This window comes from Mesorhizobium prunaredense (assembly GCF_900156895.1).
Classification (GTDB): Bacteria; Pseudomonadota; Alphaproteobacteria; order Rhizobiales; family Rhizobiaceae; genus Mesorhizobium; species Mesorhizobium prunaredense.
The window spans coordinates 190,556-302,926 of the sequence record NZ_FTPD01000005.1 but is presented as its reverse complement, the minus strand read 5'-3'; the positions used below and the strand labels follow the sequence as shown (position 1 = coordinate 302,926).

At 62.6% G+C, this 112,371-nt stretch carries 109 protein-coding genes, 4 pseudogenes and 1 riboswitch (2 of these 114 only partly in view); of the genes and pseudogenes, 51 read left to right on the top strand and 62 right to left on the bottom strand.

Annotated features, from left to right (window positions below):
* From BQ8794_RS05595 to BQ8794_RS05580, 3 genes are all read right to left on the bottom strand, one after another.
* Positions 1-232 carry the start of a ThuA domain-containing protein gene (locus BQ8794_RS05595; protein ID WP_077374339.1) on the bottom strand. It extends 554 nt beyond the left edge of the window, so only the first 232 of its 786 coding nucleotides appear in the window; its start codon is at positions 230-232; the stop codon falls past the left edge of the window.
* 378 nt (positions 233-610) lie between these two features.
* A complete protein-coding gene (locus BQ8794_RS05585) occupies positions 611-2,137 on the bottom strand; it encodes a DUF2778 domain-containing protein (RefSeq protein ID WP_077374185.1) in 1,527 nt (508 codons plus the stop codon).
* A 436-nt stretch (positions 2,138-2,573) separates the two neighbouring features.
* Positions 2,574-4,013, bottom strand: coding sequence for an FAD-binding oxidoreductase (locus BQ8794_RS05580; protein WP_077374182.1), 1,440 nt, complete (start codon positions 4,011-4,013; stop codon positions 2,574-2,576).
* Positions 4,014-4,299: 286 nt separating this feature from the next.
* Between BQ8794_RS05580 and BQ8794_RS05575 the strand changes: the two genes are divergently transcribed.
* Positions 4,300-4,563, top strand: a complete 264-nt coding sequence (locus BQ8794_RS05575) for a hypothetical protein (protein WP_077374179.1) — start codon at positions 4,300-4,302, stop codon at positions 4,561-4,563.
* 10 nt (positions 4,564-4,573) lie between these two features.
* Here the strand turns inward: BQ8794_RS05575 and BQ8794_RS05570 are convergent, their stop codons facing one another.
* Positions 4,574-4,852, bottom strand: a complete 279-nt coding sequence (locus tag BQ8794_RS05570) for a hypothetical protein (protein ID WP_143744469.1) — start codon at positions 4,850-4,852, stop codon at positions 4,574-4,576.
* A gap of 57 nt (positions 4,853-4,909) precedes the next feature.
* Between BQ8794_RS05570 and BQ8794_RS05565 the strand changes: the two genes are divergently transcribed.
* A complete protein-coding gene (locus BQ8794_RS05565) occupies positions 4,910-5,215 on the top strand; it encodes a hypothetical protein (RefSeq protein WP_077374174.1) in 306 nt (101 codons plus the stop codon).
* 58 nt (positions 5,216-5,273) lie between these two features.
* Here the strand turns inward: BQ8794_RS05565 and BQ8794_RS05560 are convergent, their stop codons facing one another.
* The 4 genes from BQ8794_RS05560 to BQ8794_RS05545 form a co-directional block, all read right to left on the bottom strand.
* Positions 5,274-6,527 carry an NAD(P)/FAD-dependent oxidoreductase gene (locus BQ8794_RS05560; RefSeq protein ID WP_077374171.1) on the bottom strand — a complete coding sequence of 418 codons (1,254 nt, stop codon included), beginning with the start codon at positions 6,525-6,527 and terminating at the stop codon, positions 5,274-5,276.
* On the bottom strand, positions 6,524-7,237 hold the full coding sequence (locus BQ8794_RS05555) for a methyltransferase domain-containing protein (protein ID WP_077374168.1): 714 nt from the start codon (positions 7,235-7,237) through the stop codon (positions 6,524-6,526). Before BQ8794_RS05555 ends, BQ8794_RS05560 begins: the two co-directional genes overlap by 4 nt.
* On the bottom strand, positions 7,234-8,301 hold the full coding sequence (locus tag BQ8794_RS05550; protein WP_077374164.1) for a type III polyketide synthase: 1,068 nt from the start codon (positions 8,299-8,301) through the stop codon (positions 7,234-7,236). Before BQ8794_RS05550 ends, BQ8794_RS05555 begins: the two co-directional genes overlap by 4 nt.
* Positions 8,302-8,697: 396 nt before the next feature.
* Positions 8,698-9,315, bottom strand: coding sequence for a GNAT family N-acetyltransferase (locus BQ8794_RS05545; protein WP_143744468.1), 618 nt, complete (start codon positions 9,313-9,315; stop codon positions 8,698-8,700).
* Positions 9,316-9,809: 494 nt separating this feature from the next.
* Here BQ8794_RS05545 and BQ8794_RS05540 point away from each other — a divergent pair, with 494 nt between their 5' ends.
* Complete coding sequence (locus BQ8794_RS05540) at positions 9,810-10,478, top strand: phytochelatin synthase family protein (protein ID WP_077374158.1); 669 nt, start codon at positions 9,810-9,812, stop codon at positions 10,476-10,478.
* Between the two features lie 32 nt (positions 10,479-10,510).
* Here BQ8794_RS05540 and doeB read toward each other — a convergent pair whose 3' ends face one another.
* From doeB to ehuR, 10 genes are all read right to left on the bottom strand, one after another.
* On the bottom strand, positions 10,511-11,512 hold the full coding sequence (gene doeB, locus BQ8794_RS05535) for a N(2)-acetyl-L-2,4-diaminobutanoate deacetylase DoeB (RefSeq protein WP_077374155.1): 1,002 nt from the start codon (positions 11,510-11,512) through the stop codon (positions 10,511-10,513).
* 5 nt (positions 11,513-11,517) lie between these two features.
* Complete coding sequence (gene doeA / locus BQ8794_RS05530) at positions 11,518-12,708, bottom strand: ectoine hydrolase DoeA (RefSeq protein WP_077374152.1); 1,191 nt, start codon at positions 12,706-12,708, stop codon at positions 11,518-11,520.
* Positions 12,709-12,746: 38 nt separating this feature from the next.
* Positions 12,747-13,739, bottom strand: coding sequence for an ectoine utilization protein EutC (gene eutC, locus BQ8794_RS05525; RefSeq protein WP_077374149.1), 993 nt, complete (start codon positions 13,737-13,739; stop codon positions 12,747-12,749).
* Positions 13,736-14,728, bottom strand: coding sequence for a hydroxyectoine utilization dehydratase EutB (gene eutB, locus BQ8794_RS05520; RefSeq protein WP_077374147.1), 993 nt, complete (start codon positions 14,726-14,728; stop codon positions 13,736-13,738). Before eutB ends, eutC begins: the two co-directional genes overlap by 4 nt.
* Positions 14,729-14,744: 16 nt before the next feature.
* The gene (gene eutA / locus BQ8794_RS05515; protein WP_077374336.1) at positions 14,745-15,518 is read right to left on the bottom strand and encodes an ectoine utilization protein EutA; all 774 of its coding nucleotides are present in this window, start codon (positions 15,516-15,518) and stop codon (positions 14,745-14,747) included.
* A 37-nt stretch (positions 15,519-15,555) separates the two neighbouring features.
* Entirely contained in the window at positions 15,556-16,215 is a 660-nt protein-coding gene (gene ehuD / locus BQ8794_RS05510) for an ectoine/hydroxyectoine ABC transporter permease subunit EhuD (RefSeq protein ID WP_077374144.1), read from the bottom strand.
* 16 nt (positions 16,216-16,231) lie between these two features.
* A complete protein-coding gene (gene ehuC / locus BQ8794_RS05505; RefSeq protein ID WP_077374141.1) occupies positions 16,232-16,891 on the bottom strand; it encodes an ectoine/hydroxyectoine ABC transporter permease subunit EhuC in 660 nt (219 codons plus the stop codon).
* Between the two features lie 171 nt (positions 16,892-17,062).
* On the bottom strand, positions 17,063-17,914 hold the full coding sequence (gene ehuB / locus BQ8794_RS05500) for an ectoine/hydroxyectoine ABC transporter substrate-binding protein EhuB (RefSeq protein WP_023797848.1): 852 nt from the start codon (positions 17,912-17,914) through the stop codon (positions 17,063-17,065).
* Between the two features lie 94 nt (positions 17,915-18,008).
* Entirely contained in the window at positions 18,009-18,794 is a 786-nt protein-coding gene (ehuA, locus tag BQ8794_RS05495; RefSeq protein ID WP_023797847.1) for an ectoine/hydroxyectoine ABC transporter ATP-binding protein EhuA, read from the bottom strand.
* Positions 18,795-18,916: 122 nt separating this feature from the next.
* Positions 18,917-20,302 (bottom strand): MocR-like ectoine utilization transcription factor EhuR, encoded by a 1,386-nt coding sequence (ehuR, locus tag BQ8794_RS05490; protein WP_077374138.1) that lies wholly within the window; start codon positions 20,300-20,302, stop codon positions 18,917-18,919.
* 84 nt (positions 20,303-20,386) lie between these two features.
* Here ehuR and BQ8794_RS05485 point away from each other — a divergent pair, with 84 nt between their 5' ends.
* From BQ8794_RS05485 to BQ8794_RS05470, 4 genes are all read left to right on the top strand, one after another.
* Positions 20,387-20,878, top strand: coding sequence for an Lrp/AsnC family transcriptional regulator (locus tag BQ8794_RS05485; protein WP_077374135.1), 492 nt, complete (start codon positions 20,387-20,389; stop codon positions 20,876-20,878).
* Positions 20,879-21,159: 281 nt separating this feature from the next.
* Positions 21,160-22,653 carry an NAD-dependent succinate-semialdehyde dehydrogenase gene (locus tag BQ8794_RS05480; protein ID WP_077374132.1) on the top strand — a complete coding sequence of 498 codons (1,494 nt, stop codon included), beginning with the start codon at positions 21,160-21,162 and terminating at the stop codon, positions 22,651-22,653.
* 52 nt (positions 22,654-22,705) lie between these two features.
* Positions 22,706-24,085 carry an aspartate aminotransferase family protein gene (locus BQ8794_RS05475; protein ID WP_077374128.1) on the top strand — a complete coding sequence of 460 codons (1,380 nt, stop codon included), beginning with the start codon at positions 22,706-22,708 and terminating at the stop codon, positions 24,083-24,085.
* Between the two features lie 164 nt (positions 24,086-24,249).
* Complete coding sequence (locus BQ8794_RS05470) at positions 24,250-25,356, top strand: alcohol dehydrogenase family protein (protein WP_077374333.1); 1,107 nt, start codon at positions 24,250-24,252, stop codon at positions 25,354-25,356.
* Positions 25,357-25,365: 9 nt separating this feature from the next.
* Here BQ8794_RS05470 and BQ8794_RS05465 read toward each other — a convergent pair whose 3' ends face one another.
* Positions 25,366-25,974 carry a YkoF family thiamine/hydroxymethylpyrimidine-binding protein gene (locus BQ8794_RS05465; RefSeq protein ID WP_077374125.1) on the bottom strand — a complete coding sequence of 203 codons (609 nt, stop codon included), beginning with the start codon at positions 25,972-25,974 and terminating at the stop codon, positions 25,366-25,368.
* Positions 25,965-26,077, bottom strand: a riboswitch (TPP riboswitch). It overlaps the preceding gene by 10 nt.
* A gap of 181 nt (positions 26,078-26,258) precedes the next feature.
* On the opposite strand from BQ8794_RS05465, the gene BQ8794_RS05460 reads away from it, so the two are divergent.
* On the top strand, positions 26,259-27,371 hold the full coding sequence (locus BQ8794_RS05460; RefSeq protein WP_077374122.1) for a nucleotidyltransferase family protein: 1,113 nt from the start codon (positions 26,259-26,261) through the stop codon (positions 27,369-27,371).
* Here the strand turns inward: BQ8794_RS05460 and BQ8794_RS05455 are convergent.
* A complete protein-coding gene (locus BQ8794_RS05455) occupies positions 27,354-28,763 on the bottom strand; it encodes an aspartate aminotransferase family protein (RefSeq protein WP_077374119.1) in 1,410 nt (469 codons plus the stop codon). The two genes, BQ8794_RS05460 and BQ8794_RS05455, sit on opposite strands and share 18 nt — an antisense overlap.
* A 143-nt stretch (positions 28,764-28,906) precedes the next feature.
* On the opposite strand from BQ8794_RS05455, the gene BQ8794_RS36955 reads away from it, so the two are divergent.
* The 5 genes from BQ8794_RS36955 (at position 28,907) to BQ8794_RS05435 (ending at position 32,393) form a co-directional block, all read left to right on the top strand.
* Positions 28,907-29,032 (top strand): hypothetical protein, encoded by a 126-nt coding sequence (locus BQ8794_RS36955; protein WP_280174556.1) that lies wholly within the window; start codon positions 28,907-28,909, stop codon positions 29,030-29,032.
* A gap of 2 nt (positions 29,033-29,034) precedes the next feature.
* A complete protein-coding gene (locus tag BQ8794_RS05450) occupies positions 29,035-30,156 on the top strand; it encodes an NAD(P)/FAD-dependent oxidoreductase (protein ID WP_077374116.1) in 1,122 nt (373 codons plus the stop codon).
* Positions 30,157-30,271: 115 nt separating this feature from the next.
* Positions 30,272-30,496: a hypothetical protein gene (locus BQ8794_RS05445; protein WP_077374113.1), complete on the top strand. Its 225-nt coding sequence runs from the start codon at positions 30,272-30,274 to the stop codon at positions 30,494-30,496.
* Between the two features lie 160 nt (positions 30,497-30,656).
* Complete coding sequence (locus tag BQ8794_RS05440) at positions 30,657-31,100, top strand: hypothetical protein (protein ID WP_244554866.1); 444 nt, start codon at positions 30,657-30,659, stop codon at positions 31,098-31,100.
* Positions 31,101-31,202: 102 nt separating this feature from the next.
* Positions 31,203-32,393, top strand: coding sequence for an NADH-quinone oxidoreductase subunit D (locus tag BQ8794_RS05435; RefSeq protein ID WP_077374110.1), 1,191 nt, complete (start codon positions 31,203-31,205; stop codon positions 32,391-32,393).
* 15 nt (positions 32,394-32,408) lie between these two features.
* On the opposite strand, the gene BQ8794_RS05430 is transcribed toward BQ8794_RS05435, so the two are convergent.
* Entirely contained in the window at positions 32,409-33,161 is a 753-nt protein-coding gene (locus BQ8794_RS05430) for a metallophosphoesterase family protein (protein ID WP_077374107.1), read from the bottom strand.
* On the bottom strand, positions 33,154-33,966 hold the full coding sequence (locus tag BQ8794_RS05425) for a nucleotidyltransferase family protein (protein ID WP_077374104.1): 813 nt from the start codon (positions 33,964-33,966) through the stop codon (positions 33,154-33,156). The genes BQ8794_RS05430 and BQ8794_RS05425 overlap by 8 nt, the downstream gene beginning before the upstream one ends.
* 205 nt (positions 33,967-34,171) lie before the next feature.
* Here BQ8794_RS05425 and BQ8794_RS05420 point away from each other — a divergent pair, with 205 nt between their 5' ends.
* Both BQ8794_RS05420 and BQ8794_RS05415 read left to right on the top strand, forming a co-directional pair.
* Entirely contained in the window at positions 34,172-34,456 is a 285-nt protein-coding gene (locus tag BQ8794_RS05420; protein WP_077374101.1) for an acylphosphatase, read from the top strand.
* 14 nt (positions 34,457-34,470) lie between these two features.
* The gene (locus BQ8794_RS05415) at positions 34,471-34,680 is read left to right on the top strand and encodes a hypothetical protein (RefSeq protein ID WP_077374098.1); all 210 of its coding nucleotides are present in this window, start codon (positions 34,471-34,473) and stop codon (positions 34,678-34,680) included.
* Positions 34,681-34,865: 185 nt separating this feature from the next.
* Here BQ8794_RS05415 and BQ8794_RS05410 read toward each other — a convergent pair whose 3' ends face one another.
* Positions 34,866-35,300 (bottom strand): hypothetical protein, encoded by a 435-nt coding sequence (locus tag BQ8794_RS05410; protein WP_077374095.1) that lies wholly within the window; start codon positions 35,298-35,300, stop codon positions 34,866-34,868.
* Between the two features lie 296 nt (positions 35,301-35,596).
* Between BQ8794_RS05410 and BQ8794_RS05405 the strand changes: the two genes are divergently transcribed.
* The 5 genes from BQ8794_RS05405 to BQ8794_RS05385 all read left to right on the top strand — a co-directional run bounded on the left by BQ8794_RS05405 (position 35,597) and on the right by BQ8794_RS05385 (position 38,797).
* Entirely contained in the window at positions 35,597-35,776 is a 180-nt protein-coding gene (locus BQ8794_RS05405) for a hypothetical protein (protein ID WP_077374092.1), read from the top strand.
* Between the two features lie 347 nt (positions 35,777-36,123).
* Positions 36,124-36,561, top strand: a complete 438-nt coding sequence (locus BQ8794_RS05400; RefSeq protein ID WP_244554865.1) for a hypothetical protein — start codon at positions 36,124-36,126, stop codon at positions 36,559-36,561.
* Positions 36,562-36,764: 203 nt separating this feature from the next.
* Entirely contained in the window at positions 36,765-37,682 is a 918-nt protein-coding gene (locus BQ8794_RS05395) for an aldo/keto reductase (protein WP_077374085.1), read from the top strand.
* A 160-nt stretch (positions 37,683-37,842) separates the two neighbouring features.
* Entirely contained in the window at positions 37,843-38,505 is a 663-nt protein-coding gene (locus tag BQ8794_RS05390; protein ID WP_077374083.1) for a DUF6064 family protein, read from the top strand.
* Positions 38,506-38,515: 10 nt separating this feature from the next.
* Positions 38,516-38,797 carry a methyltransferase gene (locus BQ8794_RS05385; RefSeq protein WP_342187582.1) on the top strand — a complete coding sequence of 94 codons (282 nt, stop codon included), beginning with the start codon at positions 38,516-38,518 and terminating at the stop codon, positions 38,795-38,797.
* A gap of 367 nt (positions 38,798-39,164) precedes the next feature.
* Here the strand turns inward: BQ8794_RS05385 and BQ8794_RS05375 are convergent, their stop codons facing one another.
* The 3 genes from BQ8794_RS05375 to BQ8794_RS05365 are packed head-to-tail and all read right to left on the bottom strand — an operon-like array spanning position 39,165 to position 41,396.
* On the bottom strand, positions 39,165-39,806 hold the full coding sequence (locus BQ8794_RS05375; RefSeq protein WP_077374080.1) for a LysE family translocator: 642 nt from the start codon (positions 39,804-39,806) through the stop codon (positions 39,165-39,167).
* Positions 39,807-39,829: 23 nt separating this feature from the next.
* Positions 39,830-40,759, bottom strand: coding sequence for a dihydrodipicolinate synthase family protein (locus tag BQ8794_RS05370; protein ID WP_077374077.1), 930 nt, complete (start codon positions 40,757-40,759; stop codon positions 39,830-39,832).
* Between the two features lie 10 nt (positions 40,760-40,769).
* Positions 40,770-41,396: a LysE family translocator gene (locus BQ8794_RS05365; protein ID WP_077374074.1), complete on the bottom strand. Its 627-nt coding sequence runs from the start codon at positions 41,394-41,396 to the stop codon at positions 40,770-40,772.
* A gap of 224 nt (positions 41,397-41,620) precedes the next feature.
* On the opposite strand from BQ8794_RS05365, the gene pdxR reads away from it, so the two are divergent.
* Complete coding sequence (pdxR, locus tag BQ8794_RS05360; protein WP_342187550.1) at positions 41,621-43,072, top strand: MocR-like pyridoxine biosynthesis transcription factor PdxR; 1,452 nt, start codon at positions 41,621-41,623, stop codon at positions 43,070-43,072.
* On the opposite strand, the pseudogene BQ8794_RS05355 reads toward pdxR, so the two are convergent.
* Positions 43,024-43,194, bottom strand: a pseudogene (locus BQ8794_RS05355) (transposase domain-containing protein); the annotation flags it as partial. The gene pdxR and the pseudogene BQ8794_RS05355 sit on opposite strands and share 49 nt — an antisense overlap.
* Here BQ8794_RS05355 and BQ8794_RS05350 point away from each other — a divergent pair.
* Positions 43,195-43,414: pseudogene (locus BQ8794_RS05350) on the top strand (sugar-binding domain-containing protein); the annotation flags it as partial. It lies immediately after the preceding pseudogene.
* A 253-nt stretch (positions 43,415-43,667) separates the two neighbouring features.
* On the opposite strand, the gene BQ8794_RS05345 reads toward BQ8794_RS05350, so the two are convergent.
* From BQ8794_RS05345 to BQ8794_RS05330, 4 genes are all read right to left on the bottom strand, one after another.
* Positions 43,668-45,077 (bottom strand): DUF1254 domain-containing protein, encoded by a 1,410-nt coding sequence (locus BQ8794_RS05345; RefSeq protein ID WP_167378639.1) that lies wholly within the window; start codon positions 45,075-45,077, stop codon positions 43,668-43,670.
* Positions 45,078-45,602: 525 nt separating this feature from the next.
* Positions 45,603-45,938, bottom strand: coding sequence for a hypothetical protein (locus BQ8794_RS05340; RefSeq protein WP_077374066.1), 336 nt, complete (start codon positions 45,936-45,938; stop codon positions 45,603-45,605).
* A 74-nt stretch (positions 45,939-46,012) separates the two neighbouring features.
* A complete protein-coding gene (locus tag BQ8794_RS05335; RefSeq protein ID WP_167378638.1) occupies positions 46,013-47,185 on the bottom strand; it encodes an acetate/propionate family kinase in 1,173 nt (390 codons plus the stop codon).
* Positions 47,185-49,596, bottom strand: a complete 2,412-nt coding sequence (locus BQ8794_RS05330) for a phosphoketolase family protein (RefSeq protein WP_077374063.1) — start codon at positions 49,594-49,596, stop codon at positions 47,185-47,187. Before BQ8794_RS05330 ends, BQ8794_RS05335 begins: the two co-directional genes overlap by 1 nt.
* Before the next feature lie 260 nt (positions 49,597-49,856).
* Between BQ8794_RS05330 and BQ8794_RS05325 the strand changes: the two genes are divergently transcribed.
* The gene (locus BQ8794_RS05325; protein ID WP_077374060.1) at positions 49,857-51,851 is read left to right on the top strand and encodes a protein-L-isoaspartate(D-aspartate) O-methyltransferase; all 1,995 of its coding nucleotides are present in this window, start codon (positions 49,857-49,859) and stop codon (positions 51,849-51,851) included.
* A 22-nt stretch (positions 51,852-51,873) separates the two neighbouring features.
* Here BQ8794_RS05325 and BQ8794_RS05320 read toward each other — a convergent pair whose 3' ends face one another.
* From BQ8794_RS05320 to BQ8794_RS05305, 4 genes are all read right to left on the bottom strand, one after another.
* On the bottom strand, positions 51,874-52,209 hold the full coding sequence (locus BQ8794_RS05320; RefSeq protein WP_077374057.1) for a hypothetical protein: 336 nt from the start codon (positions 52,207-52,209) through the stop codon (positions 51,874-51,876).
* A gap of 109 nt (positions 52,210-52,318) precedes the next feature.
* Positions 52,319-53,905 carry a SpoVR family protein gene (locus BQ8794_RS05315; RefSeq protein ID WP_077374055.1) on the bottom strand — a complete coding sequence of 529 codons (1,587 nt, stop codon included), beginning with the start codon at positions 53,903-53,905 and terminating at the stop codon, positions 52,319-52,321.
* 9 nt (positions 53,906-53,914) lie between these two features.
* On the bottom strand, positions 53,915-55,225 hold the full coding sequence (locus tag BQ8794_RS05310) for a YeaH/YhbH family protein (protein ID WP_077374052.1): 1,311 nt from the start codon (positions 55,223-55,225) through the stop codon (positions 53,915-53,917).
* A 19-nt stretch (positions 55,226-55,244) separates the two neighbouring features.
* Positions 55,245-57,194: a PrkA family serine protein kinase gene (locus BQ8794_RS05305; protein WP_077374050.1), complete on the bottom strand. Its 1,950-nt coding sequence runs from the start codon at positions 57,192-57,194 to the stop codon at positions 55,245-55,247.
* 763 nt (positions 57,195-57,957) lie between these two features.
* Between BQ8794_RS05305 and BQ8794_RS05295 the strand changes: the two genes are divergently transcribed.
* The 8 genes from BQ8794_RS05295 (at position 57,958) to BQ8794_RS05255 (ending at position 66,753) form a co-directional block, all read left to right on the top strand.
* On the top strand, positions 57,958-58,428 hold the full coding sequence (locus BQ8794_RS05295; RefSeq protein WP_077374044.1) for a nucleoside deaminase: 471 nt from the start codon (positions 57,958-57,960) through the stop codon (positions 58,426-58,428).
* Between the two features lie 183 nt (positions 58,429-58,611).
* On the top strand, positions 58,612-58,887 hold the full coding sequence (locus BQ8794_RS05290; RefSeq protein ID WP_077374041.1) for a c-type cytochrome: 276 nt from the start codon (positions 58,612-58,614) through the stop codon (positions 58,885-58,887).
* Between the two features lie 63 nt (positions 58,888-58,950).
* Positions 58,951-60,270: a PQQ-dependent sugar dehydrogenase gene (locus BQ8794_RS05285; protein WP_077374322.1), complete on the top strand. Its 1,320-nt coding sequence runs from the start codon at positions 58,951-58,953 to the stop codon at positions 60,268-60,270.
* 227 nt (positions 60,271-60,497) lie between these two features.
* Complete coding sequence (locus tag BQ8794_RS05280) at positions 60,498-62,099, top strand: GumC family protein (protein WP_077374038.1); 1,602 nt, start codon at positions 60,498-60,500, stop codon at positions 62,097-62,099.
* A gap of 12 nt (positions 62,100-62,111) precedes the next feature.
* Positions 62,112-63,320, top strand: coding sequence for a mannonate dehydratase (uxuA, locus tag BQ8794_RS05275; protein ID WP_077374035.1), 1,209 nt, complete (start codon positions 62,112-62,114; stop codon positions 63,318-63,320).
* A gap of 394 nt (positions 63,321-63,714) precedes the next feature.
* Positions 63,715-64,686, top strand: coding sequence for a tripartite tricarboxylate transporter substrate-binding protein (locus tag BQ8794_RS05265; RefSeq protein WP_077374030.1), 972 nt, complete (start codon positions 63,715-63,717; stop codon positions 64,684-64,686).
* Positions 64,687-64,772: 86 nt separating this feature from the next.
* Positions 64,773-65,234, top strand: coding sequence for a tripartite tricarboxylate transporter TctB family protein (locus tag BQ8794_RS05260; RefSeq protein ID WP_077374028.1), 462 nt, complete (start codon positions 64,773-64,775; stop codon positions 65,232-65,234).
* A gap of 10 nt (positions 65,235-65,244) precedes the next feature.
* Positions 65,245-66,753, top strand: coding sequence for a tripartite tricarboxylate transporter permease (locus BQ8794_RS05255; RefSeq protein ID WP_077374319.1), 1,509 nt, complete (start codon positions 65,245-65,247; stop codon positions 66,751-66,753).
* A 6-nt stretch (positions 66,754-66,759) separates the two neighbouring features.
* Here BQ8794_RS05255 and BQ8794_RS05250 read toward each other — a convergent pair whose 3' ends face one another.
* The 6 genes from BQ8794_RS05250 to BQ8794_RS05225 all read right to left on the bottom strand — a co-directional run bounded on the left by BQ8794_RS05250 (position 66,760) and on the right by BQ8794_RS05225 (position 73,077).
* The gene (locus BQ8794_RS05250; protein WP_077374025.1) at positions 66,760-67,836 is read right to left on the bottom strand and encodes an ABC transporter ATP-binding protein; all 1,077 of its coding nucleotides are present in this window, start codon (positions 67,834-67,836) and stop codon (positions 66,760-66,762) included.
* A gap of 5 nt (positions 67,837-67,841) precedes the next feature.
* A complete protein-coding gene (locus tag BQ8794_RS05245) occupies positions 67,842-68,888 on the bottom strand; it encodes a carbohydrate ABC transporter permease (RefSeq protein WP_077374022.1) in 1,047 nt (348 codons plus the stop codon).
* Positions 68,885-70,021, bottom strand: coding sequence for a carbohydrate ABC transporter permease (locus BQ8794_RS05240; protein ID WP_210189817.1), 1,137 nt, complete (start codon positions 70,019-70,021; stop codon positions 68,885-68,887). The genes BQ8794_RS05245 and BQ8794_RS05240 overlap by 4 nt, the downstream gene beginning before the upstream one ends.
* A 73-nt stretch (positions 70,022-70,094) precedes the next feature.
* A complete protein-coding gene (locus BQ8794_RS05235; protein ID WP_210189816.1) occupies positions 70,095-71,867 on the bottom strand; it encodes an ABC transporter substrate-binding protein in 1,773 nt (590 codons plus the stop codon).
* 5 nt (positions 71,868-71,872) lie between these two features.
* Positions 71,873-72,379: an SIS domain-containing protein gene (locus BQ8794_RS05230; protein ID WP_210189815.1), complete on the bottom strand. Its 507-nt coding sequence runs from the start codon at positions 72,377-72,379 to the stop codon at positions 71,873-71,875.
* The gene (locus BQ8794_RS05225) at positions 72,364-73,077 is read right to left on the bottom strand and encodes an orotidine 5'-phosphate decarboxylase / HUMPS family protein (protein ID WP_167378637.1); all 714 of its coding nucleotides are present in this window, start codon (positions 73,075-73,077) and stop codon (positions 72,364-72,366) included. Before BQ8794_RS05225 ends, BQ8794_RS05230 begins: the two co-directional genes overlap by 16 nt.
* 165 nt (positions 73,078-73,242) lie before the next feature.
* Between BQ8794_RS05225 and BQ8794_RS05220 the strand changes: the two are divergent.
* The 3 genes and pseudogenes from BQ8794_RS05220 to BQ8794_RS05210 all read left to right on the top strand — a co-directional run bounded on the left by BQ8794_RS05220 (position 73,243) and on the right by BQ8794_RS05210 (position 76,489).
* Positions 73,243-73,880, top strand: a pseudogene (locus BQ8794_RS05220) (glucose-6-phosphate isomerase).
* Positions 73,881-73,914: 34 nt separating this feature from the next.
* Positions 73,915-74,883 carry a shikimate dehydrogenase gene (locus BQ8794_RS05215; protein WP_077374316.1) on the top strand — a complete coding sequence of 323 codons (969 nt, stop codon included), beginning with the start codon at positions 73,915-73,917 and terminating at the stop codon, positions 74,881-74,883.
* An 82-nt stretch (positions 74,884-74,965) separates the two neighbouring features.
* Positions 74,966-76,489, top strand: coding sequence for a xylulokinase (locus BQ8794_RS05210; RefSeq protein ID WP_077374005.1), 1,524 nt, complete (start codon positions 74,966-74,968; stop codon positions 76,487-76,489).
* An 87-nt stretch (positions 76,490-76,576) separates the two neighbouring features.
* Here BQ8794_RS05210 and BQ8794_RS05205 read toward each other — a convergent pair whose 3' ends face one another.
* Both BQ8794_RS05205 and BQ8794_RS05200 read right to left on the bottom strand, forming a co-directional pair.
* Positions 76,577-77,170, bottom strand: a complete 594-nt coding sequence (locus tag BQ8794_RS05205; RefSeq protein ID WP_077374313.1) for a DJ-1/PfpI family protein — start codon at positions 77,168-77,170, stop codon at positions 76,577-76,579.
* A 179-nt stretch (positions 77,171-77,349) separates the two neighbouring features.
* Positions 77,350-78,051, bottom strand: a complete 702-nt coding sequence (locus tag BQ8794_RS05200) for a GntR family transcriptional regulator (protein WP_077374002.1) — start codon at positions 78,049-78,051, stop codon at positions 77,350-77,352.
* Positions 78,052-78,192: 141 nt separating this feature from the next.
* Here BQ8794_RS05200 and BQ8794_RS05195 point away from each other — a divergent pair, with 141 nt between their 5' ends.
* The 3 genes from BQ8794_RS05195 to BQ8794_RS05185 are packed head-to-tail and all read left to right on the top strand — an operon-like array spanning position 78,193 to position 81,761.
* A complete protein-coding gene (locus BQ8794_RS05195) occupies positions 78,193-79,419 on the top strand; it encodes an iron-containing alcohol dehydrogenase (RefSeq protein ID WP_077373999.1) in 1,227 nt (408 codons plus the stop codon).
* Between the two features lie 18 nt (positions 79,420-79,437).
* Positions 79,438-80,925 carry an NAD-dependent succinate-semialdehyde dehydrogenase gene (locus BQ8794_RS05190; protein ID WP_077373996.1) on the top strand — a complete coding sequence of 496 codons (1,488 nt, stop codon included), beginning with the start codon at positions 79,438-79,440 and terminating at the stop codon, positions 80,923-80,925.
* 11 nt (positions 80,926-80,936) lie between these two features.
* Positions 80,937-81,761 (top strand): alpha/beta hydrolase, encoded by an 825-nt coding sequence (locus BQ8794_RS05185; protein ID WP_077373993.1) that lies wholly within the window; start codon positions 80,937-80,939, stop codon positions 81,759-81,761.
* A gap of 61 nt (positions 81,762-81,822) precedes the next feature.
* Here BQ8794_RS05185 and BQ8794_RS05180 read toward each other — a convergent pair whose 3' ends face one another.
* From BQ8794_RS05180 to BQ8794_RS05160, 5 genes are all read right to left on the bottom strand, one after another.
* On the bottom strand, positions 81,823-82,632 hold the full coding sequence (locus tag BQ8794_RS05180) for a formylmethanofuran dehydrogenase subunit C (RefSeq protein WP_077373990.1): 810 nt from the start codon (positions 82,630-82,632) through the stop codon (positions 81,823-81,825).
* Positions 82,629-83,537, bottom strand: a complete 909-nt coding sequence (fhcD, locus tag BQ8794_RS05175) for a formylmethanofuran--tetrahydromethanopterin N-formyltransferase (RefSeq protein WP_077373987.1) — start codon at positions 83,535-83,537, stop codon at positions 82,629-82,631. Before fhcD ends, BQ8794_RS05180 begins: the two co-directional genes overlap by 4 nt.
* Positions 83,525-85,156, bottom strand: coding sequence for a formylmethanofuran dehydrogenase subunit A (locus tag BQ8794_RS05170; protein ID WP_077373984.1), 1,632 nt, complete (start codon positions 85,154-85,156; stop codon positions 83,525-83,527). Before BQ8794_RS05170 ends, fhcD begins: the two co-directional genes overlap by 13 nt.
* Entirely contained in the window at positions 85,150-86,241 is a 1,092-nt protein-coding gene (locus BQ8794_RS05165; RefSeq protein ID WP_077373982.1) for a molybdopterin-binding domain-containing protein, read from the bottom strand. Before BQ8794_RS05165 ends, BQ8794_RS05170 begins: the two co-directional genes overlap by 7 nt.
* Before the next feature lie 118 nt (positions 86,242-86,359).
* Entirely contained in the window at positions 86,360-86,740 is a 381-nt protein-coding gene (locus tag BQ8794_RS05160; protein ID WP_077373979.1) for a 4a-hydroxytetrahydrobiopterin dehydratase, read from the bottom strand.
* Positions 86,741-86,901: 161 nt separating this feature from the next.
* Here BQ8794_RS05160 and BQ8794_RS05155 point away from each other — a divergent pair, with 161 nt between their 5' ends.
* From BQ8794_RS05155 to fae, 7 genes are all read left to right on the top strand, one after another.
* Positions 86,902-87,870: a beta-ribofuranosylaminobenzene 5'-phosphate synthase family protein gene (locus BQ8794_RS05155; RefSeq protein WP_077373976.1), complete on the top strand. Its 969-nt coding sequence runs from the start codon at positions 86,902-86,904 to the stop codon at positions 87,868-87,870.
* Between the two features lie 61 nt (positions 87,871-87,931).
* Positions 87,932-88,825, top strand: coding sequence for an NAD(P)-dependent methylenetetrahydromethanopterin dehydrogenase (locus tag BQ8794_RS05150; protein ID WP_077374308.1), 894 nt, complete (start codon positions 87,932-87,934; stop codon positions 88,823-88,825).
* Positions 88,803-89,951: an ATP-grasp domain-containing protein gene (locus BQ8794_RS05145; RefSeq protein ID WP_244554861.1), complete on the top strand. Its 1,149-nt coding sequence runs from the start codon at positions 88,803-88,805 to the stop codon at positions 89,949-89,951. The genes BQ8794_RS05150 and BQ8794_RS05145 overlap by 23 nt, the downstream gene beginning before the upstream one ends.
* On the top strand, positions 89,948-90,904 hold the full coding sequence (gene mch / locus BQ8794_RS05140; RefSeq protein ID WP_077373974.1) for a methenyltetrahydromethanopterin cyclohydrolase: 957 nt from the start codon (positions 89,948-89,950) through the stop codon (positions 90,902-90,904). The genes BQ8794_RS05145 and mch overlap by 4 nt, the downstream gene beginning before the upstream one ends.
* An 86-nt stretch (positions 90,905-90,990) precedes the next feature.
* Positions 90,991-91,959 (top strand): ATP-grasp domain-containing protein, encoded by a 969-nt coding sequence (locus BQ8794_RS05135; RefSeq protein WP_077373971.1) that lies wholly within the window; start codon positions 90,991-90,993, stop codon positions 91,957-91,959.
* Positions 91,956-92,855, top strand: a complete 900-nt coding sequence (locus tag BQ8794_RS05130) for a triphosphoribosyl-dephospho-CoA synthase (protein ID WP_342187537.1) — start codon at positions 91,956-91,958, stop codon at positions 92,853-92,855. Before BQ8794_RS05135 ends, BQ8794_RS05130 begins: the two co-directional genes overlap by 4 nt.
* A 168-nt stretch (positions 92,856-93,023) precedes the next feature.
* A complete protein-coding gene (fae, locus tag BQ8794_RS05125; protein WP_077373969.1) occupies positions 93,024-93,530 on the top strand; it encodes a formaldehyde-activating enzyme in 507 nt (168 codons plus the stop codon).
* Between the two features lie 282 nt (positions 93,531-93,812).
* Here the strand turns inward: fae and BQ8794_RS05120 are convergent, their stop codons facing one another.
* The gene (locus tag BQ8794_RS05120) at positions 93,813-94,511 is read right to left on the bottom strand and encodes a HisA/HisF-related TIM barrel protein (protein ID WP_077373966.1); all 699 of its coding nucleotides are present in this window, start codon (positions 94,509-94,511) and stop codon (positions 93,813-93,815) included.
* Positions 94,512-94,567: 56 nt separating this feature from the next.
* Here BQ8794_RS05120 and BQ8794_RS05115 point away from each other — a divergent pair, with 56 nt between their 5' ends.
* On the top strand, positions 94,568-95,617 hold the full coding sequence (locus tag BQ8794_RS05115) for a hydantoinase/oxoprolinase family protein (RefSeq protein ID WP_077373963.1): 1,050 nt from the start codon (positions 94,568-94,570) through the stop codon (positions 95,615-95,617).
* Positions 95,618-96,195: 578 nt separating this feature from the next.
* On the opposite strand, the gene gabD is transcribed toward BQ8794_RS05115, so the two are convergent.
* From gabD to BQ8794_RS05070, 9 genes are all read right to left on the bottom strand, one after another.
* Positions 96,196-97,650, bottom strand: coding sequence for an NADP-dependent succinate-semialdehyde dehydrogenase (gene gabD, locus BQ8794_RS05110; protein WP_077373961.1), 1,455 nt, complete (start codon positions 97,648-97,650; stop codon positions 96,196-96,198).
* A 46-nt stretch (positions 97,651-97,696) separates the two neighbouring features.
* Entirely contained in the window at positions 97,697-98,296 is a 600-nt protein-coding gene (locus BQ8794_RS05105) for an NADPH-dependent FMN reductase (RefSeq protein ID WP_077373958.1), read from the bottom strand.
* A gap of 81 nt (positions 98,297-98,377) precedes the next feature.
* Positions 98,378-99,502, bottom strand: a complete 1,125-nt coding sequence (locus tag BQ8794_RS05100) for an ABC transporter substrate-binding protein (RefSeq protein WP_077373955.1) — start codon at positions 99,500-99,502, stop codon at positions 98,378-98,380.
* Between the two features lie 25 nt (positions 99,503-99,527).
* Positions 99,528-100,328 (bottom strand): ABC transporter permease, encoded by an 801-nt coding sequence (locus BQ8794_RS05095; RefSeq protein WP_077373953.1) that lies wholly within the window; start codon positions 100,326-100,328, stop codon positions 99,528-99,530.
* Position 100,329: 1 nt separating this feature from the next.
* The gene (locus BQ8794_RS05090) at positions 100,330-101,514 is read right to left on the bottom strand and encodes an ABC transporter permease (protein ID WP_077374305.1); all 1,185 of its coding nucleotides are present in this window, start codon (positions 101,512-101,514) and stop codon (positions 100,330-100,332) included.
* A gap of 56 nt (positions 101,515-101,570) precedes the next feature.
* Entirely contained in the window at positions 101,571-102,620 is a 1,050-nt protein-coding gene (locus tag BQ8794_RS05085; protein WP_077374302.1) for an ABC transporter substrate-binding protein, read from the bottom strand.
* A gap of 47 nt (positions 102,621-102,667) precedes the next feature.
* The gene (locus BQ8794_RS05080; RefSeq protein WP_077373950.1) at positions 102,668-103,783 is read right to left on the bottom strand and encodes an ABC transporter ATP-binding protein; all 1,116 of its coding nucleotides are present in this window, start codon (positions 103,781-103,783) and stop codon (positions 102,668-102,670) included.
* A 111-nt stretch (positions 103,784-103,894) separates the two neighbouring features.
* The gene (locus tag BQ8794_RS05075; RefSeq protein WP_077373948.1) at positions 103,895-104,728 is read right to left on the bottom strand and encodes a MoaF C-terminal domain-containing protein; all 834 of its coding nucleotides are present in this window, start codon (positions 104,726-104,728) and stop codon (positions 103,895-103,897) included.
* A gap of 61 nt (positions 104,729-104,789) precedes the next feature.
* On the bottom strand, positions 104,790-105,350 hold the full coding sequence (locus tag BQ8794_RS05070; RefSeq protein ID WP_077373945.1) for a VOC family protein: 561 nt from the start codon (positions 105,348-105,350) through the stop codon (positions 104,790-104,792).
* A 306-nt stretch (positions 105,351-105,656) separates the two neighbouring features.
* Between BQ8794_RS05070 and BQ8794_RS05065 the strand changes: the two genes are divergently transcribed.
* The 5 genes from BQ8794_RS05065 to BQ8794_RS05045 all read left to right on the top strand — a co-directional run bounded on the left by BQ8794_RS05065 (position 105,657) and on the right by BQ8794_RS05045 (position 110,194).
* Positions 105,657-106,607: a fumarylacetoacetate hydrolase family protein gene (locus BQ8794_RS05065; RefSeq protein WP_244554860.1), complete on the top strand. Its 951-nt coding sequence runs from the start codon at positions 105,657-105,659 to the stop codon at positions 106,605-106,607.
* Positions 106,604-107,017 carry a carboxymuconolactone decarboxylase family protein gene (locus tag BQ8794_RS05060; protein WP_077373942.1) on the top strand — a complete coding sequence of 138 codons (414 nt, stop codon included), beginning with the start codon at positions 106,604-106,606 and terminating at the stop codon, positions 107,015-107,017. Before BQ8794_RS05065 ends, BQ8794_RS05060 begins: the two co-directional genes overlap by 4 nt.
* Complete coding sequence (locus tag BQ8794_RS05055) at positions 107,014-107,793, top strand: MoaF C-terminal domain-containing protein (protein WP_077373938.1); 780 nt, start codon at positions 107,014-107,016, stop codon at positions 107,791-107,793. The genes BQ8794_RS05060 and BQ8794_RS05055 overlap by 4 nt, the downstream gene beginning before the upstream one ends.
* A 25-nt stretch (positions 107,794-107,818) precedes the next feature.
* The gene (locus BQ8794_RS05050; RefSeq protein ID WP_077373935.1) at positions 107,819-109,291 is read left to right on the top strand and encodes an aldehyde dehydrogenase family protein; all 1,473 of its coding nucleotides are present in this window, start codon (positions 107,819-107,821) and stop codon (positions 109,289-109,291) included.
* 201 nt (positions 109,292-109,492) lie between these two features.
* Positions 109,493-110,194, top strand: coding sequence for an IclR family transcriptional regulator (locus BQ8794_RS05045; protein ID WP_244554859.1), 702 nt, complete (start codon positions 109,493-109,495; stop codon positions 110,192-110,194).
* Between the two features lie 188 nt (positions 110,195-110,382).
* Here the strand turns inward: BQ8794_RS05045 and BQ8794_RS34445 are convergent, their stop codons facing one another.
* Entirely contained in the window at positions 110,383-110,757 is a 375-nt protein-coding gene (locus BQ8794_RS34445; protein WP_167378636.1) for a DoxX family membrane protein, read from the bottom strand.
* 121 nt (positions 110,758-110,878) lie between these two features.
* A pseudogene (locus tag BQ8794_RS37285) lies at positions 110,879-111,019 on the bottom strand (hypothetical protein); the annotation flags it as partial.
* Here BQ8794_RS37285 and BQ8794_RS37280 point away from each other — a divergent pair.
* Positions 111,019-111,489 carry a MoaF-related domain-containing protein gene (locus BQ8794_RS37280; protein ID WP_078060879.1) on the top strand — a complete coding sequence of 157 codons (471 nt, stop codon included), beginning with the start codon at positions 111,019-111,021 and terminating at the stop codon, positions 111,487-111,489. The pseudogene BQ8794_RS37285 and the gene BQ8794_RS37280 overlap by 1 nt on opposite strands.
* A gap of 64 nt (positions 111,490-111,553) precedes the next feature.
* Here BQ8794_RS37280 and BQ8794_RS05025 read toward each other — a convergent pair whose 3' ends face one another.
* Both BQ8794_RS05025 and BQ8794_RS05020 read right to left on the bottom strand, forming a co-directional pair.
* On the bottom strand, positions 111,554-112,144 hold the full coding sequence (locus BQ8794_RS05025) for a DUF447 domain-containing protein (protein WP_077373924.1): 591 nt from the start codon (positions 112,142-112,144) through the stop codon (positions 111,554-111,556).
* A gap of 3 nt (positions 112,145-112,147) precedes the next feature.
* Positions 112,148-112,371: the 3' portion of a DUF6513 domain-containing protein gene (locus BQ8794_RS05020; RefSeq protein ID WP_077373921.1), read on the bottom strand. 1,171 nt of this gene lie beyond the right edge of the window; 224 of the gene's 1,395 nt are visible here — the last part of the coding sequence; its start codon lies beyond the right edge, outside the window; its stop codon occupies positions 112,148-112,150.

Sequence of the window (112,371 nt, the reverse complement as noted above, 5' to 3'; positions counted from 1 at the left end):
CGGCGCCATGGTCCTTGTGTCCCCACCACACGAGCACATCGGTTTGCGCCAAACGGTCGACCGGCAGGCCATGCTCCGGCTGCTCAAGCGTCGCCCACGATACGGAAATTTCGGGGTCGAGCTTCAGCGCATTGGCGATCGTTGCGTGCATGCCCTCGGGGTAGATCCCCGCCACCACCTCATTGGTCCGCTCATGGATATTCTCGCCCCAAACGACAGCGCGTATCGTCATGACATCCTCTTGATCGGTTGAAGCCGCCGCCCCGGTCCGGTCAGTCATAGTATCCTCGGCCGGGAATGAAAACGGTTTCGAGGCTGGCTGCTGACAATTGGGTGGAATTCCGGAGATGTCGGCGGGACAGCGCCCCCCTTCTGTCCTGCCGGACATCTCCCCCACAAGGGGAGAGATCGGCAGCTTCCACGCTCCGCTCATTCCTACAACGGTGGCGATTTGCGAAGCCGGCGTGACAGCAATCTCCCCCCAAGTGGGGGAGATGTCCGGCAGGACAGAGGGGGGCGCGAAGGATCGCTACAGAACGGGCTTACATTCTGCGCCGCTGCAGGCGCCTACACTCACGCCCTTCCGACGCAACCTGCATCAGCAGCTTGGTTAGCCGCGCACGACGAGGCGTTTGATCTTGCCTTTCTTGAAGGCGGCAAGGAAGCGGGCATAGTCCTTGAAAGCGACGCAGCCGCTCGATTCCGCGCGGCCGCCGCGCAGCAGGTAGGTGTGGGCAAGAAAGCCGTCGCGGCCATATTTGTTCTTGCCATCGATAGGAGTGAGACGCAGGGCCTCCACCCCATGGAAGCGCGATTCACGCAGCCTCAAATCGTAGGTGTGGGGCGGCGTCGGGCCGGCATTCTTCCGGTTGGCATAGCGCGGCTGGTCTGCCATCGAGCCCAGTCCCGAGTGCGCCTCGAGCCGCGAGCCGTCCGGCATATAGACGGTTTTCGCCGAGATGTCGTAGACGGCGACGCCGCTGCCGGGCTTGGTGAACAGGTTGCCGAAGACCCCGCCGCCGCCCGCCGGGCTGTCGGGTTTGGCATAGGCCAGCATGTCTGCGGCCTTCGACCGCTTGGCCGGCTTGGCCGGCTTGCCCGGACTGCCCTGCATGCCCGGGCTGCTTTGCATGCCCGGGCTGCCCTGCATGTCCTCTTGCATGCTTGGCATCGCCGCCGGTGACGAACTCCTCGGCGACAAGGCTGGCGCCCGGGGCGTATCGACCTGCGGAGCGGCGGCGGTCTGCACCTTGTTGGCTTTGGATGGCTGAGACTGGGCCTTGCCGGCCTTCGATGCCTGGACCTTGGGCGCTTTGGGTGCCTTGACCTCGGGCGCCTCGTCTGACTGATCGATTTCCGCCTGCGGACGCCAAGTCGGCAAGGGAACGCTGCCGGGCATTGCGTCCTGCGGCGGCAGCGACGCCATCTGCACCTCGCCCTCTTGCGTGGCAGCAGGATCGGCCGTCGTCGTCTGCGGCAGCACGTCGATCATCGCTTCCGGCAATGCATTCGCAAGCGCCAGCGCCAGCCCGGAGGATCGGTCGATTTCTGCAATCTCGGGCCCGAAGCGCACGGACGCGGGACCATGCTGATCGGCCAGGCGCACCGGCTCCGCAAAGCGCTGGCCCGTCGGCAGACTGACGACCGCAAACGGCGCGGCCCCGCCGGAGGCGCGGGCAAAGGCAGCAGCAATCTTTTGCGGCGATAGCGCCGCTTTCGCCACCACGCTGTCGAAGCGCGATTGCGGTGAGATTTCGGCGACAAGCTGCACAGCATCCGGCCGCGCTAACGGCTTGAGACGCGCTACCTTGCCTCCATGCTCGAAGCTCGTGGCGGCCTGCGCGCAGCCGGCATTGCATCGGCCGAGCAGCGACGCCTCACGCTGCCGGCTTGCCAGTGACGGCGCCCACGAATTGGCCCGTGGATTGGCCCGTGAATTGGCCCGTGAATTGGCAAGTGTGTGTCGGGGATCGGCGAGCGCCATGGAGCGCGGCGCGAGCAGGTTTCGCTGAACACTGTTGGAGGCGGCGGTGAGCGAAGTTCCCACCGAATGGAGGCCGGCCACGGTCGCAGCCGACCACAGAGCGATCGCAGCGCCAACAACGGGAATCGCGACCCAGCGCAGGCCGGGCCTCATCGAGGGCAATCCACTATCAGGATTGTCACCCCGGTTATTCAAACGCATCAACGCCATACAACCAAACCTCAATCGGCCTTGCGGCATGCGGGCTCGCAGCCGTCACAATCACAGTCGCCTGATGCCCCCCGGCACGCTTCACGTCTGTTGCCGATTGAATCAAAAGATGGACAAACTTGGTTAACCAATCCCTCTACCGATCGCCGATTAGGCGAAGGTCTATGTCAAAAAAGGCTCCCTCCAAAACTATGAAAATAGCGGAAATGCCCTCCATGCCAGGCTTTGCTGCCCGTTTTTGCAGGCCGAGTCAACAAAGCGAAAGGATTAGACCCTTGCCTGGGCGGCGTCAGCTAAAGGCTGACACCTGCCAGCGCATGGCCCGAAACGAGGCCCGCGTCCTCCGTTGGAGGCGCGGGCCCTGTCATGCCTGCGCAGCCTATGCAGCGCGCTGCGCTTCTATCGGCCGCAAATTCTGGTTCATGCGGAACAGGTTCAGCGGATCATATCGCTGCTTGATTTCCAACAGCCGCCGATAGTTGCCGCCATAGGCTGCTTCGACCCTGTCGACCTCGTCCCCGGGCATGAAGTTCACATAGGCCGTGCCGGCGGCATAGGGCTTGGCTGCTTCATAGAGCCCCCGCGCCCAGTCGATGCAGGCCTGGTCCATTTCCGGTTCGCGCCAGCGGGCGTGGACATTCATGACGTAGTGCGCGCTGCGTTGCGGAAACGCCGTTGCATCCGCTGTCACCCGGCCCGCGGCACCGCCGACATGGCCAATGAAAATCTCGCATTCGGGACCGGGAAGCCTGGGTATCGCCGCCGTCACGACCTCAACCGCGCTGTCGGAAAGCTCGGTGAAGTCATGGCTCTTCCAATAGTTGCGGGCGCCAGGCGTCAGCAACGGATCGAATCCCTGCTGCCAGGCGGTGAACGGGTTGGGACCGACCACGTCTGCAATCGGTGTGCCGATGGCGCGAAGCCTCTGTGTCGCCTTCTCACCCTCCTGAAGGTCGCCGCAATAGCACATGGCCAGGACCAGCACCTCCTTGCCATGCCATTCGGCCGGCAGGAACGGCAGCGGCGGCGCCTGCCGCATGACCACCCAGCAGGTCAGCTCATTGGGCGCTGCTTCGAGCGCCGCTCGGTATTCCCGCAACACGTTTTCGGCATCGGCGAAGGGATGAACGACGAGCCCCGACAGCACTTGCGGACCGACTTGGTGGAGCTTGAACTCGAAAGCCGTGACGATGCCGAAATTGCCGCCGCCACCGCGCAGCGCCCAGAACAGGTCCGGATTTTCGGTCTGGCTGGCGCGCAGCAGCTTGCCGTCGGCGGTAACCATGTCGGCGCAGAGAAGATTGTCGATGGTCAGGCCGAATTTCCGCGTGATCCAGCCGAAGCCGCCGCCCAGCGTCAGGCCCGAAATGCCGGTGGTCGAGTTGATGCCGGTCGGCACCGCCAGTCCGAAGGCCTGTGTTTCCGCGTCGACGTCGGCGAGTGTCGCGCCAGGTTCCACCCATGCCCGCCGCGTCGCCGGATCGACCCGCACCGACTTCATCGGCGACAGGTCGATCATCAGGCCGCCGTCGCAGACGGCGCTGCCGGCGATGTTGTGGCCGCCGCCGCGAACCGCGACGAGCAGCCTGTTTTCCCTGGCAAAATTGACGGCGGCGATAACGTCGGCAGCACCGGCGCAGCGCACGATCAGCCCGGGCCGCCGGTCGATCATGGCGTTCCAGATGCTGCGTGCCTCGTCATAGGCGGCGTCGCCTTCCCTCAGCACGGTGCCGCGCAATTGTACCGAAAGCGCCTCCAAGGCCGCGGCATCGACCGTCGTCTTGCCGGGTTCAAGCGTGGTGAGGCTCATGCTATGCATAGCTTTCCTCCCGATGTTTTTGGGCCGTTTTCCCTCCACCCGTTTCGAAGTGTGCCCTTATATTAGAAACCGCACAAGTTCCTAGTCGCTTGCTGAGCGGTATTGCACAACCCGCCTAATGGTTAGCTCTCATTGAGACTAAGGCCTGGGTAAAAGCCCCGCCGGCAGTCCAAACCGAGATGGATGCTGGATCGCCGTAAGGCGGTCTCCGTCGGTTCGATTGGAGGAACTACGCAGCGGTCCTTGGAGTTAGGCGTATGAGCAACCAGTGCATAGGAGAGCTCTGATGGCACCGCGCAGAAAACCCGACGATCCATCCGAAGGCCCGACCATCGAACAGCAGGATTGGGACGCGATCAAAGGCAGTAAAATTCTACCAGACAGCGTGCCGGGAAACGGCGACATCCGTTACGACCTCGAGAAGGAGGCTGAACTGCCCGAGGAAGACGACGACAATCCGTACCAGGAGAGCGACGAGGCGCTGCCGGACGACGAAGAGGAACGCGCCATCTCGCGCAACCCCTCGAAGCAGGATATCGACGAGCCGTGAACGGCAGCAATCAAAGCCCGGCCAGCCGAGCGCTTCCGGCCAAATTCCGTGAAAGTTCGTCCAGCGACAGAAAAGGCCCGGCGGGGAGGAAGCGCCGGGCCTTTGTCCGAATGCCGTGCGAACGGCTGTCACAGTCGCTGGAGTAGAACGACTGCGCTTCCAACCGTTGCCGGCGGATGTTGTTCCATCGAAACCGAAAAAAGATGGCGCTGTTTCGCCAGCATTGCTGCTTGGATTTACCTTCGGCCCGACCGTCGATCACGATTTCTGTCTGACGGAACAACTCCAAAAAACGCTCGTTGGATAATCATCGCAACCAGCGATGCAACTCTAATGGAGACCGACCATGATGAAAAAAATTCTTTCCGCAACCGCACTCAGCATCGCCCTTGCCACTTCGGCGATGGCGCAATCGAACGGTACTGGATCCGGCACCAACGATCCGGGAGCGACCACTGGGACAGGCACTGGCACCATGGCTCCCGGCACCGATAATGCAACTCCTGCCGATCCGAACGTAACCGGTTCAACAACCGACGGCGGCGACGGCATGGGTGATCGGTGCAAGGAAACCGCAGGCGCCGATGCGAATGCGAATACAAACTCCGCCAGTGGCACTGCAACTGCGGACATGGAGAATTGCCCCAAGTGAGCTAGCGCCGGTGGAGTCGATTATACCTTGGGTGCGCATGAGCGGGCCGCACCACCTGTTAGACAAAGCCGGGAACCAGCTTTGTCTTCCCGCTCAGTTGCGCACCCAGCGTTAGCGCCTGCGGGAAATTCCGCACAATTGCCGCCATCAAGGTTGCACTGCCGGGGCTAACGGCAACCCCGGCAAGCGCTGCCGCGGCATAGACCCGTGTTGAAAACAGACTTTTCCAGGCCGCCTCGTAGCGTCTGCCGGCCAACTCGCGCCCTGCGCGGCCGCTTGGTGCGCATGAGAGTTCGCAAGCCAGCAGCCAGCCGGACTGAAGCGCCATCGAGATGCCTTCGGCGATAACGGGATGAGACTCTCCGGCTGCATTGCCTACGCGGAAGATGTCGCGCTCGTAGCAGGAGCGAATTCCCGGCCGGATCGGACCTGCGGCAAGCCACGGCCCGTCGGCGTCAGCTGATGCTAGCGCATCCCTCACTCCCCGACATGATTCCATCAGATGACGGGAGACCGCCTCGGCGGCCGACAAATGGCTCTGCTGTCTGGGGTGTTTGCGCAACCGTGCGAGCATATCGCGCCGAATGCAGCACGAGATCGACAGCCGGCCATGATCCGCCGAAACCATGCCGCCATAACCGCCAGGAAATACCAGCAGGGGCATCAAATCAGGCGCCAGGGACGACCCGGTGACATGCGCCTTGAAGCCGAACAGGTCCGAAGGGCGGTTGGTCTTTCCGAGCTGGCTGGGCAGCGATCCTGGCTCCCAGGAGCCGTGTGCGGCGACAATCACCGGCGCGCGCACCATCGTCGTTTCGTTTCCGGCTTGAATTCGCACCAATTGCGCCTCGCCATCTGGGTCGATGGCGACGGCGCGGCAAGGCTGAAAGATTTCGACGCCCGCCGATCGCGCCGCCTGCAAAAGCAGACAGTCGAAAATATCCCGGCCGAGCGCCCGGCCGAAACCATCTTTTTTCGCGCGGGGCCCATCTTTTGCAGGAGGCCCTTCTTTTGCAGGAGGCCCATCTTTTGCAGGAGGCATTGGCGCTTCGGCGCAGGTCTCGCCGGAAAACAAGCCGACGCGGCGGATTTCGGGGCCGGCATTGGCACGCCACGCTTCGCCGATTTCCAGCTGGTCCAGAAGCGCAAGATTGCTTGCCGAAATATATTCGCCGCAGACCTTGCGGCGCGGGAACACGCTCTTTTCCACAATAGCCACGGCCCATCCGCGCCGGGCCAGCGTCAGCGCGACGGACGTGCCCGCCGGGCCGGCGCCTATGACGATCGCGTCATGGGTCGACAATCGCGTCATAGGTCATGACCGGCGCTGGCGCCGACGAAAATGTGGGAAAAGAGGCCGGCGCGCCGTTCCTCGACCGGTTTGCCGTTTGCCGCGAGCCAGAGACCGGAAAGCTCGTTGCCGCGAAAGCCGGCACGCACACTTTGAGCCGCGTCGTTTCGTGTGACGTCATTGGCGCCGATCGCCGGGAGAAGGCAGGTCGCGGCCAATGCCAGTTTGGTCCGCAACGGCTCTGTCGCCAACAGCAGCGGGGCCTTCGGCGCCATCAGCGAAAACAGACGCACGATCTTGCCATCGTCGAAATGATGCAGAAACAGATTGACGGTGACCGCGTCGAACCGCGTGCCCTCATTCTTTCTCGCCCAGTCGAAGACATCGGCGGTGACGCCTTCGACCGTCCATCCCAGCCTGTCGAAATCACCACGCAATTGCGCGGTGATGAGGTCGACGCGGTCGAGCATTAGCAGTTCGACCCCAGGCCAAAGCCCGGCCATGCGATGCGCCAACGCCAGCATGAAGGAGCCATCGCCGGCGCCGATCTCCAGAATCCGGCGCGGCGGCCCTGGCACAAATTTCCTGAGCAGCGACGCCATGATCCTGGCCTGAAACATCAGCGCGTTGATGCGACGGAGGTCGCGCCGCGCGGCAAGCGCTCGCGGATCGTCGGCCGCAAGTCCGTCGAGGATTTCCGGCGCAAGCTGGCGGTGCTCCAGGCTGATCATGACGCCGTTCGGAAAAGCATGGTTTCGGCCGCCAGCCCGGGTCCGAACGACATCCCGCAGCCGAGCATTCCTGGTGGCGCCTTCAACATCTCTTTCATCACGAACATGACGGTCGCGGACGACATGTTTCCATATCGGCGCAACACCTCGCGCGATGGCTCCAGCGCGGTGGGCGCGAGTTCCAGGGCCCGTTCGACGGCGTCGAGCACCGAACGTCCCCCCGGGTGCACGGCCCAGAGGTCGATCGCCTCGGTCGGCCGATCGCCGAGGATGGCGTCGTGATTGCTCCGCAACACTTCATGGATTGCTGCCGGGACCTGGCCGGAAAGAACCATTTCGAAGCCGTGGTCAGTAATGCTCCAGCTCATCAGATCCCGCCGCTCGTCCGCCACGATGCCGTAAAAGCTTTCGAGCTCGATGCCGTGCGGCTCGGCGGTGACGAGCGCAGCCGCACAGCCATCGCCCCAGAGGCAGAACGACAGCAGCTTTTCCAGTTCGCTGGTTTCCCGCAGATGCATTGTGCAGAGTTCGATATTGACCAGCAGGACCCTGGCCTGCGGGTCGGAGCGGACGATGTGGCGGGCAAGCTTGAGGCCGTTGATCGCCGCGTAGCAGCCCATGAAACCGATCATCGTACGTTCGACCCTGTCCGGCAGGCCGCATCGCGCAACCAGCTCCAGGTCGATGCCCGGCGCCGAAAAACCGGTGCAGGTGGTAACGATGAGATGGGTGATGCGGGAAGCGCCGCCACCAAGCTCCAATCCGTCGACGCCTTTTTGCGCCAGAACAGGTGCGGCATGACAGAACATTGCCATTCTCTCGGCCGTTCCAGGAAAGGCGCCCCGGATGAACTTCCCGGCCAGATCTGCTGATGGTCCTTCGGGGTCGCCGGCAGGTGCAAAGCAGGAATAGCGGTGCTCGATGCCGGCAACGTCAACCATGCGTTCGAAAATTCTTCGGCGATCGGCCGCAAGCATGGAGGCGGCGAAACGCAGATAGAATTGATGAACCTCGTGCTCCGGCACCGCCGTCGCGATCCGGTTAATATACGCTTTGGCCGGCATATTCGGTCTCCTCGGCGTCGCGCACGGTATTTTTTAGGACCACCGCCGGAGGTTGTCTGGTCATCGGCACCAGGTGTCGGGCAGCAGGCATTGAGTGTTGTTGATGAACGTTTCTGAGAACTGATTTCATCCCACCTGTGTGTTGCCAGGCGATGCTGCGATTCGCCGGCAATAGGAACATAGGCTCCATTACCGAGGCGTCCACGGGAGGCCGCGCTTCCAGCAAGATGCGCCATTGCGTCCGGCGCTCACGGGGCACGGTCTTTTTTCTGAGCGATGGAACATTGGCGTGTACTAACGGTTCTAGTGGATTGACCGCAGCAAAAGAGTCCCATTTGGGATAACCTCCAGCGCGATGGCAGCTGAGCCGACCACAAAGGCAGGCTGCAACGCGCCTCACTTCATCGACGGAAGACGCTCGAGGATCACAAGTCGTCGGATTGGTCGGCGCTTGAAGAATGAGACGATACTCGCAAGACTTCCCATACGATGGTTGCGCCGGATCCTGACCGGCGCCGTCCGTGGCTCGATTCGTCGAAATCCCCACCGTGAGTACGCACCTGCAAAAGCATTCGCGGTGATCATCCACACTGGCCCGGACTCTGTAGCGAGGACCGCATAAATCAGCCGCGTGGCGACGCCCTGACCTCGCGACTCCTTGCTTACGACCAGGGATCCGAGTTCGCGTGAGCCATCGGCGTGCTTGCGCATCTGGATGGCACCGACAATGTGGCCGTCAGCTGCCGCGACCAGGAAATTAGGCCACATCAGGTCCGTAGGATTGAGACGCTCACCGCGCACCAAGCCACGAATAGCTGGATGATCCTGCTCCGTCGCGCGTCGAATGCTGATATTTTCTCCGTTCATGCTTGATACTCCTCGCCACGCGATCCGCCAACCACGACGGAACTCCAGAGGTTGAACGCCACTGCGATCAGCGGTGCTGCCCGGTTTAAGCCATTCTTGTTTCGGCCGTTTTTCTGGAGTGGCGCCGAAGTGTTTCGTTTGTTTCACCGGACGCTTCGGTCAGGAGGTTCCTGGGACGACTCCTCAAGAGGTCCGGCTGTTTGACATGGCACAGCCGCAGTCCAAATTCCCGACCTCGATCATCGCATCACAGTCCATGAGAAATTCGGACGGGATCGAGAGCGTTCACAAGCAGTGGCCGGAGAAGCCAATGCCGGGCCGACCTGGACGAGACGGGCCGGATTGATGCCCTGATCGGGCAGCCGGCAGTGATAAATTGACAGTCATGCGCCGTAGCAATGTCCATGATGCAACGTTCATGACGCGAACCTTTGGGCGCGGTACGCGCGCCACCAAAATGGAATCCCAATGGGACTCTTTTGCTGCGTTCAATCCACTAGCATGACAGCGAATATCTCCCGGATGTTGGCTGCTGGACCGGGACTCCGGTCGGCCCGCGCTCCTCCAGAGCGCGGGCCTCCGATTGACGTTGCGGTGCCTTTTCTTCATTCTCCTGTTGCTGCCTGCTCCGAGATTCAGCAATGAAGCGCAGTCTCGCTTTCGGTGTGATTGTGATCGCCGTCGTCGGCGTGCTGGGCGGTGCCGCACTTTTGATTGCCGGCCAGTCCAGAGTTTCGCAAGACGCGATCCAGTCGTCGGTTACCCGCACCGCTGAATTGATCGACAGCGCCTGGAAGCTGCCCGTGGCTGCCACGTTCAATGCCGACGTCACATGGCAATCAAACGGATCAAGGTGCGGCCCGGCAAGTGTCGCAAACACCTTCCGCTCCATCGGCGAGGAGGAGACGACGGAAGCCGAAGTCCTCGCGGGAACCGGAAAATGCTGGACCGGCTTTTGCGTCATCGGGCTCACGCTGGACGAGCTTGCCGAGGTCGCTCGAACGAACACCAAGCGAAAGGTTTCGGTGCTTCGGAATCTGAGTGCCGATGCGTTTCGCGAGCACATGAAGCGCGCCAACGATCCCGGCCGCCGTTACATCGTCAACTTTACCCGTGAGAAGATTTTCGGCGCCGGCGCTGGCCATTTTTCCCCGGTCGGAGGATATCTGGAGGCGGAAGACATGGTTTTCGTCCTCGATGTAAACGAGGACTACAAGCCCTGGCTGGTCGAGCGTGAGCGCCTGTTCTCAGCCATGGACACAATCGATAGCGATGGCGACAAGAAGCGCGGCCTGCTGCTGATCGAGTAGCACTGTCGCAAGCAGTTTCGATTGCCTTGCCTTCAATCGACCAGCATAGCGACCACTGCGGTGCAGTCACCCGCCTTGACCAGTCCGGGGAAATGGCGGGCAGCCAATAGACCCGACATCCTTGCCCTGATCTCCTGAGGTGCGGCACCGGTGCGGCCGATGGAGTGGATGCGCGCCAGGACCTGGCCCTGTTCGACAGGCTCGCCGAGATCGATCATCGTTTCGATCATCCCGTCGTCCTCGGCAAACGAGAAGCAATCGCCCGACGGCATGTCGAGCCAGCGGGTCGGCTGCATCTCGACCGCACCGGCGACAATGCCGGCATGGCGCAGCACATTGAGCACGCCGCGACGGGCGATCCGCACCGTTTCCGCGCGCGAAGTCCCACCACCGCCAAGCTCGGTGGTGATGAACAGCTTGCCCATCTCTTCGGCGGCAGTGTCGAACATGCCGACCGCATCGATCTCCAGCATCTTCATCGACCACGGCGCCGAGAACGCTTCGACCGCGGCGAAACCCTTCGCCTCCAACTCCTTGTCGGGCCGGATATGGGCGGCGCAGAACGGCACGAAGTCGAGCGTCTTGCCGCCGGAGTGGAAGTCGAGCGCGATGTCTGCGCGGGGGAGCAACTCACGCTGGAAGTAATCGGCGATCTTCTCCGTCACCGTGCCGTCAGGCCGGCCGGGAAAGCTGCGATTCAGATTGCCCTTGTCGATCGGCGAGGTGCGGGTGCCGGCACGGAACGCCGGATAGTTCATCGCCGGCACGATGATGACCGTGCCGCTGACTTGCTTGGGATCGAGCGTGCGGGCGAGATCGTAGAGCGCCAGCGGCCCCTCATATTCGTCGCCATGATTGCCGCCGGTGAGCAACGCGCTCGGCCCGCTGCCGTTGCGGATCACGCAGATCGGGATCATCACCGATCCCCAGGCGGAATCGTCACGGCTGTAGGGCAGGCGCAGGAAGCCGTGCTGCACGCCGTCGCGGTCGAAATCGACGGTCGGCGTGATTGGCGATGGGCGAAGGCTGGACATCGGGCTCAATTCTTCACCACCAGCTTGCGCGGCACATTGGCCAGGCACTCGACGCCGGTCTCGGTGATCAGGATGGACTCGGTGATCTCGAGCCCCATCGTCTCCAGCCACAGGCCGGTCATGAAATGGAAGGTCATGCCGGGCCTCAGCTCGGTGCGGTCGCCGGGGCGCAGGCTCATTGTGCGCTCGCCCCAGTCCGGCGGATAGGAAAGCCCGATCGGATAACCGGTGCGGTTGTCCTTGACGATGCCGTATTTCTTCAGCACCGCGAAGAAGGCGTTGGCGATGTCCTCGCATGTATTGCCAGGCTTTGCCGCGGCCAACCCCGCTTCCATTCCCTCCAGTGTCGCCTTTTCGGCATCGAGGAATTCCTGCGTCGGCTTGCCGAGGAACACAGTCCGCGAAAGCGGACAATGGTAGCGGTTGTAGCAGCCGGCGATCTCGAAGAAGGTGCCCTCGCCTGATTTCATCGGCCGGTCGTCCCAGGTCAGATGCGGCGCCGACGCATCGGCGCCCGACGGCAGCAGCGGCACGATCGCCGGATAGTCGCCACCGATCTTTCCCTCTGGCCCGTCGACGCCGCGCGTGCCGGCATCATAGATCTCGGCGACCAGGTCGCATTTGCGCATGCCGACTTCGATCTTGTCGACGATGCGCTGGTGCATCGCTTCGACGATGCGGGCGGCCTTGCGCATGTAATCGATTTCGGTCGGGCTCTTCACTGCGCGCTGCCAGTTGACGAGTGCCGTAGCGTCGACGAAGCGGGCATTTGGCAGATGTTTCTGCAGCGATGCGAAGGCAGCGGCCGAGAACCAGTAATTGTCCATCTCGACGCCGATGCTGAGCTTGCCCCAGCCGCGATCGGCCAGCACCTGCGACAGAAAATCCATCGGGTGGCGTTCGGTCGACTGCACATAATGGTCGGCATAGCCAACGATGTTGTCGTGCGCGAGATAGGCGGTGCGCTTGGCGCCGTTGGCGTCCTGGCCGCGCCCGTACCACACCGGTTCGCCCGACGGCGGCACGATGACGGCCTGGTGCACATAGAACGACCAGCCGTCATAGCCGGTCAGCCAGGCCATATTGGACGGATCGCTGACAACAAGCAGATCGACGCCCCTGGCTCCCATGGCCTTCCGTGTCTTGGCGAGGCGATCCGCATATTCGCCGCGCGAGAATTTCAAATTGGGCTGCATTGTTTTTGGTCCTCGTTTGTTGGGCCTTGCGGCCGGTATCAGCTTTCGAAAATTGTCCCGGTGTTGGCCGCCTGGGCACGGTCGCGGGCGAGCGTGGCGATCGCCGTGTCCTGCACGCCGGTGCCGGTGAGGTCGGCGATGGTGATGTCGCTGTCCGAACGGCGGCCATGCCTTTCGCCGGCGATGATCTGGCCGAGCTCTGTGATCTCGGCATCGGCTGCCATCACCCCCGTCGCGATGGCATGATGCAATTCGCCCAGCACCCGCGTCTGCTTCGCGCTGTCGGCGACGTAGAGATCGGCCATGCGCAGGATCGCCGGCGCGATCTCGTTCTTGTGCTCGGCGTCCGAGCCCATAGCGGTGATGTGCTGGCCGGCGGAGACGAAGCCGGCCTTGATCAGCGGTTCGGTCGACGGCGTCGTGGTGACGATGATGTCGGCGCCGGCCGCCGCCTTTGCCGCGTCGGGCTCAGCATGCACGACGATGCCCAGTTTTTCGCGCAATGCATCCGCCGCGGCTTCGGCCTTGGCGGCGTCCCTGGCCCAGATGCGTGCCTCGGCGATCGGCCGCACCAGCATAAGCGCCTCGAGCTGCAGCCCCGCCTGGACGCCGGCGCCGAAGATCGCGGCGACAGAGGAGTCGGTTCGCGAAAGATGTTTCGCCGCGACCGCTCCGGCCGCCGCCGTGCGGATGTCGGTCAAATAGCCATTGTCGAGCAGCAGCGCCTCGACCAGCCCGGTTTTTGACGACAGCAGCACCATCATGCCGTTGACGCTGGGCAGGCCGAGCTTCGGATTGTCGAAGAAGCCGGGACTGATCTTGATGGCAAAACCGTCGATGCCTGGCACATAGGCGGTCTTGACGTCGACCTCGCCGCGATGCTCGGGAATGTCGAGCCGCAGGATCGGCGGCATCGCCACCGGCAAGGTGGCAAGCGCTCGGAACGCATTTTCTACGCAGGCGACGGCATCGAGATCGAGCTTCACGATCGCGTGCAATTCGGCTTCGGTGAGTATCGTCATCCGGCTCATGCGGCGCTCTCCTTAAATGCTTCGCCACAAACGACTTTCCTGTGCAGCGTCATGTCGATGTTGCGGCCCGACAGAATGAGCACCGTGGGGCCGCTCGCCCCGACCTTGCCGGCAAGCACTGCGGCGATGGCGACCGCGCCGGCGCCTTCGACGATCTCGCGTTCCTGTTCATAGGCGTGGCGGATGCCGGCGGCGATCTCGTCCTCATTGAGGAGGATCACGTCGTCGAGCAGGTCGCGGCACATCGAGAAGGTCAGCCGATTGTCGAGGCCGATACCGCCGCCGAGCGAATCCGCCAGCGTCGGCAGTTCCTCGACCAAAACCGGATGTCCGGCATCGAGGCTTGCCTTCATCGCCGCACCTCGCGCCATCGAAACGCCGATGACCTTTGTGCCGGGGCTGACGCCCTTCACGGCAGCGGCGACACCCGCCGCCAGCCCGCCGCCGGACAGCGGCACCAGCACCAGGGCGGCGTCCGCAACCTGCTCGATGATTTCCAGCCCGAGCGTGCCTTGCCCGGCAATGATATCGGGATGGTCGAAGGGCGGCAGCATGATAAGACCGTCTTCCGCGACCAGCCGGTCGACCTCTTGCTGCGCATCGTCCTGGCTGTTGCCGACGATGCGGATCTCGGCGCCAAGCCGGCGGATTTCGTCGAGCTTGTTCTGCGGCACCAGTCGCGACATGCAGATCGTCGCACGCATGCCTTCGAGCTTCGCCGCATGGGCCAGCGCCCGGCCGTGATTGCCGGTCGAGGCGGCGACCACGCCGCGCGCCTTCTCCCCGGCGTTCAGCGACGCGATGGCGTTCGAGGCGCCACGTAGCTTGAAGCTGCCGGTGATCTGCCGATGTTCGAGCTTGAGATAAACAGGCGCGCCCAAGTGCCCGGAAAGATTCGGGGAAGGCACGGTCGGCGTGCGCTCGACCTTGCCGGCGATGCGCTCGCGGGCGGCGCGGATGTCGGAGAGGGTGACGTCGTTCGCGGTCATGATCTTTGCTCTGCGATCACTTCAAAGGCAGCGTCATCAGACGGCCGAATTCGGCGCGCGGCTCGTCGTCGCCGCAAAGCCGCAGGCAGTTCCAGGCCGTTGCCTGGTTGCTGGTCACCACCGGACGGCCGATCGCCTCTTCCATGCCGACGACGGCAAGTGCTGCCCGCAGCGCCGTGCAGGAGACGAACAGCGCGTCCGCTTGCGCATCCGTAGACTCACGGGCCAGATCGACCAGCGTGGCCGGCGCAATCCGCGCCATCTCGCGGTCGTCGTCGAAGCCGAGACAGCTGAAGCTGGCGATCTCGAAACCGTGCGCCGCGAAATAGACGGACATCGGCCGGCTGGTCTCGACAGTATAAGGAGTAAGAATACTGATCGTCCTGGCGCCCAGCGCCTTCAAGCCGCGCACCCCTGCCATCGGTGGCGTAACCACGGGTACGCCGGGCTTGGCCGCCTGCACCGCCGCCTCGATCTCGGCATCGCCGATGACGACCGACGCCGAGGTGCAGGAATAGCAGATCGCATCGAGCGGCTCGTCGGGCAGGATGAGCGCAGCGCCCGCCGTCAGCGACGGCCGCATCTTGCGCAAATTGTCCGGCGTCGTCGGATTGGCATAGGGGATGCGCGCGACATAGACGCCGATCCGGTCGTCCGCCACCATGCGGCGAAAATCCGGTTCGGTCGTATGGTCGGTGGCAAGGATGATCAGGCCGACGCGCTTTTCCAGCGGACGCGCGTCGAGCGCCGGCCGTGTCGAGTGCAAGCGGATGTCGACTGGAGCGGTCACCACGCGCTCCCTGCCAACGGTTTGGTCGAAGGAACTGTCATTTTTCAATGCGCCCGTAGCGGCGTTCCAGCCAGCGCAGCAGCACGACCGAGAATAGGCTGATGGCGAGGAAGAAGGCGCCGACCAGCGTCATCGGCTCGACATAGCGGTAGTAGGTGTTGGCGACGCTCTTGGCCTGGTTCATCAGTTCCAGCACGGTGATCGCCGAAAGCAGCGGCGTCTCCTTGAACATGGCGATGAAATAGTTGGCAAGCGCCGGGATCATCGGCGGGATAGCCTGCGGCATGATGATGTGGGTCCAGGTCTGCCTGGCGTTGAGATTGCAGGCCTTGGCGGCTTCCCACTGGCCGCGCGGCACATTGTCGATGCCGGCGCGATAGACTTCGGCCGTGTAGGTGCCGTAGTGCAGCCCGAGGCCGATGACGCCCGCCACCAGTGGCGGCAGCAGGATACCGATATCCGGCAGCACGTAGAAGATGAAATAGAGCTGCACCAAGAGCGGCGTGCCGCGAATGAACTCGGCGAGGAAGCCGACGCTGCGCGACAAGCCCTTGTTCGGCGAGCGCCGCGCCAGCGCGATGGCCAATCCGACCATCGCGGCCAGGACCGAGCCGAGCAGCGTCGCCAGGATGGTGATCTTCACGCCCTCGATCAGGGTCGGCATGATCTCCCAGACGAAATTCCAATCCCATTCCATTATGAGGCCCGATCCATCAGACGCGCACCCCATCGAGGCCGCGCGCCATGCGGCGTTCCAGCGAACGCACACCCCAGGAAATGATTAGCGCAAGGCCGAAATAGATGACGAGGATGGTGGTAAACGGCACCAGCGTGTTGCCGGTCTGCGAGCGCACCACCTGGGCCTGGAAGGTCAGGTCGGTGAGCGAGATCAGCGAAACCACGGCGGTGGCCTTGAGCAATTCGATGGCGTTGTTACCGAAGGTCGGCAGCATGACCAGCAGCGCCTGCGGCAGGATGACATGGCGCATGGCTTGCCAGCGGCCGAGATTGACCGCGGTGCAGGCCTCGTACTGTTCGCGGCCGATCGACTGGATGGCGCCGCGCACCACCTCCGCCGCATAGGCGCCGACATTGAGGCCAAGCGCCAGCACGCCGGCCTGCAGCGGCGTCAGCGAAATGCCGACGAACGGCAGCACGAAATAGGCCCAGAACAGCTGAACGAAGATCGAGGTGCCGCGGAAGAATTCGATATAGGTGGTGGCCAGCGCCCGAATGGCGAAAAAACGCGACAGCCGCCCCAGCCCGGCGAGAAAGGCCATGATCAGGGCAAGCACCGACCCCATCAGCGTCAGCTCGATGGTAACAAGCGCTCCCTGCAATATCAGGCCGAAATAGCCGGACCATTGGGTCATGAACTAAGCATTTCTCCGCTGGGTGATTATTACAGAAGGTCGGCGCTGCCCCTCATCCGCCTGCCGGCACCTTCTCCCCGGATTGGGACGGGGAGAAGGGTGAAGCTCCAGCGTTGGCGCCCCCCTCTCCCCGTTCTTCACGGGGAGAGGGTAAGGGTGAGGGGCAACTTTTTACTTTGCCGAGCAGAGCTTGTCGCGGCTCGTCGACATCGCCGCCGCGGCCGAAAAACCGTAGGGCTCGATGATCTTGGCGAATTCGCCGGACTCCTTCAGCTTGGCCAATTCGACGTCATAGGCGTCGCGTAGCGCCTCATCGCCCTTCTTGAACGCCGCGCCGTCGCAATAGACCGGCGCGCCGACCACCGGGGCGACGACTTCGAGGTTCGGATCGTTGGCCTTCTTGACCAGATCGTTGATCGACAGCACCGGCAGCGAATAGGCATCGATGCGGCCGTCCTGCAGCATCTTCAGGCCGCTCTGGCCATCCGGCACGACGATGACACGGTCACGCGGCACGCCGGCAGTGAGCGCCAGCTTCTCCTCGGTGCCGCCGCCCGGCGCCCCGATCGTCGCGGTGGCATCCTTGGCGACATCCTCATAGCTCTTGAAGCCCTTCGGGTTGCCCTTCTTGACCAGCATAGCCTCGGCGTCGCACAGCACCGGCTCCGAATAAGCGACCGCCGCGCAGCGCTCCGGCTTCATGAACAGGCCGGCGGTGACGACGTCGAAACGGCCGGCCTGCAGGCCGGGGATCATCGCGCCATATTCAGAGATCGAGGCAACGATGTCGTTGACACCAAGACGCTTGAAGATTTCACGCGCCACGTCGGGCGCCGCACCCGAAACCTTGCCGTCGGCAGCAACCGCCGTATAGGGCGGCTCGTTGGCGATGGCGACACGGGCGAAGCCCTGTGCCTTGAGCTCTTCGAGCTTGCTGTCGTCGGCCGATCCCGCGGTCGAAGCGGCCAGAATTGCGGTCAGTGCGACACCGGCCACGCCGGCCAGAATGCCAAGTTTCTTCATTGTTCCCAACTCCTTGTTTCTCTTTTGGTTTGCTCGTTCTACGGGACGGCTTCGCCGCCCTGGGAGGACGGCGTTGCCGCCTCTGACATGGCAGTCAGACGCGATGTCCGGCCGCGATGATCTTCTTCAGGAAAGCTTGCGTACGCTCCTGCTTGGGGTTGCGGAAAATCTCGTCCGGCTTGCCTTCCTCGACGATCTTGCCGCGGTCGAAGAACAGAACCCGGTCGGCGAAATCATGGGCAAAACCCATTTCGTGGGTGACCAGCAGCATGGTCATGTCGGTCTCGGAGCAGAGCCGCCACAACACGTTCAGCACCTCCTCGACCAGTTCCGGATCGAGCGCCGATGTCACCTCGTCGAACAGCATGATCCTGGGCTGCAGCGCCAGTGCCCGGGCGATCGCCACCCGCTGCTTCTGCCCGCCGGAAAGCTGCGCCGGCATCGCTTTCGCCTTGTCGGCCATGCCGACCATATCGAGCAGTTCCATCGCCCGTTTTTCGGCGGCGGCGCGCGGCATGCCCTTGGTCAGGATCGGCGCCAGCGTGACGTTATCGATGACGCTCTTGTGGGGAAACAGGTTGAACAGCTGAAAGACCATGCCGATCTTCTGGCGCATTCTTGCCAGATGCCGTTCGTCGGCGGGCAGCAACTGGCCGTTGCGCTCCATGTGGTAAAGCTGCTCGCCGTCGATCTGGATGTGGCCGCTGTCGATCCTCTCCAGCGTCATCAGGATGCGCAGGATCGTCGTCTTGCCCGAGCCGGATGGGCCGATCAGCGCCAGCTTCTCGCGCGGCATGACCTGCATCGACAGTCCGTCCAGCACCTTGAAGGTGCCGAAGCTTTTCGAAATGGCGTCGATCTTGATGATGGGCGCGGACAAAGAATTTCCCCGTGCTGGAGAAGCTGTGCCTTAACGATGCGGAACGTGCCAAATCATGTCAATCAGGAAAATAAACTCATGACAATGTTTCTGACTCCGCAGAATTTCGCGGCAATGTCTGCCTAGATCGCCAGCAGGAGATGCTCCGGGTCGCCGAGCAGAAGTTTGGTGACAACGCTGAGGCCGGTGCGCAGTTCCGCCTCGGTTGTCGAGCCCAGCGAGATGCGCACTGCCGGTTGCCAGGGCGCCGCCGAGATGCGGAACGATGCGCCTGGTGCGATCGCCACGCCCTGCAGGCGGGCCTGTGAGACGAAGCCCTCCTCGGCGCGGCCGCCGGGCAGTTCTAGCCACAGATGCAGTCCGTCGCGATGGACGCGGTAGTCGACCCCGGCAAGCACCTGGGCGGCAATCTCCTGCCGCCGCCGCAGCGCCGACCGTTGCCAGCGGACGAGTTCCATCGCCGTGCCGTCAGTCACCCATTTCGTCGCAATCTCCGCCACCATCGGCGTCGCCATCCAGTTGGAGACGAGATGCCGGTTGGCGACGGCAGCGACATAGCGGTCGGGCGCCGCGAGATAACCGATGCGCAGGCCTGGCAGCACGATCTTGGTGAAGGAGGTGACGTAGAGCGTGCGCTCGGGCGCGAAGGCGGCGACCGGCGGCGGACGGCCCTCGACCAGCGGCCCGAGCACGTCGTTCTCGATGATGGCGATGTCGTGCCGGCGCGCCACCGCAGCGATCTGCTCGCGCCGCGCGGCATTCATCAATGTCGCAGTCGGATTGATCACCGAGGGCTGCACGAACACGGCGCGGATGTCGGAAAGCCGGCACGCCTCGTCGAGCGCCTCCGGGATCAGGCCGTTGTCGTCGATCGGCAGGCCCTCGAGGTTGAAGCCGAGATAGCGCGCCAGCGGGATCAGCGTGTGATGGCCGATCGCCTCGGTGGCGACGGTCGAACCCGGCGGCGCCACGCTCATCAGCGCCACCGTCATGCCGGCCGTGGCGCCGTTGGTCAGGCTGACATTCTGCGCCGACACGTCGAGACCGCACAGCCGCAGCCATTCGACCGCCACTGCACGGTGGCGCGGGAATACCATGTTCGGCCGGAACGACAGCGCCGAGGTCGACGGCAGGCTCTCGGCGAGCCAGCCCAGCGCCTGCTTCAGCCGCTCCAGATGCATCGGCTCGCAGACCGGCTTCAGGATCGACAGGTCGATGACCTCGCCAAGGCGCTCCGGCAGATAGGGCGGCTCCGGCTCTCGGCGCTGCGTCTGCACGAAGCTGCCGCGGCCGATCTCGCCCGAGACCAGGCCCCGGCGGATCAGTTCCTCATAGGCGCGGCTGACTGTCTGCACCGAAAGCTTCAAATCGTCGGCCAGCCGGCGATGCGTCGGCAGCCGCGCGCCGTTGGCCAGCCGCCCATCATGAATGGCGCGCGCGAACTGGTCGGCGAGCGATTGATAGGCCGGCCGCCGGATGAGCGCGGGATCTGGGCGCCACAATGTCATGACATATTAGAGATCGAAATCAGTGCAATTGACAATCGAAATAATGCGCCGTCATGGTGTCGCGAACGAAAAAAGTGGACGCTCATGGCAGCACCGAAACTCGATCAGATCGACCTGAAAATCCTCGACGCGGTCCAGCGCGACGGGCGCATCACCAAGCTGGCGCTCGCCGACAAGGTCGGCCTGTCGCCGACGCCGTGCTGGATGCGGCTGCGCAAGCTGGAAAAGGCCGGCATCGTCTGCGGCTATCACGCCAGGGTTGCAATGCGCGCCGTCGCGCCGGTCGCCACCGTACTGATGGAGGTGACGCTGGCCAGCCACCGCCAGGCCGATTTCGACCGTTTTGAGCGCGTCATCCGCGACGTCCCCGAAATCGTCGCCTGCTGGTCGGTGGGCGGCGGCGTCGACTATCTGCTGAAAGTGATGGCGCGCGACATCGACGCCTACCAGCGGCTCGTCGACGCCCTGCTCGAACGCGAGATCGGCATCGACCGCTATTTCACCTACATCGTCACCAAGACGGTGAAGGAGGAGGTCGCCTTGCCGGTGGCCGATCTGCTGCCGGTGTCAACGTGAGGTGTGAGGTCCCCGGGTCGCACGCCTAGGAGGGGCCGAGACATTTGTCCCTTCGTCATCCTGGGGTCTGCGCCGCGTCGCTTCGCTCCTTGCTTCGCCCCAGGATGACGAAGTTGGGGAGGCTTCGGCCAATCTCCACTGTTTGTTACAGCCTCGGAGAGACTGTCCGGTGTTTCGGCCCAATAGAGACAATCTCTCTACGCGCGAGCACCAAAACAGTCTCTCTGTCTGCGCCGCGCGCATAGTCTCTCCGTATCAATGCGAACCGGGAGACCTCGAACATGTCCGCGCATTTTGCCCGCCCACACCGCCACGAAGCGCTTGACCGGCTCGCCGACCGCCGGCTGCTGCGCCAACTCGCCTATGTCGACGGCCACTGGACGGCGAGTGACGCCGCCGAGAGTTTTGGGGTGACCGACCCTGCTACAGGCGCCACCGTTGCCTGGGTTGCCGCGCTCGATGCCAGGCAGACGAGCAAGGCGATCGACGCGGCGGCGCGCGCCTTTCCCGCCTGGCGCGCGGCCCTCCCACAGGAACGCGCAAGAATCCTGCGAAAATGGTTCGATCTGATCATCGCCGCCAAGGACGATCTGGCGCTGTTGATGACGCTCGAGCAGGGCAAGCCGCTTAGGGAATCGCTTGGCGAGATCGACTACGCCGCCTCCTTCGTCGAGTGGTATGCCGAGGAGGCAAAGCGCCTCAACGCCGAAAGCGTCACCAGCCATTTGCCAAACGCCGAGATGATGGTGCGGCGCGAACCGCTCGGCGTCGTCGGCGTCGTCACGCCGTGGAATTTTCCCGCAGCCATGCTGACCCGCAAGGCGGCGGCCGCGCTTGCTGCCGGCTGCACGATCGTCGCGCATCCTTCGTCGGAAACGCCGCTGTCGGCACTGGCGCTGGCCGAGCTCGGCGAACGCGCCGGCCTGCCGGCTGGCGTCTTCAACGTACTCACCGGCAAGGCTTCGACCATCGTTGGGCGGATGTGCGAAGATCCGCGCGTCCGCGCCATGAGCTTCACCGGCTCGACCGAGATCGGCAGGCTTATCGCCGCGCAAAGCGCGCCGACGATGAAGCGGCTGGTCATGGAGCTTGGCGGTCACGCGCCGCTGATCGTCTTCGCCGATGCTGATCTCGACAAGGCGGTGACCATCGCCGTCGACGCCAAATTCGCCACTTCCGGCCAGGATTGCCTTGCCGCCAACCGCATCTATGTCCAGCGTCCGGTTTATGATCGTTTCTGCGCCGCCTTCGCCAGGCGCATCGAGGCGCTGCGGACCGGCAATGGCCTGGCCGATGACGTCGACATCGGGCCGTTGATGCATGAGCGCGGCGTCAAGAAGGTCGAGGAGCAGGTCGCCGATGCGCTCGCCCATGGCGCGCGCTGCCTCACCGGCGGCAAACGCGATTCTGCAGGACCGCTGTTCTACCGGCCGACCCTGCTCGCCGATGTCACCGACGACGCGCTGATCATGCGCGAGGAGACCTTTGGTCCGGTCGCCGCAGTGACGCCCTTCGACAGCGAGGACGAGGTTATCGCCCGCGCCAACGCCACCGAATACGGCCTCGTCGCCTATGTCGTCACCGAGAACGGCGGCCGCCAATTGCGCATGGGCCGTGCGCTCGACTACGGTATGGTAGCCATCAACCGCGTCAAGATCACCGGCGCGCCGATCCCGTTCGGCGGCGTCAAACAGTCCGGCATCGGTCGCGAGGGCTCGCGCCACGGGCTCGAAGCCTTTACCGATCTCAGATATCTCTGCCTGGACGTGGCCTAGGTCGTAGTGACGCCCGAGAACCGCGCCCGACACTTTTCCTCAGGAGTAAAAAATGCTCGACCAGTCCAACGAACTCGCCGCCTGGGACCGCGACCACTTCTTCCATCCCTCGACCCATATGGGCACGCATGCACGGGGTGAATCGCCGACCCGCGTGATCGCCGGCGGCGAAGGCGTCACCATCTGGGACAATAACGGCCGCAAGAGCATCGATGCCTTCGCCGGGCTCTATTGCGTCAATGTCGGCTATGGCCGCCAGAAGATATCAGACGCCATAGCCGCCCAGGCCAGGAACCTGGCCTATTACCACGCCTATGTCGGCCACGGCACCGAGGCGTCGATCACGCTTTCCAAGATGATCATCGACCGCGCCCCGCAAGGCATGTCGAGGGTCTATTTCGGCCTGTCCGGTTCCGACGCCAACGAAACCAACATCAAGCTGATCTGGTACTACAACAACGTGCTCGGCCGTCCCGAGAAGAAGAAGATCATCTCACGCTGGCGCGGCTATCACGGCTCTGGTGTCATGACCGGATCGCTGACCGGGCTCGACCTGTTCCACAACGCCTTCGACCTGCCGCGTGCGCCGATCCTGCACACCGAGGCGCCCTACTATTTCCGCCGCGCCGACCGCTCGATGAGCGAGGAACAGTTTTCCCAACACTGCGCCGACAAGCTCGAAGAAATGATCCTGGCCGAGGGCCCGGACACGGTCGCGGCCTTCATCGGCGAGCCGATCCTCGGCACCGGCGGCATCGTGCCGCCGCCCGCTCTGTACTGGGAAAAGATCCAGGCGGTGCTGAACAAATACGATGTGCTGCTGGTCGCCGACGAAGTGGTCACCGGCTTCGGCCGGCTGGGCACCATGTTCGGCTCCGACCATTACGGCATCAAGCCCGACCTGATCACCATCGCCAAGGGCCTGACCTCGGCCTATGCGCCGCTGTCGGGCGTCATCGTCTCGGACAAGGTCTGGCAGGTGCTGGTCCAGGGTTCCGACAAACTCGGCAGCATAGGCCATGGCTGGACCTATTCGGCGCATCCGATCTGCGTCGCCGCCGGTGTCGCCAACCTGGAACTGATCGACGAGATGGACCTGGTGACCAACGCCGGCGAGACCGGCGCCTATTTCCGTGCCGAACTGGCGAAGGCCGTCGGCGGCCACAAGAATGTCGGCGAGGTGCGCGGTGACGGTATGCTGGCGGCAATCGAATTCGTCGCCGACCGGGACGACCGCGTGTTCTTCGATGCCGCGCAAAAAATCGGGCCGCAGGTCGCGACCGCGCTTGCCGAGCGTGGCGTCATCGGCCGCGCCATGCCGCAAGGCGACATCCTCGGCTTCGCGCCGCCGCTCTGCCTCACCCGCGAAGAGGCCGACATCGTCGTGTCGAGGACGGCCGATGCGGTGAACAGCGTATTTGCCAATCTCTAATTTTTGTAGGCCTTGGCGCCGCCCCTTGCATCCGCCTGCCGGCACCTTCTCCCCGTAAGGACGGGAGAAGGGTCAAGCACTCAGCGCCGGCGACCCCTGTCCCCGTTCTTCACGGGGTGAGGGTGAGGGGCAACGCCAACCTGCAATATCTGGAAGCAACATCGATGACCGCAAAACCTTCCCTCCCCGCCACCATGGCCGCCGTGCTTCTGACCGGTCATGGCGGGCCGGAAAAGCTTGTCTATCGCACCGATGTGAAAGTGCCCTCGCCCGCCCCGGGCGAGGTTCTGGTCAAGGTCACGGCGTGCGGCATGAACAACACTGATGTCTGGGTGCGCCAGGGCGCCTATGGCACGGAAGAAGATGCTGCCGCCGTATCGACCTGGCGGCGTCAGGGCAATACGCTGACCTTCCCGCGTATCCAAGGCACCGACACGGTCGGCAACATCGTTGCCGTCGGCGAGGGAGTTTCTTCGGCCCGCATCGGCGAGCGGGTGATGGTCGATTTCTCCATCTACAACCGCGACGATGATTCACTCGCCGACATCGACTATATGGGCCACGGCCGCGACGGCGGCTATGCCGAGTACCAGACCGTGCCGGCCGAGAATGCCCATGTCGTCGCCACCGACCTGACCGACGTCGAGCTCGCCACCTTCTGCTGCGCTTACCTTACCGGCGAACAGATGCTGGAACGAGCCGCATTGAAGGCCAGCGAGCGCATGCTGGTCACCGGCGCCTCGGGCGGCGTCGGCTCCGGCATCGTGCAGTTGGCGAGGGCGCGCGGCGCCATTCCCTATGCCGTCGTCGGCAAGGGCAAGGAACAGGCGGTGCTCGACATCGGCGCCGAGGCGGTGATCACCCGTGGCGTCGCCGATCTGCCCGCCGCCGTGAATAACGCGACCGGCGGCCAGCCGATCGACGTGGTTGCCGACCTCGTCGGCGGTGCGATCTTCAACGACCTGTTGCGCATCCTTCGGCCCGAAGGCCGCTACACCACCGCCGGCGCGATTGCCGGCCCGGTCGTGCAACTCGATCTGCGCACCATGTATCTCAAGCAATTGCAGCTGCACGGCTCCAGCCAAGGTACGCGACACGATTTCCGCCGTATCGTCCGCTACATCGAGGACAAGAAGATCCGGCCGCTGGTCGGCGGTGTCTACAAGCTCTCCGATTTCCACCGCGCCCAGGCGGATTTCATTGCCAAGGATTTTGTCGGCAAGCTGGTGGTCGTTCCGGACGCCGTTGCGGACCTCGCTGCAACGCGTTGACAACCAAGACTAACACGCGCTCGGGCTGTTCGCCGATGCGGTAAAATCGAGCGCGACATGGCCTTGCGGCGCGCCGAAGCGAAGGAAGGCTTCTGACAGGGTCGCGAACACCGGTCCGCTGTCGCCTCTCAGCTTGGTGCAGAAATTCTTCGACCTGTCGAAGACGCCGGAAGTCTTGAGAAAGTCGATGCAGCCGTAGATCTCGTCCATGTGATGGCCCTCGCCAAGCGGATAGAGCGAGAACTGCGCGGCGACCTCTTGTCCGAGCTTTTTCGCACTGTCGACATGCGCCCGCGCCACGCCGATGCGCTGGGCAAGTGACAGGTCGCGGCTGCTGCCAGAAATCGGTGTGCAGATCGGATCGTCGGGCTCGCCGGGGCAGCCGCGCGACACCGTCGCCGACAGAACGCAATGCACGCCACTTGCCGCCGCAGAGGCGAACAGATCGCGCATCGCCGGGAAAAGCTGTTCCGGCGGGCCGACGATCAGCGTCGAAATGTCGTCGGTTTCGATGCGGAAATTGGGGCGATAGGGGTCCATCGCCGAAAGCGCCCTAAGGATGACGCCGACGAAATCGTCGCACATCGGATACAGGGAAATCTGTGCACCTGAAAACATACTCGCCTCGCTCCGCTGGCATTACCCAGATCAGCTTGAGGGACCGAAGGCTTGGCACCTTCCATCTCAGCCCCGGCAATACGGAGCGCCCCTGTCGATTGGGTGGACGTAGCACCGGCGCGAACGATGTTCAAGTGTGGTCCAGGGCGACGGCAACAAGGATTCCTGATCCTCTCCTGCGGCGTTATAAGTTTTTCGCAATTTTCTTATAACGCCGCTTGCGTCGCTCGAGATCACGCCGTTATAAGAGAACCGCATTTTTCTTATAACTGGAGCCGCCTGACATGAAGACGGTCGACCTCGTTTACCGCACGATGTATGCGGAACTCGTCCAGAGATCCTTGGACGCAGCCTTCGAAACGGATTTCCCGACGACGGGCAACTTCGTCAAGGTTCCCGTCAAGGACAAGGTCTACTGGTATTTCGAGGAAACGCAGCCGACGAAGACGCGACGATATGTCGGGCCTGACAGCGATCCCGAGATTGCAAAACGCGTCGAATCCTTCCGTCAGATCAAGGACGATCTCCGCGCCCGCAGGAAGCTGGTATCCACGCTCGTGCGCGAAGCAGGGCTGACAGAACCCGAAAAGTTTACCGGGGATGTCGTCGAGGCGCTGGGAAAGGCTGGCATCTTCCGCTTGCGCGGCGTCCTGGTCGGCACGGTCGCCTTTCAGTCATACGCGGGCTATCTGGGCGTGAAGCTGCCCGGTGCAGTGTTGCAGACGAGCGATGCAGACTTCGCGCAATTTCATTCGGTGTCGGCTGCGGTCGAGGACAGCCTGCCACCCATCCTCGAAATCTTGAGGGAGATCGACCCAACCTTCAGGGAAATCCCTCACAGATCGGATCCCGGACACGCGACGCAATTCGAGAACGCAGTCCGATACAAGGTCGAGTTCCTTACGCCGAACACGGGCAGCGATGACTACGCCGATCATGCAACCCCGATGCCGTCTTTGGGCGGTGCATCCGCGCAGCCTCTTCGGTTTCTCGATTTCCTGATCCAAGAACCAATCAGAACCGTGCTGCTGCACCGATCGGGGGTGCCTGTCGTGGTACCGTCGCCCGGACGATATGCGGTTCACAAGCTGATCGTCGCCTCGCGCCGACAGAACGACGCAAACGGCATGGCCAAGCGGGAAAAGGATGTCCACCAGGCAGCACTCCTGGTCGAGGCATTGGACGCCACCCGTCGCCAGGACGATCTCGCCCTCGCGTTTTCGGAAGCGTGGGCCAGGGGGAAACATTGGCGTGAAGCGTTACAAAAAGGACTTGGTTTGATACCCCAGAAACAGCGTGGCGACGTCGAGGCGACGATCGTCAACGCACTTTCAGGAATCGGCGAGGAACTGGAAGGATTCAGCGGCTCATCTGCGAAATCAAAGCAGGGAGACTAAACGGCAGGGCAAACGCGCGCGCCAATTACGGACCTGCTTGACCGCGGCTTCAAGCGATCTTTCGAACGCGTCGATCACCTGATCGACCTGAGGCTCGGTGATGATCAGCGGCGGGCAGAAAGCCAGCGCGTCCCCCATGTTGCGCGAGATGACGCCGTTCTGCTGCATGAAACCGTTGACGAGCCCGCCCAGCGCGCCGGCCGTCTCCCACGGCATCTTGTTCGCCTTGTCGCCCACCAGTTCGACCGCCGCGATTAGGCCGACGCCGCGCACCTCGCCGACAAGCGGGTGCGAAGCGAGCTTGCGCAGCCGCTTCTGCATATGCGCGCCGACCGTGCGCGCATTGCCGACGAGATCGCGCTCCTCGATCAGCTTCAGGTTCTCCAACGCGACCGCCGCCGCAACGGGATGGCCGCCGCCGGTGAAGCCGTGGCCGAAAGTACCGATGCGATTGCTTTCGTCGGCAATCGGCTCGAAAACCTTCTCGTTGATCAGGAGGGCCGAGATCGGCAGGTAGGACGAAGAGATCTGCTTCGACAGCACCATGATGTCGGGCCTGATGCCGAAGGTCTGCGAGCCGAACATTTCGCCGGTTCGGCCAAAGCCGCAGATCACCTCGTCGGCGACGAGCAGGATGTCGTATTTCGACAGCACCGCCTGGATCTTCTCCCAGTAGCCGGCCGGCGGCACGATGACGCCGCCGGCGCCCATGATCGGCTCGCCGAAGAAGGCAGCGATGGTTTCCGGTCCTTCGGCCAGGATCAGCTTTTCCAGATCGTCGGCGAGCCGGCTCGAAAACTCTCCTTCGCTCTCATTTGGCAGCGCCTCGCGCCAGTGGTGCGGCGTCGACGTGTGCAGCACATTGGCGATCGGCAGGTCGAAGGAATTGTGGTTGTTGGGCAGCCCGGTCAGGCTCGCCGTGGCAATGGTGACGCCGTGATAGCCGCGAATGCGGCTGATGATCTTCTTGCGCGCCGGCTGGCCGAGCGCATTCGACCGGTACCAGATCATCTTCATGGCCGTATCGTTGGCCTCGGAGCCGGAATTGGTGAAATACGCCTTGCTCATCGGCACCGGCGCCATCTGCACCAGTTTCTCGGCGAGATCGATCAGCGGCGAATGCGATTTGGAACCGAAGTCGTGATAGTAAGGCAGCTTGGACATCTGGCGCACCGCAGCGTCGACCAGCCGCTTCTCGGAGAAGCCGACCGCGACGCTCCAAAGCCCGGCCATCGCCTCGATATAGCGGTTGCCGGCGAGATCCTCGACATAGATGCCGTCGCCTTTCTCGATGATGAGTGGCCCTGCTTCCTCATGCTTGCGGGCATTGGTGTAGCCGTGCATGTGGTAGCTGATGTCGCGGGCTTCGGGGGAATTCGGTCGAGCATCCATGATGGCTCCTGTCCTGCATGCCGGGACTGCGTCCTGCCGCCGTTCGGCGCGCGCATCGGCATCTGGATTAATGCTGTTTGCTGCATCTGTTTCTTGTAAGGGTGTCAAGCCCTTTTGGAAGGGCTGGCGGATGGACGGAAGACATGCAGAATTTCAGCTTCGAGGCTGCTAAACGCCGGAACCTGCGCCAAGCCGGCGGTGCGCATGGCCAAGACTTGATTCCCGAACGGGTCACCAGCAGGCACAACAACAAGGCTGAGGTGGCCTGATCGTGGACCATGTCGACTGCATCGTCGCCGGCGCCGGCGTCATCGGCCTCGCGGTCGCGCGAGAGACGGCGCAGCGCGGCATGGACACCCTGATCCTCGAGGCCGAGAACGCCATCGGCACCGGGACCAGTTCGCGTAATTCCGAGGTCATCCATGCCGGCATCTACTATCCGGCCGGATCGCTGAAGGCCCGGCTCTGCGTGGCAGGCCGCGAAAAGCTCTACCGTTATTGCCAGGAGCGGGCGGTGCCGCATGCGCGCTGCGGCAAGCTCATCGTCGCCACGAATACCGAACAGGAGCCGGTGCTCGCTTCGATCGTGGCCAATGCCGCTGCTTGCGGCGCGGGCGATTTGACGCCCTTGACCGCAGCAGAGGCGCGCAGGCTGGAGCCCAAGCTGCGGTGCACGGCGGCGCTGCTGTCACCCGCTACCGGCATAATCGACAGCCATGCCCTGATGCTTGCGCTGCTGGGCGACGCCGAAGAGCACGGGGCAGCGCTCAGCCTCAACACCCGCATCGTCTCGGGCCGCATTGAAGGTGCTCGCATCGTGCTCGACACGGTCGACAGCACCAGCGGCGAGCACTTTGAAATCGCCACCACGCGCTTCATCAACGCCGCCGGGCTTGGCGCCGCGGCACTTGCCGGCTCGCTTGACGGGCTCGACCGGCAATTCGTGCCAAGACTTCGCTATGCCAAGGGCAATTATTTTTCGGTCGCCAGCCGGGCGCCGTTCTCGCGGCTGGTCTATCCCGTGCCCGAACCCGGCGGGCTCGGCGTCCATCTGACGCTCGACCTCGACGGCGTCGCCCGCTTCGGGCCTGACGTCGAATGGACCGATCAACTCGACTATCGCGTCGATCCAATGCGTGGCGAGCGCTTCTACGACGAGATCCGCAAATACTGGCCGGACCTGGCCGATGGCAGCCTGCAGCCGGCCTATAGCGGCATCCGGCCGAAGCTCTCCGGTCCCGGCGAAGCCAATGCCGACTTCCTCATCCAGGATGCGGCGGTGCATGGCGTGGAGGGCCTGGTCAATTTGTTCGGCATCGAGAGCCCCGGCCTGACCTCAAGCCTGGCGATCGCCGACCATGTCGCCCAGCGCCTCGCGCCAAACGCCAGCTAGCCGAGGCGACATCGGCGAGCCCGCGCGCTGCCAAAAGCATAATCCCAAACGTCCGTAAGCCATCCATAAGCCGGGATCGCAGAACCTCGGTCCGTCGATCACCGGGACTATCGATATGAAGATCCGTTTCGAAGCCGTACCGAACCCAAGTTGCCGGTTCGAGATCTGGGACAATGAGACCGGCGAGCCTGTCGTCCATCACGATCGGCTGCTGACTTTCGCCTCGGCGAAGTCGGCGGCAAGGATCGCCGACTTCCTCAACGACAGCCGCAGCCACCAGCGCCGCGCCGGCGCTGCCGAATGGCGCGTTGCGGATCGCGATCTCGGCTGGGGAGGATGATCGCCAGGCTGCTCCACCTGCGATCAGCATGCGGAGCTTCGCCGGCTCCCTTTCCAACCCCACCGACGGCCATCTCCATGTCGGACGGGAACCATAACCCGGCACGATGGTTGAGTGGTCACCAAGTGATCCTCCTCGAGCAAAACGGAAAACGGAAGGAATGATCATGCGCATGTTGACGACAATTGCCGCCCTTTCGGGGTTGGCCCTGGCGCAGCCGATCCACGCGCAATCCACCGACCCGCAGCTTCCCCAAATCGCACCCCCGGCGCCGGAAGTCCTGCCCGATCTAACCCTGCCTGGCCAAACGCCTGACCAGGCCCTGCCCGACCAAGCCCTGCCGGATCAAGGTTTCACCGACCAGAACTTTACTGGCATTGCCATCGTCGCCCTCGAGGATTTGCCGCCGGAACTCAAGACACAAGCCGAGGCCGTGATCACCCAGACCAGCGTTGAAGATCTGCTTACCCTGCAGAGCTCGATCGATGCGTCGCCGCAGGCAGCGACGGCGCTGGCGGCGAACGGGCTGGATTCCTCGCAGGTCGTCGCTGCCAACATCGATGGCGACGGCACGCTGACGCTGATCATCCAGACAACCACGTGATTGGCGGGCACGTGATTGGCGGGCACCTGATCGGTGGTCCGGGCGTGGCGGGCCGGAGCACTCGGGCTTCAGCCTGAAAACCCGGTACAGCGGAGCAGCGCCATGGTCGAAGCCGCAGTTCGCAACTTCACCCTCAACTTCGGGCCGCAGCATCCCTCTGCTCACGGCGTGCTGCGGCTGGTGCTGGAACTGGACGGCGAGGTCGTCGATCGCGCCGATCCCCATATCGGGCTGCTCCACCGCGGCACCGAAAAACTGATCGAGTACAAGAACTATCTGCAGGCCCTGCCCTATTTCGACCGGCTCGACTATGTCGCGCCGATGAACCAGGAGCATGCGTTCTGCCTCGCCGCCGAGAAGTTGTTGGAAATCTCGGTCCCGAAGCGAGGACAGCTCATCCGTGTTCTGTTTTGCGAAATCGGCCGGCTCTTGTCGCATCTCCTCAACGTCACGACACAGGCCATGGATATCGGCGCGCTGACGCCGCCGCTCTGGGGTTTTGCCGAGCGCGAGAAGCTGATGGTGTTTTACGAGCGCGCCTCCGGCGCCCGCATGCATGCGAATTATTTCAGGGTCGGCGGCGTGCACCAGGACCTGCCTCCGAAGCTGCTGGACGACATCTGGAATTTCTGCGATCCGTTCCTCAAGGTTTGCGGCAACCTCGACGAGTTGCTCACCGAAAACCGTATCTTCAAGCAGCGCAACGTCGATGTCGGCGCGATCGGCCTCGACGACGCCTGGGCCTGGGGCTTCTCCGGCGTGATGGTGCGCGGGTCGGGCGCGGCGTGGGACTTGCGCAAGGCACAGCCATATGAATGCTACCCCGAGATGGATTTCGACATTCCCGTCGGCAAGAACGGCGACTGTTACGACCGCTATCTCGTCCGCATGGAGGAAATGCGCCAGTCGGTGCGGATCATGAAGCAATGCCTGGAAAAACTGCGATCGCCCGAAGGCCAAGGGCCGGTGGCAATTCCGAACCACAAGATCACGCCGCCGCCGCGGGCGACGATGAAACGCTCGATGGAAGCGACCATCCACCATTTCAAGCTCTACACGGAGGGTATTCGCGTGCCCGCTGGAGAGGTCTATGCCGCCGTGGAGGCGCCGAAGGGCGAGTTCGGCGTCTACCTGGTTTCGAATGGCAGCAATACTCCCTATCGGTGCAAGATCCGCGCTCCGTCTTTTGCCCATCTGCAGGCGATGGATTTTCTATCGCGCGGGCACATGATCGCCGATGTCGCCGCGATTATCGGGTCGCTCGATATCGTGTTCGGCGAGATCGATCGCTGACGAGCGCGGGGTGTTTCAGATTTCGAGCAAGGCGTAGGGACGGCCGGTCGGCTTCGCCACGTGCATGGCGACGTTATACACCGGGGCGCCGCCCGGCGTGCGACCTTCATAGACGCCGCGATGCGCGTGGCCATGCACCACCGCGCTGACCTTGAACCGATCGATCGTCTCCGCCAGCCGCGACGAGCCCAGGAACGGAAAAATCTCCAATGGCTCGCCGGCGACCGTCTCGACCACGGGAGCGTAGTGCAGGACGACAAGCGTGCGCTCGGTGTGAACCTGCCGCATTGCGTTTTCGAGCCGCATCGATTCGCTGACGCTTTCGGCGACCATAGCCTTGATCGCCGGCTCGCCGAAGGAGCCGAGCATGCGTGATCCAAATCCGCCAACGAAACCCTTCACGCCGACAAAGCCGACCTCCTTGATTTCCGTCGATTGGCCGTCGAGGAGATGGACGCCTGCCTGCCGAACGATGTTGGCGACGTCTTCGACCGCGCCGGATTCATAGTCGTGGTTGCCGAGCACGGCGACAACTGGGATCGTGCAGGCGCGTAAATCCTCCGCGAGGATTTCGGCTTCGCGCGGTTTGCCGAGATTGGTGAGATCGCCAGTGAGCACGAGAACGTCTGCTTCGCGCGAAATTTCGCGGAAGAGGTCACGACAGGAGGCCTGGGCGTCTTCCTGCACGTGCAGGTCGCCAACAGCCGCAATCCTGATTGTGCGGCCTGTCTCGGTTGTTGCCATGGCAGCTTCGTTCCTCTCAGCCATCGCGAAATTCTCCTGTTCCGCCGACGCCGGCAAAGCCCCATTCCTTGACGTCGATCTCGTAGTCGGTCGGCGAAAGCAGGCGCCCGCGGCAGATCTTCATCCGGGGCGTAGGCAACTCCCTCTGCTTGGCGAGCCGGTCAAGCAATTCGTCGAGCAGCCAGGCGGGAATGTGATCGCGCTCGCTCGGATAGATCCATCGAAAATTCAGAAGCTGCATCAACAGCACCTCCCAGTGAACTTCGAGGTAGGAAAGCAGCCGGCGCCAATCGATCTGATCCTGCGCCTTGAGGATGGTATGAGCGATGTCGGCGCCGTCGTGGCGGCCTCTGTCCTGGATGAAGCATTTGGACCAGATAAGCTCGGTCGGACCTACGATCCGCACCTGACTGCCCAGCATCTCGATCTGCCGTGCATGCTCCAGCCACTCGTCGCCGACCGGCATGGTGCCGTTCGCCGATGCGAATATGACGTCAAAGAAATGCGTGCCCTTGAAGACCTTGCCGAGCCACCGGTCATCCAATATCTCGACCGCATAACCGGCCTGCTTGAAATGGGCGAGGATGCGGGCAAAGTCGCCGGCCTTGCAGAAAATGTCGAGGTCTTTGGTCTGGCGCGTGACGCCCGTATAGGCGCTCACCGCGTAGGTGCCGGCGACAAGAAAGGGGATGTCCGTCGCGGCGAGCTCGCGGATCGCCTCAGTATAAAAGACCTCGGCCTCGGCGTGTTGAAGGGTCGGCGCCGCTTTCGGATCGATCGTCGGAACGGATGCCGGGATGGCGCCTCCCGTTGGAGAATCGTTGGTCATGAAATCGTGGCTCCGAGGCCCAGCAACCTGCAGCTGTCCGTCTTTTAAACAAAGCCGCCGCCGCATGGTTCCGTTGCCGACATCATGCAAACCGACAGCTCTATCGGATGGCCAGGCAGCCCAATCCATTAAAAATGCGATGGCGGAGCCTTTTTCGCCGCTGGTGAGTTGAAGGTGTGAACAAACCAACTGCACGGAGGTGACCATGGAGGACGGGCGCAAGGCGGTACGCGTCAGACTGAGGGGAAGCGTGCAAGGCGTCTCGTTTCGCGTGTGGACACGGACCGAGGCCGAGAGGCTCGGTCTGTCCGGATGGGTTCGCAATGAGGAGGATGGATCCGTAACGGCACTGATCGTCGGAGCCGACGGCGCGGTTTCGACCATGTTGGACCGGTTCTGGAAAGGGCCGACCGGAGCGTCGGTCTCCAGCGTGACATCCCAAGACGTCGATGCCGGCCAGGAGCCGAACGGATTCAGGATCATCGGCTAGAAGTGTGTACCGGCTTGAGGAAAACCGATGCTCAACCGAAGGCCAAGCCTCCTTGCCTTGCGCGGGGAGCAAACGACAGCCAGCGGTTCCGCAACCAGGTCAAGGACAAGGCGCTTGCGGAGACAGCGGCTGTCATCGAGGATGACGATAGCTCGATCCTCATGGAAAGCCACGCCGCCATTGCGGAAGCGGTCAATCGCCGCGACACGGCGCCCGCCGACTGAAATCCGCGCATGCCTGTGGTATCGAGCCTATGGTTCGAGCTTCGCCGATGGCGGATCGCCGCCGAAACGGCCTATCCGCTCATCAACTACCACTGATGCGAGGCGTGGAAATCACTTCGCAGCCCCCATCACCCGAACATGCCGGCCCCCTAGCATAAATGCCGGCAGCGTCAATGCCCGTAGCGTCAGTGCATGAATATTCCTCGCAGCCAGGCGAAGAAACCAAACCTCTCGGACATTGCCGCACGGACGCGAGAGGCAGCCCACCGCGCTCGTATCGAGGCGCCGACATGGCAATGGCAGACGATTTCGTGCAGCTGCCAGTCGGTCAGCTCGAAGAAGCGCCTGGCTTCACCGTAGGTGTCATCTCGCAAGCCTTGCGCGCGAAAGATCGGGTCCTCGAAGGCAACCGTGAGAGGCGAGTCGTTGTAACGCATTTTCTCGCGTATCTCAGGGGACTTGTATTCGGTGCCCGTCAACGCTTCGAGACGTCGATCGGGATTTTTCTCCAGCAGTTTCGCCCAACGTTCGAGACGCTGGCTTCGAGTCGCTACGAGGTCTGTTGCTTCAGCGTGAACGTCGGCAACGGTATGCAGTTGGTCAAGTGTTTGGTGCTTCACGGCCGCCTCCTATTCAGCGGGTGAGTTCGTCCCACCCTGAAATGGAAATTATGGCGCTCCGCGACGCCGGCAAGGCCCTCATGCGCGGACCATTCGATCACTTTTCTGACGGCCCCGTCCGGCCACGAATGCCGATGCCTGCGGGATCATCGGAGGCTCGCGTCGGAACCATAGGCATGCGTGGTCGTTCTGCGTGCGTCAGCCCGAGCGAAAACCGATCGAAACGGGTGGCTTCAAAAATCCCAGCCGACCTCGGCGACCCGCCAGGCAGAGTGCGAGCGGAAGGAAATCACACCATGGCCATTCTTCCCACTCCCGAACCAACGCCCACTCCCGCGCCCACACCGCCGCCGTTTCCTGAACCGAAGCCGGTGCGTGAGCCGGACCCGGACAGGCTTCCCGACGAAGCTCCTGTCCCCAATCCGGATGAAAATGATGCGCCGCTGAAAATCGGCCCTAAAAATCCCGGCATTTGACGGAGCGGAGACGCTCGTTCCAGATCGGTCAGTCCCTCATGGATGCCGGATGGCATCGGCACGTTGCGCAGCCGAAATGCCCATCGTTGCAGGCATCAGATCGAGATCTGCGGCGAAGCCAACTCCGAGATCGCGCACGATAGCGGCGCGTGCGCTTGGGGTGCCATCAGCTCAAGGTTGGCGGGGCGACACGACAAACGACATCGTGAAGTTGTGCAGGTTGACTCGCTTGTGGGCTTGCTTAACTAGATCTCGGGGCCCAGCGCAAATTCACCACAGTCGGTATGATATCTCCTCGCATCCGAACGCTCGTCTTTCTTCTTGTTCTTTCCGTCGGCAGTTCGATCGTGTCCTCCTGCGTCGCCCCCGACACGTCGAACCTCCCGAAGGAAGACGCCACAACGGCGGCAGCCCGCAAGGAGATGGTCGGTCTCAGCGAGGCGGACGTTCGAATGTGCGCCGGCTTTCCGACTGCCACCGCTGATGCGGAGAGAGGCCAGATCTGGACCTATCAGCGTGCCGTCCAACGCGGCAATCTCAACGTCGTGATCCCAACTTTGGCCGTGGGCGCGATCCCGACGGTTGGAGGATCGCTCAATGTCGATCCTGGCGGCTATTGCAACACGCAAATCCGAATGGTCGATGGCCGTGTTGCCGAGGTTGCCTACGCCGGCGACAACAACACGCCGAATAACCGCGATGCGCTCTGTGTCAGCACGGTAGACGGCTGCGTGGCCTATGCCCGCCAGCGCCATCAAGTGAGGACAGGGGCTATATCCAGGTAATCGGGTTCCAGGTAATCGGGCTGGCTGGCGCAACCCAGGCCCTGCAGCATTCGTTCCTGTTTCAGGCAGACGTTCCATATCCGAACCGTCGCACAGAGACGACCGCCGCACTCCCCGCCGATCGGCCTCGCGAAAAGCCGGTCGGCCGGAACCATTCTTGGGGTCGGGAGTACAAGAGGTTGAAAGGACAGGGATGGCAGACGATGATCATCACCCGCAGGACATTCGTGAAGGCTGCCGCCGCTTCCGGCGCGGCTCTGGTGTTGCCGGCAGCCGCGCCCGGCGCACCGCCCGCGCCGGTGATGCGGGCCGTACCGTCCTCGGGAGAGATGCTTCCCGCTGTCGGACTGGGGACCTGGATCACCTTCAATGTCGGCGACGATCCGGTGCTGCGCGACGAGTGCGCAGAGGTGATGGCGGCCTTCTTCGCGGCAGGCGGCCGCATGATCGATTCCTCGCCGATGTACGGCTCCTCGCAGCCCGTGATCGGCTATGGCCTCGAAAAGCTCGGCCGGCCCGAAGCGCTGTTTTCCGCCGAGAAGGTCTGGACCTCCTCCGCCGCCGACGGACCCGCGCAGATCGAGCAGTCACGTCGCTTCTGGGGTGTGCCGCGCTTCGATCTCGTTCAGGTCCATAACCTCGTCGCCTGGGAGGCGCATCTCGAAACCCTGTTCGCAATGAAGGCGGACGGGCGGGTTCGCTATGTCGGCATCACGACGTCCGAAGGACGGCGGCACGATTTGTTCGAACAGATCATGCGCGCGCATCCGCTCGACTTCGTGCAGCTCACCTATAACGTCGTCGACCGTGAAGCGGAGGAACGGCTGCTGCCGCTGGCGGCCGAGCGCGGCATGGGTGTCATCGTCAACCGGCCGTTTCGGCAAGGCGCGCTGACGCGCCAGCTCCAAGGCGAGACGCTACCGGACTGGGCGGCCGAGATCGGTGCCAAGACCTGGGCGCAGTTGATACTGAAATTCATCGTTTCGCATCCCGCCGTCACCGTCGCCATCCCCGCCACCACCCGCGTCGACCACGCGCGCGAGAACCTGTTGGCGACGACCGGTCCCCTCCCCGACGCGGCCATGCGCGAGAGGATGGGGGCCTACGTCCGGGACCTCTAAGCAGGCTTTCGTGGGCTGGCCCACGAATGCCTGCTTGGATTCTGTTGTTTGTCGCAGCTTCTTGTCGCAAAACCGTGGGACACTTTTGCGGAACCTGCTTAGATGTTTGTCGCAGGTTCTTGTCGCAAAACCGTGGGACACTTTTGCGGAACCTGCTTAGATGTCGGAATGGTGGACCTACCGGCTGGAGGATTTCCTGCTCTTCTCGCCGCGCGTCTATTGGCGCATGTTCGAGTTGGCCAATGCCGCGTTCTGGCCGCTGCATCTCCTGACGCTCGCCGCCGGCCTCGCCATTGTCCTGCTCGTGCTTAGGCAGCCGCATCGCCATGGTCTGTGGATTGCGCTCGTCCTCGCCGCGCTCTTTGCCTTCGTCGGCTGGTCGTTCCTGTGGAGCCGCTATGCCGCGATCAACTGGGCGATCGCCTATGTCGCGCCAGCCTTCGGCCTGCAGGGCCTGCTGCTGACGTTCGGTGCCGCGCGCGGCGGCCTCGCCTTCGACCGGCGGGACCTCGCAGGGCGGCTCGGGCTGCTGATCGCGGTCGTTGGCCTCGTCGTTTATCCCCTCCTGCCGCCGCTCTTCGGGCGGCCATGGGCGAGCGCCGAGGTCTTCGGCATCGCGCCGGACCCAACGGCGATTGCAGCGCTCGGCGTCCTGCTTGCCGCGAGCGGCGGGCTTGTGCCGCTGCTGTTGGCGATCCCGCTGCTGTGGCTGCTGCTCAGCGGCCTGACGCTCCATGCCATGGGCGATCCACAAGCCTGGCTGCCGCTTCTGGCAGCGGCCACCATTTTCGCTGCCTTGACCCTGCGCCGCATCGCCCGGTGATGCCGGCACGATCGAGAAAATCAGCCGGCTACGGCCAAAGCTGCGCCGGTCGTTCGGGGCTTTGCCGAGCGGCGGCGCAATTGTGATCAGCGAGCTTCTCGTCAATGACGAAAAGACCGGACCGGCGCCGGCGGCGCTGATGAGCCTCAACATGCTGATCGAGACGGAAGGGCGAAACTACACGCCGGCCGAATACTCGGCGTGGCTCGAGGAAGCCGGATTCCGGCACATCGAGACGGTCTGGTTCGACGCACCCGGCGCGAACGGCGCCGTGATCGGCCGCAAACCATAAGGCGCAAAGCGCAGTGGAATAGGCGCCCCGCAGTTCAACCCTGCCGACAATGATGATGGAGACCGAAATGGCTCACACGCAGTATCGCGTCGATCGTCCACGTCTGCTTGGACTTGTGCTGAAAACCACAGCAACCGCAATCGCGGCTCTCAAGACCTGGCAACGGACCGTCTCAAGACGTCGGGCGATCGCTGATATGACCCCCGATCGGTTGAGGGACATCGGTCATGCCGAGGCACCCGCGCCTGTGCTTGAGATCAAGGCAGGTCTGGTCACGAACCTGATATCGATGAGGTAAGCGAGTTCGGCCGTCATCGCAGGTCCTGCCAGGCAGCGGCCGTCATGCATTTTTCTTCTTCTCACAGGGTCAGGCAACCGGGCGCTTCGCCAGCAGCAGCCCACATCCAAGCATGATCATGGCACCGCCTGAGCCTTCACGAAGACGGCGAACGAGATTCGCACGCGACGCCGCGCCGTCGCGAAGTCTTCCGGCTGCAAACGCCACGACAATATCGGCGAGCGTGTTAAGGGCAACCGAGATGGCGCCGAGGATCAGGAACTGCAGAACGACGTGATCCGACGATGTGTCGACAAACTGGGGAATGAAGGCGAGGAAGAATGCGGCCGTCTTCGGGTTCATCACTTCCACAAGAACGCCATCCCTGAAGGCCCGCATCGTGCCGACGGGCGGCTCCGAATGACCCAACGACTTGTAGTCGAGCCTGGCATGGCGAATGGTTCGGTATCCCATCCAGACCAGATAGAGCGCGCCGACCACCTTGAGTGCCGTGAACAATTCGGCGCTTGCCAGCACGATCGCCGAGACGCCAAGGCTGCCGGCTACGACATGAAACAGCCCGCCGAGACCATTGCCAAGGCTCGAAGCGATTCCTTCCGAGCGACCGCCGGAAAGGGTTCGGGCGGCGACATAGAAGATCCCCGGACCCGGAGTAATCGCCAGCAGGAATGCCGTGAACAGGTAGACGGTGAAGGCGTTGGAATCCAGCATGGAAATGTCCTGATGAAGACTGTCTATCGAGGTTGCATACAAACTGTGGAACCAGCGGAGAAAACCGCATCGAGATGGTCGAGAGCGGCGGCGACGCGCTGCCTTGCCTGGTGCTTCAGCGGGAGGACGGGGCGTGGCGGATCGACGTCGCAGAGGTTCAGAAGGCTGGCGACGACATACATCACCCTAAAACTGCCGAATTCCTTGAACAGCGCCCAAAGCGGTCCGAAGGCGGCGTCAAGTCGCTCGACGGTCGCGGCGTCCCCGGCTTGCGCCGCTCGCGTCAGGGCCAGGGCCGGTGACGGCAGAAGTCCGGCGACGACGGAATACCAGGCGTCGCTCCCGGCGAGCAGCGCAGGCGCGCCGCCCCAGTCGCCGCTGTAGCCGATCCTGAATGCCGACCCGGTCGCAGATCGGAGGGAGGCGAGTTCGGACGCGAAGTCACCACCGGAAGGCAAAGGCATCTTCACGGCTTCGATGTTCGCCACCTTCGACAAGCGGGAAATGAGGTCCAGGCTGAAGGTGAACCTGGTCGTGCCGGGATTGTTGTAGATGCAAAGCGGGAGCTGCCCCGCGTCGGCGACTGCGGTGAAGTGTTCGAAGACCTCGTCGTCGACGAGCGGCGTATAGGAAACCGGAGCGAGAAGCAGGCCGTCGGCGCCCGCAGCCTTCGCGTCACCGGCAAGGTCCACGGCATCGCTGGTCCGGATCGCTCCGACGCCGACGATAACCGGGATTTTGCCGCCGACCGTGTCCATTGCCGTTTCGACCGCGCGTCGACGCTCTTGTCGCGTGAGGAAAGCGTAGGCGCCGGTACTGCCGAGCAGTCCGATGGAGTCCGCTCTCGCCTCCTCGATGTTCTTCAGAAGGCGCGCGAGGGCGGCGGTGTCGAGCCTGCCGGAAGCGTCCGCCGGGGTGATCGGGAATGCTGAAAGGCCTTGGAAGAGTGACATGAAGAAACTTTCAGATGCGGGTCAGGAGAAGTTTTAGCCCGGCAAATCCGAAGAATACCGCCAGCGTGCCTTCGATCCAGCGCCGCGCCCGCCGATACAGGGCGATCATGGGAGCGGTCGAAAAGACGATCGCGTAGCCACAGAAGATGGTGACGCTCAGCACCGCGCAGCCTGCGAGGATCACGAGAACCGTATGCGACGACGACCCAGGGCCGAGTCCCAGCGTCATCAGCGCGATCCATGCCAGGATCGATTTCGGATTGGTGAGATGCATTAGCAGTCCGCGCTTGTAGAGAGTGGCCGCCGTCGCCTTCCGTTCGTTGCTCGGGCGAAGCTGATCCTTGTCTGAAGAAAGCGCAGCCTTGCCCGCTTTGAAGGCGAGATAGAGAAGATACAGGCCTCCGAGCACCTGCAGGACCACGAGTGCCTGCGCGTATCGGCTGAGGATCGCCGAGACACCTGTCGCCGCCATCAGGCCCCAAAAGATCGAGCCGCTGACGACGCCAGACGCGATTGCCAGTGCGGCTCCGCGGCCGTCGTTCATGGCGACAGCCATGATGCGCATATTGCTCGGGCCGGGACTGCCGGCAGCGATGACGTAGGCGGTAAAGACGATGATGAATTGGTCGGCCAGCATTTTACTTCTCGGGAGGTGCAAACTGGCGTCATCAATACCCGCACAACTGGCCCTGGCCTAGAACCAGTTTTGAATAAAAAGCTCTGGTCCAGTTGCCCTCAGGCCTTTGCCTGACTGAGTTTTCCCGGTAATGCCTGGATCAACGAAACGTCTTCATTTGGGTAATCGCGATGGTCCAGTCCCGCAAGCAGAATTCGTCGTCGGGAAATTCGTCGTCGTCGGGATTGGGCGCGCGCGGGATCTATGAGAACCTGCGGGAACAGATCGTGGCGCAGGTGTACGGCCGCGGAGACCTGCTTCCGTCGGCTCGTGCGCTGGCGGTCGAGCTTGGCGTCTCACGAACGACTGTGACGTCCGCTTACGAACAGCTCGCCGCCGAGGGGTTTGTGGTCATTCGACATGGCGCCCGGCCACGGGTGGCCATCAAGATCACGCACAGCGAGCCGGGAGACCTCGTTCATACAGCCGCAGAGCCACACAGCCTCTCCGCTTTCGGAGAAAGGCTTCGATCCCGAGCCATCCCGATGCGGGTTGCGTCGGAGAAGCTCGTCGCCGACTTCCGCTACGGCGACATGTCGGCCTCTGACTTCCCGACCCTTGCCTGGCGAAAGGCCATGAACGACGCTGCGCTGGGACGGCCGCCCAAGCTGTCCTATGGCGATCCCTGTGGCTTGATCCGCCTGCGTAGCGCCCTGCAGGGCTATCTATGGCGAGCGCGCAGCATCCGGTGCGAGGTGGGCGAGATCGTCGTCGTCAACGGCTCTCAGCAGGGACTGGATCTCTGCGCCCGCCTGCTTCTCGATGAGGGCGACGGCTTCGCCATCGAAGAGCCCTGCTACCCGATGGCACGGAGCGTCTTCGAGATGACAGGAGCCATCGCCGCCCCGGTGGAGGTCGACGCCGAAGGCATCAGGGCGGACTTGTTGGCGGATGTTGGCGCGCGGCTGGCTTACGTCACGCCTTCACATCAGTTTCCCCTGGGAAGCGTAATGTCGATGGGTCGACGCCAGCAACTGCTAGGATGGGCGAAAGAGAACAGGGCCTACATCGTTGAGGACGACTACGACAGCGAATATCGATTCGACATGAACCCGATACCGCCGCTTCGCGCGCTGGGAGGCGCGTCGAACGTCATCTATATCGGTACGGTTTCGAAGACACTGTCGCCGTTGCTGCGGATCGGCTACGTCGTCGTTCCGCGTGAGTTGCAGGAGGTTTTTGCCCATGCCAAGCGCCTGACGGACAGGCATGCCCCCAGCCTCGAACAGGAGGCGCTCGCGACCCTGGTGGAATCCGGCGCCTACGAAGGCCATGTGCGCAAGGCCCGGCGTCAAAATGCCCGCCGACGTGCAGCGCTGCTCGACGCTCTGCAGGCTGAATTCCGCAATCTCGTTCGGGTCGAAGGCGCGCAGGCCGGTCTGCACGTCGTCGTCTGGTTCCGCGACATGCCGCCCTCTATGGCGGCATCATTCATCGAGAAAGCCGCCTCGCTCGGAATCGGCATCCACTCCATTTCGCCTCATTATTTCGATCAGACATTGGATCGGAGGTGCCTCGGCCTGGTGATGGGATACGCAAGTCTTACCGAAAGCCAAATCCACAGAGGACTAAAGCTCCTTCGACGCGCTTACGAGGATGCAATAAGCTGCTGCGACGTGAGCGTTGCGGTCAGGTAGGCCAGTGGATCGACACCATTAAGCTTGCAGGTTTCGACGAGCGCGGCGATGGTGGCCCAGTTTTTTGTTCCAGTGTCGTGCCCCGCAAACAGCGCGTTTTTCCGGTTGAGTTCTATTGGCCGGGCCGCTATCCCGATGCCGACGGCAAGCCTGTCGACCACACTCTCAACCGGCCAGGTGCTTTCGCCGGAGCTCGACGACTACCGCAATATTCCCTGCCGCATCATCGCCTCAGGCGGGACGCACAAACGTGCCATTCTTGTAGCTGTGGCGCGGGCCGGGTTGGCGACGGTCGTCGTAACGGATGCTGACAGCGCAAAAGCCATGCTTGAGCGCCGCTAGTGGTAGAAATCTGGCGCTTGGTACCCGATACGGATTACCTGTTCCGACCCTAAGCGGAAGCTCGGTCGCCCCCAGCTGAATTCACGCCCATGACCCAACCCTGACCTTCCCTCGGGCAGACGGGAAGGTCAGGACAGGGCGGAACCTTGCCGTTTTGAAGCGGTCGGCGGGAAGGAGCAAAGGTGCGCCAATAGCGGACATAGCCGGATAGCCTCAATCGTAGAGGCCGGGCGCGCCCCCTGGCAACCGACGATCAGCTAATCATTTCAATATCGGGCAGTCTCCAACTCTTGTCGAGGATCGCTTTCTCGGGGCCATACACCCGGAACCACGGGAACCACTTCTCGCCCGGTTTGGTGTACAGCCAATTTGCCTCCTGACCCGTGGGCGGCGCCGGGCCAAAGTAGATATCCACGGTACCGTCAGTGTTCTTCCGCAATTCCGTGTCGAGCGACCCGAGGGTGAGGCGCTCGGCGTTGAGAAAGAAGCTCGACGTTTTCAGGCTGTAGACGGTTGCGGACCAGAATTCGCGCACGGGCACATTCGCCGGAACGTGAAGTCGGTAGGCTTTCTGGCCTTCCAGCGGCTTGCCGCTGTGGTCATGAAAGGTTCCGAAATAGAAACTGCCGGTGCCCAGCTTTTCCGTTGGACAGAAATACTGCGACAGAGCAATGCCGCGCGCATCCACACCAAAATAATCCGGCATCTCCCACTTGAAACCAGTCGGCACGGTAATTGGTGGAGTAGGAACGCACCAACGACTATCAGGCCACCACGGAGTGGTGTCCGTCGCGGCCTTATCCATCAACCAGGCGAGCGCCTCCGCAGCCGCTGTTTTCAACAGCGTTACGGTCGCGGCGTCGGGTTTGAACTCTTTACCCCTCTCGATGCCGAGCGGCAGGAGCATACCCATCATTTCGCGGTCGCGGGGTTGCACCGGTTCTTCGTTCAGCACGCGGGCGAGACTGGCGAAGAAGGTTTCGTCATACTTGATGAGACCGTTGTACAGGACGTCCGTCATGTCGAGAAAACGCTGCGCGGGCGGGTTGGCGGCCTTGGACAAGGGGTAAATCTTCACCTGCTGTACAAGTCCATCGCCCGCCTTCACATCCTTTTCAGAGAGGGACGCGAGGATGGATCGCAGCAGCGTCATTGTATTGTAGGTCGCCGGACGCACCGCGATGTAACCGTCCGGCACGTCACCTTTGTAGTCGGGTGGCAGCACCAAATATTTGCCGCCCTTGCCCTCGAAGCCGATGTCCGTGAGCGGTACATACCAAGCATCCTCGATGGTGCCGTAGAAGCTGGCTCCAGGCACAGCCGGAGGCAGTTCCACCACGACTGGCCCGTCCTGCCGGGTGTTTATGAAGAAATACATATAGCGCGTGTTGACGTTGGGTGTGGGCGACTGGTTCTTCCAGCCACCGCCTTTGGGCCACCAGACAATGTCGTTGTAGTTTGCCTTACCATCGCGGAAGGCGGCTTGCTTCACGGTGTCTTCGCCGACAAGCGGAAGACCCCAGATCACGGCATCGACGGCGCGGCGATATACGGTCCTTTTCGCCAATTCCTCGGGCGTGAGCCGATCAGCGCTGTTGGCTATCTCCCGCCCTTCACCGCCAGCAACACCGCCATTCTGTTGTGCTTGCGCCAGCCTGCCCATCGAAGTGCCAGCAAGCAAGGTAACGCTGCCAATCGTTGCCTGTCGGCGATTTAGTCTCCTCAATCCTCCAACCTTATGGCCAGCCGGGTCGACGCTGCCGGTGATCCCGGCGCCTAGGCCCAGCCCGGCAGTGGGCTCTTTCGACAGGTTACTGCCGAAGATAATTGTCTGCCAATTGCACTTAGGGGAAGTGTCCGGATTGGGGTCAACTTGAGTCGTCCGAGCTCTCGGCGTCGAATGTCTGAAGGGTCCCCGACTGCTGCCGTTCATCGGGGGATGCCTCGAACTTCCGCAGATGGCGCTACCTGCTCGTTCCAGTCGACGAGACGAATGGCAACATTCCACCCTGAGCGGCCCTACGGCTCCGGTACCAAGTGTCAGATTTTGACCACTAGGCTGGGCATCGCAAGGTGGTGATCTGTCCCTAGAGCGCTTTGCGTTTTCGTGGACCCAAAACCGCGCTCTAACTCCTTGTTTTACGCATTTTGTCGGACGCCAAACGAAGACGTTTGGCTGCAAAATGCTCTAGAACCACCGCCGTTCAGGCTCGGAGCTCTTTGCAATCACAATTCCCAAGAGAACACCGAGCACGCCGCCAAGCATCATCGCCGAAGAGATTGTGCCTGGATTCTGCTGGACGGTTTCAGTCACGGTGTGTGCCTGGCTACGCAATTGCCGGGCTGCGCGTGAGGCCCGTTCGGCGGCGCTCTCGTACCAGCCCTGTGCCTCTTCTGCGCGGTCGGAAAGGGTCCGATTTATTTTGGTGATTTCGCGACGAAGCTCGGCGATCTGTTTCCTCATCGCCTCCTGGGCGTCGTTTGCCGCCTTTGAGGCGCCAGCGGTGTTAGCGGTTTCGGCCATTGGATCTCTCCTTCTAATATCAGAGACAGGGGAACGGTCGCGGACGCGCAGGGTTCCGCAGCGTTGATGCGTTATCAAGCATTCCGCTGCATGCGCGTGTGGCGTGCAATGATGCTTTCCTCGTCGGTCGCGACGACGCGTATTTCGACCTTGCTGTCAGGTCGGCCTATGATCTCGGCATGGGCGGCGTTGGATGGCTCGTCGATCGCCACGCCAAGCCAACGAAGCCTTTCGCATATTGCCATGCGGACCGGCGCCGAGTGCTCGCCAATGCCGGCGGTGAACACGAGGCATTCGAGGCCGCCCAACGTGTTGGCGAGCGCGGCAGCTTCCCTTGCGGCCCTGAAAGCAAAAAGGTCTACCGCTTCGCGGGCGTGGGGGTCGTCGCTTGCTTCCAACGCGCGCATGTCGCCCGAGATGCCGGATATTCCGAGCAGCCCGGATTCTTCATAAAGCATGTGCTGCAGAGCGTCCCCCGCGATGCCTCGTTCCAGCACGAAGTACAAAAGCACGCCCGGATCGATGGCGCCGCAACGCGTGCCCATGACCAGGCCATCGAGTGCGGAAAAGCCCATTGTCGTATCGACGCTTCTCCCGTCGCGCATGGCGCACAGGCTCGCTCCGTTGCCGAGATGGGCGACGATCGTCCGCTTCGCTGCAAGCGCGGGCGATATCTCCTTGAGCCGCCCGGCGATATATTCGTAGGAAAGACCGTGAAACCCGTAGCGGCGGATCCCTTCCGCATCGTATTTGCGCGGCAGTGCGAAGCGGCTGACGATCGGATCGATCGTCTGATGGAAGGCTGTGTCGAAGCATCCGACCTGCGGCAGATCCGGCCGCAGCGCGGCAAGTGTCCGGATCGGCGCGAGACTGCGAGGCTGGTGCAGCGGAGCAAGCGGCGTCAGCCTGTCCAAGCCCTCGATCACGGCAGGCGTCAGACGGACGGGTTCGACGAACTCGCGCCCGCCATGCACGATGCGATGGCCGGCGGCGATTAGTTTCCTGCCGCCAAGTTCGCTCTCGATCCAGTCGAGCAACGTGTCGATGCCCGCGTTGCGCGCGTCTCCGGCAAGCGGCCGATCACACTGCACTGTTCCATCGGCCGCTTTCGCGCTGAGCCTCGGCGCATCGCCCAGATCCAGCTTGCCACGCGAGACAAGTTGCAGTTCCGCGGAGGGTTCAAGGTCGTATAGTCCGAACTTGATGCTGGAGGAGCCGGCGTTCAGTGCAAGAATTGCGTGTCGCATCAATCGCCAGCCTTCGTCGCGCTGTTCTCCGGCCAGTTCCACTCCTGAACCTCGGGCATGTCTTCGCCGTACTCGCGGACATAGGCCCTATGTTCCACAAGCTTCGCTTGAAGTTCGGCAGCAAGGCCTTTCGCACGTTCGGCGAGCCCAGGTACGTGTTTGATCGCGGCGAGCGCCAGGTGAAAACGGTCAAGTTCATTGAGTACGACCATGTCGAACGGCGTCGTGGTGGTGCCTTCTTCGCGAAAACCATGCACATGCATGTTGTCATGGTTGGCGCGTCGGTAGGTCAGGCGGTGGATGAGGTAGGGATAGCCGTGATAGGCGAAGATGACTGGCCTGGTTTTCGTGAACAGTGCGTCGAAATCCTCATCAGCGAGACCATGCGGATGCTTTGAATTCGACTGCAGCGTCATCAGGTCGACCACGTTGACGACGCGAACCTTCAGGTCCGGAAGCGCCGAACGCAAAATGTCGGTGGCAGCGAGCGTCTCCAGTGTGGGCACGTCGCCGGCGCAGGCCATGACCACATCCGGGTCCTCGCCCTTCGCAACCGTCCCGGCCCATTCCCAGGCCCCCGCCCCCGCCCTGCAGTGCGCTTCTGCGTCTTCGACGGACAGCCATTGCGGCGCTGGCTGCTTGCCGGCGGTGATCACGTTGATGCGGTTGTAGGTTTTCAGGCAATGCTCGGTGATCCACAGCAGCGTGTTGGCATCCGGCGGGAAATAGAGCCTGACCGTATCGGCCTTCTTGTTGGCGACGAAATCGGCAAAGCCCGGATCCTGGTGGCTGAAGCCGTTGTGATCCTGCCGCCAGACATGCGAGGTCAGCAGGTAATTGAGTGAGGCGATCGGCTTGCGCCAGGCAAGCTCGCGGGATGTCTTCAGCCATTTCGCATGCTGGTTGACCATGGAATCGACGATGTGGATGAACGCCTCGTAGCATGAGAACAGGCCATGGCGGCCGGTCAGCAGGTAGCCCTCCAGCCAACCCTGGCAAAGATGCTCGCTGAGCACTTCCATGACGCGGCCGTCACGGGAGAGGTGGACGTCATAGGGCTCGATCCGCTGCATCCAGACCCGGTTCGTGACCTCGAAGACGTCGTCAAGGCGGTTGGAGGATGTCTCATCCGGCCCCATCAGCCGGAAATTCCTGGCATCCGCATTCAGGCGCATGACGTCGCGGAGATAGCTTCCGAGAATCCGCGTCGCCTCGGCCTTGGCGCCACCCGGACGCGGCACATCGAGCGCCAGGCTTCTCCAATCGGGAAGCACGAGGTCGCGCTTCAGCAATCCGCCATTGGCATAGGGGGTTGAGCCCATGCGCTTGGGCCTGGTTGGCGCAAGCGCCGCCAGCTCTGGAAGCAGACGCCCGCTGTTGTCGAACAGCTTTTCCGGTTCGTAGCTCCGCATCCAGTCTTCGAGGATCTTGCGGTGTCCCGCGTTGCTGCGGGCGTTCGACACCGGCACTTGATGCGAGCGCCAGAAATCCTCGACCTTCTTGCCATCGACCTCCTTCGGCCCGGTCCACCCCTTCGGGCTGCGCAGCACGATCATCGGCCACAGCGGACGCTCTCCTTGCCAGAACGGCGTACGGGCGCGCGTCTGGATCGAGCGGATTCTGTCGAGCACGGTGTCCAGCTTGGTGGCCATCAACCGATGCATGGGAACCGGCTCGTGACCTTCGACGAAAAAAGGTTCGTAGCCATAGCCGGCGAACAGGGCTCGCAATTCCAAGTCATCCATGCGGGCAAGGATCGTCGGGTTGGCGATCTTGTAGCCGTTGAGATGCAGGATCGGCAGCACGGCGCCGTCGGATGCCGGGTTGAGGAACTTGTTGGAGTGCCATGCCGCCGCGAGCGGGCCGGTTTCCGCTTCGCCGTCGCCGACGACGCAGGCGACTACCAGATCGGGATTGTCGAAGGCCGCGCCGAAGGCATGGACCAGCGCATATCCCAGTTCTCCGCCTTCATGGATCGAGCCGGGCGTTTCCGGAGCAGCGTGGCTCGGCACTCCGCCGGGGAAGGAGAATTGCCGAAAAAGTTTCCTCAACCCGTCTTCGCCCTGGCCGATTTCGGGATAGATTTCGCTGTAGCTGCCCTCGAGCCAGGTGTTTGCGACCATCGCCGGACCGCCATGACCCGGGCCGCAGATAAACAGAACGTCGAGACCGCGTTGACGGATGACGCGGTTCAGGTGGACGTAGATGAAGTTGAGGCCAGGCGTCGTGCCCCAATGGCCGAGCAGCCGCGGCTTGACGTGTTCGGCCTTCAGCGGCTCGCGCAGCAGCGGATTGTCCATCAGATAGATCTGGCCAACCGAAATGTAGTTCGCGGCCCGCCAATAACGGTCCATGAGATCGACCTGATAAAGGCCTGTTGTGGTCGCAGCTTTTTGAGCCTCGTCGTTCATCGAAACGTCTCCAGAATGCGTTCGCCCGTCGATATCTGGAGTGACATCGCCCTGGAGAAAGGATTTTTACGGAAAATAAGTTCGGCTGGAGCCGCCGTTGCGCCGCCACTCGCTCTTTTGCAGGAACCTGGAAGCTCGCCAGCGGTTAAGGAGACTAGCCGCCGGACATGAGTTGCCGAGGCCGAGCGCATAGCCGAGGAGCCGTCGGGCACGATTAGGGGACAATCGGGGGGCTGTCAGCTCGCAAGAGGAGCAAAAAGATGCTCGATCTTTCCCACGCACGCAACAGAATGGTCGAAGTCCATCTCAGCCGCCGTGGCATCCATGGCCGCGAGGTGCTGAACGCGATGCGTGAGGTTCCGCGCGAAGCTTTCGTCGCTCCCGGTTTTGAAGAATTCGCCTACGAGGACGGTCCGTTGCCGATCGCCGAGGGTCAAACGATATCGCAGCCCTACATCGTCGCCTTGATGATCGAGATGGCGGAAATCGGACCGGGCGACCATGTCCTGGAGGTTGGCACCGGTTCGGGCTACGCGGCTGCCGTGTTGAGCCGGATCGTCGAACGCGTCTACACGATCGAGCGCCACGCCGGGTTGGCCGAAACGGCGAGACAGCGGTTCCAAGAGCTTGGCTATGACAATATCGAAGTCCGCACCGGCGATGGCACCAAAGGCTGGCCCGACGCGGCGCCCTTCGACGCCATTCTGGTCGCCGCCGGCGGACCCGGTGCGCCGCTTGCGCTTCAGGAACAGCTCGACGTCGGCGGCAGGCTCGTCATCCCGGTCGGCGACGAGCCGCATGATCAGCGCCTTCTCAAGGTCACTCGAACCGGCGCTGCAACTTACAGCGAGGAGGATTTCGGCGGCGTGCGGTTTGTCCCGCTCATCGGCGAGCAGGGCTGGCCCGAGAGCGGCAACCGTATCGCGAATGATCGTCCGTCCGGACGCGCACGCACGCGCAGCCTGCCGGAGATGATCGCGGCGGCGGCCGAACCGCTGCCGGACTTCGACGATCCGGCATTCGGCAAATTGTTCGACCGGTTTGGCGACCGGCGCGTCGTGCTGCTCGGTGAAGCGAGCCACGGCACGTCGGAGTTCTACCGGGCCCGCGCCGCGATCACCCGCAGGCTCATCGAGAAGCACGGCTTCACCATCGTCGCAGTCGAGGCCGACTGGCCTGATGCAGCGGCGATCGATCGCTACGTCCGCCATCGGCCGCCACGCGCCAACGCCGATCCGCCGTTCCAGCGGTTTCCCACCTGGATGTGGCGCAACAGCGACGTTGCGGCGTTCGTCGACTGGATGCGACATCACAATGAGCGCATCAGGCTATCGTCCCGGCTGGCCGGGTTCTATGGCCTCGACATTTACAATATGAGCGGATCGATCGCCGCGGTTCTGCAATATCTCGACCGGGTCGATCCGCAGGCAGCAAAGATCGCGCGTGAACGCTATGGCTGCCTGACGCCTTGGCAACATGAACCATCCACCTACGGCCGTGTCGCGCTCACCTCCGGCTACGAGAAATGCGAGCAGGCCGTGTTCGAACAATGCCGCGAACTGCTTGCCAGGCAGCTCGACTATGCCCAGCAGGACGGCATCGATTTCCTGGACGCCACCCAGAATGCCCGGCTGATCGCTTCCGCGGAACGCTACTACCGGATCATGTATTATGGCGGCGCGCAGTCCTGGAATTTACGCGACACCCATATGTTCGAGACGCTCGAGCATCTGCTGGAAGCTCGCGGGCCGAACGCCAAGGCGGTCGTGTGGGCGCATAATTCCCATATCGGCGACGCACGCTACACCGAAATGGGGATTGTCAGGGACGAAGTAAATATCGGCCAGTTCTGCCGCCAACGCTTCGGCGACGAGGCAGCCTTGATCGGGCTCAGCACGCATTCCGGGACAGTCGCCGCGGCCTCCGACTGGGACAGCGAGATGGAGATCAAGCGGGTGCGGCCTTCCCACAACGACAGCTACGAACGGCTTTGCCATGATAGCGGCGTCTCGCGTTTCCTGCTCGACATCAAACGCGACGATACGCTTCGCCAGCGGCTTCTGGAGCGTCGGCTGGAGCGCTTCATCGGCGTGATCTATCGGCCGGAAACCGAACTGCGCAGCCATTACGCGGGTGCCTCTCTTTCCCAGCAGTTTGACGCGTTCGTCTGGTTTGACGAAACCGTCGCGGTGACGCCGCTTGGGCCGGAGCATGTCGGAACCGGCGTTCCCGACACCTATCCGTTCGGGCTTTAGCCGCCTCGTAGACAAGGTCGCGTCAAGGTGAGTTTCGGGCGGAACATTCATCGCGCCCTGCTGTTTCTAGAACAGGACCCTTTTCGAAGGAGTTGTGCCATGAGCGGAAGCCATTGAGCTGGAAGACATTGGCGCGCAGGAGATGTGAAGCAAGCTTCGGAGCCTTATCCAATGACTGATCCTGATCCAGATCCGAACAATCCCGTGCCGATACCGGATAATCCCAATCCTGAGCCTGCCCGGCCGCCTGCTCCGCCGGAAACTCCGCCGGGTGAGCCTCCAGGCGTTCCTCCGCCTTCGCCTGATCCCGTTCCCAGCCCGCAAAGGCAGCCCGTCGAAATTCCTCCCGACACACCATCCGAGATTCCCACGGAACCGACCTTCCCCGGCCCTACGGCAAGGGCATTGGACCCAGGAGTAAAAAACCGGCTGTAGAACGACGCCGTCGCCGGCCATTCCGGTTTTGGTCATTCCCCGATTTGGCTGGTCGAACGTTCGTTGAGCGTCCCGCCGGTTTGCGCATCGATCGCCGCCAGGCTGACCTCATAGCCCCACAGGGTCCGGATATGGCGCAGCGTGGCGTCGCGACCGGCCTCCTCCAGCGTGATGCCGTTCTTCACCTTGTGCTCCAGTCGCAACTGCCGGTCGCCGAGCAGATCGACATCCACCACCTGGATATCCGGCCGGCTCGCGCCGATGTCGTAGCTCTGGGCGAGCCCGGCGCGTATCTTTTCGTAGCCACGCTCATTGTGTATCGACGCGACTTCGTAATGCGGCTCGCTGGCGGCGTCGGCGAGGATAAAGAACCGCCATTTCCGCATCAGGGCGGGGCTCAGATACTGGCGGATGAACGATTCGTCGCGATGGTTCGCCCACGCGTCGAGCAGGGTTTCGCGCCAATTGCCGTTGCCGGCGATATCGGGGAACCAGTCACGATCCTCGGCGGTCGGCTCGGTCGATATGCGCTGGATGTCCTGCATCATGTCGAGGCCCAACGCATAAGGATTGATGCCGGAATACCGCGGGTCGTCGAAGCCCGGCTGAAAGATCACGTTCGAATGGTTGCGCAGGATTTCCAGCATCGCGCCTTCGCTGATCAGGCCACGATCGAACAGCATGTTCATGAGCGTGTAGTGCACGAAGGTGGCGCAGCCTTCGTTCATCACCTGCGTTTGCCGCTGCGGATAGAAGTATTGCGCGACGATGCGGACGATCCTGACGATTTCACGCTGCCAGGGCTCCAGGACCAGGCTGTTTTTTTCCAGGAAGTAAAGCAGGTTCTCCTCAGGCAGCTTGAGCGTTTTCTTTCGCTCCGCGATGCCGAGGTCCGTTCCGCTGGCCTTGGTCCCGTCCTTCGAACGCGGCAGCGTGCGCCACAGATCGTTGTAAGAGCGCTCTTCGTACTCCAGGCGCTCACGAACGCCTTCACGCTGCCGCTCCGACGACAGTTTTGGCGGCCGGCGATATCTGAACACCCCCTGTTCCATCAGCGCGTGGGCCGCATCGATGATCGCCTCCACCGCAGCGACGCCGTGCCGCTCCTCGCAACGGGCAATGTAACCCTTGGCAAAGTCCAGATAGCTCAGGATCGCGCTGGCGTCCGTCCATTGCCGGAACAGATGGTTGTTCTTGAAAAAATGATTATGGCCAAGCGCTGCATGAGCTGTCACCAGGGCCTGCAGGGCCATGGTGTTTTCCTCCATAAGGTAGACGATGCAAGGATTGGAATTGATCACCAGCTCATAGGCGAGCCCCCGCCCGCCTTTGCGATAGAGCAATTCCTGGTAGAGAAAATGCTTGCCGAAGGACCAGTGGCGATACATCAGCGGCATGCCGACCGAGGAATAGGCGTCGAGCATCTGCTGCGACGAGATGATCTCCATCTGCACCGGATAGATGTCGAGGTGAAGCTCTTCGATGGCGATCGCCTCGATCGCTTCATAGGCGCGCGACAGTGTCTTGAAATCCCAGTCGGACCCTGAAAAGAGCAAACCTGATTTGCTGGTTTGGCCGGCTTTGCTGGTCTGGCCGGATTTGCTGGTCTGGCTTGCCATCGGCTCCCCTCAAGCGCTTTTCTGCAAGACCGGCTGCCTGGCAAAGAGCTGGCGAAAGACCGGATAGATATCCGCTGCGTTGGCGATACGGCTCATCTGGAAATTCGGCCATCTCTGGTTGACAACGCTGTAGGCGCGCCAGAGCGAGGTCCCATTGTCTGTGCTGCCGAAAATATGGCTCTCACGTTCGTCGATGATCTCGACATAGGCGAAATACTGGCACAGGCGCATGATCTGGCCATCCATCAGGCCGATGCAGCGCTCGGAATCGGTGACGAAATTGTCGCCGTCCGACGCCTGGGCGGCATAGATGTTCCACTCGTTGCTGGGATAGCGTTGCTCGATGATGCGGCGCATTTCCTCAAGTGCCGTGGAAACGACCGTGCCGCCGCTTTGCGTATTGTAGAAGAAGGTTTCCTCGTCCACCTCCTGCGCCTCGTGCGTATGGCGGATGAAGACGATTTCGGTGCGGTCGTAGCGCCGTTTCAGGAACAGGTGCAGCAGCACGAAGAAGCGCTTGGCCAGATCCTTCTCGCGTTCGCCCATCGAGCCGGATACGTCCATGAGACAGAACATGACCGCATTGGCATTCGGCACGGGCTGGGCGTCGAAACGGTTGAAGCGGATGTCGACGGGATCGACATAGGCGATCCGCTTGCGGCGGCGCTCAAGTCGCTCAAGCTCCTCCCGCAACGCTGCAATGCGCTGGCGTGCCGGCGCCGCGCTCTGTGGCTCGGCCTCCAGGATTGCGAGTTGTTCCGCAATCGCATCAAGCTCCTCCTGCTTGGGGCGCCTTAGCGCAATCCGGCGACCGTGGCTGTTTCGCATCGTGCGCCCGACATTGATGTTGGTCGGCGAACCGGTCGCCGCGAATCCGGCGCGGCGCGGTTTGAAGGAAAGTATCTCCTTGAGGTTGAGCTTGACCATGTCGGGAAGTTCGAGATCCTCGAAAAAGAGGTCGAGCACCTCCTCGCGCGAGAGCACGAAGCGAAATTCGTCCTCCGAGACCGTTTTCCCGGGAGACGAGCCGCCACCGCCCTGGCCTGGCTTCGGAACCCGGTCGCCCGGGGCGAAATGCTTGTTGCCCGGCAGGATGTGCTGCCGCCTGCCGCTGTCCTTCGCATCGCTGAAGCTCGGCTCGCCTGTGCCCCTCGCCGGCATCGAGACGGCGTGCTCGCTGTCGACATCGGCGATCTTGCCGGTACGGATCCGATCCCGGATGCTTCGCTTCAGCTCTTCGCGCGCACGCTTCAGGAAGCGCTGGCGGTTGCCGAGGCTCTTGTCCTTCGGGTTCAGTCGGCGATCGACAAAGATCGGCATGGAACCATCCTGGCCGGACTCAGCCCGCCTTGTTCACCCGCATGTACCAGTCCACCAGCCGGCGGACCTGGCGTTCGGTGTAACCGCGTTCGACCATCCGATGCACGAACTCGGTATGCCGCTTCTCCGTTACGCTGTCCTGCTTGGAGCCGAAGCTGATCACCGGGAGCAGATCCTCGACCTGGCCGAACATCCGCTTCTCGATGACTTCGCGCAGCTTTTCATAGCTTGTCCAAGACGGGTTGCGGCCATGGTTCCTCGCCCGGGCGCGCAACGTGAACTTCACGACCTCGTTGCGGAAGTCCTTGGGGTTGGCAATGCCGGCCGGCTTTTCGACTTGCGACAGTTCGTTGTCCAGCACCTCGCGATTGAGGATCTGGCCGGTATCGGGGTCTTTGTAGTCCTGGTCCTCGATCCAGGCATCGGCATAGGCGATGTAGCGGTCGAACAGGTTCTGGCCGTATTCGCTGTAGGATTCCAGATAGGCTTTCTGAATTTCATGGCCGATGAACTCGGCGTAGCGCGTGGCCAGTTCCGACTTTATGAAGTCGAGATAGGCGGCTTCCGTTTCCTTCGGGAATTGCTCGCGCTTGATCGCCTCCTCCAGAATGTACATCAGATGCACGGGATCGGCGGCCACTTCCTTGGTGTCGTAGTTGAAGGTCTGCGACAGGATCTTGAAGGCAAAGCGCGTGCTGACGCCGTTCATGCCTTCATCGACCCCGGCGGCATCGCGGTATTCCTGAACCGACTTCGCCTTGGGATCTATGTCCTTGAGGTTCTCGCCGTCATAAACGCGCATCTTGGTGTAGAGCGGCGAATTGTCGTGCTCGGCCAGACGGGTTGAGACGGTGAACCGGCTGAGAATGTCGAGAACCTCCGGTGCACAGGAACTGGAGGCCAATTCGCTTTCGCGCAGCAGCTTTTCGTAGATCTGCCTTTCTTCGGTGACTCGCAGGCAATACGGCACCTTGACCACCAGGATACGGTCGAGGAACGCCTCGTTGTTCTTGTTGTTCTTGAACTGCAGCCATTCCGATTCGTTGGAATGGGCTACGACGATGCCCTGGTACGGGAAAGATCCGAAGTTTTCCGTACCGTTATAGCTGCCTTCCTGGGTAGCGGTCAGCAACGGATGGAGGACCTTGATCGGCGCTTTGAACATCTCGACGAACTCGAGCAGCCCCTGCGTGGTCCGGTTCAGGCCGCCGCTGTAGGAATAGGCGTCCGGATCGGATTGGCTGAAATGCTCGAGCTGTCTTATGTCGACCTTGCCGACCAGGGCCGAAACGTCCTGGTTGTTCTCATCGCCTGGCTCGGTCTTGGCGATGCCGATCTGGCGTAGCCGCGAAGGCATCAGCTTGACGACGCTGAACTTGGAGATGTCGCCGGACAGTTCGTCGAGGCGCTTGGCCGCCCATGGCGAGATAAGGCCGTTCAGCCGGCGCCGCGCGATGCCGTATTTGTCCTCCAAAAGGTCGCCCATGCGGTCAGGATTGAAAAGCCCGAGCGGCGATTCGAAAACCGGGCTGATCTGGCCGCCGACCTTCAGCGTATAGATCGGACGCTCCTCCATCAGCTTCTTCAGCCGTTCGGCGAGCGAGGACTTGCCGCCGCCGACAGGGCCAAGCAGATAGAGAATCTGCTTGCGCTCCTCGAGCCCTTGAGAGGCATAGCGGAAATAGCCGGCTATGCGCTCGATCGTGTCCTCCATGCCATAAAACTCGGAGAAGGTGGGATAGACCTTGATTGTCCTGTTCGAGAAAATGCGGCCGAGCCGCTCATCCATGCTGGTGTCGATCAGGGTGGGCTCGCCGATCGCCTCGACCATCCGCTCGGGCGCCGAGGCATACATCGATTTATCCTCGCGGCAGGCAAGGAGATATTGCTGGATGCTTATCTCCTCCTGAGCCACATTCGTGTAAATCTCCGAAAACAGATCGAAGACGTCGGAGTGGTTCTCGCGCATGGTATTCCTCGCCCCGGCCGGTCTGGTTGCTGTCGCCTCTTCATTCAACTGTCGGAAAGCCTTTGTGGTTCCCTATTACACGTAGTGCGTCTGCGACCGGATGTTAGGGGTCGAGACAGATATCGTGAACGCCTGGAGTCAGCCGGCGAATCGCTCGCACAATGGAACATTTCCGAGGGATGTCCATTCTTCCATCAGCGCTTGCCGAGTGCAACAGCCCGCCGGGTACAAGCTGCCTTTCTGAAGAAATAAACCGCCCGCGCTCAGCAGTTGCCCGCGCTCAGCAGGTTGCCCGCGCTCAGCAGGTTGAATGGCGACGCACAGGTCATTCGGCGAAGAGAGCTGCACTGCGGTGTCCAACCCTGCACCAGGAGCAAGGGAAAGAAGATGTTCCATGTTCGAGAACAGTATGTGGTTGATCGTCGTTGCTGGCGGCCCGCTACTGCTGGCAGTCCTGCTCGCCTACGCCCTCCTTACGTGGCGACGCCGCGGGCCTGCAGAGCGCAGAGAAAGCGATCGGGCCACCGAGCGACTGTATCGCGAGGAAAACGACCGCCGGGGCGGAGGCGGTTGAGAACCGCATCGGCAGGGCGAGTTCAATCGGCTTTTGTGTCGATCGAAAGCGCCCGACCTCTTTGCCCGTTGCGCAGCCATGAATTTAATGCCCATGATTAGACAGCTCCCAGGCGCTCCAAGAAGATAGAATCCCGGCGAAAGGCCTTTACGCGTGCAGTTGCGCGCGGACGTCCCAAGGAGGCGTGCCATGAGGAGCGACACCCAATATCTACGTCTCGCCGTGGAGATCGCCACCGAGAGCCGGGCCAGTGGCAATCATCCTTTCGGGGCGCTCCTGGTCGGGCCGGAAGGCGACGTGCTCCTTTCGTCGGGCAACACCTACGCGCGGGATCGCGGCGTTGGCCACGCAGAGGCAAACGTGGCCCGCGCGGCCGCGCAGCAATACGACCCGACCTTCCTCGAGCGATGCACGCTGGTGACCTCGGTCGAGCCGTGCTGCATGTGCGCCGGGGCCTGTTACTGGGCTGGCATCGGCACCGTGGTCTACGGACTCAGCGAAAGGCGGCTGGCCGAGCTGACCGGAGACAACCCGGAGAATCTGACACTCGATCTGAGTTGTCATCAGGTGTTCGCCGCCGGACGGCGCCATGTAGCAATCCGTGGCCCATTCCCAGAACTCGAAGAAGAGATCGTAATCGACCACAAGGATTTCTGGTGACAGAACCTATGATCACGGGATTGCTGTCGATGAAGAGTCCGTAGCCTCTGCGGCGCCATTCCACTTCCGGCCCAAAGGATTTGACGCGCGAGGGCCGGGTCTTGTGGCAGAAAGCCATCGACGCGTTCCTCGCAAATCCCGGTGCGCATCTCAAGACTCGCACGCAAAAACCGCGGACATGCAATGCCGCCGACAGGAATTCCCAAGGAGGCCAATGTGCCCGCCTGTCTCGGCTGTCACGGAAGACAGGACCGCAGCCCGCCCTATCCCTCGATCGCCGGCCAGCCGGCACGCTACATCGAGACGCAGCTTGGGCTGTTCAGGGCGGGAAAGCGTGGCGGAACACGCTTCGGCCATCTCATGGCCAATGCAGCGAAGGGTCTGACGGACGACGACGTCCGCGCGCTTGCGGCCTACTTCTCCCGATCGGCGGCTGCGTCCGCAACCGCAACGCGATAGGTGCGTTTGGGTTCTTTCGACGTTTTCGAGGTTCTGGTGAAAAACTTGGCTACCGCCCTTCTCATGCTGATCATTGGTTTCGTAGTCGCCGCAGGAGCGATCTTCTTCCTGTCCCGCGAAGAGGCGACCGTTCCGATCGCGGAGACCTATGGCCCCAACCCGACCCTGCCGGAGCCCAATCCGACCTGGCTGCCGACCGTCCATGTCGCCAAGGCCACGCCGTGGCCGAAGGGCACCAAGCCGACGGCGGCCCGGGGATTTGCAGTCAACGAATTTGCCGGCGGGCTCGACCATCCGCGCTGGCTGTATGTGCTGCCAAACGGCGACGTTCTGGTGGCCGAGAGCAATGCGCCGCCCAGGCCGGAGGAGGGCTTCAGCATACGCCGCTTCTTCGTCGATTTCTTCCAGAGTCAGGCCGGCGCGGGGACGCATAGCGCCAATCGCATCTCGTTGCTGCGCGATCAGGACGGCGACGGGGTGGCGGAAACCAAAACCGCCTTTCTCACCGGGCTGTTTTCGCCATTCGGCATGACCCTGCTCAACGGCAAGCTCTTCGTCGCCAATGCCAATGCAATTGTGGCCTTTCCCTACCAGGAGGGTGTGACCGAGATCACCGCACCAGCGGAAAAGATCGTCGACCTGCCTGCGGGGAGGAACCACCACTGGACCAAGGACGTGACCGCCTCGCAGGACGGCACGAAGCTCTATGCGACGGTCGGATCCAATTCCAATGTCGGCGAGAACGGCTTGCAGGAAGAGCAGAACCGCGCCGCCGTGCTGGAGATCGATCTCGCCTCGAGACAGACGCGTCTCTTCGCCTCCGGCCTGCGCAATCCAAACGGCCTGTCGTGGCATCCGCAAAGCGGTGAGCTCTGGGTCGTCGTCAACGAGCGCGACGAGATCGGCAGCGACCTGGTGCCGGATTACATGACTTCGGTGAAGGATGGCGGCTTCTATGGCTGGCCTTACAGCTATTTTGGCCAGCACGTCGACGATCGCGTCAAGCCGCAGCGGCCCGACCTCGTCGCCCAGGCGATCAAGCCGGACTATGCGCTCGGGGCGCACACGGCTTCATTGGGACTGACCTTCAACACAGGCGACCTGTTCGGTCCTCAATACAGGAATGGCGCCTTCGTCGGGCAGCATGGCTCGTGGAACCGCAGGCCGCACAGCGGCTACAAGGTGATTTTCGTGCCGTTTGCCGGCGGCAGGCCCTCCGGCCCGCCTCAGGACATCCTCACCGGCTTCCTGAGCGAGGACGACAAGGCTTTTGGCCGTCCTGTGGGCGTGGCGATAGACCGGCGCGGCGCCCTGCTGGTGGCGGATGATGTCGGCAACAAGGTCTGGCGGGTCGTTCCAGCTCAGACGCAATCGGCACTGTGAGCGGTATCAAAGCCCTTGAATAATCCAATTTCGTCGCCCTGCAGCAGAAACATAGCAGGTGCCGAGATGCAGTTTCCCGTAGAATGAGCTACCGTCGGCCGTATAGTCGACGACCACGTTCAACGGACGCGGTGCGTGACTCGGCAAAATATGCCAACTTGGAAAATGACACGTCAACGAACTTTCTGTAGTGCTGGTCCGCGTAGCGAATAACCAGAGTTAGCGCCATGTCCGCCGCTTCCGGCACAACCCCTCCCCCTGCAGCGGATTCCGGTATCAGCGCACTCGAGCGGATCGCCAATGCGCGGCGCGCCAGCAGGGCAAGGCTGCAACAGGATGCTCCAGTCATGGCACGCACCTCCGCCCCTGTCACTCCGCCCACGCCCGAGCCTGTCCCAACGGCGACGCTCGACAAGATCGGCGATTTCCTCAAGCTCGATTTTCGACGCCTGTTTGTCTGGCTGCGTGCCGGGCTCGTCTGGGCATTGATGCTGGCAGCGGCCGGCGGCGTCATCGGCGCCGCCTACGGGTTGCTGAGCAAACAGCGTTACACCGTTACGACGGAAATCCTCATCAATCCTGCCAATTTGCAGGTTGTGGAAAACGATGCCTACTCGCAACCGGGCCAGGTCGACAGCCAAATACTGAACGCGCGCAGCAAGCAGCGCATCTTGACCTCCGGCAACGTGCTTGCACGTGTGGTGGACGAACTCGGACTAGCCAACGATCCGGAGTTTCTCGATCCGGACCAGACCGCCTCCACCTCTGGTGCTGGAGCGAGTGGCGGCAAGTCCGATCCGAAGCTAATCGCCCAAAAAAGCCTGGCGGAACGGGTCAGCGTCGCTGCAGATGAAACGTCGTTCGTCACAACCCTTGCGGTATCGGCCGAAACCTCCGGCAAGGCGATCCTGATCTCGCAAGCCATAGTGAAGGCTTTCCAGGAAGAACTGGCCAAGGCCGAAGCTGCTGGCGCCGGCCGTGCCGCAGCTGCTCTTGAGGGCCGGCTCGGCCAACTCAAGCGCGACGTGCAGGCAGCCGAAGAGAAGGTCGAGAGCTACAGGCGCAGCCACAATTTGTCGGCCAGCAATGGCCAGCATGTCAGTTCGCAGACGATGACGCAGCTCAATAGCGAAATTGGAGAGGCGCAATCGCGCGTCATCGCTACGCAGGCAAGTTACGACGCCTTGGTTGCTTCCGGTGTCAATGGGGCCAATCCTGACCCCGCGGTTTCGGCAGCACTCTCAGCATTGCGCGACAAGGCGAATAGCCTGCGGCAGCAAATCGATTCACAATCCATGACCTTTGGTCCGCGCCACCCGACGATCGTCCGGCTCAGGGCAGAATTCGAAACCGTCAGTTCTCAACTCAGGGCGGAGTTCTCGCGCACGGTCGGCACGGCAAAAGCCAACCTGGACAAGGCCAACGCCTCGTTGGCTTCTCTCACCGCCAAGATGAACGATCTGAAGAACAACGTTTTCACCGACAGCGAGTCCCAGGTCGCCCTGCGTGAGCTTGAACGCGACGCCGCCTCGAGAAGGGCGGTTTATGAAAGCTTCCTGTCTCGCGCGCGCCAAATCACCGAGCGCGAGCGGATCGACACCACAAATGTGCAGGTGATTTCCACCGCCGTGCCGCCACCGGGGCGCTCGTGGCCGCCCCGCACCCCTGTGACGGCAGGCCTGGGAGCTTTCGCCGGCTTTGCTCTAGGCATGCTGCTGGCCATTGCCATGGGCATCGTTCGCGACATGCGCCAGCCCCCGAACCGATCAGGCATGGCGAAGCGCCGCGGCAGGAGCGCGGGCGGGCAGCCGCACGGCGATTCACTTTAACGGAGTGTTCGAATGAGACATGTTTGGCGTTGGTTCGGCCCGGTCGACAAGGTGACGATCGCGGATGCGCGTCAAGCCGGGGCGCAAGGCATCGTCACGGCCCTTCACCACGTTCCCTACGGCGCCGTCTGGCTGCCCGCCGAAATCGAAAGGCGTCAGCGCGAAGTCGCGTCTTTGCCGGATGGAAGCGCAAGCGAACTGAGCTGGGAGATTGTCGAAAGCCTGCCGGTTTCCGAAGCGATCAGGACGCAGGTCGGCGAGTGGCGCAGCCATCTAGCCAACTACAGGACATCGCTGGAAAACCTGGCGCGAGCCGGCATTTCGGTCATCTGCTACAATTTCATGCCCGTGCTCGATTGGACCCGCACCGATCTTGCCTGGCGCCTGCCGCATGGCGGCACCACCATGCGCTTCGATCTGATCGACTTCGCCGCATTCGACATCCATATCCTGAAACGCCAGGCGGCGCTCGGCGACTACACACCGGAGATCGCCGCCGAGGCGGAGCGCCGATATGCGCGAATGGATGACCGTGCGCGCAAGATCCTGGCAAGAAGCGTCAATTCCGGCCTGCCCGGCTCGACCGAAGACACGTCTCTCGACGGCCTCGCGGCGCAACTGTCAAACTATGACCGTATCGACGCAACAACCCTGCGCCGGCATTTCGTCGATTTCCTGGCGGAGGTCGTGCCTACGGCCGAACGCCTCGGCCTGCGTCTCTGCTGCCACCCCGATGATCCGCCGTTTCCGCTGCTCGGCCTGCCGCGCATCATGTCGACCGAGGCCGACTACAGCTACGTTCTGGACGCAGTCGACAGCCCGGCCAACGGCGCGACGCTGTGCACCGGATCGCTCGGCGCGAGACCCGATAATGATCTGCCCGGCATGATCGAGCGGATGGGGCCAAAAATCCATTTCGCCCATCTGCGCAACGTGCGCAAGGAAGCGACCGGCACCCCCTGCTCGTTCCACGAGGACGAGCACCTTGCCGGCGACACCGACATGGTGGCGGTGGTGGCGGCGCTGCTTCACGAGGAAGCGCGGCGCAAGATGGAAGGACGCCAGGACGCCGTCATCCCGATGCGCCCCGACCATGGCCAGGATATCCTCGATGACCTGACGCGCGGGGCCCAGCCCGGCTATCCGGCCATCGGTCGGCTCAAGGGATTGGCCGAGCTCCGCGGCGTCGAACATGCCATTCGCAGATCGACAACGGCTTAGCGTCACGACGGTGCAGAACCTTTGATGGCGGAGCGAGGCGCCCCCCTCTGTCCTGCCGGACATCTCCCCCACTTGGGGGGAGATTGGCAGTCATTGCGGCTTTCGCCAATGTCCAACGTTGATGAACAGGCGCTGTCAGCGAAGCTGCTGATCTCCCCCCTCGTGGGGGAGATGTCCGGCAGGACAGAGGGGGCGCGAAGGATCGCTACATCAGCATTTATCCTGAGCCGCTGCATTCTTCGGCTGATTTGCGCGGACTTGTGTATAATAGCAGCCTGCGGCTTGAGTCCGATTGCAATCCGCTAGGTTACGCTCGTTATTGGTCCACCCGCAGCCGGTGTTGAGAAGGACTCCAGGAGGCGGTTGGGAATTCATATCCTGGGAGGAAATTGAGATGAGAAAATTCGCCGCCGCTCTGGCCGCCGCCGTCACGCTGTATTCGTTCGCCGCGGGCGCGCAAACCTATCCCGAACGCACCATCACCGTGGTGGTGCCGTTTTCGGCCGGCGGCCCGACCGACACAGTCACGCGCCTCGTCGCGGAAGCCATGTCGAAGGATCTCGGCCAGCAGATCATCGTCGAGAATGTCGGCGGCGCCGGCGGCACACTGGGCGCCGGTCGCGTCGCGAGCGCCGAACCGGACGGCTATACGCTGCTCCTCCATCATATCGGCATGGCGACAAGCGCCACCCTATACAGAAAGCTCGCTTACGACACGCTGAACAGCTTCGAATATGTCGGTCTCGTCACCGAGGTGCCGATGACCATCGTCGGCCGCAAGGACCTCGAGCCGACCGATCTGAAGGGGCTGGTCGACTACGCCAAGGCCAACAAGGATACCGTCACCGTCGCGAATGCCGGCATAGGCGCGGCCTCGCATCTGTGCGGCATGCTGTTCATGAGCGCCATCGGCACGCCGCTGGTCACCGTGCCCTACAAAGGCACCGGCCCGGCCATGACCGACCTTCTCGGCGGCCAGGTCGACATCATGTGCGATCAGTCGACCAACACCACCAAGCAGATCCAGGGCGGCACGATCAAGGTCTACGCCGTCACCTCGGCTGAACGCCTCGATGTTCTGCCGGACGTCCCGACGACGACGGAAGCCGGTCTCCCGGAGGTGCAGGTCGGCATCTGGCACGGCCTCTACGCGCCCAAGGGCACGCCGGCAGAGGTCACCGAGCGGCTGTCGAAGTCGCTTCAGGTCGCACTGAAGGACCCCAATGTCGTCGCCCGCTTCGCCGAACTCGGCACCAAGCCATCGTCCGAAGCTGACGCGACTCCGGCCGCGCTGAAGGCCAAGCTGGAGGGCGAGATCGCGCGCTGGAAGCCGATCATCGAAGCCGCCGGCCAGTACGCCGACTGAAGCCTTCACAAACGGGGCGCCTACCAGCGCCCCGTTTTTTTCACACCGGCATCGGCGCGCCCGCGGCGCGGGCCTGGGAGGACGTCATGAAACCCTTCACAATCGACACGACCAACGGCATATGCGCCGCGCTGTTCATCTTCCTCGGCGGATTTTTCGCGCTGCAGTCGCTCGGTCTCGAAATCGGCACCGCCTTCCGCATGGGACCGGGCTATTTCCCGCTGGTCCTGGCAATCGTGCTGATCCTGCTTGGCGCCGTCATCCTCGTCGAAGCGGTGCGCTTCGAGAGCGAGCCGATCGGCCACGTAGCCTGGCGCGGCATGCTGTTCATCCTGCCTGCCCCGATCTTCTTCGGCCTGACCGTGCGCGGCCTCGGCTTCCTCCCCTCGATCTTCCTGACGGCGCTGATCGCATCGTTTGCCAGCGGTCGCATGAGGCCGCTGACCGCGCTCGTGCTCTCCGCCGGCCTGACGCTGTTTGCGTTCCTCGTCTTCAGCTATGCGCTCGGCCTGCCGTTCCGGCGCTTCGGCCCGTGGTTGGCAATGTGAGGCGATGAACATGGAACTCCTCGACAACCTCGCGCTCGGCTTTTCGACGGCAACGACGCTGGTAAACCTCGGTTTCTGCCTGATCGGCGTCCTTCTCGGCACGCTGATCGGCGTCCTGCCCGGCATCGGCGCCACCGCCACCATCGCCATGCTGTTGCCGATCACCTTCCAGATCGGCGACCCGGTTTCCTCCCTTATCATGCTCGCCGGCATCTATTACGGCGCGCAATATGGCGGCTCGACCACCGCCATCCTCATCAACATGCCTGGCGAATCCTCGTCGGCCGTCACCGCCATCGACGGCTACCAGATGGCCAAGAACGGCCGCGCCGGGGCGGCACTCGCCATCGCGGCGATAGGCTCGTTCTTCGCCGGCACGGTGTCGACCTTCCTCGTCGCCATCTTTGCCCCGCCGCTGACGGCGATCGCGCTGGAATTCGGCGCGGCCGAGTATTTTTCGCTGATGATCGTCGGCCTCGTCTCGTCCGTCGCGCTCGCCCACGGCTCGATCGTCAAGGCGCTGGCGATGGTCGTGCTTGGCCTGCTGCTCGGCATCGTCGGCACCGACATCTACACCGGCACGCCGCGCTTCACGCTCGGCATCCGCGAATATGCCGACGGGCTGAATTTCGTCGCGGTGGCGGTCGGCGTCTTCGGCGTCGCCGAGATCCTGCGCAACCTCGAAAACGAGCACGAGCGCTCGGTGATGATCCGAAGTGTCTCCGGCCTTATGCCGACCCGCGAGGACTTTCGCCGCATGGCGGCGCCCATCGTGCGCGGAACCATCATCGGTTCGGCGCTCGGCATCCTGCCGGGAGGCGGCGCGATCCTTGCAGCCTTTGCCTCCTACACGGTCGAAAAACGCATATCGAAAAACCCCGGGGAATTCGGCAAGGGCGCCGTCGAAGGCGTCGCCGGACCGGAATCGGCCAACAATGCCGGTGCGCAGACCTCGTTCATCCCGATGCTGACGCTCGGCATTCCGGCCAACCCGGTCATGGCGCTGATGATCGGCGCGATGATCATCCAGGGCATCGTGCCCGGCCCCAATGTCGCGACCGAACAGCCGGCGCTGTTTTGGGGCATCATCGCCTCGATGTGGATCGGCAATCTGATGCTGATCATCTTGAACCTGCCGCTGATCGGGCTTTGGGTGAAACTCCTGACGATCCCCTATTACGTGCTCTTCCCGATCATCATGGCGTTCTGCTCGATCGGCGTTTACAGCGTCAACACCAACATCTACGACCTCTACGCCGTCGCTTTCTTCGGCTTGCTCGGCTACCTCCTGACCAAGCTGCGCTGCGAACCGGCGCCGCTGCTGCTCGGCTTCGTGCTCGGCCCGCTGCTTGAGGAAAACCTGCGCCGCGCCATGATTCTCGCGCGCGGCGACCCGACCACCTTCGTGACGAGGCCGATCAGCGCCGGCCTGCTCTTCATCGCCTTCGCCGTGCTCGTCGTCGTCTTTCTGCCGGCGGTCAAGAAGAAGCGCGAAGAGGTGTTCGTGGAGGAGAATTAGCGAAAGTCACGCGGCCGCCTGTCCACGGGCGCGACCGCCGATACGGGCCCCGGTTTCCGAATCGAACAGGAAGACAGCGGCGTCCTGGAACGTGATGCCGATCGGCTCATCCATATCGTAGTGCGCCGACTTGTCGGCCTTGACGGTCACGGTGGCCCCACCGAACTGGCAGGTGATTAAGGTATGATCGCCGATCAGTTCCACAGCGTAGACCCGCGCCGCAATCTTGCCCTCCGATGGGCCTGTGACCCGGCAATCCTCGGGCCGGAGGCCGGCAGTGACCTTTTTCCGGCTTTCGGCAACGCTGGTCGCAAATCGTCCTTCCGCGCAGGCGAAGGTCCCCTCGACCAGCTCGCCCCTAAGAAAATTCATCGGCGGCGAGCCGATGAAGCCGGCGACGAACAGGTTCGCCGGATCGTCGTAGATCTGTCGGGGCGTCGCGATCTGCTGCACGACGCCACGGTTCATGATGGCAACACGGTGAGCCAAGGTCATGGCCTCGATCTGATCGTGGGTGACGTAGATCGTCGTCACACCCAGATCGGCCTGCAGGCGTTTCAGCTCCGAGCGCATGTGGCCGCGCAGCTTGGCGTCGAGATTGGAGAGCGGCTCGTCCATCAGGAAGACGCTGGGCCGCCGCACCATGGCGCGGGCGAGCGCGATCCGCTGCCGCTGACCGCCGGAAAGTTGCCGTGGGTAGCGGTCGAGGAACTCCTCAAGGTGGACCTTGACAGCGGCGCTGCGGACGGAGGCGTCGCGCTCAGTGCGCGGCACGCCCCGCAGCTTCAGCGGATAGGCGATGTTCTCGGCAACCGTCATGTGCGGATAGAGCGCGTAGGACTGGAACACCATCGCCACGTCGCGATATTTGGGCAGCACGTGGGTGACGTCGCGGTCGCCGATGAGGACGCGGCCGGAACTCACCGATTCAAGCCCGGCGACCATGCGCAGCGCCGTCGTCTTGCCGCAGCCCGAAGGGCCAAGCAGCACCAGGAACTCGCCGTCCTCGATCTCTAGGTCGAGCCCTTTGACCACCTCGACCGCGCCGAAGGACTTGTAGATATCGGACAGGGTGACCCGCATCTCGACTAGCCCTTCACTGCGCCGACCAGCAGTCCGCGCGCGATGTGCTTCTGCAGGATGCTGGAGATGACGATCACGGGGGCGATCATCACGGTGATCAACACCGACATGTTCCACCATTGCGGACCGCGGGTCGTGTTCTGTGCCGATACCAGCACCGGCATCGTCTGCGCATCGGCATTGGAGAGGAAGAGGGCCAGCAGATACTCGTTCCAGGCGAGGATCAGCACCAGCAGGAAGGTCGCGACCAAGCCGGATCGCACCAGCGGCAGCGCGATGGTGAAGAACACGCGAAACTTCGAAGCTCCGTCTATCTGTGCGCTCTCCTCAAGGTCGAGCGGGATGCCGGCGAAGAAATCGCGCGTCAGCCACACGACGATCGGCAGGTTGATGGCGGTGTAGGTGGCTATCAGCGCCACCTGCGTGTCAAGCAGACGCATCTGCTGAAACATCACGTAGATCGGCAACACGGCGACGATCGGCGGCATGATGCGGTTCGAGATGATCCAGAACTCGATGTCGTTGTTGCCGACGGCAAGCTGCGTGCGTCCAACGAGTGTGAACAGCGCAATGATGAAGAGAGCCGCCGCCACGACAATGGCGATCTCCCAGCGCACGCCGAAAGTGGCCACCGCCACGATGATTGCGGTGAGCAGGATCAGGAAGATCGCAACGGCGGCGAGCTTCACCTGGAAGCGGATACGCACGAGCGCGTAGGCCGCCAGCGAACCGATCAGGACTGCGAGCAGCGTGCTGGCGACCGCGACAACGACCGAATTCATGTAAGGGCGCAGCGTGTAGTTCTGCACGAGCATGAAGTCCCATGCCTGCAGCGAAGGGGCAAAGTCGACGAACGGGAGATAGAACGGCCCATTGTCGACTTCGCCAGGCCCCTTGAAGGAGGTGATCAACACCCAGTAGAGAGGAATCACCACAACGAGCGTCCACAGGAACAGCAGCGCATAGGTCACGACCCTGGCGACCGGCGCCTGGCTGTCGATCGAGGCCGGCTCGAACAGCCGGCGCGCCAGCGAGCGCGGCTCCGTGCTCATGCTTCGAACCGGCGCGCCGGCCGGACCACGAAGTTGAAGAACGAGACGCATACGATGGTCGAGATGAAGAGCAGCATGTAGCCGATAGCGGCCGAGCCGCCGAGATCCTGGGTGCGCCAGGAAATGAAGGAATGGAGCGTCATCGATTCCGTCGCCAGGCCGGGACCGCCGCCGGTGAGCACGTTCGGCAGGTCGATGATCTTGAAAGCCTCGATGAGCCGGATCAGCACGACGGTAGCGGCAATCGGCGCGATCGCTGGCCAGGTAATGTCGCGAAAAATCTGGAAGCCGTTGGCGCCGTCGAGCCGCGCTGCCTCGACCTGATCGCGCGGCTGGTTCTCGATGGCCGCCAGCAGCACGATGAACATGAACGGCGTCCACTGCCAGGTGTCGCCGACCAACACCATGAGGCGCGCCGACCAGGCCTCTGTCGCCCACGACCACTCGCTGATGCCGAAAGCGCGCACGAGCGGGGCGAAAGGCCCCTTCTGCATGTCGGCGAGCATTCGGAACGTATAGGCGATGCCGACCGGGGTCACCATCAGCGGGATGAAGAAGAGGACGCGAAAGAAATTCCGGCCGCGGATCGGTTGGCCGCACAGCAGCGCGAGGCCGAGCCCCAGTGCGAACTGCACGGACACGCCGACGAACACGTAGAGAAGCGTGTTGACGACAGTCCCTGGCACGCCGCCCGGCGCCATGGTGGCCAGCGCAAGAACCGCCAGGCCCATCGCCATCGCGGTCGCCAGAAGCCGACCAACCGTGCCGACGACGGTCGGCCTGCCACGCAACAAGTAGCGGGCGAGGAGGAAAAACAGCCCTGCCGCGATCAAGGCCAGCAAAGCGAATTGGACAAAGCCGAACGTGCCGAACTTACCGAGCAGGTGATATTGCTGCGAGCCGACCAGCAGCTTGCGGAAGTTCAAAAGTCCGATGAATTTCAACGTGAATCCGCCCGACGCGAGCGCAAAGCGCGAAAGAGCGAGATAGGCCGAGATGATGAGCGGAAAAATGGCGAAGCAGAGAAGCACGACGACGGCTGGCAGCACCATGATCCGGCCTGAGTGACCGTCCAGCCATTCGGCCCAGCTGCGGCGGTCGGCAGCGTCTGGCATCGTGTCGGTTGCGGTCATCATAACCCGGGAGAGTGTGGCAGGCATGAAACCCGGCGCGGACCGATGCCACGCCGGGTCGATTGCTTGACGCCTATTTGGCGCCGATAGTCGCCTTGTAAAGTTTGAGCTGCTCGTCTTTGCCAGTCTCTTCGTTCAGCTCATTCCAGCCTTCCTCGACCGCCGCGACGGTCGCTTCCTTGTCGATCTCGCCGGCGAGGAAGCGCGACACCGCCTCGTCGAGCACGACCTGCTGATACTTCTGATTTTGTGGGATGCGCAGGTCGAGGATCATGTTCGGGCTGCTCATGCTGTCATTGATCGCGCCCAGGTAGACTTTAGCCTCCTCCTCGCTCATGCCGGCCTTCTTCCAAAGGTCGCTGTAGCTGAGCTGCGAGGTGCGGTACGGGTTGAAGCCGGTGCCGCCGACGGTCACGTCGGCATTCGACTGTGCCGGCTGCGTCATGAACGAGAAGTACGCGTAGGCGGCGTCCTTTACCTTCGGATCGGCCGCCGCATTAATGCCGCCGCCCCAGCCGCCAAAGGCAGCGAATGGTGCATGGTTCACCCCGTCGATCGCGTGCGGGCAGTTTTCCGCTGTGCAGGCCTCCAGCTTGCCGGTGTCCCAGTTCAGGACCTCCTTGGATCCGGGCATGATCGCCGCGCCCCATTTGCCCATCACCTTGGACTGCTTCGGATCGATCGAGATCGTGCCAACATCACCCCAGTCGAGGTTCAGCGCGCAGCGGCCGGAAGCGAAGAGCGGCCTTGTATCGCTGACGTCGAGGTTCAGCTCGTCCGGCGGGCCGTATTTGGTCGATTCAGCCAGGAAGTCGAGCGCCTTGCGGAAGGCGTCGTTGTTGACGAGCGGCGTCATGTCTTTGGTGTTGAAGAAGGTGCCCTGGCTGGTTCCCTTGGACTGGGTCATCGAGCCGACCACATCGGTGACGAACCAGTAGCTCTGCGCGTTGCGCTTCTTGGCGATGCACGAGCCGAAATCCGGCGTGCCATCGCCGCTCAGGTCCTTGCCATGCGTGGCCTTGGCGACCTCGAGATACTCGTCCCAGGTTTTCGGCACCGCCAGGCCGGCCGCTTCCAGCACGTCCTTGCGGTAGTACATCATGTGGAAGTCACCATCGAGCGTGATCATGTAGGTCTTGCCGCTGTACTTCTCGGAGAAGTCCCGGAAGAACGCGCCCACATCGTCCTGCTGGATGTCCTTGTCGGCCTCGACCCGCGGCGTCAGGTCCTCGAGGTAGCCGCCGGCGATGTAGTCGACCATCCATTGCGGGGCGAACACGCCGGCGTCGACCGAGTTGGTGCCGCTCGCCCAGTCAGTGAGAATCTTTTGATAGAGATCCGAGAAGGGCACCGCGATGACATTGATCTTGGCGCCGGTGAGCGCTTCGAACTCGGGCGCGCGCCTCTGTAGCGGTTCCTGAATCGCACCGGTCTGCGTAATAACGTTCACGGTAACTCCCGCAAACGGCTTGTCCTGCGCAAAGGCAGGTGCGCCAACCAGCGCGGCAAAAGCCGAAAAGCCGGCCAGAAAGACCCCAATTCTCATCAGACTTCCTCCCGTGTTGACCGGGACTTGTTCCTGCGAAAACCAAGCCGCCGGTATCTCCCCGTCGGCTGCCGTCGCCAGAGCACGGCACCAACGCTCCTCAAGCACAATATCGGCATCCCACAGCGAGTCCAGTGCCTTGCCGCAGGGGAAGGTGAGGTGCCCAGCGGGCTTCCCGGCTAATGCATGTCGCCCAAAGCACGCAGCGGTTTTAGCGCGCCCCGCCAGGACCCCTCTCGATCTTGGCTGAGAAAACTCCACCGCATCGACAATCCCGTCACCGGTGCTCACCACCGGCATGGGCGTCACTGCAGGTTGGTGTGGCGCTGCAACATCAGCTTGTGCGCTTCGGGTATCTGCTTCGCCAGGCCGAGCACAACGCTGTCGAGCAGGATGAGGCAGGATTGCTCGAACAGGCTGCCGCCAAACTGTTTCGATTCCCCGACAGGGACATGCAGCGTGACATCGGCAATGCCGGCCAGGGTCCCGGCCGGCTTATGCGTCAGCGTAACGACCTTGGCGCCCTCCGCCTTGGCGATGCGGGCAAAGCCTGTGCTGACCGGCGTCTCCCCGGAGCCGGAGACGATCAGCAGCGCATCGCCCTTGCGGATCGATGGCGCCGATGCCTCACCGACGAAATGCACCATCCGGCCAAGATGCATGAACCGCATCGCGCCCATCTGCGCGACAAGGCCGGAGCGTCCCTGCCCGGAAAAGAACCATCGCCGATCGGGGTCATCGAACGCTTGCACCAGCCTTGCGAAGGCGTCGGCGTCGATCCGGCCAAGAACGTCGGTTATCTCCTGTCCCACGGCCAGCCACGGCCTGGATTGGGCAATCTGTCGCGAATCCATCGGGCTACCTCTTTCGGGTTTGCGGATTCTGTGATGGCGCTGCCAACCACCAGGATTTCAGGCTCGACTGCGATCACCGCTTGCAGCGTGTCGGGGCCGATCCCGCCGGCGAGCGAAACCAGAAAGCCGCGATCATGCATCTTTCTCACGGCGTCGACATGTAACGTGGAGGTGTTGCCCGCCAGCCGCGCATCGGTTGGCGAGTGGACCGCGATGTAGCCGAAGCTTTCGGGGAAGACAGCATTCAAGGGAAGCAATTCTGCCTTGCCCGCCTCGGTGATGGTGTCGACGATGACCGTCGCGCCGAAGGCGGCGGCACGTCTTCCCACCGTCTCATGCGTGGCGGACGAAGCACACGACAGCACCGTCATGAATGCGGCACCGGCGCCGAATACCATATCAGCCTCGAACCGGCCGCCGTCGACGGTTTTGGTATCAGCCAACACCATGACTTCAGGGCAGAGCTCGCGCGCCGTGGTGATGGCCGAGAGGCCGAGGCGTTTCAGCATCGGCGTGCCGATCTCGATAATGTCGGCAAATTCCTTCATCTGCGCGAGCAGAGCGAGGTGTTCAGGCTTGTCGAAGGCGACTTGGAGGAGCAAGGCGGCTCTCCTGGATTGCTTAAGACAGCGGATGCGGCATGACGCCCAACCCACTGTCGTGTGCTTCGTGGTCGAACTCTGCCATAATCCAGCAACCTCCAAGCTGGTCTGCACAGGGAGAGCAAATCGTGCCCTGCAAAGCAAGTGGTCTTGTCGAAAGCAGGAGGTGCGGGCCAGATCAGCGCCGATGCCGCCTGCAATGCAATATCAGGTAGCCCTTTGATGAGATTGTTTGAGCCCATTGGATGCAAGGTCGATCTGTCGACTGGTGCGATGGCAAATGCAACCGGCAGCTACCAGAAGCGCTTCCGCGATCTGGACGGGCTCTATGCTGACGCCGCGGCCTTCGAAGCCATGCGCGCGATATGGGGCGAGCGCATCGTCTACGAGGTCTCCGAGTTCCGGCCGACCGAGCAGTCGGGCGATCTGATTTTCGGCGTCACGCGCATGGCGCCAGGCAAGGTCGGCGACGAATATTTCATGACACGGGGTCATATCCACAACCAGGCCGACCGTCCCGAGATCTACTATGGCCAGAAAGGCCGCGGCCTCATGCTGATGGAATCGCCGGAGGCGAGGTTCGCATCGTGCCGATCGACGCGCAGACCGTCTGTTATGTTCCGCCGTTCTGGATCCACCGCTCGATCAATGTCGGGGAAGACGATCTGGTGATGCTGTTCTGCTACCCCGCCGATTCAGGGCAGGATTATGAGATCATCGCGAGATCGGGTGGCATGCGCTCGCGTGTGGTCGCCGGTGATGGAGGTTGGCGGCAAGTCGACAACGCGGATTGGCGACCGCGCGACGCGAAGCTGATCTCCGCCCTCTATGGGCAATCCGGCACAGTGCCGGCATGAAGGTGCGCGCGAGAAGAATCCGGGAGAAAGGCGAATGAGCCGCTATCGGCCGGCTACCCAGCCGACATTCTATTTTATCGGCGTCACGACGAGGAGCAGCTCGATCATGCGGGTTTTCCCGGCATGGGCCCGTCATCTCGGGCTGAAGGACGCGGTTCTCAAGGATGCGGTTCTCAGGGGCATCGACTTTCCACTCCATGCCGATCCGGAGGCCTATCGTGAGGTCGTCTCCTTCATAAAATCCGACCCGCTGTCGCTTGGCGCGCTGGTCACCACGCACAAGATCGATCTTTTCAACGCAACGCGCGACCTGTTCGACGTGATCGATCCGCACGCCCGCCTGATGCACGAGACCAGCTGCCTGTCGAAGCGGGGCGGCAAGCTGATCTGCCATGCCAAGGATCCGATCTCTTCCGGCCTTGCGATAGACGGTTTCATTCCGGCGGGATATTTTGCGGACACCGGCGCCGAAGTCCTGTCGATGGGCGCCGGCGGATCGACGATAGCGATCACCTGGCACCTGATGCGCAATGAGCGTGGCGCCGACTTGCCTTCGCGCATCATTGTCAGCGACCGTTGGCAGCCGCGTCTCGATGAAATCGAGCGCATCCACAAAGACATGATGTCGACGGTCGAGATCGAATATGTCCTGGCCGACCGACCCGAGATCAATGACGAGACGTTGGCGGCGCTGAAACCAGGCTCGCTGGCGATCAACGCGACCGGACTTGGCAAGGACGCCCCAGGCTCGCCGATCACCGATGACGCCGTGTTGCCTAAGCGCGGCATTGCCTGGGATCTCAATTATCGCGGTGACCTAATCTTCCTCGACCAGGCCAGGCGGCAGCAGGCCCGACAGCAGTTGCAGATCGAGGACGGTTGGACGTATTTCCTGCATGGCTGGACGCAGGTGATCGCAGAGGTCTTCGACATCGCGATCCCGGTGTCGGGGCCGGATTTCGATGAGATATCGCGCATCGCCATCGAAGCGGCGAAAGGCTGATGCCGTGGGTCTCGTCACGCCGTGCTCGCTTTGACCGATAGACAGAGGATCATATGTTTGCCCATCTCAGGACTCTCCCGAAATGAGCGGCGAGCTTTTCCTCGCCATCGACGTCGGCACCGGCAGCGTCCGCGCCGCACTGATCGATGTCACCGGCAAGATCCTCGAGCTTGCGTCGCGAGAGCACGACCAGATCGTGCCTGTATTCGGCTGGGCCGAACAGCGGCCGGTCGACTGGTGGGAGGGTGCGCGAGCGAGCGTCAAGACGGTGCTGGACCGCGTCGACGGCGCCCGCGAAAACATCTCCGCCATCTGCGTCTGCGGGCAGATGCACGGGCTGGTCCTGCTCGACGCGCACGGAGCGCTGACGCGCGACACAGCACCGCTCTGGAACGACAAGCGCACAGTCGATCTCGTCCGTCGCTTCGAGCAAGCGAATGAGCCGGACAGCTACCTGCCCGAAAGCGGCAACACGCCGACCCCCGCATGGCCGGGCTTCAAACTGCAATGGGTCCGAGACAACGATCCCGCCGCATACGCCCGCAGCGCAGTCGCCATCATGCCGAAGGATTACATCAACTACCGGCTGACCGGCGAGATCGCCATGGATACAGGCGACGCGTCCTGCAGCTTCCTGATGAACCCGGAGCGGCTCGACTGGTCGCCGGTGATGATCGAGCGCATGGGTCTCGACGCCGCCAAGCTGCCGCCGATCCGCAACCCGCTGGATGTCGTCGGCCACGTCACCGAACAGGCGGCACTCGACACCGGCCTGCGCTCTGGAACCCCGGTGCTGGTCGGTGGCGCCGACTATCCGGTGGCACTGCTCGGCTCAGGCGCCTGTCGCCCGGGAATGGGTTCCGACAGCACCGGCACGGGCGCCATCATCACTGTTATCGCGGAGAAGCCGCTGCTTGACCCGGAAATCTCGAACGTTGCGACGGTCGAAGGCAACTGGGCGCAATTCGTGCTGCTTGAGACCGGCGGCGACGGCATGCGCTGGGCCCGCCGTGCCTTCCACGGCAACGCGCTGTCCTATGACGAGATCGTCGCCCGCGCCGCCGAGGCGCCGGCCGGTTGCGACGCACTGCTCTTCATGCCCTTTCTCACCGGAGAGCGCCTGGGGCGCCACCGCAACGCCCGCGCACAGTTCTTCGGATTGGGCGCCGGGCATGGCATGGAGCATCTGCACCGCTCGATCCTGGAAGGCATCGCCTTTGCCATGACGCGCCACATCCGCATCATGGAGGACGCGTCAAACAAGCCGCTGGAGCGCGTCATCGCCTCGGGTGGCGGGGTGCGCGCCGAACTCTGGCTGAAGATCAAGGCGAGTGCCTTCGACATTCCGATCCTGGTTCCGCGGGAGCCCGAATGCGGCATTGTCGGCTGTGCCGCGATGGCCGCAACGGCGACAGGCCGCTTCTTGCGCGTCGAACAGGCGGCCGAGCGCTTTGTGAGCTACGGCGCCGAAATCCTGCCGGACCCCGGATGGGCCGAAACCTACAGGCGCACCCAGCCGGTTTTCGAGCAGCTCTACCACCACAGCCAGGCGCTCTATGACGACATCGACGCCTTGGCGGCCGCCACGCGGCCGACGCAGCCGTGACGCATCTCAGGCCTGCCGAGCCCTGACTGCAGCGACAGACCTGGCAATCACGACGCATCCCGTCTGGATTGCGTCGGACGATCGACTTCAGCTGTGGCGGATCTCCGTTCCCAGCACCTTCAGGCACTCGCGGATGAACGCGGCAAGCGCGGTCCAGCCCTTTGCCGAGACCATCGTTCCGTCGACATAGGCCTCGGTCGGCGACAGGTCGATATAGGTTCCGCCGGCCAGCGTCACTTCCGGCTCGCAGGCAGCCAGCGCACCGACTTTCTTGCCCCGCACGACGCCGTCGACCGCGATCAGGATCTGGACGCCATGGCAGATGGTAAAGATCGGCTTCTCGTTTTCGTGGAAATGGCGGACCATCGCCTGCACGCGCTTGTCGGTGCGGATGTACTCGGGGCCACGGCCGCCCGCGCAATAGACGGCATGATACTGGTCGAGCTGTCTTTCCGCCTCCGAAAACGTCTTGTTCAGCAAAGCATAGTGGCCGGGTTTTTCGGTATAGGTCTGGTCACCTTCGAAATCGTGAAGCGACGTCTTGATCAGGTCGCCAGCGTTCTTGTCAGGACAGACAACGTGGACGATGTGGCCGACGGCCTCCATCGCCTGCTGATAGACGAAGATCTCGTATTCCTCGGTAAACTCACCGGTCAACATCAGTATTTTCTTGCCTGGCATGGTCGGTTCCTCGTTTTGTGGATGGAAGGGTTTTGTGAATGGAAGTCGGGCGGGCATTGCGCTCGCCCGGCGGCGCCGGTCTCAGAAAAGGCGATCGGCCCCCGGCGTTTGCTTGCCTGATCAACGGTGCGTTCAGCTTGACGGCGCCGCTCCCGACGGTGACGACCATCGTGCCGGTCTCAATCGAACGCCGGCAACAAACGATCACGAGAATGCTCGATATGACGGCGCATCGCCTGTTCTGCCGCCGCGGGGTCGGAGGCGGCGAAGGCGGCCAGGATGGCCTGATGCTCGTCGAGCGCTTCCTCGGTGACGCGCGAATGGAACATCAGGCGGAAGATGTGGAAGTGGGTATGCTGGAACGCGAGCGTCTCGCGTACGAGACCGTTGTTTGCATATTCCATGATCCGGTCGTGGAAAATGGCGTCCTGCCGCGCGAAGTTGGAGTAACGCAGGCGTTCATCCTTGCCTTCGCGGCGCGCCATGCCCCCTGCGGACTCCTGCAGCACCGCAAGTTTCGTCTCATCCATCGATGCGGCTGCTTTGGCCGCCGCATGCGGCTCGAGCAGCAGGCGAAGCTCATAGAGTTCGTCAAATCGGCGCCTGGTTATCTGCGGCGCGGCGCGGTAGCCGATCAAATGTGTCTTCAGCACAAGGCCTTCGCCTTCGAGGCGGCCAAGCGCTTCACGGATTGGCGTGTGCGATACGTCGAGCTCCTTGACCAGACTGTCGACGGTGATCCGTGAGCCAGGCGCGATCTTCAGCGACATGAGTTGCGCGAAGATCGCTTCATAGACGTCCTCCACCAGGCTGGTGGATCGCTGGATGCGCCCGCCGGCGGGGTCGACTTCTCGGGCATTGCTTGCGTTCGTGACCTGCATCTTTGCCTCTTGACACAATCACTGGCTAACACGATGCTTCGTTCAATACAATCCTATATCCTATACGATTTAATAGAGGATATTTTTGGGCCGAACTCGGCAAGCGTTCGGCTTTCAACCATCATCGAGGGACGAAAGAACATGGGCCTTTTCGCCGCCATAAGGCTGCCGCGTGAAATCCTCTTCGGGATGGGCCAGCGCCATGTCATTGCAACCGTTGCGGCCAGGCTCGGCCGTCGGGCTCTCGTCTGCACGGACGAGCGCTTTGCCGCAACCGTCGCCTTCGCCGAGATCATCGCGGCGCTCGAGGCCGCATCGATCGCTGTGCTGGTGCACGACCGTGTGCAGCCCGATGTGCCACGCGACACGGTTGCCGTGTGCGTCGAGGAGGCGCGGGATTTTGCGCCCGACATCGTGATCGGCATCGGCGGCGGCAGTTGTCTCGACATGGCCAAATGCGCCGCATTGCTCATCAGTCATGGCGGCCGGCTCCAGGACTACTACGGCGAGTTCAAGGTGCCCGGTCCGACGCTGCCGCTGATCGCGGTGCCAACGACAGCCGGCACCGGCTCGGAAGTGACCCCTGTCGCGGTGATCTCCGATCCGGATCGCACCATGAAGGTAGGCATCTCCAGCCCGCATCTGATCGCGGCAGCCGCCATCTGTGACCCGGAACTGACGATGACATGTCCCCCGGGACTGACGGCGATCGCCGGCGCAGACGCGCTGACCCATGCGGTCGAGGCTTTCACCGCCGCCAGGCGCGGCACTGACCCCAGCCTGCCGCAACAGCATGTGTTCATCGGCAAGAGCGCGCTGACCGATCATCTTGCGCTGCTCGCGATCAAGCTGCTTGGCCGCAGTCTCGAGAAGGCCTGCCGCGACCCCGCCGACGAGGACGCTCGCGCCGATGTGATGATGGGCGCGCTTGCAGCCGGCTGCGCGTTCGGGACCGCCGGAACGGCGGCGGCGCACGCGGTGCAATATCCGGTCGGCGCCCTTACCCACACCGCTCACGGGCTGGGTGTCGCCACCATGCTGCCGTATGTCATGAAGTACAACCGGGCCGCCGCGGCCGCCGAAATGACCGAAATCGGCCTTGCCCTTGGTCTCGACGGCAGGGACCGGAGCACCGCTGAGATGGCCGACGCGACGATCGACGAGATCGGCCGGCTGTTTGCAGCGATCGGGATCACGCCTACGCTGGCCAAGCTCGGGCTTCCCGCCGCCAAGCTCGATTGGACGGCCGAACAGGCGCTCGGCATTGACCGTCTCATCAAGAACAATCCGCGTCCATTCGATCTGGCAGCCATGCGGGGCCTGATCCAGGCCGCCTATGATGGCGACCTCGCCGCCTGTGTCATGTGAGCAATCAAGGAGCAGGCCATGAACATATCTCATCAGTTGCTGGAGGACGATCAGGACACTGCCGGCTTCCATAGATTCTCCCACGGCTTGTATATCGCCGGCCAATGGCGGCAATCCGCCGACGGCAGGGAAATCCAGGTCGTCGACCCTTCCACTGAAGCGGTGATCGCCGCCGTTCCCGATGCGACGATCGAAGATGCCGCGGCCGCCGTGGAGGCTGCGGCCAAGGCCGCCGATGGCTGGCGCACAACGGCGCCCCGCAAGCGTTCCGAAATCCTCAGAAATTGCTTCGATCTGATGACGCAACGTTGCGAGACGCTGGCCACCCTGATCTCGCTGGAAAACGGCAAGGCGCTGCGGGACGCACGTGGCGAGATCGCCTATGCTGCGGAATTCTTTCGCTGGAATGCCGAGGAAGCCGTTCGCATCACCGGCGAATTCGGCATGGCGCCTTCCGGCGCCAACCGCATCGTGGTCGACTACGAGCCGATCGGCATCTGCGTCCTTGTCACACCCTGGAATTTTCCTGCCGCCATGGCGACGCGCAAGATCGCGCCCGCCTTGGCTGCAGGGTGCACGGTGATTTTGAAGCCGGCGAGCGAGACCCCGCTCACCGCCTACGCGCTCGCCGCCCTCTATGAAGAAGCGGGTGTCCCACCGGGAGTTGTCAACGTTCTGACAACCTCCAATCCCAGCCCTGTGACGGCCGCGATGCTGGCCGATCCGCGGGTGCGCAAACTCTCCTTCACCGGCTCGACCGGCGTCGGGCGCGTTCTGCTGGCCGAGGCCGCAAAGCACGTGGTTTCGTGTTCGATGGAACTTGGCGGCAACGCGCCATTCCTTGTGTTCGACGACGCGGATCTCGACGCGGCGGTCGATGGGGCGATGGTGGCGAAGATGCGCAACGCCGGCGAGGCCTGCACGGCTGCAAACCGCCTCTATGTCCAGTCCGGCGTTTATGATGCGTTTTGCGAAAGCCTCGCCAGGCGGATGTCGGCACTCAAGATCGGCGCTGGCACGGACGCGGCCACGGAGTGCGGGCCGATGATCACCAGGAAGGCAGTCGACAAGATCGACCGTCTGGTCAACGATGCTGTCGCCCGTGGCGCGCGGGTGCTGTGCGGAGGCAAGGCAGGCTCGGAAACGGGATACTACTATCCGCCGACCGTGCTCTGCGACGTCCCGGCCGAGGCGGAGATGGCGCACGAGGAAATTTTTGGGCCGGTGGCGCCGATCTCGAGGTTCGAGACGGAAGCCGAAATCATCGCGCGCGCCAACGACACCGAATACGGCCTTGCCGCCTACATCTACACGCGCGATCTTGCGCGTGGAATGCGGGTGGCATCCAGGATCGAAGCCGGGATGGTCGCTCTCAACCGCGGCTTGATGTCCGATCCGGCAGCACCGTTCGGCGGGGTCAAGCAGAGCGGCCTCGGCCGCGAGGGCGGCCAGCATCACGGCATTGCCGAGTTCATGGAGGCGAAATACCTCGCCATCAACGTCTGAGCGGAGGAAGAGTGCAAAACGATCCGTTCCGCATCCGCGACAATGTCGCCGATTTCGATCAAATCGTCCAGGACATCGTTCGCCGCAGCGAGGCCGTCCGCGCAACCATCCCGATGACAGCGGACATTGCCTATGGGCCGGATCAGACCGAAACCATCGACCTGTTCTTCCCCCCGGGCAAAACAAGCGGCCTGCCGGTGCACATGTTTATCCATGGCGGCTACTGGAGAATGTTCTCCAAGCGCGACTATTCCTGCGTCGCGGCGACGATTACCCAGGCCGGTGCGATTGCCGTCATCGTCGACTATGCGCTGATGCCCAAGGTCAGGATGGCGACGATCGTCGACCAGGTGCGCCGCGCCAGGCAGTGGGTTCTGGCCCATATCGCCGACCATGGCGGAGACCCGGCAAACCTGACCGTCAGCGGTCATTCGGCCGGAGCACATCTTTCGACGTTCCTGTTCAACAGCGAGCATACCCCCTCGAATGTGCGGGCCGCCCTTCTGCTCGGCGGGCTCTACGATCTGAAACCGCTCCAGAACTCCTTTCTCGCCAACGAGATTGCGATCACCGACGAGGAAGTCGCCAGGTTTACACCGCTTGCCTATCGGCATGATCCTCAAACCAGGGCGATGGTTCTGGTCGGAGCCAACGAGACGCCGCCTTTCCATCAGCAAGCAGATCGATTCAAAGAGCACCTGCTGCAGCAGGGTTCGCCGGTAACGTCGCTTGTTCTCACCAACCGCAACCACATGGACAGTGTCAGAGATCTCGGCATGCCCCAGAGCCAGGCGGGGGATTGCCTGACGAAACTGATTGCCAACGACGGCCGCTAACCCTCTCCGCAGATATGCCGGCCATGGCGGCTTAGCTAGCCGCAATGCCGTCTGCAGGACCTCAGCGAGGGAAAAGAACCTCACCCATGCCAAGCACCGCGTTGTCACCGCCAAATTTCTGCGGCGCTTTGCCCAGCAGCGGCCGTTTCAAAATACCCTCGGCGATCAGATGGCGATCGATGACGGCGGCGAAAACGCTCTCTGGCGCGCCGCATTCGACGAAGCTCGGCGACAGGCTTTTCGGCGCGCGGTCGAGCAGGATCGAACCGCGACGCATCAGATAGCCGGGCATCTCGCCGGTGCCGCCGGCCACCACCAGCGTGCCGGCGATCATGCGGCTGCCGGCATTGTCGCCCGAGCCTTTCAGCACCGCGATCAGGCCGCGCCGCATCCGGTCGGCGGCAAAAGCGCCGGCTTTGCCCCTGACGATCAGCACGCCGCCATTCATGCCGGCCAGTTCTCCGGCGAGCGGCGCGCCAAGGTGATCACCGGCGTTGCCGGTTATTTCAAGCCTGCCGCCGCGCATGCCGGAGCCGGCGTGCGGGCCTGCATTGCCTTCGATCGTGAGCGTGCCGCCACGCATGGCGCGTCCGGCCTGGGCGCCGGCATTGCCGACGACGCGAACCGAACCGCCCCGCATGGCTTCCGCCACGCGGTCGAGGCGTGCGCTGCCACCTTCGAACACGATGTCCCGCGGATCGTTGCCGGCGACGCGAAAGATATCGCCGACCTTCGATCCATGCTTCGACGTGCCGATCTGGATTTTTTCGATATCGCGCCTTTCGATCCCGGCAAGCCGCTCCGGCGTCAGCGGCGACAGGTCAAGGCGCTCCGGCGGCTCGGCGACAAGGGTGAAGGTCAGCGCTTTCACGGCAGCATGTCCTTCAGCGAATAGATGAACTTGCCGAGCTTGCCGCCGTAATTGCCGGCGCTTATGCGAACCGCGCCTCGCTTCGGCCCAAGCTCGATGACGGCCTTGATGCCGGCCTTCATCGCGGCGGCAACGGCATCGTTGGTCTCGCCGTCGATGACGATTTCCAGGACGGCGTTGATGTCGACACCGAGCTCACTCCTGACGACACCGCGCAGTGTCGGCGCGTAGGCTTCGTTGGCCGAGGCGATCATGCCCTTGTATTTACCGCCGATCTTGGAACCCGAACGGGCGATGCCGCCCGGAAACGGCACGATCGCCCCCGGCACCAGGCCGATCGCGGCAACCGCGGCCTCGGCGGCAACCAAGGCTTTGGCGCTGCTTTCAGCCATGACGAAGAAATTGCCGCCGCCGACGGCGCCCTTCGTCAGCCCGGTCGTCGCTTCGCACAGGAATTCGCCGTCCATGACGGGAACGCGCCAAAAATGCCTGCCGCCGATTTTCTTGGAGATCTGCCAGCCGTCGCCAAAATAACGCAGCGCCGAACCGAGCTTCAACGCGGCACTGCCCTCCAATCCGGCGAAGCAGGCGGAACCCGGCGAGGTCAAGACACACTGGCCGACGCGATTGAGCAGTTGCTTCTGCAATTCGTCTGTTCCCATCGCAAAGATCATCACCCGGCAGCCGGGCCGGCCATCCGGCGTCGCCGATGGCGGCAGTTCGACATCGATTGCCGCTTCGCAGCCGCAGCCGATCACCGAGGTGGCAAAGCCGGTCATCGTGATCGCCGCCTGGCGCGCCCATTTCCGGTTCGGCGCGGTGATGATGATGGCGGTCGCGCGCATGCCGAAGGCCTCGGCAAAGGTATCGTCGATCACTATGCCATTTACGCTCACGTTCGGCATGCAACCTCGCCGAATGGCTGTTCGCGCGCGATCGCCGAATCCGGGAAATTGAACCAGTCCAGCGACAGGCCGTAGCGCTGCTGGTGATAATCCACCAGGCGCCGCAGCATCGCCTTGTCCGGCGACGGATTGAGCCTGAGCGCCTTGCCCCAGCGGTAATGGGTGATCTCTCCGTCCTGAACGACGAGATCGCCGTCCTTGAAGACATACGCCGCCTGCCCCAGCATTTTCGCGATATTGTCCTCCCGGCGGTAGACAGCGATATCGGCGATAGCGCCGGCGCCGAGATGGCCTCGATCCGTCAGCCCGAGCAGCTTGGCCGGAGCCGCACGCGTCATGACGGCGATTTCCTCGAACGTGTATTCGCGGTCGACTGCGGCCAGGGTGGAGAGCGCCATGGCGGATTTTGGAAGTCCGGCCATCATTTCGGTGCGCGCTTCCCGGCTCATCAGCAACTCGAACAGGGCCGGATAGGCGGTAAAGGGCGCGCCGTTGGGATGATCGGTGGTGAAGAAGACACGCCACGGATCGTCGATCAGGAGAAAAAGCTCGAGCCCGATCGCCCACTGCATCGTGCCATAAAAATCCTTGCCGTAGCGGTAGGGCACGATGCCGCCGCCGTTGCCGTCACCGTCATGAATGACGGATTTCTTCGGCTGCGCACTGCCACGCGCCGAAAACTGGCGCATGACGTCGGAGGAGACGGTAACCGTCTGGCCGAACATCACCTGGCCGATATCGATGGTGACTTCCGGCGTCGCATTGACCAGTTCGGCAAGACGCGCCGCGGCCGAGGAAAACCTGCGCTTGCCTTCCGTGCCGTAGCCGTAGAACTGGAGATGGGCGAGGTGCAGCGGCAATCCCTCCGCCGCCGCGATCGTCGCGGCCGCCGTGTCCGCCGATCCGGGGCTGCCCAGATTGTTGCAATGGACATGCAGCGGATGCGGGACGCCAAGGCTGGCGACGGCGGCCTGCAGCGTCTTGACGATCTTGCGCGAGCTGACGCCATAGGAAGGCACCACATCGTCCAGCGAGAAGGTACGGACGTTTTCCTTGAAGGCGGCCGCCGCACCGGCGTTGATCACCTTGACCCCAAGCGCCCGCGTCGAGGCGACCGTCCAGGCGACATAGTCCTCGATCATTTGCGAAGAGGCGTCGTCGCGGATCATCGACAGCAGGAAATCGTCGTTGCCGAGAATGGCGAGCGTCGCCTTGTCGATGATCGGGATGTCGGCCAGTTCGAGATGGGTGTGAAGTGCGGCTCCCGGCGACATCGCCGGCTCGACCACCGTGGTGAAACCCATCTTGGCGTAGAGGCAGCCGGTCTGGAAGGTCGACCAGCCGGCATTGGAGAGCGGCGTCGTCGCCGGTCGCGCCTGGTGCGCCGCATGCTGCTCGGGCAACAGCAGCCGCGCCGTATTCACGTTGCCGCCGCCGATGTGGGAATGGATGTCGATGGCGCCCGCCATCACGATGCAGCCGGCAGCGTCGAAGGTCCGGTCGGCAGCGCCCGCCGCCGGCGCCGCAACGATCTTGTCGTCGCTGATCCAGAGGTCGCCCTTGCCGAGGCGGCCGTTGACCGGATCGATGATGTCGCCTCCGGCGATTTTCGTCAGCATGGCAACGCCGCCTCGGCGGAGACATGACTGGCAACCAGCCGGATAACGGTCGCAGCAGAGGGCAGTTCGGACGCCGCTCGCGCCTCGACCGACCTCAGTGAACCGGTGCGGCTGGAATAGACCACCGCCTGGTGATCGACGCCGGCGTCGCCGATGGCGATGGTGACCGCAGCACCCGCGACCGGCTGCTGCGTTTTCGCCAGCGCAATCAGCGCCATGCGGTTCCTTTTCTTCTGCGGCTGGACAGTCGAGGAAGAGATCCGCAGGTGCAGGTCGGCTTCGCCGGCAGCGATCATGCGCGCGACATCGTAACGCCAGGGATCGAATTCCGGGAAGCCGCGCGCAAAGCCGGTGCGCAGCGGAAAACCGGTCATCCAGGTCGAGGCGAGCGCGCTTCCCCATCCGTTCTCGCTCGCCGGCAGATGCAGGCCGGAGGCGCGCGATTTGCGGTTGAGATCGCTGATCAGCCCTTGCAGCATCTCCAGCGCCAGCCCTTCGGTTGCGTCGCCTGAAAACAGGAAGACGGGAAAATGCGCAGCCGCCAGGGCTTTGGCGAAATCGTCGAAATTCGACACCGGCTGCGATGTCTGGCGCCCCCTCCACTGCGCTCTCAGTGCCGCCAGCGTCGCGCCGAGGCCTGCCTCGCCGCAGGACAGCAGCGTCGCCGTCCGCCCATTGCTCAATCGCGGCGCAGACGTTTCGTTCGATCCGACCAGAAAGATTTCGCGCTGATTTTTGGCCGAGAGATCGGGAACCGTCTCGGCAAGCTCGCCGACAAATTCATGGTGGATCTGCAGGAGTTCGCCGACGATCACCACGACATCGGCGCGCCGGCGCGTCTCGCCGGGCGCAACGGTCATCGCGCCTTTGTCGGTAAAAAGCGCGACCTCCCGGGAAACTGCCGCGCCATTGGCATGATCATATGCCGCGCCAACCCGCTCAGCCAGCGCGATCGCCGCCCTGGTGCCGTGTATATCCGTATCCAGGCTGAAAACCGGGCACCGGCTTGACCACAACAGCGCGGCGGCATGTGCGGCCGCGCGCTCGACCAGCGTTTCCCGGTTGCCGATCCAAGCAACCGCCATTCACTACGCTACTTTCTGGTGCCGGCCCGATCCTAGACGAAACTGGATTGGCCGTGAACCCCGCCCGTCAGCAGATTAGCGAATGTTTTCTTACGCCATCAACAAATTCCGACCGCGCTTAATCATATTTGATGTAAGCGAAGCGCTGATCGGTCGGTGGAGTGCCTTCCAGCGCGCCGCCTTCCCTGGCCGGCTGCCACTGGACGACCTCCTCGATCTTTTTGGCCAGTTCGAAGTCTTTGTCGGTAATGCCCTTGGCCGCATGGTTCATCAGGCGCACCTCGACCCAGGCATAGGACGCCGTGATGTCGGGATGGTGCCATGCCGCCTCGGCGAGATGGCCGACCGTGTTGATGACCATCAGTGTCGATTTCCAGCTGTGGGTCTTGTATTTGCGCCGGATCCAGCCGTTCTCGTAATGCCATTTCGGCAGTTCCTTCTCGAGCCGGTCGGCAATTTCGGCTTCCGAATAGACTTTTTCTCTCGGCGTCTCGTTCATCTCGACCTCCGCGAATTGCCCGGTCCGTTCTCGCGCCGGGGCCAAAAAGAAGATAAAACGAATGCACTCTCTGCGGCTTGCCCCTTCGACGAAAACAGCTATCATGGCGACGGGCACCTAAACTTCCATGATGCGTCTATGATGCACCCATCGGGGGGTAGATGTCGAATTCTGTTACCATACAAGTGCCCGCCCGCCTGCATCTCGGCTTCCTCGATCTCAACGGCGATACCGGGCGTCGCTTTGGCAGCGTCGGGCTGCCGCTGAGCGAACCCGAAACCATCGTCACCCTGTCACGGTCCAGCGAGACCATCGTCGAAGGCGCCGAGAGCCGGCGCGCCGGCGAACATCTGTCGATGCTCTGCAGCCATCTCGGCATTCGCGGTCAGCACCGTCTGGTGGTCGAACAGTCGATCCCGAGCCATGCCGGCCTGGGCTCCGGCACGCAGATCGCCCTTGCCGTCGCCGCGGCGCTGCGCACGCTCCACAAACTGCCTCTGGATATCGGCAGCGATGCGACCCTGCTCGATCGCGGCGGACGATCCGGCATCGGCATCGCCAGCTTCGAAAGCGGTGGCGTCATTGCCGACGCCGGCAAGGACGACAGCGGCAGGCCGCCGCCGGTCGTGGCGCGACTGCCGTTTCCGGAAGAGTGGCGCGTCATCCTGATCCTCGACCATGGCGGGCATGGACTGCATGGCGATGCCGAGATCGCGGCATTTCGTTCGCTGCCGCCGTTCCCGGCATCGGGCAGCGGCGAGATCTGCCGGCGGGTGCTGATGGGCATCATGCCGGCTCTGGTCGAGCACGACCTGCAAGCCTTCGGCGCCGCCGTCACCGCGATCCAAATGCTGATCGGTACCCATTTCGCCCCGGCGCAAGGCGGCGTGTTCACCTCCAGGCGGGTCGAGAACGTGGCCCACGCTCTCAACGAAGCAGGCGCTGTCGGCATCGGCCAGAGCTCGTGGGGGCCGACAGGGTTTGCCTTTGCCCCATCGCAAGACGCTGCAGTCAGCTTCGTCAACGCGGTTCGGCAGGCAGTTGAAGACGGCATCGAGATCAGGATCGTCAAGGGCAGGAATTCCGGCGCGAAGGTCAGTTCGACCAAACTTGATCTCGTCGGCAGCTGACAGCTCGGCAAACGCGATCAGGTTCAAGCCGAACGGTGAGAAATGGCAGAAAGGCGAAAAAATGGCCCGCAAACATATCCTGCACATGCTGACGCCGTTGAAGCATATGAGCCCTTTCGACGTGAACATGGCGCTCGATGCAGGTTTCGACGCCGTCGTCCCCTATGTCGATGTAAGCCTGGGAGAGGTGACAGGCCTCGTGCAGGACGCGATCTTTTCGCGCCCGCCCGATGCGGGCGTCGATACCGGCATTTTTATCGCCGGCAAGGATGCCTCGCTGGCGCTCGACATGTTCGACGCAGCGCGAAAAGCGATGGTGCCGCCTTTCCAGGTTTCGGTATTCGCCGATCCGGCCGGCTCGTTCACCACGGCGGCGGCGATGGTGGCCAAGGTCGAAAAAGCGCTGGAGAAGAAATTCGAGCGCGGGCTGAGGGACACGAGGATCGCTGTTTTCGGCGCCACCGGCGTCGTCGGCTTCTGCACTGCCGTGATCGCCGCCAGGGAAGGCGCCCGGGTCACGCTGGTCGGTCATGACGGCATCGAAAGGGTCGAGCAGATCGCGGCCGAGATCAAAAGCCGGTTCAACACCGCCGTCGATGCGGCCGACGGATCGAGCGACGCCCGCAAGACGAAGCTGGTCGAGGCGAGCGAGGTGATCCTGGCGTGCGCCAAGGCCGGCGTCCAGGTGGTCTCGAAAGCCCAGTTGAAAGGCGACGGCCTGCTCATCGCCGCCGACGTCAATGCGGTTCCGCCGGCCGGCATTGAAGGCGTGGCCGTCAATGCCAATGGCGATCCGCTCGAAGCGGCAAAAGCTGTCGGCATTGGTCCGCTCGCCATCGGCAACGTGAAATACAAGGTCGAATTCGGCCTCTTCAAAAGAATGATCGAATCCGAAAAAACCATCACGCTCGATTTCCAGGAAGCATTTTCCCTTGCACGCGAGACTGCCAAATAACGCCGGAACTCTGCTGATCGCGGCGATTTCAGGCCGGGCGCTGGCTGCCGCTGCGCGCCGCGCCGGCTATCGTCCGCTGGTCGCCGATTTCTTTTCCGATACCGACACGGTCGTGCTTGCCGAGCGCGCGACGATGCTGCCGGGCGACCTCCAAGGCGGCATCGACGGCCTGCGCATCATCGAGACGCTTCGGCAACTGGCCGGAGACGACCAGCCCGTCGCCATCATCCTGGGTTCGGGCTTCGAGCGGATGACGGAGACCGTCGACGAGATCGCGCGCCATTTTCCGCTCGCCGGCAACAGCGGCGCCGCGATCCGCAGGATCAAGGACCCGCAATTGCTGGCCGCCGATTGCGCCGAACTCGGCATCCCGCATCCGCAATTCCGATGGGACCCGCCGCCCGATCCGGAGAACTGGGTGGTCAAGACCGCAGGCGGCGCCGGTGGCGCGCATATCAGACGGGCCGCTGGAGAAACCCCGATATTACAGTGTCAGGCTCCTAGCGGCCGCTATTTCCAGCGTTTCGTTGCCGGCCGCAGCATCTCGGCCCTGTTCGTCGGCGACGGCCAAAGCGCTGATATCGTCGGCTTCAGCCAACAATGGGCGTCGCCTGCCCCGGCAGCGCCCTATCGCTATGGCGGCGCCGTGCGGTTGAGACGCTTCGATCGCAGACAGGCGGCGATGATCCGCGGCTGGCTTTCAGGTCTGGCGCGCCGCGCCGGCCTGGTTGGGTTGTGCAGCGCCGATCTCATTCGCGGACCAGATGGCTACAAGCTCATCGAGATCAATCCGCGGCCCGGCGCCACGATCGACATCTTCGACGATGCCGACGCGCCATTGATCGAAGCGCATCTGCGCGCCGCGGCAGGCAAGGCTTACCGTCTGCCGCGCTTCGTCGATTCGATGGCGTCGATGGTGACCTACGCGGCGGCGCCGATCGCCCGGTTTCCATCGATTGCCTGGCCTGAATGGACTGCCGACCATCAGTCGCCCGGCACCCATCTGATTGCCGGCGATCCGGTCTGCACCATCTTCGCGCGCGGTCCGAGCGCCGATCTGACCAGGCGGCTGATCAAGGGACAAGCCAGCCGATTGCAACACCAATGGGAAGGAGACCGGACATGAAAGACGGTTCGGCATTCCTCAACGACAATGCGCAGCGCATCATCGACGGCATGATCGGCGACGCCGAACGCCTGCGTATTGGCGTTTCCAGGGGGTCATTGGGCGAGTGTCTGATCGATGCCGGCGCCAGGGCCGCCGGCGGTGTCGAGGCCGGGCTGCGCATGACGGAAGCCGCGATGGGCGGCCTCGGCAGCATTTCGGTGTGCATGGACCGTGGGTCTTCAAAATGGCCGTTCACCATCGAAGTGCGGTCGTCGCAGCCGGTCCTTGCCTGCCTGGGCAGCCAGTATGCGGGCTGGAACCTGTCGAGCCAGGGCTATTTCGCCATGGGATCGGGACCGGCGCGGGCGCTCGCCCGCGTCGAACCGCTGTTCGAAACACTCTCCTATCGCGATACCGCGTCGTCCGCCGTGCTGATCCTGGAGACCGCCGAACCGCCGCCCCAAGCGATCGTCGAGAAGGTCGGCAGGGCAACCGGATTGCCAACCGAAAAGCTCACCTTCCTCTATGCGCCGACGCAAAGCCTGGCGGGCGGCGTGCAGATCGTTGCGCGCGCGCTCGAGGTTGCCCTGCACAAGACCAACGATCTCAAATTTCCGCTGGAGAACGTTGTCGACGGCATCGGCACGGCGCCTATCCCCGCCCCCCATCCGGATTTCCTGACCGCCATGGGCAGAACCAACGACGCCATCATCTATGGCGGCAGCGTCCAGCTGTTCGTAAAAGGCTCGGCGAAAGACGCCAGCGAGCTCGCGGAGCGATTGCCGAGCCGCGCCTCTCGCGACCACGGCCACCCCTTCGCCGAAGTCTTCAAGCGGTTCAAGGGAGATTTCTATGCCATCGATCCGCTGCTGTTCAGCCCGGCCGAAGTGATCGTCACGGCGATCGAGACCGGCGATACGTTTCGCGCCGGCGAGCGTGATCTGCAGATGCTCGAACGGAGCCTCGGCTAGACCATGGCGCTGCAATGGATTGGTCTGTCATCCGCCTGCCGGGCCGCTTGTTCCGGCTTTCCGTATACCGGTATCCAAGGCGTGACATGATCCCTCGCATCCTGATCGTCAGCGACGTCTCGGACGCCCGCTCCAAGGGCCTGGCGGCAAGGCTGGAGTGGCGCGGCGCCGTGGTCACAACCGTGCCGCTGGCGGCGATCGCGTTCGACACCGGCAGCCCGAGCGGACTGTCGATCCCCGGCTTCGACGGCGCGCTGCCCGACGCCGTGCTGGTCCGTTCGATCGCCGCCGGATCGTTCGAAGCGGTCACCCGGCGTCTCGGCGTGCTGCACGCCTTCGGCAAGCTTTCCATTCCGGTGTGGAATTCCGCGCAGGCGATAGAACGCTGCGTCGACAAGTCGATGACGACCTTCCTGCTGAAGAATGCCGGACTGCCGACGCCGCCGACATTCGCGGTCGAGGGTCTTGCCATGGCCGAAGCGGTCGCCAGACGCGAACTGCCGTTCACGCCGCTGGTGCTAAAGCCGCTTTTCGGCGCCCAGGGCCGCGGCATCCGGCTGATCGAAACACTGTCCGATCTGCCCGCCGAGGACGAGGTGAACGCGGTCTACTATCTCCAGCATTACGTGCCGCGTCCCGGCCCTCCTTTCCGCGATTTTCGCGTGTTCGTCTGCGCCGGCGAAGTTTTGGCGATGATGAGCCGCCGTGGCGACGACTGGATCACCAACGTCAATCGCGGGGCGGTGCCCGAACTGGTTTCGGGGCAGCTTTCGCTGCACGGCGAAACCGAACTGGCGGCGCTGGCAAGAGCCGCCGCCGCCGCTATGTCAGCTGATTTCGCCGGCGTCGATATCGTGCCGGGGGCCGACGGCAAGCTGTTGGTGCTGGAGGTCAACAGCATGCCCGCCTGGTCCGGGCTACAATCGGTCGTCGCGGTCAACATCGCCGATGCCATTGCCGACGCCCTGCTGAAATTCCTGGCTGATCGCCCAGCTGATCGCCCAGAGGCGGCGGCAGCGCGACCCTACCGCCTTACCGCGCCGGCGAATTCGTGACCGACGGCATGGCGCTTTCGCGAGAACGCCTCCGGGCTGCCTACAAGGACGCCTGCCGGATGGAGATCGAGGCGCTGAAACCGGGCAACGTCCATCTGTTCGCCGACGGGCACGGCATGTCCGCCGCCCAGTTCATGACCAGCGCCGAGGTCTCGTCCGGACCGCTGACCGATCCGCGCCTGCCGGTCGGACAGCGCATGCTGGAAGCGGTCCGCGCGACACGTCTGGCGGTCGCGACCAATACCAATCTCGGTATCATCCTTCTCGCAGGGCCACTGCTATGCGCCGCTGAAATGGCGGGCGCCCAACTGCACGACAATCGACTGCACGACAATCGACTGCCTGACAATCGACTGCGCGACAATCTCGACGCGGTGCTGCGCGCGATGAGCATCGACGATACCAGGGCGGTGTTCGAGGCGATCGTCGCCGCCGCGCCGGGCGGCCTCGGAGAGGCCGCGAACGATGTGCGGCAGGAGCCGAAGGTTCATCTGCTCGAAGCCATGCGGGAGGCGGCCGACCGCGACATGATCGCCCGCCAGTATGTTACCGGTTTCGGCGACGTGTTCGGCGTCGGGCTTGCGGCTCTGCAAGCCGCCTTGGCACGTGGCGAAGGCGGCATGTGGCCGACGGTATTCGCCTATATGGCGTTTCTCGCCGGCTTCCCTGACAGTCATGTGGTGCGCAACCATGGCGCTGAAGTCGCAAATCAGGCGCGGCAACAAGCCCTTGCCGTTGAGGCGGCGCTGCATGGCAGCGACGACGAGACGTCACGCATTCGTCTGCTTATGGAGCTCGACCGCCGGCTGAAAGCGAACAACGTCAATCCCGGCACCTCGGCCGACCTGACCGTGGCTACTCTTTTAGTCCACACTCTCGGCGTTCAGCTTGCATAATCGCAACGTTGGTGGTTGACTTTCAGGAGCGGAAGCTGGGCTTCCGCGGCTATCCAGCCAACCGGTCCGGATCTCCGGGCGCTGCCAACAAGGATAGCTGTCCATCGAGCGCTCGCTCGGTTTGCGGCGTCTTTGGACACCATAACTGTGTCTTGGAGGAAAATTGGCATGGCAAAGATCTCGAAAGTAATGGTCGGTGAATCGCTGGTAGGAGACGGCAACGAAGTGGCGCATGTCGACCTGCTCATCGGCCCGCGGGGGAGCGCGGTCGAAACGGCATTTTGCAACGCGCTTACCAACAACAAGGACGGCTTTACCTCCCTTTTGGCGGTGATCGCGCCCAATCTTCAGTGCAAGCCCAACACCGTGATGTTCAACAAGGTCACGATCAAGGGCGCCAAGCAGGCCGTGCAGATGTTCGGCCCGGCCCAGCATGCGGTTGCAAAGGCCGTGCAGGACAGCGTCGCCGAGGGGATCATCCCTGCCAACGAGGCGGACGATCTGTTCATCTGCGTCGGCGTTTTCATCCATTGGGACGCGGCGGACGACGCCAAGATCCAGAAGTACAATTACGAAGCGACGAAGGAAGCCATCCAGCGCGCGGTCGCGGGAACGCCGACGGCCGCCGAAGCCACGGATAAGCGGGACCAGGTGAAACATCCGTTCGCGGCTTAGACAAGAGACAGCCCCGCACAGGCAAAACCCTCCGCCGAGCCGGATGGTCTGTTGCGCCGCCTGAAAAAACTTCTGGGCCTTTAGAGCACCGGATGAAGAGCCTGCCTTCGGGCCTGACCCGAGGGTGGGACTTGTTTTGGGAATCCGATGCTCCAGCAAAGAAATAGAACGGCGAGACGATCGACTTGAGAGTCCGCCGCTCTACGAGGCCTGTTTCCGCGGCCGAAGTTCGAGGCTACACGACTGTCAGGTGCCCAGCGTTTGTCAGGTGCCCAGCGTTTGTCAGGTGCCAAGCGTTGCGAGGTGCCCCGGCGTGAGCGTGCCGTCATGCAGCGACGTCGCAACCAGCGCCGCGGCGATACCGAGTGACGAAAGGGCGCGAATGTCAGCCTCGTTGCGCACCCCGCCGGCCGCGACGACGGAGCGGCTTCCAGCCATCGCCTTGATCGCCTCGAGCCGCGTGAAATCGGGACCGGAGGCGGAACCGACCTTGGCCAATGTCATGACGATCACCTTTTGCGGCCAAAGCGCCGGCTCGTCGAGAAATGATGCCGGACCGCGAAACCCATCGTCGAAGAAATCCAGCGACAGGATAAGCTCCGGATGATCGCAAAAACGCCGCAACAGCGCGTCGTCCTGCTGCGATTCGGATCCCAGGACCGGGTAAAGCCAGGGTTCGGCAAGTGCTGCCGAAAGTGTTTTCTCGTCTCCGATGCCGGCATCGACCCAAAGCTCCGGCGGCTCCGCCATCGCCTTCAGCCGGGCAAGCGCGCCACTGTTTGGCGTTCCGCCTTCGATGGCATCGAGATCGGCGATATAGAAGGTCGCAAAAGGGTAAAGCCGGCGCAGGCCCTCAGCGACCGCAACGACATCGGACGTTTGGCTGAGCGGCGTGACGATCGGCCTGTAGCGATCGCGTTTTCCTTGCTGGGCGCGCACCACTTCGCCGCCTTTCAGGTCGAGAACCGGAATGATACGCAACGCTCTTTTTCTCGCTGACCAACTGCCCGTGACCAACCGTGATGAAAGCTTGAAGTGTGGAAAAAAGAAAGAGCATCGTTGCCGGCTTCGATATTGGCGGCGCGCATCTGAAGGTGACGCGTGCGCAAGACGGCCGCATCGTCGAGGCGGTAACGATCGCCACGCCGCTTTGGCTAGGGCTCCATACCCTGACCTCGGCATTCGAGGAAACAGCTCCGATTTATGCGGGCGCCGATCTCAACGCATTCACCATGACCGGCGAACTTGCGGACGTCTTTCCGTCCCGCGACGCCGGCGTCGCGGCCCTGCTGGATGAGATTTCAGCGCGAGTCCCAGGCGAAAACCTGATTTATGCCGGGCCGTCCGGCTTTGTCGGGGTCGAGCAGGCAGCGCGGCTGAGCGCCGATGTCGCCTCCGCCAACTGGCATGCGACAGCGTCGTTGGTGGCAAAGCTTGCCGGCGATGCCCTGTTCGTCGACATGGGCTCGACCACCACCGACATTATCGCCATTAGAAATGGCGCCGTCGCCAATGACGGCTACACCGATGCCGGACGGCTTCTGAGCGGCGAACTGGTCTATACCGGCTTCACCAGGACGTTCCTGTTCGGCGTCGCCTCGTCGGCCCCCGTCCGCGGCAGGCTGACGCCGCTGATGAACGAGTATTTCGCCTCGATCGCCGACGCGCACCGGATCCTCGGGGTGCTCGACGAAAAGGACGACAGGCACGCTTCCGCCGACGGCAAGGAAAAGACGATCGATGGCTCGATCGCGCGGCTGGCGCGCATGATCGGGCGCGACGCCACCGAACTGACCCTGCCGGAATGGCGTGAAATCGCGCGCTGGTTCAGCGAACAGCAGTTGCGCAGGATCCACGACGCAGCGTCCCTGGTTGCCGGGTCCCTGGTTGCCGGGTCCCTTGCCCGGGATGCGCCGATCGTCGGCGCCGGGACCGGCCGCTGGCAGATCAGGCGATTGGCCGAACGCATGGAACGCCGCTTCGTCGATTTCGCCGAGATCATCCCCGCAGATGACGCCGTTCGCGGCGAAGCCAGCAGCGTCGCGCCCGCGTCAGCGGTGGCGCTGCTGGCGGGGTCTCGATTGTAGGCGCTATATGATGGCCATCCGATCAATCGGATCGATGAGATACTCCCCCGGCTTGAAAGATCTCAACCCGTACCAGCGCGTCCAAAACCGGACCGCGCGCAAGGTCGCAACAGGGTGGAATGTTGCCATTCGTCTCGTCGATGGGAACGAGCAATTAGCGCCAGGAGCAGTCGTTCGATGTTCTGCCGTTGAACGGCTTCATTCGCTAGTTTAGCGGAAATTGGGCGACAGCATGGTTGCTCAACATACAGGTTCGAAACTCTCGCGGTCCGTGAATCCCGCTGATTGCACGCTACGGCGCGATAGTCTGCAAGATAACAATCCTTACCGCCGAGAGCCGCATTGCTCTCGACAAGAGCACTCCTGCCGCAGACCGCCTAGCTGGCAGACACTCGTTCCTGAGGTGTGGCGTGAACGACTGGACCGGGTCAGATCACGACCTCGATTCCAGCGGGTTGAATGTCTGCAATCTTCGTTCTGGTCGATGCCGCTCGCTCAGGACGTCCGCTGGAGAAATTTGACCAGCTTGGCAGCTGCCAGCCCGCCGACAGTTGACGCCGATGTGGTCGAGCCGCCTTTCATGCGATGCCGCCGAGACAGACATATTTGATTTCGGTGAACTCCTCGATGCCGTAGCGCGACCCCTCCCGACCCAAACCCGAAGATTTGACGCCGCCGAATGGGGCTTCGGCTGTGGAGATAAGACCGGTGTTGACGCCGACCATCCCGTATTCCAGCGCCTCCGCGACGCGGAACACGCGCGACAAGTCCTTGGCGTAGAAGTACGAGGCAAGGCCGAATTCGGTATCATTGGCCTGCGCGATAACATCCGTCTCGTCCTTGAAGCGGAAAAACGGTGCGAGCGGACCGAAGGTCTCCTCCTTGGCCACGGACATGTTAGAGGTGACATCTGCCAGGACGGTTGCCTCGTAGAACGTGCCGCCCAGCGCATGGCGGCGGCCGCCCTGGACAATTCGGGCGCCTTTCGCAATGGCGTCCGAGACATGCTCTTCGACCTTGGAAAGTGCCGGAGCGTCGATGAGGGGCCCAAGCACGACGCCTTCATCAAACCCATTTCCGGTCTTCAGCTTGCCGACGGCCGCGGCTAGCTTTCGCGCGAAGGCATCGTAGACGCCATCTTGAACATAGAGGCGATTGGCGCAGACGCACGTCTGGCCGTTGTTGCGGAATTTCGCGATCAGCGCTCCTTCGACTGCGGCGTCGAGATCGGCGTCGTCGAACACGATGAATGGTGCGTTGCCGCCGAGTTCCAGGCCGAGTTTCTTGATGGTCGAAGCGCTCTGCCGGTAGAGCTCGGCGCCGATCTCCGTGGAACCGGTAAAGGTGAGTTTTCGCACCGTGGTGTTGTTGGTCATTTCCCCGCCAATTTCGCGGGCCGAGCCCGTGATGACGCTGAACAGTCCGGCGGGTAGACCGGCCCGTTCCGCGAGGACGCCAAGAGCAATCGCCGAGAACGGCGTTTGCGAAGCAGGTTTGAGCACCATTGCGCAACCGGCGGCGAGCGCGGGGCCGGCTTTACGCGTGATCATCGCGTTCGGAAAGTTCCAGGGTGTGATCGCCGCGACCACGCCGATCGGCTGCTTCATAACCAAGATGCGCTTGTCCCGCTGATGCCCTGGAACGATATCGCCGTAGACCCTGCGTGCTTCTTCCGCAAACCATTCGATGAAGCTGGCGCCATAGGCGATTTCCCCTTTCGCCTCAGCCAGCGGCTTGCCCTGCTCATAAGTCAGGATGCGCCCAAGATCATCCTGGTTCTCCATCATCAGTTCGAACCAACGACGCAGGATACCGGCTCGTTCCTTCGCGGTGTGCGCTGCCCATTCCTTCTGAGCCCTCTCGGCCGCCACAATGGCGGCTTTCGTCTCCGCGGCCCCGAGCTTGGGAACGACGCCAATAACCTCGCCTGAAGCAGGGTCGTTGACCTCAATTGCGTTTGTGGCATCGGCCTCGACCCATGACCCTCCGACCAGGGCTGCTTGCCTGAATAGCGTCTTGTCCTTGAGTTGCATGGATCGTGTCCTCCTGCTGCCAACGTCGTCTTATGCTGCCTGCCTTTCAGACGATCGGTTCGCCAGCGCCCGCCTGTTGAACGTCATTTGAGCCCCACGGTCTTTCAGGTTGATGGTCGCGCACGAACAGCCGAAAAGCGGCCAAATGCGCGGCTACCGCCCCAGCGGTGTTTTCGTCGCGAAGGGTCCCGTCGGCGGAGAATCTGGAGGCGGCGTGGCTGACGAACAGTTCAGGTTTGTTCAGCAAGCGCGCATCGAAGAAGACCATGATCTGACGGAGGTGGTACTGCATGCGCGCGCCGCCGAGCATCCCTGTTGAAGCCGATTGAAGGGCAACGGGCTTCCCAGCGAAAGGCTTGCCGGGATCTCGGGAAATCCAGTCGAGCGCATTTTTGAGCGTGCCCGGGACAGAATGGTTGTATTCGGGCGATACGACGATGACGCCATCCGCGGCTGCGATGGCGTCAACCCATCTCGTGACGATCTCGGGCGTTTCCGCGATATCGGCGCAGTAGTGCGGAAAGAGTTCCAAGTACTCCAGCAGCGTAAGCCGCATGTCGCCTGGAGCCAGCGCGGCGAGGTTCCGCGCCAGCATCATATTGAACGAGCCCTTGCGAAGGCTTGCGCAGATGACGGAGATATTCATGGCTCACCTGTTGCTTCGCAGACGCTTGCCCACGCGAAAAAATCCGCCGAATAGCCCGACGACCCGATACTCTGACGGTCTCTAGTGCGGCAGCGCCTTGTCGGGGTGCAGTCCGAGGTGACCCGGCGAGGGTTCGCCCTTTGCCTCACCGAGGTAGAGTCCTATCAGGGAACGGAAGCTTTCGACGGCCCCGCGATCGGCAAGGAACTTTCCGAAAGCGGTCGGATCGCCGTTCTTGTATTCCCAGATCGGCTTGTAGCCGTCCGGCGGCGCGATGTCAGTGCGCACCGACCACATGTACCAGACGTTCGTTTGCGTCTCCTTGTCGAGCAGCCAGCTCAGATAGAGCTTTGCGGCTTCGGGATGTTTTGCTCCTTTAAGGATGGCGGCCTGCTGCGGCCAGGCGACGAACGGGTCCTCCTTCGGCAGCACGAAGCGGGAGACGGTGCCCGGGAACGGCACAAGCCCGCCGTCGGTCGAGAAGGTGACGGTGGCCTGGCCGCCTTCCACCATGTCCGTCGGCGCCTGCGTACCGCGCACAAAGATCGGCTCCTGCTTGGCCAACTCAGCCACATAGTCCCAACCATATTTGTCGATGACCTGCTTGAACCAGAACAGCACCGCATCGTCATCGGTCGGATGGGTCAGCACGATCTTGCCCTTGAATTCGGGGCGCAGATAATCCTTGGCCTCGCGCGGCCAAGTCGCCTGATCTGGGAGCAGCTTTGAATTGACCAGATTGGAGAACGCGTCGACGAATACGCCGGTATAGGCGCCGTCGCCGTCTTTAAAGGCGCGATAGACGTTGTCCCAGCCGATCGGTTTGTAGGGCTGCAGGACACCCTCCTTCTTCCAGCGCGGAAAGTTCTGCAGCGTCTGGATCTGGACGATGTCGGGAACGAGTGTCTTGGTGGCGATCTGGTTGTCGATGCGGGCCTCGTGGAACTTCGAATAGTCCACGATCACGTCGAGCGTCACACCCGGAAATTTCTGTTCGAACGCCTTCTTGGTGCCATCCTGCTGGCCGGGTGTGTCACCGCCGGCATAGACGATGACACGTCCGCCTTCGGCAAGCGCCGCCTTGTAGAGATGCTCCATGCTGCGGTGCTCCTGGGAGATGGCGCTTCCGGCCAGTGCATTGCCGGAGCCCGCCAGCAGGCTGGCGCTCGCCGCCAGCCCAAGGGCCGTTCTTCGGGTCACGTTCATGCAATCTTTCCTTTTACAGGCTTGTTCAGGTGTGGTGCTTAGCCGACCGGTGCTGAACGAGGGTCAGCAGCAACAGCAGCCCCGCTGATATGGCAATCAGGATGCTGGCAACCGCCAGCACGGTCGGGTCGAGGTTTTCGCGGGTTCCGCTAAGCAGTTCCCGGGGCAGGGTCTTCTGGCCGGGACCGGTGATCATGAGGGCGATCACCACCTCGTCGAAGGAAGCGGCAAAAGCAAAAATTGTGCCGGAGACAATACCAGGCAGGATGAGCGGAACGGTGATCTTTCGGAAGGTTGTCATGGGCGACGCGCCGAGGCTCTCTGCGGCCCGCAATAAGCCTCTGTCCAGCTGGCTCACCGAAGCATTGACGGTGACGAGGACAAGCGGGACCGCAATCACCGCATGCGCCAACACCAGCCCGGTCAGGCTGTTTGCGAGGCCAAGCGGCGCGAAGAAGAAATAAACCCCAACCGCCGTGATGATGACCGGCACGATCATCGGCGAGATCAACAGCGCCATCAGCAACGATTTCCCCGGAAACTGGATGCGATCGAGACCGAGCGCTGCCAGCGTGCCGAGCGGCGTCGCGATAGCCACCGTCGACACCGCTACGATCAGCGAGTTGCCGACAGCGTGCAGCCAGCGCGGCGTCGAGGTGACGGCAGCGTACCATTTGAGCGACAGGCCCTGGAGCGGATAGGCCAGGATCGAGCCGCCATTGAAGGAAAGCGGCACAATGGCGAAGATCGGCAACAGCAGGAAGCCCAGCACCAGGGCTCCGGCGAGCCGGCCGCCCCACAGCCAGATACGCGTGCTGTCCAGCATCTCAGACCCCTACCCGCTGCACGCCGACAAGCCGCACATAGAGCGCGTAGAGGATGACGGTCGCGATGAGCAAAATGCTGGCGAGAGCGGCGGCGAGGCCCCAATTCAGCGCCTGCAGCGTGTTGTAGGCGATGTAGAACGGCAGCATCTGGTCGCCCTGCCCGCCGAGAAGCAACGGCGTGATGTAGTAACCCAGCGCCAGAATGAACACCAAAAGCCCGCCGGCCGAGATCCCAGGAACGATCTGCGGCAGGTAGATGCGGAAGAAGCTGTTGAGTGGCCCGGCCCCCAACGATCGCGCCGCCTGCATCTGAGAGCGCGGCAGCGCCTTCATCGAGGCATAGAGGGGCAGCACGGCGTAAGGCAAAAGGATGTGGGTGAGCGCAACCAGCACACCGATGCGGTTGTAGACGAGCTCGAGCGGCGTATCGATGATGTTGAGGCTGATCAGCACCTGGTTGAAGATGCCGTTCTTTTGCAGGATGACCAGCCAGGACGTCGAGCGCACCAGCACCGAGGTCCACAACGGCAACAGCAGCGCCATCATCAAGAGGTTGGCTGTGATCGGGCCGACGCTCGCCAATAGGTAAGCGGCAGGCAGCGCCAGAAGGATGCAGATCGCGGTTGCCGACAAGGCGATGACGAAGGTGCGCGCCAGCACATTGACGTAGAGCGTGCTGTCCTGGCCGCCCTGCAGCCCGAGCGCCGACGACAGGTAGACATCGGTGAGCGGGCCGCGCGCCCGAGCGAGAGCCTGCCAGATGTCCGGCTTGCCCCAGGCGTCATCGGCCGCGATTAGCGTGGATTTCCAGTCGGTGACGGCGGCAATGTCGCGCGGCAAGGCACGCGCGGTCGACTGGATTGTCGTGCGCCATGCGCTAGCCTCATAGCCCAACCGGCGCGCGGCGGTTCCGGCAATTTTTGCCTTGCGCGCCTCTACCAGATCGCGACCCGCAGCTTCGAACGCTGCCGGTCCCGGCAGCCCTGCCCCGTCCCAATCGGCCAACGCCGCGACGGTGCCGGGCATCACCTTGCCGAGCTCCCGGTCGTCGACGGACAGAAACAGCATGCCGCCGAGCGGGATGAAGAAGGTGGCGAGAAGGAACAGCGCCAGCGGAGCAACCAGCGCAATCCCCACGGCGTTGGCGCTGAGGGCCCGTCGCGGCCGGTGCTTCTCGGTGGTCATGGTCGTTGGCTCCCGCAAGGCCAGCGGCGGACGCATGCCCGCCGCCGTGCTTGTCGCTATTTCGCCGCCCAGGCGGTGAACCGCTCATTCAGGGCGTCGATGTTCTGCACCCAGAAATCGGCATCGACGGTGATCCCGGCGGCAATATGCTCCGGCGATGTCGGCAGCGTCGTTGCGACATCGGCCGGCAAGGCCGCCTGGGCCGCCACCGAGCCAACGCCGTAGCCTAACTTGGCCGGCCATTCCACCTGGCGGTCGGTACGACCCAGATATTCCAGCAGCTTGACGGCATTGTCCTTGTTGGGCGAGCCCTTGAGAATAACCCAGGAGTCGATGTTGAGGATGTTGCCGCTCCACATGATCTTGAAGTCGCGCTTGTTCTCGGCATTGGCGCCCCGGATGCGGCCATTATAGGAGGTGGTCATCGCCACCTCGCCGGACCCAAGCAGTTGCATCGGCTGGTTGCCCGAAGACCACCAGACGATGTCAGACTTGAGCTCGTCCAGCTTCTTGAAGGCCCTGTCGACACCTTCCGGGGTACCGAGGGTCTTGTAGACATCCGCCGCTGCGACTCCATCCGCCATCAGCGCGGCTTCCAGCGTGAATTTCGGCCCGTTGCGGAAGGCACGCTTGCCCGGGTATTTCTTCGTATCCCAGACGTCGGCCCAGGTTTTGGGACCGTCTTTGAAGACCGCGCCGTCATAAGCCAGCACGATGCTGAAGATGTTGGCGGGGACACCGCATTCCGTGACGCTCCCGGCAATGTAGCGTTCGGCGCCACCCACCGTAGGTGGATCGATCGTCTCGAACAGACCCTCCTCACAACCGAGAGCTTCCTCCTCGGCTTCGACCTCGACCACGTCCCAATTGTTGGCCTCGCCGGCACCAACCTTGGTGCGCAGAACGCCGATGCCGCCGTCCCAGCTGTCTTCAGCAAGGGGAATGCCGGTCTCCTTGCGGAACGGGTCGAAATACACCTCGCGTTGCGCGTCCTGGAAGATGCCGCCCGCCGACACGACAGTCAGATCGCGGGCGACCGCGACGCCCGGCAGGGCGAGGACGGATGCCAGAAGCGCGGAATGAAGGATTGCCGTTCTTGTTTTCATGGTTATTCCCCTTTCTTGGTTGATGGTTTCGTAATGCATCTCGGGCGTCATGCGCCGTCTGTGTCGGGGAGTGCCCGGCACAGCGCCTCCGGTATGACGACCCGGATTTCGTCGGCGATGCCGACACGGTCGGCCCCGGCTCCCGTCGGAATTTTCAACGTCAGGCGTCCTATGCCTCCGCACTCGACGGCTACGCGGCGTGTGTCGCCGAGGTAGGAGATCTCCACGACCCGGGCCGCGAATGCACTTTTGCCCTGTCCGACCGTCACATGTTCCGGCCGGATGCCGACCTTGACGCGGTCGCCGACCGCCGGACGTCCCGCGACCTTTGTGTTCAGGACGGTGCCAGCCTCCAGCCGGATCGCGGCAAGACCACCCGTGAGCGCCTCGACCCGGCCGTCGAGCAGATTGTTTTCGCCGATGAAGGAAGCGACGAAGGGCGTGCACGGCCGTTCGTATAGAAGTTCAGGGGCATCGACCTGCTCAAGCCGGCCCTTGTTGAACACAGCGACGCGATCCGACAGGTTGAGAGCCTCTGACTGATCGTGGGTGACGAACACCATGGTGATGCCGAGCTGCCGGTGCAGATGCTTCAATTCCGCCTGCATGTGCTCGCGAAGGTTCTTGTCCAGGGCGCCGAGCGGCTCGTCCAGCAGGATGAGGCGCGGCTTGAAGATGATCGCGCGGGCGAGCGCGACACGCTGCTGCTGTCCGCCCGACAATTGTGACGGCTTTCGCCCGCCCATGCCGTCGAGATGGACGAGGCTCAGCGCCTTCTCGACCCGCTCGCCGATTTCCGCCTTCGACACGCGGCGAACGGTGAGAGGAAACGCCAGGTTCTCGGCTACGGTGAGATGCGGAAACAGCGCATAGTTCTGGAAAACCACGCCGATGTCGCGCTTGTGCGCCGGCAAGCCTTCAATGCGTGTCCCGTCCATCTCAATCGTGCCTGTCGTAGGGCTGTCGAAGCCCGCCAGCAGCATCAACGAGGTTGTCTTGCCCGAGCCTGACGGCCCGAGCAGCGTCAAAAACTCGCCGCGCTGGATCTCCAGGTCGATGTCGCACAGAGCCCGGAACGCGCCGTAGTGCTTCGACACACCGCTGAAGCGCACTATTGGCCGCGTCTCCGACGGCTCTGTTCTTGTCGTATCGTGCTGCGTCATCTCCGGCGATTCTTTCCAAGGTTCATCACACGGAAGCGGCAAAAACCGCTCTTTTGTCGCTCGCATCGCCTCTCGTTATTGGACCAGCTGCCCAATAGGCATACCGGGACCCTACGCAGGGACCCCGGCTGCGCCGGGCGCGATGGTCGCGACGATGCTCATCGTTGCACCGACGGTGCTGTTTCCGGTCCGCCAACTGTGAGAATCGGCGCCAAAGACCTTGCCGATGGACCGCATCGAACGGAGGTCCTCGATCGTGACGGCCAGGCAAGGCAGGAATTTTTCCCGCCAGCAGATCAGGTAGACGTCATCGGCCAGTTCGAAATAGTCGGCCTCGTCGAACTCGCCGATGCCTGCGTCCGGGCCATGCCAGCAGTACCAGAAATAATATTTCGGGTTCACGTAGTAGTGGTCATAAATATGGGTATCACTGTAGACGTAGCGGAAGAACTTGCCAAAAAGCTTGTCGGTACGCGGGAAGTGCGGGACGGACGACCGCCCTATGCTGCCGAAACGATAGGTTAATGTCGGCACGCTCTGTGCGCCGGTTTGCTCGACACGGGTCAGGAGGTTCATGTCTTCGGCCCTCCGGTCGGCCACCGAACCTTCGATCAAGAGAACGGCATGCCGCGTCAGGTCCAGCCACAGGCTGATCGACTTCAGCTCATCGTTGGCGTCGATGAAGTCGACGAAGTACATCCCATCGCGAACGCGGAACGCCTGATATGGCTGCTGGCTGTGGCCACTGGCGCCTTCGACGCTCCAGGATAGAAGATCCGCGGCGATGAAGGCCAGGCTGAGTCTCTCCCCCTCACCGAAGACAACCGCAAGAGACTTGCCGACCAGATCGGCCGTTGGGTCCGGTCTGCCGCCAGAGTGATTTTGCAGGATGTCTCCGATCTGCGGCCAGTGGGCGGCGGCGGAAGAAGCGGCACTGTTGACCATCGATCCCTCGTTTTTCTTCGCGGCGCGAACCTTCGACGGCTTCCGCGGCTGTCGCGCCCGTTCAGAATTTCTTTGCGTTTCTGGCGCTCTCGGCCATGCGTTCTCGTTCGCGCTCGAACGCCTCGAAATCGAAGCTTTCCAGTTCGATTTCCTCAATCGGCGGATATGGCCGGGCGATCCCGTCCCAGCCGATCTGGTCGATGCTCCAATAGAATTCTAACAGGTTGCCGTCCGGATCGCGCCCATAGAAGCGCGGCTGGTTGCCGGGGCCGCCCTTGCGCGCGTTGACGATGACGATGCCACGCTCCTCGAAACGCCTGTAGAGCGCGAGCAGGTCGTCCGAGCTGTTCATCTCGAATGCAATGTGATGCAGACCGAAAGCATGTTCGGCAGGTGGCTCGACCGCGCTTCTGAGCGTGAAGATCGACAGGCAGTGATGGGTGGAGTCGTTGCGAACGAACGATCCCGACAGCACCGCAACACCGTGCCCGACCTCGTCCAGACCGTAGTTGAACTGCTCGGTCAGCCGCATTCCCAAAACCTCGGTGTAGAAGCTGACCGACCGCTCCATATCCCGGACGGCGATCCCCACATGTCCGAGCCGACCAACGCGCAGCGCCATTGTGCTTCCTCTCCTACACGAGTTTTTTCTGTGTCCGTTAATCGGACTAAATTTGTTCGTTATCCGAAAACTATACAGGCTTTGGCGCGACGTCAAGTCTGTTTGTGGTCAACGTCGCGCAGGGCTGAAGGATCGGAAGGCCCCGGGGGAAGGCCGGGAACGCGACAATTGCCTGGTGCCGCCGAAAGGGCTCCGGGCATTCTGACAATCCGCCTCAGCCTGTCTTGACCAACTCGTGCGTACTCGCTAAGATACCGAATATCGAACGATATCTGTCCTATATTCGGAATACTATTGAAGAGCTAGATGACCATAGGAAGCAACATGACCAAGCTCGTCACTTATACATCAGGCGATCGGCCGAGCCTCGGGGCGGTACAGGGCGACCTGATCATCGACCTAGCTCGAGCAAACAGCGCCTTTCCGCAGGACGTGCCGTCGGGCGACGGCTGGACCGCGGACAGCGTCAGCTTTCTCTCGGCGGGCGCGCCGGCGCTGCAGGCCCTGAAGAACGTCATCGAGAACGTGTCCCGGCTGGACGCGGCGGACGCGCGTCGGGATGTGCTTCTCGTTCAATCGGCCTCCGTTCGCCTTTTGCCGCCCATCCCAGCCCCTCCCAAGATCATTTGCGTCGGCCGCAACTACGGCAAGCATGCCGAGGAGGCTGGCCGGCCCATTTCAGAGATCCCGATCATCTTTGCGCGTTTCGCAAAGACGCTGGTCGCTCCTGGCGACAATGTGGTGGTGCCGCATGTGTCCCATCAGCTCGACTGGGAGGGCGAGCTCGCGGTCATCATCGGCAAACCTGGTCGCTACATATCGCGGCAGAACGCCCTCGATCACGTTGCGGGCTACTCGATCTTCAACGACGTGACCGTACGGGACTATCAATTCCGCATCACGCAATACACGGCGGGTAAGAACTTCTCCCACACCGGGCCGTTCGGTCCCTACCTCGTGCTGCGCGACGAGATCACCGACCCTCACGCACTCCAGATCACCACGACGCTGAATGGCGAAGTGGTGCAGTCCGGCAACACGAGGGAGATGCTGTTCGATATTCCGGCCATCATTGAGCACCTCTCGGAATTCATCGACCTCGAACCCGGCGACGTCATCCCGATGGGAACACCGGCCGGCGTCGGCTTCACCCGCAAGCCGCCGCGTTTCCTCAGGAACGGAGATGTCATCACCGTCGAGATCGAGGGTCTTGGCGCGCTCAGCAACCCAGTCGTCGATGAAAGGGAGCTGGCATGAGCAAGTCGGCACTGTTCGATAAGGGGCTGCAGATCCGCAAGGACGTCGTCGGCGAGGACTATGTGCAGCGCGCCTTCGACAAAGCGGGCGAATTCGGCCGCGATTTCCAGGAACTGGTCACTGAATATTGCTGGGGAGCGTCCTGGGGCCGCGATGCGCTCAGCCGGCGCGACCGCAGCCTGCTCAACATCGTCATTCTCGGCACGCTCGGGCGCAACGAGGAACTCGCGCTGCACTTGCGCGGCGCGTTGCGTAACGGCGTCACATCAGATGAGATCCGCGACGCCCTGATCCAACTGGCGATCTACGCCGGCGTGCCCGCGGGCGTGGAATCCTTCCGCATCGCCCAAGACGTCCTGGAAAACCCTGAATCCCAGCCCACCGCACATTCGAAAGGTCAAAAGCCATGAGCCAGATTGCCGAGAACTACAAACGAGTCGACACGGTCACGCCGGAAAAGCTGTTTCCAGGTCACGACGCGCTGCGGCCCGACGCGACGCTGTCCCTTGCCGGGACGACGCAGGTGCTGCATTTCGCCGACCGGCCGCCCTTGTCGTTAAGCTTTGAAGACAAGACCGTGCGCTGGACTTCCGAGCCTGCCGTCAACGTTGCCTATCCGGTCGGCGAGGCAAACTACGAAGCGATCGAAGTGCGGCAGGGATTGCTGGCGGCGACGATCAACCATCCCGAAAGCAATTCCAACGACATGTTGGTGTTCGACCTCGTCGGCAAACGAGCCGTGATCGTCCATACGGTGATGATGAGCGGAACCTCGACGGTTGCCGAACGCAGCGTTATCCTGGAGGCCGGCATCGGAGGAGAAATCGGTGAGCGCTTCGAGCCGACCAAGGAACTGGTTGGTAAGCGTATCCACTGGACCTACGGCCCGACCCACTTCTTCGAGCATATCTATATCGAGCCGGAACTCTATGTCTGGCACGGCATCATCGGGCCGGAAGCCGGAATGGGCGCGGTAGAGCCGACCTCGGTCCGCAAGATTGCCGAAAAGCTTTATCTGTTCACCTGGTCCGACCGGGGCACGCCGTTCAACGGCGCCTTGGTGATCGACCTCAACGAGGCTCCGAAATCGGCCGGCCGGCTGGTTGGCTGGGATCCCGACAAGCGCCTCATCAGCCAAGTCATCGTCGGCGCCACCGGCGTTCTGGTCAACGAGACGAACTATTGACGGGTCTGTTGCCGGGAGGGATCGCATGACCGGGCTGAGCGAAACGGCGATGCGGTTGCCGCGCGCCGAACTCTATATCGGCGGACAATGGCGGATGGCGGCGGATGGTGGCGTGCAGACCGTCATCAATCCCAGCAGCGGTCAGCCGCTTGGCAGGATGAGCATGGCGACGGCGAGCGATGTCTCCGCCGCCGTGAACGCAGCGCGTGCCCAGTTCGAGACCGGCGCATGGTCGCGCCTGTCAGGGGCCGATCGCGGCAAGCTGCTGTGGCGGCTTGCCGATCTCGTCGAGGCCAATCGCGAGAACCTTGCATATCTTGAAGCCCTCGACATAGGCCGCCCCTATTTCGAACCGTTTACGTTCGAGATCCCGCTTGCAGCCGAAACCTTCCGTCACTTCGCCGGCTGGGCCGACAAGATCGGCGGCAGCACCTTCGACCTGCCGGATTTCGGTGGCCGGCAGCGCCACTCTTACACGCTGCGCCAGCCGATCGGCGTCGTCGGCGCGATCACGCCGTGGAATGCGCCAACGATGATCGCGTCTTGGAAACTGGGGCCTGCGCTTGCAGCCGGCAACACCGTGGTCATCAAGCCGGCCGAGGATGCTTCCCTCAGCACCATCCGGCTGGTCGAACTGATCGAGGAGGCCGGCTTCCCGTCAGGCGTCGTCAATCTGGTGACCGGCAGCGGCGCCGTTGCCGGCGACGCGTTGGTGCGACACCCCGGCATCGACAAGATCTCCTTCACCGGCAGTCCAGGCATTGGCCGGCGGATTGCGGCGATCGCGTCGGAGGCGCTGAAGAAAGTCACGCTCGAACTTGGTGGCAAGTCGCCCCAGATCGTCTGCCGGGACGCCGATCTCGACCGCGTCATCCCAGGCGCATCCATCTCGCTTTTTGCCAATCAAGGCCAGACCTGCGCCTCGGGCAGCAGGGTGCTTGTCCACGAGTCGATCGCCGACGAGGTGGCGGATCGCCTAGTTGCCGCGGCTGAGAGCATCGTCGTCGGCGATCCCTTCGCGCCGGAAACACAAATGGGATCGCTGGTCAGCGAAAGGCAGCTCGATCGGGTGAACGGATATGTGCAGAAGGGCAAGGCCGAGGGCGCTCGCCTATTGACCGGCGGCAACCGCATCGACCGTCCCGGCTATTTCTACGCGCCCACTCTGTTTGCCGGCGGCAACGAACTCACCATCGCGCGTGAGGAGATCTTCGGACCCGTCGGCACCATCATCCGGTTCCGCGACGACGAGGAAGCATTGCTTCTCGCCAATGCAACCGACTACGGGCTGACGTCCGTGGTCTGGACGCGCGACCTCGCCACCGCCAACCGCTTTGCAAAGCATTTGCGGGCGGGCTCGGTCTGGGTCAATGCCTGGGGACCGCCGCACCCTGCCCTGCCCTGGCTCGGCATCAAGACCAGCGGTCTTGGACAGGAACTCGGCCGCTCCGGCATTCTCGCCAACACGGTCGAGAAAACGGTTTCGATCATTTCATAGCGTCGCGTTGCGTCGCCTGCCAGACCGCTGTCACCGCACCCATTCCGATGTTGAAGGCTTCCGGGGATCGGATTAGTCTCGATTATCGGACGATCAAAGTCCGATAATCCTAGTGTTCGTTGCTGACAGCCTTGGCTCGGCGCCGTGGGATGGCGATGGACGTCCCGAACTGTACAGCGTTGGAAGATTGGAGTTCACCTCTTGGCCGAAATATCGCTGACCGGCGACCAGATGCTCACCGTACTGGAAACCGTAGCAAAGAAAGGCCCGGTGAGCGCGGTGGACGTCGCGCGCGCCTGCGACATCAACAGGACCGTTGCTTACCGGCTTCTTGTCACGCTCGAGCAGCGGGCTTATATCCGCCGCGGCCATGACGGCTACATTTTGGGCAGTGCAGTCAACGAGTTGGTCCGACAACTCGATCGCGACATTTCAGCCATAGCCCGGCCGCTGATGGGCACATTTGCAAATGCCGTCGGCGAAACGGTGGTGCTGCATTACCTCAACAAGGACGAGGCAGTGGTGACTGAGCAGGCGCTGGGCAACAGGCATCTCGTTCGCGTGCAACACGTTCCGGGCTCGCGTCATCCGCTTCACCTTGGCGCCAGCGGTTGGGCGATGCTTGCTTTCCAAGACCAGAAGACTATTGCCCGCGTCGTCAAGAAATCAGACGATCCGATTGCTGCCCAGGCACGTATCGAGCAGATTCGGCGGGACGGCTATGCGATCTCGCATGATGAACTTCAGATGGGCGTTCATGGAGTCGCGGCTCCGTTGATCGAGCCGGATGGACGCTGCAACGCCGGCCTCGCCATACTGGTGCCAAGCTCCAGGGCCGATACGCTACCGGCCCTGACACCAAAGCTTCTTGAACTAGCCGCGAATGTTACCAGGCAGTTGTAGCCTTGGCAGTTGTAGCCTTGGCACCTGCTTTTTCCCTGCTCCATCGGACGATCTCTGTGAGTTCATGCTCGCAAGGCAGCGCAGGTCACCGCTGACTCCGCCCAGTCGGTCGCGAAGCCCAGGCCGGCAATATCAGCCAGAGGCGGCGTTTTAAAAGTTAGGCATCAAACATCGTCCCACCTGAGGGTTTACAGGAACGGCGCGGCAAGTCCGAGCAGGCCGCCAATCAGCGCAGCATGCTCGAACAGGAAGAATTTGTGCATCACGGCCTCACCCGGATCCGAATAGGTCCAGTAGCGATGAAAGAGCGCATCGGCCGTCAAGGTGAAGACGACCAGCATGGCGGCCCCGTAGACAGCCGTCGGGCTGTAGAGAAGCAGCAGGCCGCCGACCAGCGCAAGTGCGTTGCCAGCCCAGAAAAATACGGCGCCATTTGGCAATCCGATACGGCGAAACTCCGCGTAGTGATGCTCGCGACCGCCGATGTTGAACCATACCGCCCACAGGAAGTAGAAGGCGACTCCAAGGCGGCCGAGCAGATTCAACCATTCTGGCAGTGTCATGTGAGGCCTCAAAATTGGTGAGTTTGCTAGAACATCGTATTGGAATGAGCCAAACGCTCGGGGATCGCTGGATGACATCCCAGTGCTCGGCGACGCGACCGTTCTCGACCCGGAAAATGTCCATCACAGCGCTGCCACGGTCATTGTCATCCTCGGTCCAATGCGCATGGACCGTAACATAATCGCCTTCACAGAAGATGCGTTTGATGCTGAAGCGCGCTCGCGAGCGCGTTGAGAAGAATTCGATGAAAAAGGCACGCAATGCTTCTCTGCCATCGGCGACACCCGGATTGTGCTGGGTGTAGCAGCCGCCTTCGCTGGACCTGTCTTGAAGGCCAGGACAAGGGTCGTTCAGCGGAAGAACGCTATAAGGCGATAGAGATCTCGCCGGGCTTCTGGTTTGTTCACTGGATGGAGGCCGACGGCATCGCCGTTACCCAAGTCATTCAGCCCGATGCCGCTGTGATCAACACCACCATCATCATTCCGGCGGCCCCCGCTGGAAGTGAAAAGCCTTTCGGTCTCGTTCATTCAGGGACTTCCCAGACGACGATCGCTGAGTGGCTGCCTTCCGGCTTCGTAAATTCGCCGCGGCCCGTGGCCGCGAATGTCCTCGTTTTCCTTTCATTCGCGACGTTCAGCCCAAGCTGTGTGAAGGACTGTGTTGGGTCACGACGTTCCCTTGACCTCCCATCAGGGATTGTCCGCAAGGGGTCGAACACCGCCGTTTGAGATCACCGCCACCGTGTGTAAAACGCGTCAGCCCGGAAGCTTACCCTGGTTCAGCATATCCGGTTCAGCCCCGCGCATCCTCGCCGCTGGCATCCTTGGCCGCAAGGTGATCGCCGACCCGCTGCATCAGCCAGCCCCAGGCTTCTTTTTCGCCCTCGCCCGCAGTCTTTTCGATGGCAATCGAAAGGTAGGCGATTTCCGCCTCGATCTTGTCGCGCGGCAGCATGCCGAGCCGGCTGACGAGGATGGCCAGTTCCAGCACCGCCGCCTTGGCGCGGTTGAAGCCGGTGAACGGCGCATGCGTTTCCTCCTGCACCACGCGGCAGAAATGGCGAGGTCGCATAGCATCGTCATCGACAGTTTCGACTTCGAGGACCGAATGCGCGAGCGCCGCTGCGAGCCGCGGCACCGGACACCCGTTTACCGCAACGGTTGGCCAATGCTTGCGGCCGGTCAGGCAGCCGGCAAAGATGCGGACGTCATCGGTGTAATTGGCAATGGCGAACGGCACTTCGGCGAGATTGTCGAGCGTGATCGACGGCCGGAACGGCGCAATGACCCAGCCGTCCTTCTCGGCGATGATGCCGATCGGCGCGATGTGGACGTCGCCGGCTTTGTTGACCGTGGTGATGATCGATTCGCGAATGAACGGCATGGTTTAGCGCTCTTTCTTCGCGCGAAGCGTGTGGCCCGCTTCGGCAAGACGGCTGCGGTCGGTTTCGGGAGCCGGCGCGGCAACGCCCCATGCGAGCGGCTCGTCCTGCACATAGCGCTTGCCGAGGCGCCACGCGATCTCGGCCTTCATCAGCTCGGCGCCGAGATAGAACGCGTGTGCGCCATCGGCTTCAACGCCAAGCCCAGCAAAGAGTTCGAACGCATCCG

Bases quoted from the DNA above. Each gene is read 5' to 3' on its own strand.
- BQ8794_RS05580 (WP_077374182.1), bottom strand. From the start codon at position 4,013: ATGCATAGCATGAGCCTCACCACGCTTGAACCCGGCAAGACGACGGTC.
- BQ8794_RS05295 (WP_077374044.1), top strand. From the start codon at position 57,958: ATGAGGAGCGACACCCAATATCTACGTCTCGCCGTGGAGATCGCCACC.
- BQ8794_RS05215 (WP_077374316.1), top strand. From the start codon at position 73,915: ATGAGCCGCTATCGGCCGGCTACCCAGCCGACATTCTATTTTATCGGC.
- BQ8794_RS05395 (WP_077374085.1), top strand. From the start codon at position 36,765: ATGATCATCACCCGCAGGACATTCGTGAAGGCTGCCGCCGCTTCCGGC.
- BQ8794_RS05210 (WP_077374005.1), top strand. From the start codon at position 74,966: ATGAGCGGCGAGCTTTTCCTCGCCATCGACGTCGGCACCGGCAGCGTC.
- fhcD (WP_077373987.1), bottom strand. From the start codon at position 83,537: ATGCCGAACGTGAGCGTAAATGGCATAGTGATCGACGATACCTTTGCC.
- BQ8794_RS05560 (WP_077374171.1), bottom strand. From the start codon at position 6,527: ATGACGCGATTGTCGACCCATGACGCGATCGTCATAGGCGCCGGCCCG.
- BQ8794_RS05285 (WP_077374322.1), top strand. From the start codon at position 58,951: ATGCTGATCATTGGTTTCGTAGTCGCCGCAGGAGCGATCTTCTTCCTG.
- BQ8794_RS05280 (WP_077374038.1), top strand. From the start codon at position 60,498: ATGTCCGCCGCTTCCGGCACAACCCCTCCCCCTGCAGCGGATTCCGGT.
- doeB (WP_077374155.1), bottom strand. From the start codon at position 11,512: ATGTCCAGCCTTCGCCCATCGCCAATCACGCCGACCGTCGATTTCGAC.
- BQ8794_RS05195 (WP_077373999.1), top strand. From the start codon at position 78,193: ATGGGCCTTTTCGCCGCCATAAGGCTGCCGCGTGAAATCCTCTTCGGG.
- BQ8794_RS05200 (WP_077374002.1), bottom strand. From the start codon at position 78,051: ATGCAGGTCACGAACGCAAGCAATGCCCGAGAAGTCGACCCCGCCGGC.
- BQ8794_RS05055 (WP_077373938.1), top strand. From the start codon at position 107,014: ATGAGCCAGATTGCCGAGAACTACAAACGAGTCGACACGGTCACGCCG.
- BQ8794_RS05420 (WP_077374101.1), top strand. From the start codon at position 34,172: ATGGAGGACGGGCGCAAGGCGGTACGCGTCAGACTGAGGGGAAGCGTG.
- BQ8794_RS05390 (WP_077374083.1), top strand. From the start codon at position 37,843: ATGTCGGAATGGTGGACCTACCGGCTGGAGGATTTCCTGCTCTTCTCG.
- BQ8794_RS05070 (WP_077373945.1), bottom strand. From the start codon at position 105,350: ATGGCGCTGCGCGTTGGTCGGCTCGGACATGTGGGGATCGCCGTCCGG.
- BQ8794_RS05460 (WP_077374122.1), top strand. From the start codon at position 26,259: ATGAAGACGGTCGACCTCGTTTACCGCACGATGTATGCGGAACTCGTC.
- BQ8794_RS05585 (WP_077374185.1), bottom strand. From the start codon at position 2,137: ATGAGGCCCGGCCTGCGCTGGGTCGCGATTCCCGTTGTTGGCGCTGCG.
- BQ8794_RS05250 (WP_077374025.1), bottom strand. From the start codon at position 67,836: ATGCGGGTCACCCTGTCCGATATCTACAAGTCCTTCGGCGCGGTCGAG.
- BQ8794_RS05425 (WP_077374104.1), bottom strand. From the start codon at position 33,966: ATGACCAACGATTCTCCAACGGGAGGCGCCATCCCGGCATCCGTTCCG.
- BQ8794_RS05260 (WP_077374028.1), top strand. From the start codon at position 64,773: ATGAAACCCTTCACAATCGACACGACCAACGGCATATGCGCCGCGCTG.
- BQ8794_RS05170 (WP_077373984.1), bottom strand. From the start codon at position 85,156: ATGCTGACGAAAATCGCCGGAGGCGACATCATCGATCCGGTCAACGGC.
- BQ8794_RS05465 (WP_077374125.1), bottom strand. From the start codon at position 25,974: ATGTTTTCAGGTGCACAGATTTCCCTGTATCCGATGTGCGACGATTTC.
- BQ8794_RS05085 (WP_077374302.1), bottom strand. From the start codon at position 102,620: ATGAAAACAAGAACGGCAATCCTTCATTCCGCGCTTCTGGCATCCGTC.
- BQ8794_RS05325 (WP_077374060.1), top strand. From the start codon at position 49,857: ATGCTCGATCTTTCCCACGCACGCAACAGAATGGTCGAAGTCCATCTC.
- BQ8794_RS05290 (WP_077374041.1), top strand. From the start codon at position 58,612: ATGCCGCCGACAGGAATTCCCAAGGAGGCCAATGTGCCCGCCTGTCTC.
- BQ8794_RS05155 (WP_077373976.1), top strand. From the start codon at position 86,902: ATGTCGAATTCTGTTACCATACAAGTGCCCGCCCGCCTGCATCTCGGC.
- BQ8794_RS05190 (WP_077373996.1), top strand. From the start codon at position 79,438: ATGAACATATCTCATCAGTTGCTGGAGGACGATCAGGACACTGCCGGC.
- BQ8794_RS05095 (WP_077373953.1), bottom strand. From the start codon at position 100,328: ATGCTGGACAGCACGCGTATCTGGCTGTGGGGCGGCCGGCTCGCCGGA.
- mch (WP_077373974.1), top strand. From the start codon at position 89,948: ATGAAAGACGGTTCGGCATTCCTCAACGACAATGCGCAGCGCATCATC.
- BQ8794_RS05235 (WP_210189816.1), bottom strand. From the start codon at position 71,867: ATGCCGGTGGTGAGCACCGGTGACGGGATTGTCGATGCGGTGGAGTTT.
- eutC (WP_077374149.1), bottom strand. From the start codon at position 13,739: ATGAGCCGGATGACGATACTCACCGAAGCCGAATTGCACGCGATCGTG.
- BQ8794_RS05315 (WP_077374055.1), bottom strand. From the start codon at position 53,905: ATGGCAAGCCAGACCAGCAAATCCGGCCAGACCAGCAAAGCCGGCCAA.
- BQ8794_RS05090 (WP_077374305.1), bottom strand. From the start codon at position 101,514: ATGACCACCGAGAAGCACCGGCCGCGACGGGCCCTCAGCGCCAACGCC.
- BQ8794_RS05025 (WP_077373924.1), bottom strand. From the start codon at position 112,144: ATGCCGTTCATTCGCGAATCGATCATCACCACGGTCAACAAAGCCGGC.
- BQ8794_RS05205 (WP_077374313.1), bottom strand. From the start codon at position 77,170: ATGCCAGGCAAGAAAATACTGATGTTGACCGGTGAGTTTACCGAGGAA.
- BQ8794_RS05445 (WP_077374113.1), top strand. From the start codon at position 30,272: ATGAAGATCCGTTTCGAAGCCGTACCGAACCCAAGTTGCCGGTTCGAG.
- BQ8794_RS05265 (WP_077374030.1), top strand. From the start codon at position 63,715: ATGAGAAAATTCGCCGCCGCTCTGGCCGCCGCCGTCACGCTGTATTCG.
- ehuR (WP_077374138.1), bottom strand. From the start codon at position 20,302: ATGACATTGTGGCGCCCAGATCCCGCGCTCATCCGGCGGCCGGCCTAT.
- BQ8794_RS05065 (WP_244554860.1), top strand. From the start codon at position 105,657: ATGACCATAGGAAGCAACATGACCAAGCTCGTCACTTATACATCAGGC.
- eutB (WP_077374147.1), bottom strand. From the start codon at position 14,728: ATGACCGCGAACGACGTCACCCTCTCCGACATCCGCGCCGCCCGCGAG.
- BQ8794_RS05370 (WP_077374077.1), bottom strand. From the start codon at position 40,759: ATGTCACTCTTCCAAGGCCTTTCAGCATTCCCGATCACCCCGGCGGAC.
- ehuC (WP_077374141.1), bottom strand. From the start codon at position 16,891: ATGACCCAATGGTCCGGCTATTTCGGCCTGATATTGCAGGGAGCGCTT.
- BQ8794_RS05050 (WP_077373935.1), top strand. From the start codon at position 107,819: ATGACCGGGCTGAGCGAAACGGCGATGCGGTTGCCGCGCGCCGAACTC.
- BQ8794_RS05440 (WP_244554866.1), top strand. From the start codon at position 30,657: ATGATCATGCGCATGTTGACGACAATTGCCGCCCTTTCGGGGTTGGCC.
- BQ8794_RS05105 (WP_077373958.1), bottom strand. From the start codon at position 98,296: ATGAATATCTCCGTCATCTGCGCAAGCCTTCGCAAGGGCTCGTTCAAT.
- BQ8794_RS05435 (WP_077374110.1), top strand. From the start codon at position 31,203: ATGGTCGAAGCCGCAGTTCGCAACTTCACCCTCAACTTCGGGCCGCAG.
- BQ8794_RS05165 (WP_077373982.1), bottom strand. From the start codon at position 86,241: ATGGCGGTTGCTTGGATCGGCAACCGGGAAACGCTGGTCGAGCGCGCG.
- fae (WP_077373969.1), top strand. From the start codon at position 93,024: ATGGCAAAGATCTCGAAAGTAATGGTCGGTGAATCGCTGGTAGGAGAC.
- BQ8794_RS05245 (WP_077374022.1), bottom strand. From the start codon at position 68,888: ATGAGCACGGAGCCGCGCTCGCTGGCGCGCCGGCTGTTCGAGCCGGCC.
- BQ8794_RS05470 (WP_077374333.1), top strand. From the start codon at position 24,250: ATGACCGCAAAACCTTCCCTCCCCGCCACCATGGCCGCCGTGCTTCTG.
- BQ8794_RS05375 (WP_077374080.1), bottom strand. From the start codon at position 39,806: ATGCTGGATTCCAACGCCTTCACCGTCTACCTGTTCACGGCATTCCTG.
- BQ8794_RS05430 (WP_077374107.1), bottom strand. From the start codon at position 33,161: ATGGCTGAGAGGAACGAAGCTGCCATGGCAACAACCGAGACAGGCCGC.
- BQ8794_RS05240 (WP_210189817.1), bottom strand. From the start codon at position 70,021: ATGACCGCAACCGACACGATGCCAGACGCTGCCGACCGCCGCAGCTGG.
- gabD (WP_077373961.1), bottom strand. From the start codon at position 97,650: ATGCAACTCAAGGACAAGACGCTATTCAGGCAAGCAGCCCTGGTCGGA.
- BQ8794_RS05310 (WP_077374052.1), bottom strand. From the start codon at position 55,225: ATGCCGATCTTTGTCGATCGCCGACTGAACCCGAAGGACAAGAGCCTC.
- BQ8794_RS05480 (WP_077374132.1), top strand. From the start codon at position 21,160: ATGTCCGCGCATTTTGCCCGCCCACACCGCCACGAAGCGCTTGACCGG.
- BQ8794_RS05565 (WP_077374174.1), top strand. From the start codon at position 4,910: ATGATGAAAAAAATTCTTTCCGCAACCGCACTCAGCATCGCCCTTGCC.
- BQ8794_RS05060 (WP_077373942.1), top strand. From the start codon at position 106,604: ATGAGCAAGTCGGCACTGTTCGATAAGGGGCTGCAGATCCGCAAGGAC.
- BQ8794_RS05080 (WP_077373950.1), bottom strand. From the start codon at position 103,783: ATGACGCAGCACGATACGACAAGAACAGAGCCGTCGGAGACGCGGCCA.
- BQ8794_RS05305 (WP_077374050.1), bottom strand. From the start codon at position 57,194: ATGCGCGAGAACCACTCCGACGTCTTCGATCTGTTTTCGGAGATTTAC.
- BQ8794_RS05550 (WP_077374164.1), bottom strand. From the start codon at position 8,301: ATGCCGGCCAAAGCGTATATTAACCGGATCGCGACGGCGGTGCCGGAG.
- BQ8794_RS05075 (WP_077373948.1), bottom strand. From the start codon at position 104,728: ATGGTCAACAGTGCCGCTTCTTCCGCCGCCGCCCACTGGCCGCAGATC.
- BQ8794_RS36955 (WP_280174556.1), top strand. From the start codon at position 28,907: ATGCAGAATTTCAGCTTCGAGGCTGCTAAACGCCGGAACCTGCGCCAA.
- BQ8794_RS05320 (WP_077374057.1), bottom strand. From the start codon at position 52,209: ATGGTGTGTCGGGAGGAATTTCGACGGGCTGCCTTTGCGGGCTGGGAA.
- BQ8794_RS05540 (WP_077374158.1), top strand. From the start codon at position 9,810: ATGAAGCGCAGTCTCGCTTTCGGTGTGATTGTGATCGCCGTCGTCGGC.
- BQ8794_RS05405 (WP_077374092.1), top strand. From the start codon at position 35,597: ATGGCCATTCTTCCCACTCCCGAACCAACGCCCACTCCCGCGCCCACA.
- BQ8794_RS05160 (WP_077373979.1), bottom strand. From the start codon at position 86,740: ATGAACGAGACGCCGAGAGAAAAAGTCTATTCGGAAGCCGAAATTGCC.
- BQ8794_RS05485 (WP_077374135.1), top strand. From the start codon at position 20,387: ATGGCAGCACCGAAACTCGATCAGATCGACCTGAAAATCCTCGACGCG.
- BQ8794_RS37280 (WP_078060879.1), top strand. From the start codon at position 111,019: ATGCTTCTCTGCCATCGGCGACACCCGGATTGTGCTGGGTGTAGCAGC.
- BQ8794_RS05150 (WP_077374308.1), top strand. From the start codon at position 87,932: ATGGCCCGCAAACATATCCTGCACATGCTGACGCCGTTGAAGCATATG.
- BQ8794_RS05575 (WP_077374179.1), top strand. From the start codon at position 4,300: ATGGCACCGCGCAGAAAACCCGACGATCCATCCGAAGGCCCGACCATC.
- doeA (WP_077374152.1), bottom strand. From the start codon at position 12,708: ATGCAGCCCAATTTGAAATTCTCGCGCGGCGAATATGCGGATCGCCTC.
- BQ8794_RS05100 (WP_077373955.1), bottom strand. From the start codon at position 99,502: ATGAACGTGACCCGAAGAACGGCCCTTGGGCTGGCGGCGAGCGCCAGC.
- ehuD (WP_077374144.1), bottom strand. From the start codon at position 16,215: ATGGAATGGGATTGGAATTTCGTCTGGGAGATCATGCCGACCCTGATC.
- ehuB (WP_023797848.1), bottom strand. From the start codon at position 17,914: ATGAAGAAACTTGGCATTCTGGCCGGCGTGGCCGGTGTCGCACTGACC.
- BQ8794_RS05135 (WP_077373971.1), top strand. From the start codon at position 90,991: ATGATCCCTCGCATCCTGATCGTCAGCGACGTCTCGGACGCCCGCTCC.
- BQ8794_RS05555 (WP_077374168.1), bottom strand. From the start codon at position 7,237: ATGATCAGCCTGGAGCACCGCCAGCTTGCGCCGGAAATCCTCGACGGA.
- BQ8794_RS05330 (WP_077374063.1), bottom strand. From the start codon at position 49,596: ATGAACGACGAGGCTCAAAAAGCTGCGACCACAACAGGCCTTTATCAG.
- BQ8794_RS05340 (WP_077374066.1), bottom strand. From the start codon at position 45,938: ATGGCCGAAACCGCTAACACCGCTGGCGCCTCAAAGGCGGCAAACGAC.
- uxuA (WP_077374035.1), top strand. From the start codon at position 62,112: ATGAGACATGTTTGGCGTTGGTTCGGCCCGGTCGACAAGGTGACGATC.
- BQ8794_RS05345 (WP_167378639.1), bottom strand. From the start codon at position 45,077: ATGGGCAGGCTGGCGCAAGCACAACAGAATGGCGGTGTTGCTGGCGGT.
- BQ8794_RS05455 (WP_077374119.1), bottom strand. From the start codon at position 28,763: ATGGATGCTCGACCGAATTCCCCCGAAGCCCGCGACATCAGCTACCAC.
- BQ8794_RS05475 (WP_077374128.1), top strand. From the start codon at position 22,706: ATGCTCGACCAGTCCAACGAACTCGCCGCCTGGGACCGCGACCACTTC.
- BQ8794_RS34445 (WP_167378636.1), bottom strand. From the start codon at position 110,757: ATGACACTGCCAGAATGGTTGAATCTGCTCGGCCGCCTTGGAGTCGCC.
- BQ8794_RS05335 (WP_167378638.1), bottom strand. From the start codon at position 47,185: ATGCGACACGCAATTCTTGCACTGAACGCCGGCTCCTCCAGCATCAAG.
- BQ8794_RS05255 (WP_077374319.1), top strand. From the start codon at position 65,245: ATGGAACTCCTCGACAACCTCGCGCTCGGCTTTTCGACGGCAACGACG.
- BQ8794_RS05365 (WP_077374074.1), bottom strand. From the start codon at position 41,396: ATGCTGGCCGACCAATTCATCATCGTCTTTACCGCCTACGTCATCGCT.